This window comes from Mesorhizobium sp. NZP2298 (genome assembly GCF_013170825.1).
Classification (GTDB): domain Bacteria; phylum Pseudomonadota; class Alphaproteobacteria; order Rhizobiales; family Rhizobiaceae; genus Mesorhizobium.
In genome coordinates this window covers 1867672-1980784 of the sequence record NZ_CP033365.1, presented here as the reverse complement: position 1 = coordinate 1980784, position 113113 = coordinate 1867672, and the positions used below count along the sequence as shown (strand labels likewise).

113 protein-coding genes (1 of these 113 cut by a window edge) are annotated in these 113113 nt (G+C 63.1%); 61 read left to right on the top strand and 52 right to left on the bottom strand.

Translation table 11 applies throughout. From position 1 onward, the window contains the following. Window positions 1-204: 204 nt before the first annotated feature. Window positions 205-1017 carry an endonuclease III gene (nth, locus tag EB231_RS09610; protein ID WP_172348597.1) on the bottom strand — a complete coding sequence of 271 codons (813 nt, stop codon included), beginning with the start codon at window positions 1015-1017 and terminating at the stop codon, window positions 205-207. Window positions 1018-1039: 22 nt separating this feature from the next. Here nth and EB231_RS09605 point away from each other — a divergent pair, with 22 nt between their 5' ends. Beyond that, window positions 1040-1534 carry a DUF2244 domain-containing protein gene (locus EB231_RS09605; protein ID WP_172348596.1) on the top strand — a complete coding sequence of 165 codons (495 nt, stop codon included), beginning with the start codon at window positions 1040-1042 and terminating at the stop codon, window positions 1532-1534. Between the two features lie 2 nt (window positions 1535-1536). On the opposite strand, the gene EB231_RS09600 is transcribed toward EB231_RS09605, so the two are convergent. Further along, window positions 1537-2352, bottom strand: coding sequence for a class I SAM-dependent methyltransferase (locus tag EB231_RS09600; protein WP_172348595.1), 816 nt, complete (start codon window positions 2350-2352; stop codon window positions 1537-1539). 116 nt (window positions 2353-2468) lie between these two features. Here EB231_RS09600 and EB231_RS09595 point away from each other — a divergent pair, with 116 nt between their 5' ends. From EB231_RS09595 to EB231_RS09550, 10 genes are all read left to right on the top strand, one after another. Further along, window positions 2469-3347 (top strand): methylated-DNA--[protein]-cysteine S-methyltransferase, encoded by an 879-nt coding sequence (locus tag EB231_RS09595; protein WP_172348594.1) that lies wholly within the window; start codon window positions 2469-2471, stop codon window positions 3345-3347. 220 nt (window positions 3348-3567) lie between these two features. Then, window positions 3568-4038 carry a hypothetical protein gene (locus EB231_RS09590; protein WP_172348593.1) on the top strand — a complete coding sequence of 157 codons (471 nt, stop codon included), beginning with the start codon at window positions 3568-3570 and terminating at the stop codon, window positions 4036-4038. Between the two features lie 22 nt (window positions 4039-4060). Beyond that, on the top strand, window positions 4061-4453 hold the full coding sequence (locus EB231_RS09585) for a hypothetical protein (RefSeq protein ID WP_172348592.1): 393 nt from the start codon (window positions 4061-4063) through the stop codon (window positions 4451-4453). After that, window positions 4420-4947 carry a hypothetical protein gene (locus tag EB231_RS09580; protein WP_172348591.1) on the top strand — a complete coding sequence of 176 codons (528 nt, stop codon included), beginning with the start codon at window positions 4420-4422 and terminating at the stop codon, window positions 4945-4947. Before EB231_RS09585 ends, EB231_RS09580 begins: the two co-directional genes overlap by 34 nt. Then, complete coding sequence (locus EB231_RS09575; protein WP_172348590.1) at window positions 4922-5404, top strand: hypothetical protein; 483 nt, start codon at window positions 4922-4924, stop codon at window positions 5402-5404. Before EB231_RS09580 ends, EB231_RS09575 begins: the two co-directional genes overlap by 26 nt. 154 nt (window positions 5405-5558) lie before the next feature. Continuing rightward, window positions 5559-6464, top strand: a complete 906-nt coding sequence (locus EB231_RS09570; protein ID WP_172348589.1) for a ribokinase — start codon at window positions 5559-5561, stop codon at window positions 6462-6464. A 1-nt stretch (window position 6465) separates the two neighbouring features. Continuing rightward, window positions 6466-7911 carry an amidase gene (locus EB231_RS09565; protein ID WP_172348588.1) on the top strand — a complete coding sequence of 482 codons (1446 nt, stop codon included), beginning with the start codon at window positions 6466-6468 and terminating at the stop codon, window positions 7909-7911. A 106-nt stretch (window positions 7912-8017) separates the two neighbouring features. Next, window positions 8018-8632, top strand: a complete 615-nt coding sequence (locus EB231_RS09560) for a LysE family translocator (RefSeq protein ID WP_010911482.1) — start codon at window positions 8018-8020, stop codon at window positions 8630-8632. A gap of 178 nt (window positions 8633-8810) precedes the next feature. Further along, a complete protein-coding gene (locus EB231_RS09555; RefSeq protein ID WP_246740904.1) occupies window positions 8811-9083 on the top strand; it encodes a hypothetical protein in 273 nt (90 codons plus the stop codon). A gap of 3 nt (window positions 9084-9086) precedes the next feature. Next, window positions 9087-9464 carry a hypothetical protein gene (locus EB231_RS09550; protein WP_172348586.1) on the top strand — a complete coding sequence of 126 codons (378 nt, stop codon included), beginning with the start codon at window positions 9087-9089 and terminating at the stop codon, window positions 9462-9464. A 32-nt stretch (window positions 9465-9496) separates the two neighbouring features. On the opposite strand, the gene EB231_RS09545 is transcribed toward EB231_RS09550, so the two are convergent. Then, window positions 9497-10441, bottom strand: coding sequence for a nucleoside hydrolase (locus tag EB231_RS09545; RefSeq protein ID WP_172348585.1), 945 nt, complete (start codon window positions 10439-10441; stop codon window positions 9497-9499). Between the two features lie 315 nt (window positions 10442-10756). On the opposite strand from EB231_RS09545, the gene EB231_RS09540 reads away from it, so the two are divergent. Together EB231_RS09540 and EB231_RS09535 are read left to right on the top strand one after the other, a co-directional pair. Next, window positions 10757-11182 carry an Hsp20 family protein gene (locus tag EB231_RS09540; protein ID WP_023760739.1) on the top strand — a complete coding sequence of 142 codons (426 nt, stop codon included), beginning with the start codon at window positions 10757-10759 and terminating at the stop codon, window positions 11180-11182. A gap of 63 nt (window positions 11183-11245) precedes the next feature. Further along, a complete protein-coding gene (locus tag EB231_RS09535; RefSeq protein WP_172348584.1) occupies window positions 11246-11500 on the top strand; it encodes a BQ00720 family protein in 255 nt (84 codons plus the stop codon). A gap of 80 nt (window positions 11501-11580) precedes the next feature. Here EB231_RS09535 and ptsN read toward each other — a convergent pair whose 3' ends face one another. The 6 genes from ptsN to lptC all read right to left on the bottom strand — a co-directional run bounded on the left by ptsN (window position 11581) and on the right by lptC (window position 16949). After that, entirely contained in the window at window positions 11581-12045 is a 465-nt protein-coding gene (ptsN, locus tag EB231_RS09530; protein ID WP_172348583.1) for a PTS IIA-like nitrogen regulatory protein PtsN, read from the bottom strand. Between the two features lie 56 nt (window positions 12046-12101). Then, window positions 12102-12686 carry a ribosome hibernation-promoting factor, HPF/YfiA family gene (gene hpf, locus EB231_RS09525; RefSeq protein WP_027043252.1) on the bottom strand — a complete coding sequence of 195 codons (585 nt, stop codon included), beginning with the start codon at window positions 12684-12686 and terminating at the stop codon, window positions 12102-12104. 367 nt (window positions 12687-13053) lie between these two features. Then, window positions 13054-14580 (bottom strand): RNA polymerase factor sigma-54, encoded by a 1527-nt coding sequence (rpoN, locus tag EB231_RS09520; protein WP_172348582.1) that lies wholly within the window; start codon window positions 14578-14580, stop codon window positions 13054-13056. 260 nt (window positions 14581-14840) lie between these two features. After that, a complete protein-coding gene (gene lptB, locus EB231_RS09515; protein WP_172348581.1) occupies window positions 14841-15659 on the bottom strand; it encodes an LPS export ABC transporter ATP-binding protein in 819 nt (272 codons plus the stop codon). Next, window positions 15659-16249, bottom strand: a complete 591-nt coding sequence (locus tag EB231_RS09510; protein WP_172348580.1) for an LptA/OstA family protein — start codon at window positions 16247-16249, stop codon at window positions 15659-15661. Before EB231_RS09510 ends, lptB begins: the two co-directional genes overlap by 1 nt. Next, window positions 16236-16949 (bottom strand): LPS export ABC transporter periplasmic protein LptC, encoded by a 714-nt coding sequence (lptC, locus tag EB231_RS09505; RefSeq protein WP_172348579.1) that lies wholly within the window; start codon window positions 16947-16949, stop codon window positions 16236-16238. The genes EB231_RS09510 and lptC overlap by 14 nt, the downstream gene beginning before the upstream one ends. Window positions 16950-17284: 335 nt before the next feature. On the opposite strand from lptC, the gene sppA reads away from it, so the two are divergent. The 4 genes from sppA (at window position 17285) to EB231_RS09485 (ending at window position 20043) form a co-directional block, all read left to right on the top strand. Continuing rightward, on the top strand, window positions 17285-18241 hold the full coding sequence (gene sppA / locus EB231_RS09500) for a signal peptide peptidase SppA (protein WP_140772037.1): 957 nt from the start codon (window positions 17285-17287) through the stop codon (window positions 18239-18241). Window positions 18242-18321: 80 nt separating this feature from the next. Continuing rightward, window positions 18322-18606 carry an integration host factor subunit beta gene (locus EB231_RS09495; protein ID WP_006200394.1) on the top strand — a complete coding sequence of 95 codons (285 nt, stop codon included), beginning with the start codon at window positions 18322-18324 and terminating at the stop codon, window positions 18604-18606. A 53-nt stretch (window positions 18607-18659) separates the two neighbouring features. Further along, window positions 18660-19040, top strand: a complete 381-nt coding sequence (locus tag EB231_RS09490) for a DUF1049 domain-containing protein (RefSeq protein WP_172348578.1) — start codon at window positions 18660-18662, stop codon at window positions 19038-19040. A gap of 37 nt (window positions 19041-19077) precedes the next feature. After that, window positions 19078-20043, top strand: coding sequence for an ornithine cyclodeaminase family protein (locus tag EB231_RS09485; protein WP_172348577.1), 966 nt, complete (start codon window positions 19078-19080; stop codon window positions 20041-20043). Here EB231_RS09485 and EB231_RS09480 read toward each other — a convergent pair. From EB231_RS09480 to EB231_RS09470, 3 genes are all read right to left on the bottom strand, one after another. After that, entirely contained in the window at window positions 20040-20477 is a 438-nt protein-coding gene (locus EB231_RS09480) for an EVE domain-containing protein (protein WP_172348576.1), read from the bottom strand. The two genes, EB231_RS09485 and EB231_RS09480, sit on opposite strands and share 4 nt — an antisense overlap. Further along, window positions 20474-20854, bottom strand: a complete 381-nt coding sequence (locus EB231_RS09475; protein WP_172348575.1) for a VOC family protein — start codon at window positions 20852-20854, stop codon at window positions 20474-20476. Before EB231_RS09475 ends, EB231_RS09480 begins: the two co-directional genes overlap by 4 nt. 73 nt (window positions 20855-20927) lie before the next feature. Beyond that, on the bottom strand, window positions 20928-21617 hold the full coding sequence (locus EB231_RS09470; protein WP_172348574.1) for a helix-turn-helix transcriptional regulator: 690 nt from the start codon (window positions 21615-21617) through the stop codon (window positions 20928-20930). 135 nt (window positions 21618-21752) lie between these two features. On the opposite strand from EB231_RS09470, the gene EB231_RS09465 reads away from it, so the two are divergent. The 6 genes from EB231_RS09465 to EB231_RS09440 all read left to right on the top strand — a co-directional run bounded on the left by EB231_RS09465 (window position 21753) and on the right by EB231_RS09440 (window position 28866). Then, window positions 21753-22838, top strand: a complete 1086-nt coding sequence (locus EB231_RS09465; protein ID WP_172348573.1) for a class I SAM-dependent rRNA methyltransferase — start codon at window positions 21753-21755, stop codon at window positions 22836-22838. A 17-nt stretch (window positions 22839-22855) separates the two neighbouring features. Next, on the top strand, window positions 22856-23713 hold the full coding sequence (locus EB231_RS09460) for a TrmH family RNA methyltransferase (RefSeq protein WP_140772048.1): 858 nt from the start codon (window positions 22856-22858) through the stop codon (window positions 23711-23713). 13 nt (window positions 23714-23726) lie between these two features. Further along, window positions 23727-24224, top strand: coding sequence for a signal peptidase II (gene lspA / locus EB231_RS09455; RefSeq protein ID WP_172348572.1), 498 nt, complete (start codon window positions 23727-23729; stop codon window positions 24222-24224). A 57-nt stretch (window positions 24225-24281) separates the two neighbouring features. Next, a complete protein-coding gene (gene acuI / locus EB231_RS09450) occupies window positions 24282-25271 on the top strand; it encodes an acrylyl-CoA reductase (NADPH) (protein ID WP_172348571.1) in 990 nt (329 codons plus the stop codon). 144 nt (window positions 25272-25415) lie between these two features. Then, on the top strand, window positions 25416-27704 hold the full coding sequence (locus EB231_RS09445; RefSeq protein ID WP_172348570.1) for a PAS domain-containing hybrid sensor histidine kinase/response regulator: 2289 nt from the start codon (window positions 25416-25418) through the stop codon (window positions 27702-27704). A 274-nt stretch (window positions 27705-27978) separates the two neighbouring features. Continuing rightward, complete coding sequence (locus EB231_RS09440) at window positions 27979-28866, top strand: GNAT family N-acetyltransferase (protein WP_172348569.1); 888 nt, start codon at window positions 27979-27981, stop codon at window positions 28864-28866. Between the two features lie 78 nt (window positions 28867-28944). Here the strand turns inward: EB231_RS09440 and EB231_RS09435 are convergent, their stop codons facing one another. Then, on the bottom strand, window positions 28945-29577 hold the full coding sequence (locus tag EB231_RS09435; protein WP_056577809.1) for a trimeric intracellular cation channel family protein: 633 nt from the start codon (window positions 29575-29577) through the stop codon (window positions 28945-28947). A 113-nt stretch (window positions 29578-29690) separates the two neighbouring features. Beyond that, entirely contained in the window at window positions 29691-30323 is a 633-nt protein-coding gene (grpE, locus tag EB231_RS09430) for a nucleotide exchange factor GrpE (protein WP_172348568.1), read from the bottom strand. Between the two features lie 227 nt (window positions 30324-30550). On the opposite strand from grpE, the gene EB231_RS09425 reads away from it, so the two are divergent. Together EB231_RS09425 and EB231_RS09420 are read left to right on the top strand one after the other, a co-directional pair. Then, a complete protein-coding gene (locus EB231_RS09425; protein WP_172348567.1) occupies window positions 30551-30751 on the top strand; it encodes a hypothetical protein in 201 nt (66 codons plus the stop codon). 136 nt (window positions 30752-30887) lie between these two features. Beyond that, entirely contained in the window at window positions 30888-31910 is a 1023-nt protein-coding gene (locus tag EB231_RS09420; protein WP_172348566.1) for a fatty acid desaturase, read from the top strand. Window positions 31911-32036: 126 nt separating this feature from the next. Here EB231_RS09420 and EB231_RS09415 read toward each other — a convergent pair whose 3' ends face one another. From EB231_RS09415 to cysG, 7 genes are all read right to left on the bottom strand, one after another. Then, window positions 32037-32657, bottom strand: a complete 621-nt coding sequence (locus EB231_RS09415) for a DJ-1/PfpI family protein (RefSeq protein ID WP_140772059.1) — start codon at window positions 32655-32657, stop codon at window positions 32037-32039. Between the two features lie 183 nt (window positions 32658-32840). Beyond that, entirely contained in the window at window positions 32841-34448 is a 1608-nt protein-coding gene (locus tag EB231_RS09410; RefSeq protein ID WP_172348565.1) for a GMC family oxidoreductase, read from the bottom strand. A 96-nt stretch (window positions 34449-34544) separates the two neighbouring features. After that, entirely contained in the window at window positions 34545-35078 is a 534-nt protein-coding gene (locus EB231_RS09405) for a DUF934 domain-containing protein (RefSeq protein WP_172348564.1), read from the bottom strand. A gap of 171 nt (window positions 35079-35249) precedes the next feature. Further along, the gene (locus EB231_RS09400) at window positions 35250-36014 is read right to left on the bottom strand and encodes a phosphoadenylyl-sulfate reductase (protein ID WP_172348563.1); all 765 of its coding nucleotides are present in this window, start codon (window positions 36012-36014) and stop codon (window positions 35250-35252) included. After that, window positions 35989-37659 carry a nitrite/sulfite reductase gene (locus EB231_RS09395; RefSeq protein ID WP_172348562.1) on the bottom strand — a complete coding sequence of 557 codons (1671 nt, stop codon included), beginning with the start codon at window positions 37657-37659 and terminating at the stop codon, window positions 35989-35991. Before EB231_RS09395 ends, EB231_RS09400 begins: the two co-directional genes overlap by 26 nt. A gap of 45 nt (window positions 37660-37704) precedes the next feature. Further along, window positions 37705-37998, bottom strand: coding sequence for a DUF2849 domain-containing protein (locus EB231_RS09390; RefSeq protein WP_140772068.1), 294 nt, complete (start codon window positions 37996-37998; stop codon window positions 37705-37707). Next, window positions 37995-39461: a siroheme synthase CysG gene (gene cysG, locus EB231_RS09385; protein WP_172348561.1), complete on the bottom strand. Its 1467-nt coding sequence runs from the start codon at window positions 39459-39461 to the stop codon at window positions 37995-37997. Before cysG ends, EB231_RS09390 begins: the two co-directional genes overlap by 4 nt. A gap of 429 nt (window positions 39462-39890) precedes the next feature. On the opposite strand from cysG, the gene EB231_RS09380 reads away from it, so the two are divergent. Continuing rightward, the gene (locus EB231_RS09380; RefSeq protein WP_172348560.1) at window positions 39891-40340 is read left to right on the top strand and encodes a baeRF12 domain-containing protein; all 450 of its coding nucleotides are present in this window, start codon (window positions 39891-39893) and stop codon (window positions 40338-40340) included. Window positions 40341-40559: 219 nt separating this feature from the next. Then, entirely contained in the window at window positions 40560-42344 is a 1785-nt protein-coding gene (locus tag EB231_RS09375) for a cation:proton antiporter domain-containing protein (RefSeq protein WP_172348559.1), read from the top strand. Here the strand turns inward: EB231_RS09375 and EB231_RS09370 are convergent, their stop codons facing one another. Then, entirely contained in the window at window positions 42345-43151 is an 807-nt protein-coding gene (locus EB231_RS09370) for an AraC family transcriptional regulator (RefSeq protein ID WP_172348558.1), read from the bottom strand. Window positions 43152-43254: 103 nt separating this feature from the next. On the opposite strand from EB231_RS09370, the gene EB231_RS09365 reads away from it, so the two are divergent. After that, entirely contained in the window at window positions 43255-44175 is a 921-nt protein-coding gene (locus EB231_RS09365) for a zinc-binding dehydrogenase (protein WP_172348557.1), read from the top strand. Between the two features lie 9 nt (window positions 44176-44184). Here the strand turns inward: EB231_RS09365 and EB231_RS09360 are convergent, their stop codons facing one another. The 4 genes from EB231_RS09360 to EB231_RS09345 all read right to left on the bottom strand — a co-directional run bounded on the left by EB231_RS09360 (window position 44185) and on the right by EB231_RS09345 (window position 48243). Continuing rightward, window positions 44185-44937 (bottom strand): SDR family NAD(P)-dependent oxidoreductase, encoded by a 753-nt coding sequence (locus tag EB231_RS09360; RefSeq protein WP_027023639.1) that lies wholly within the window; start codon window positions 44935-44937, stop codon window positions 44185-44187. Window positions 44938-45016: 79 nt separating this feature from the next. Next, window positions 45017-47302, bottom strand: a complete 2286-nt coding sequence (locus tag EB231_RS09355; RefSeq protein WP_172348556.1) for a transglycosylase domain-containing protein — start codon at window positions 47300-47302, stop codon at window positions 45017-45019. Between the two features lie 225 nt (window positions 47303-47527). Next, a complete protein-coding gene (locus tag EB231_RS09350) occupies window positions 47528-47812 on the bottom strand; it encodes a DUF982 domain-containing protein (protein WP_172348555.1) in 285 nt (94 codons plus the stop codon). Between the two features lie 26 nt (window positions 47813-47838). After that, on the bottom strand, window positions 47839-48243 hold the full coding sequence (locus EB231_RS09345) for a DUF982 domain-containing protein (protein ID WP_340163204.1): 405 nt from the start codon (window positions 48241-48243) through the stop codon (window positions 47839-47841). Between the two features lie 410 nt (window positions 48244-48653). Between EB231_RS09345 and EB231_RS35705 the strand changes: the two genes are divergently transcribed. Continuing rightward, window positions 48654-48749: a putative RiPP precursor gene (locus EB231_RS35705; RefSeq protein WP_445299302.1), complete on the top strand. Its 96-nt coding sequence runs from the start codon at window positions 48654-48656 to the stop codon at window positions 48747-48749. A gap of 1345 nt (window positions 48750-50094) precedes the next feature. Here EB231_RS35705 and EB231_RS09335 read toward each other — a convergent pair. The 5 genes from EB231_RS09335 to EB231_RS09315 all read right to left on the bottom strand — a co-directional run bounded on the left by EB231_RS09335 (window position 50095) and on the right by EB231_RS09315 (window position 53062). Continuing rightward, window positions 50095-50241, bottom strand: coding sequence for a hypothetical protein (locus tag EB231_RS09335; RefSeq protein ID WP_027031097.1), 147 nt, complete (start codon window positions 50239-50241; stop codon window positions 50095-50097). Window positions 50242-50266: 25 nt separating this feature from the next. After that, window positions 50267-50521, bottom strand: a complete 255-nt coding sequence (locus EB231_RS09330; RefSeq protein ID WP_172348553.1) for a GlsB/YeaQ/YmgE family stress response membrane protein — start codon at window positions 50519-50521, stop codon at window positions 50267-50269. 108 nt (window positions 50522-50629) lie between these two features. Then, window positions 50630-50833, bottom strand: coding sequence for a hypothetical protein (locus EB231_RS09325; RefSeq protein ID WP_140772080.1), 204 nt, complete (start codon window positions 50831-50833; stop codon window positions 50630-50632). 144 nt (window positions 50834-50977) lie between these two features. Then, on the bottom strand, window positions 50978-51598 hold the full coding sequence (locus EB231_RS09320) for a ribonuclease D (protein ID WP_172348552.1): 621 nt from the start codon (window positions 51596-51598) through the stop codon (window positions 50978-50980). A gap of 78 nt (window positions 51599-51676) precedes the next feature. Then, window positions 51677-53062, bottom strand: a complete 1386-nt coding sequence (locus tag EB231_RS09315; protein ID WP_172348551.1) for a M20/M25/M40 family metallo-hydrolase — start codon at window positions 53060-53062, stop codon at window positions 51677-51679. A 420-nt stretch (window positions 53063-53482) separates the two neighbouring features. Between EB231_RS09315 and polA the strand changes: the two genes are divergently transcribed. Further along, window positions 53483-56440: a DNA polymerase I gene (gene polA / locus EB231_RS09310; protein WP_172352852.1), complete on the top strand. Its 2958-nt coding sequence runs from the start codon at window positions 53483-53485 to the stop codon at window positions 56438-56440. Window positions 56441-56643: 203 nt separating this feature from the next. Here the strand turns inward: polA and EB231_RS09305 are convergent, their stop codons facing one another. After that, complete coding sequence (locus tag EB231_RS09305) at window positions 56644-57045, bottom strand: Fur family transcriptional regulator (RefSeq protein ID WP_172348550.1); 402 nt, start codon at window positions 57043-57045, stop codon at window positions 56644-56646. A gap of 245 nt (window positions 57046-57290) precedes the next feature. Between EB231_RS09305 and EB231_RS09300 the strand changes: the two genes are divergently transcribed. From EB231_RS09300 to amrB, 5 genes are all read left to right on the top strand, one after another. Further along, the gene (locus EB231_RS09300) at window positions 57291-59492 is read left to right on the top strand and encodes a caspase family protein (RefSeq protein ID WP_172348549.1); all 2202 of its coding nucleotides are present in this window, start codon (window positions 57291-57293) and stop codon (window positions 59490-59492) included. 116 nt (window positions 59493-59608) lie between these two features. After that, window positions 59609-59989 (top strand): hypothetical protein, encoded by a 381-nt coding sequence (locus tag EB231_RS09295; RefSeq protein ID WP_246740903.1) that lies wholly within the window; start codon window positions 59609-59611, stop codon window positions 59987-59989. Next, window positions 59986-60702, top strand: coding sequence for a DUF4760 domain-containing protein (locus EB231_RS09290; protein ID WP_172348547.1), 717 nt, complete (start codon window positions 59986-59988; stop codon window positions 60700-60702). The genes EB231_RS09295 and EB231_RS09290 overlap by 4 nt, the downstream gene beginning before the upstream one ends. Before the next feature lie 68 nt (window positions 60703-60770). After that, window positions 60771-63737, top strand: a complete 2967-nt coding sequence (locus EB231_RS09285) for a caspase family protein (RefSeq protein ID WP_246740902.1) — start codon at window positions 60771-60773, stop codon at window positions 63735-63737. Window positions 63738-63796: 59 nt separating this feature from the next. Then, window positions 63797-65461 (top strand): AmmeMemoRadiSam system protein B, encoded by a 1665-nt coding sequence (gene amrB / locus EB231_RS09280; protein WP_172348546.1) that lies wholly within the window; start codon window positions 63797-63799, stop codon window positions 65459-65461. Window positions 65462-65482: 21 nt separating this feature from the next. On the opposite strand, the gene EB231_RS09275 is transcribed toward amrB, so the two are convergent. Both EB231_RS09275 and EB231_RS09270 read right to left on the bottom strand, forming a co-directional pair. Continuing rightward, window positions 65483-67249 carry an MORN repeat-containing protein gene (locus tag EB231_RS09275; protein WP_246740901.1) on the bottom strand — a complete coding sequence of 589 codons (1767 nt, stop codon included), beginning with the start codon at window positions 67247-67249 and terminating at the stop codon, window positions 65483-65485. Window positions 67250-67459: 210 nt separating this feature from the next. Next, window positions 67460-68554 (bottom strand): trypsin-like serine peptidase, encoded by a 1095-nt coding sequence (locus EB231_RS09270; RefSeq protein ID WP_172348544.1) that lies wholly within the window; start codon window positions 68552-68554, stop codon window positions 67460-67462. A gap of 400 nt (window positions 68555-68954) precedes the next feature. Between EB231_RS09270 and EB231_RS09265 the strand changes: the two genes are divergently transcribed. Next, complete coding sequence (locus EB231_RS09265) at window positions 68955-70052, top strand: S1 family serine peptidase (protein ID WP_172348543.1); 1098 nt, start codon at window positions 68955-68957, stop codon at window positions 70050-70052. 91 nt (window positions 70053-70143) lie between these two features. Here EB231_RS09265 and mgrA read toward each other — a convergent pair whose 3' ends face one another. The 7 genes from mgrA to EB231_RS09230 all read right to left on the bottom strand — a co-directional run bounded on the left by mgrA (window position 70144) and on the right by EB231_RS09230 (window position 77530). Further along, window positions 70144-71190: an L-glyceraldehyde 3-phosphate reductase gene (gene mgrA, locus EB231_RS09260; protein WP_172348542.1), complete on the bottom strand. Its 1047-nt coding sequence runs from the start codon at window positions 71188-71190 to the stop codon at window positions 70144-70146. 139 nt (window positions 71191-71329) lie between these two features. Continuing rightward, window positions 71330-72472 (bottom strand): Gfo/Idh/MocA family protein, encoded by a 1143-nt coding sequence (locus EB231_RS09255; protein WP_172348541.1) that lies wholly within the window; start codon window positions 72470-72472, stop codon window positions 71330-71332. A gap of 11 nt (window positions 72473-72483) precedes the next feature. Then, window positions 72484-73230: a sugar phosphate isomerase/epimerase family protein gene (locus tag EB231_RS09250; protein WP_172348540.1), complete on the bottom strand. Its 747-nt coding sequence runs from the start codon at window positions 73228-73230 to the stop codon at window positions 72484-72486. A 51-nt stretch (window positions 73231-73281) separates the two neighbouring features. After that, a complete protein-coding gene (locus tag EB231_RS09245) occupies window positions 73282-74385 on the bottom strand; it encodes an ABC transporter ATP-binding protein (protein ID WP_246740900.1) in 1104 nt (367 codons plus the stop codon). Between the two features lie 2 nt (window positions 74386-74387). Further along, on the bottom strand, window positions 74388-75323 hold the full coding sequence (locus tag EB231_RS09240) for a carbohydrate ABC transporter permease (protein WP_172348539.1): 936 nt from the start codon (window positions 75321-75323) through the stop codon (window positions 74388-74390). Then, entirely contained in the window at window positions 75316-76209 is an 894-nt protein-coding gene (locus EB231_RS09235; RefSeq protein ID WP_172348538.1) for a carbohydrate ABC transporter permease, read from the bottom strand. The genes EB231_RS09240 and EB231_RS09235 overlap by 8 nt, the downstream gene beginning before the upstream one ends. 82 nt (window positions 76210-76291) lie before the next feature. Then, a complete protein-coding gene (locus EB231_RS09230) occupies window positions 76292-77530 on the bottom strand; it encodes an ABC transporter substrate-binding protein (protein ID WP_172348537.1) in 1239 nt (412 codons plus the stop codon). Between the two features lie 394 nt (window positions 77531-77924). Between EB231_RS09230 and EB231_RS09225 the strand changes: the two genes are divergently transcribed. Then, complete coding sequence (locus EB231_RS09225) at window positions 77925-78968, top strand: LacI family transcriptional regulator (protein WP_172348536.1); 1044 nt, start codon at window positions 77925-77927, stop codon at window positions 78966-78968. 58 nt (window positions 78969-79026) lie between these two features. On the opposite strand, the gene gndA is transcribed toward EB231_RS09225, so the two are convergent. From gndA to EB231_RS09195, 6 genes are all read right to left on the bottom strand, one after another. After that, window positions 79027-80454, bottom strand: a complete 1428-nt coding sequence (gndA, locus tag EB231_RS09220; protein ID WP_172348535.1) for an NADP-dependent phosphogluconate dehydrogenase — start codon at window positions 80452-80454, stop codon at window positions 79027-79029. 181 nt (window positions 80455-80635) lie between these two features. Continuing rightward, window positions 80636-82243, bottom strand: a complete 1608-nt coding sequence (locus EB231_RS09215; RefSeq protein WP_445299314.1) for a copper resistance CopC/CopD family protein — start codon at window positions 82241-82243, stop codon at window positions 80636-80638. A 77-nt stretch (window positions 82244-82320) separates the two neighbouring features. Then, window positions 82321-82839 carry a YcnI family copper-binding membrane protein gene (locus tag EB231_RS09210; protein ID WP_172348533.1) on the bottom strand — a complete coding sequence of 173 codons (519 nt, stop codon included), beginning with the start codon at window positions 82837-82839 and terminating at the stop codon, window positions 82321-82323. 39 nt (window positions 82840-82878) lie between these two features. Next, window positions 82879-83421, bottom strand: a complete 543-nt coding sequence (locus tag EB231_RS09205; protein ID WP_172348532.1) for a copper chaperone PCu(A)C — start codon at window positions 83419-83421, stop codon at window positions 82879-82881. A gap of 97 nt (window positions 83422-83518) precedes the next feature. Next, window positions 83519-83875: a DUF2946 family protein gene (locus EB231_RS09200; RefSeq protein WP_172348531.1), complete on the bottom strand. Its 357-nt coding sequence runs from the start codon at window positions 83873-83875 to the stop codon at window positions 83519-83521. A gap of 118 nt (window positions 83876-83993) precedes the next feature. After that, the gene (locus EB231_RS09195) at window positions 83994-84896 is read right to left on the bottom strand and encodes a GntR family transcriptional regulator (RefSeq protein ID WP_172348530.1); all 903 of its coding nucleotides are present in this window, start codon (window positions 84894-84896) and stop codon (window positions 83994-83996) included. 253 nt (window positions 84897-85149) lie between these two features. Here EB231_RS09195 and EB231_RS09190 point away from each other — a divergent pair, with 253 nt between their 5' ends. From EB231_RS09190 to EB231_RS09165, 6 genes are all read left to right on the top strand, one after another. Continuing rightward, complete coding sequence (locus tag EB231_RS09190; protein WP_172348529.1) at window positions 85150-86655, top strand: UxaA family hydrolase; 1506 nt, start codon at window positions 85150-85152, stop codon at window positions 86653-86655. A 61-nt stretch (window positions 86656-86716) separates the two neighbouring features. Continuing rightward, the gene (locus EB231_RS09185; protein ID WP_172348528.1) at window positions 86717-87715 is read left to right on the top strand and encodes an aldo/keto reductase; all 999 of its coding nucleotides are present in this window, start codon (window positions 86717-86719) and stop codon (window positions 87713-87715) included. 342 nt (window positions 87716-88057) lie between these two features. Beyond that, window positions 88058-89050 (top strand): ABC transporter substrate-binding protein, encoded by a 993-nt coding sequence (locus EB231_RS09180; RefSeq protein ID WP_172348527.1) that lies wholly within the window; start codon window positions 88058-88060, stop codon window positions 89048-89050. A 161-nt stretch (window positions 89051-89211) separates the two neighbouring features. Then, on the top strand, window positions 89212-90765 hold the full coding sequence (locus EB231_RS09175) for a sugar ABC transporter ATP-binding protein (protein WP_172348526.1): 1554 nt from the start codon (window positions 89212-89214) through the stop codon (window positions 90763-90765). Continuing rightward, the gene (locus tag EB231_RS09170; protein WP_172348525.1) at window positions 90762-91727 is read left to right on the top strand and encodes an ABC transporter permease; all 966 of its coding nucleotides are present in this window, start codon (window positions 90762-90764) and stop codon (window positions 91725-91727) included. The genes EB231_RS09175 and EB231_RS09170 overlap by 4 nt, the downstream gene beginning before the upstream one ends. 72 nt (window positions 91728-91799) lie before the next feature. After that, window positions 91800-92816 (top strand): zinc-binding alcohol dehydrogenase family protein, encoded by a 1017-nt coding sequence (locus EB231_RS09165; RefSeq protein WP_172348524.1) that lies wholly within the window; start codon window positions 91800-91802, stop codon window positions 92814-92816. A gap of 15 nt (window positions 92817-92831) precedes the next feature. Here the strand turns inward: EB231_RS09165 and phnF are convergent, their stop codons facing one another. Continuing rightward, on the bottom strand, window positions 92832-93581 hold the full coding sequence (gene phnF / locus EB231_RS09160) for a phosphonate metabolism transcriptional regulator PhnF (RefSeq protein ID WP_172348523.1): 750 nt from the start codon (window positions 93579-93581) through the stop codon (window positions 92832-92834). A 121-nt stretch (window positions 93582-93702) separates the two neighbouring features. Between phnF and phnG the strand changes: the two genes are divergently transcribed. The 13 genes from phnG (at window position 93703) to phnE (EB231_RS09095) (ending at window position 104697) form a co-directional block, all read left to right on the top strand. After that, a complete protein-coding gene (gene phnG / locus EB231_RS09155; protein ID WP_172348522.1) occupies window positions 93703-94164 on the top strand; it encodes a phosphonate C-P lyase system protein PhnG in 462 nt (153 codons plus the stop codon). Beyond that, window positions 94164-94775, top strand: a complete 612-nt coding sequence (gene phnH, locus EB231_RS09150; RefSeq protein ID WP_172348521.1) for a phosphonate C-P lyase system protein PhnH — start codon at window positions 94164-94166, stop codon at window positions 94773-94775. The genes phnG and phnH overlap by 1 nt, the downstream gene beginning before the upstream one ends. Before the next feature lie 2 nt (window positions 94776-94777). Then, window positions 94778-95890 (top strand): carbon-phosphorus lyase complex subunit PhnI, encoded by a 1113-nt coding sequence (locus EB231_RS09145; RefSeq protein WP_172348520.1) that lies wholly within the window; start codon window positions 94778-94780, stop codon window positions 95888-95890. Further along, window positions 95887-96306 (top strand): FosX/FosE/FosI family fosfomycin resistance hydrolase, encoded by a 420-nt coding sequence (fosX, locus tag EB231_RS09140; protein WP_172348519.1) that lies wholly within the window; start codon window positions 95887-95889, stop codon window positions 96304-96306. The genes EB231_RS09145 and fosX overlap by 4 nt, the downstream gene beginning before the upstream one ends. After that, window positions 96303-97202, top strand: a complete 900-nt coding sequence (locus EB231_RS09135; RefSeq protein WP_172348518.1) for an alpha-D-ribose 1-methylphosphonate 5-phosphate C-P-lyase PhnJ — start codon at window positions 96303-96305, stop codon at window positions 97200-97202. The genes fosX and EB231_RS09135 overlap by 4 nt, the downstream gene beginning before the upstream one ends. Continuing rightward, the gene (phnK, locus tag EB231_RS09130) at window positions 97199-97975 is read left to right on the top strand and encodes a phosphonate C-P lyase system protein PhnK (RefSeq protein WP_013892928.1); all 777 of its coding nucleotides are present in this window, start codon (window positions 97199-97201) and stop codon (window positions 97973-97975) included. Before EB231_RS09135 ends, phnK begins: the two co-directional genes overlap by 4 nt. Before the next feature lie 2 nt (window positions 97976-97977). After that, complete coding sequence (phnL, locus tag EB231_RS09125; RefSeq protein ID WP_172348517.1) at window positions 97978-98685, top strand: phosphonate C-P lyase system protein PhnL; 708 nt, start codon at window positions 97978-97980, stop codon at window positions 98683-98685. Beyond that, on the top strand, window positions 98682-99299 hold the full coding sequence (locus EB231_RS09120) for a DapH/DapD/GlmU-related protein (protein ID WP_172348516.1): 618 nt from the start codon (window positions 98682-98684) through the stop codon (window positions 99297-99299). Before phnL ends, EB231_RS09120 begins: the two co-directional genes overlap by 4 nt. Window positions 99300-99390: 91 nt before the next feature. Continuing rightward, entirely contained in the window at window positions 99391-100101 is a 711-nt protein-coding gene (locus tag EB231_RS09115) for a DUF1868 domain-containing protein (RefSeq protein ID WP_172348515.1), read from the top strand. A gap of 130 nt (window positions 100102-100231) precedes the next feature. Further along, window positions 100232-101095 carry a phosphonate ABC transporter ATP-binding protein gene (phnC, locus tag EB231_RS09110; RefSeq protein WP_172348514.1) on the top strand — a complete coding sequence of 288 codons (864 nt, stop codon included), beginning with the start codon at window positions 100232-100234 and terminating at the stop codon, window positions 101093-101095. A 91-nt stretch (window positions 101096-101186) separates the two neighbouring features. Then, entirely contained in the window at window positions 101187-102095 is a 909-nt protein-coding gene (gene phnD / locus EB231_RS09105; protein ID WP_172348513.1) for a phosphonate ABC transporter substrate-binding protein, read from the top strand. Between the two features lie 72 nt (window positions 102096-102167). Then, window positions 102168-103142, top strand: a complete 975-nt coding sequence (gene phnE, locus EB231_RS09100) for a phosphonate ABC transporter, permease protein PhnE (RefSeq protein ID WP_172348512.1) — start codon at window positions 102168-102170, stop codon at window positions 103140-103142. 4 nt (window positions 103143-103146) lie between these two features. Further along, window positions 103147-104697, top strand: coding sequence for a phosphonate ABC transporter, permease protein PhnE (phnE, locus tag EB231_RS09095; RefSeq protein WP_172348511.1), 1551 nt, complete (start codon window positions 103147-103149; stop codon window positions 104695-104697). Here the strand turns inward: phnE (EB231_RS09095) and EB231_RS09090 are convergent. From EB231_RS09090 to EB231_RS09080, 3 genes are all read right to left on the bottom strand, one after another. After that, the gene (locus tag EB231_RS09090; protein WP_172348510.1) at window positions 104694-105584 is read right to left on the bottom strand and encodes a sugar phosphate isomerase/epimerase family protein; all 891 of its coding nucleotides are present in this window, start codon (window positions 105582-105584) and stop codon (window positions 104694-104696) included. The two genes, phnE (EB231_RS09095) and EB231_RS09090, sit on opposite strands and share 4 nt — an antisense overlap. A 174-nt stretch (window positions 105585-105758) precedes the next feature. Then, a complete protein-coding gene (locus EB231_RS09085) occupies window positions 105759-106946 on the bottom strand; it encodes a Gfo/Idh/MocA family protein (protein ID WP_172348509.1) in 1188 nt (395 codons plus the stop codon). Between the two features lie 146 nt (window positions 106947-107092). Further along, on the bottom strand, window positions 107093-108148 hold the full coding sequence (locus EB231_RS09080; RefSeq protein WP_172348508.1) for a sugar phosphate isomerase/epimerase family protein: 1056 nt from the start codon (window positions 108146-108148) through the stop codon (window positions 107093-107095). A 401-nt stretch (window positions 108149-108549) separates the two neighbouring features. Here EB231_RS09080 and EB231_RS09075 point away from each other — a divergent pair, with 401 nt between their 5' ends. Genes EB231_RS09075 through EB231_RS09055 form a run of 5 tightly spaced genes read left to right on the top strand, consistent with a single transcriptional unit; the run spans window position 108550 to window position 112812 of the window. Beyond that, window positions 108550-109437: a sugar phosphate isomerase/epimerase family protein gene (locus tag EB231_RS09075; protein ID WP_140772162.1), complete on the top strand. Its 888-nt coding sequence runs from the start codon at window positions 108550-108552 to the stop codon at window positions 109435-109437. Window positions 109438-109497: 60 nt separating this feature from the next. Then, window positions 109498-110667, top strand: a complete 1170-nt coding sequence (locus EB231_RS09070) for a mandelate racemase/muconate lactonizing enzyme family protein (RefSeq protein WP_172348507.1) — start codon at window positions 109498-109500, stop codon at window positions 110665-110667. Window positions 110668-110669: 2 nt separating this feature from the next. Beyond that, the gene (locus EB231_RS09065) at window positions 110670-111386 is read left to right on the top strand and encodes a FadR/GntR family transcriptional regulator (RefSeq protein ID WP_172348506.1); all 717 of its coding nucleotides are present in this window, start codon (window positions 110670-110672) and stop codon (window positions 111384-111386) included. 14 nt (window positions 111387-111400) lie between these two features. After that, window positions 111401-112381, top strand: coding sequence for a hydroxyacid dehydrogenase (locus tag EB231_RS09060; protein ID WP_172352849.1), 981 nt, complete (start codon window positions 111401-111403; stop codon window positions 112379-112381). A gap of 41 nt (window positions 112382-112422) precedes the next feature. Beyond that, window positions 112423-112812 carry a hypothetical protein gene (locus EB231_RS09055; RefSeq protein ID WP_172348505.1) on the top strand — a complete coding sequence of 130 codons (390 nt, stop codon included), beginning with the start codon at window positions 112423-112425 and terminating at the stop codon, window positions 112810-112812. 24 nt (window positions 112813-112836) lie between these two features. On the opposite strand, the gene EB231_RS09050 is transcribed toward EB231_RS09055, so the two are convergent. Beyond that, window positions 112837-113113, bottom strand: the end of a protein-coding gene (locus tag EB231_RS09050) for an amidase (protein ID WP_172348504.1). It continues 1019 nt past the right edge of the window; 277 of the gene's 1296 nt are visible here — the last part of the coding sequence; its start codon lies beyond the right edge, outside the window — the gene reads right to left on this strand; it ends in the stop codon at window positions 112837-112839.

Genomic DNA, 113113 nt, shown 5'->3' with positions numbered 1-113113 from the left:
TTTCGAGAACCGGAGCGGAGCATACTTTTCGTACGCGAGCACCAGGAGCGCGGAAAACCACCGTTCGCAGGCTGGCATCACCTGAATATCAACACCCTAATCTAGAATAAATCGGAAGCGGGCAGAGGTTCCGCAATCGGTATTTGTCGCAAACCGGTCGGCTTTCGAGGTGTTCGTGGAGGAGAGTTGAGGCCCAGCCGCTCGTCAGGTTTGGCCCTGAACCTCGTCCACCGCATCGAGCGGGGCGATCGGCACCAGGGGCGCCGGAATGCTGGTCGTCTTCTCCTGCGCCTTGCAGATATCGGCGATGACGCAGGCCGGGCAGTCCGGCTTGCGCGCCTTGCAGACATAGCGGCCATGCAGGATCAGCCAGTGATGCGCATGGCACATATACTCGTCCGGGATGATCTTCAGTAGCCCCTGCTCGACCTGCTCGGGCGTCTTGCCGGGCGCCAGGCCAAGCCTGTTGCCGATCCGGAAAATATGCGTATCGACCGCCATCGTATGCTGGCCGAAGGCCATGTTGAGCACGACATTGGCGGTCTTGCGCCCGACCCCCGGCAGCTTGACCAACTCATCGCGGTCATCAGGCACTTCCCCGCCATGGTCGCGGATCAGCGCCTCCGACAGCGCGATGACATTCTTGGCCTTGTTGCGCCAGAGGCCGATGGTCCTGATGTATTCGCCGACCTTGGCTTCACCCAGAGCCACCATCTTCCGTGGCGTATCGGCGGCCTTGAACAGCGCCCGCGTCGCCTTGTTGACGCCGGCATCCGTCGCCTGCGCGGACAACACCACAGCCACCAGCAGCGTGAAGGCGTTGACATGTTCGAGCTCACCCTTCGGCTCCGGCCGCTGGACCGAAAAGCGTCGGAAGATCTCATGCACTTCCGCCGGGGTATAGCGTGACGTCCGCCGCACGGGCCGTGGACGCGGCTTGGCGTTCGATCCGTCACGTCGTCCGGCCGGCAGCTTTTTTTCGGGCATGGAAGAATCTTTGGACTTGGGGCTCGCCATTTCCCTCCTATAATATCCTGTCATGAGCGACACAAACGCCTCGTTCCAGGCTGACGAGCCCTTCTTTCACGCATTGCTGACCCCACACCGGTCGCTGGGCAGGACGGGCTTCCTGGTCCTGATGGGCGCGCTGCTGTTCGGCTGGCTGGTGACAGGCGCGTTTTTCCTGTCGCGTGGTGCGTGGCCGGTGTTCGGCTTCTTCGGCCTCGACGTGGTCGCCGTCTACATCGCCTTCCGCGCCAATTATCGGGCCGCCCGCGCCCGCGAGGAGGTGTCGGTGTCCCGCACCAGCCTCGACATCCGCAAGACAGCCCCTTCGGGAAAATCGGAAGCGCACCGCTTCAACCCGTTCTGGGCGCGGTTTTCGGTGGCCCGTCACGCCGAGATCGGCATCACCAAAATGACCGTGGAAGCGCAAGGCCAGAACGTGCCGATCGGCGGTTTTCTCGATCCCGATTCCCGCGAGAGCTTTGCCACCGCCTTTTCGCGGGCATTGGCGACCGCAAAGGCGCGCTGAATCTAGAAGCGATAGCGCAGAAGCCTGCCTACCTTTCGCAGCGCCGGAATGTGTTTCCAAAGGCGAACGAACAATTTGGCGGACCAGCCCATGCGGGCGGCGTGTTCAGGCTTGTAGGCGGAAATATCCTCGACGAACCGCAGTTTCGGAACCGCCAGTTCCAGCTCGTGCGGATCGTCGATCGCCCAGTGGACCTCGGCACCCGTGACCTTGATGGTCGGATTGAGGCGAAGCAGCGTCAGGCCGAAACGGCTGTAGGCGTCGAACATCAGCTCGCCGCCGGCAAGATGCGAGACAAGCCGCGAAACCAGACGCAGCCCTTCATCGGCGGGGAGATAGGGCGTCAGACCTTCCGCCACCACCATGGCCGGGCGGGTGCGCGGCACCTCGGCCAGCCAGCCGGGCTCGGTCACCGACGAAGCGATGAGATGGTGATGGTCGGGGGACGGGTAGAGCTTGCGCCTGAGTTCGATGACCTGGGGATAGTCGACGTCGAACCAGTCCACGCCTGACGGCGGATCGACACGGAAGACGCGCGCATCGAGCCCGCAACCGAGATGCAGCACGATGGCGCCGGGATTCCTGGCCAGAAAATCCTCGACACGGACATCCAGTGTCTTGGCCCGGATTGCCAGGCCGATGCCGAGATTCTCGTCGACCTTGAGCCTGGAGAAATCATAGTCGATCTTGCGCACCGCCTCGTCGGCGAAATGATCCGCAAGCAGGGAATGGGGCAGCCGGCTCTCCAGCGCCTTGCCGTAGAGTGTCATCAGCAAGGTTTCCTTTGCCCCGGTCAGGTGCACTTTCTCGCCAGCCATGAGCGACTCCTGGGCACGAACCCCGGAATCTATCTGGGCATGCGCGGCAAGAAGGCAAGTTTCGGGTGGCGATCGCCGCCCCAAGGGGCGATATTCCTGGCCAAGGAGACAGTTCGATGAGCACACACACAGCAGTCCTCAAGAAGGACATCACGCCGCAAGGCGGCGACTACGAGATCGTGCGCCGCGCCATCGAGAAGATCAGCCTCGACTATCGTGACCAGCCCTCGCTCGAGGAGCTTGCGGAGGAGGTCGGCGAGACGCCGACAGGCCTGCAAAAACTCTTCACCCGCTGGGCCGGCCTGTCGCCAAAAGCCTTCCTGCAGGCGGTGACGCTCGACCACGCCCGACGGCTGCTCGATTCCGGCATGCCGCTGCTCGAAACCTCGTTCGAACTGGGCATGTCCGGCCCCGGCCGGCTGCATGACCTGTTCGTCACCCATGAGGCGATGTCGCCGGGCGACTACAAGACGCGCGGCGCCGGCCTCACCATCCGCTACGGCTATCATCCCTCGCCTTTCGGCACCGCCCTGATCATGGCCACCGACCGTGGCCTTGCCGGCCTCGCCTTCAGTGATCCGGGCGAGGAACGTGCGTCGTTCGCCGACATGTCCAGCCGTTGGCCGAACGCCGTCTATGTCGAGGACATGGCCGCGACCGGCCCTTACGCCGCGCGTATCTTCGATCCGACATTGTGGCGGCCCGACCAGCCGCTGCATGTCGTCATGATCGGCACCGACTTCCAGGTCCGCGTCTGGGAGGCGCTGCTGCAGATTCCGATGGGCAAGGCCCGCACCTATTCCTCGATCGCCGCCAGCATCGGCGCGCCGAGCGCCAGCCGCGCGGTCGGTGCCGCCAATGGTGCCAACCCGCTCTCCTTCGTGGTGCCTTGCCATCGCGCCATCGGCAAGTCCGGCGATCTCACCGGCTATCACTGGGGCCTAACCCGCAAGCGCGCCATCCTGGGCTGGGAGGCGGGGCAAGTGTCGTCGTAAAATATCGTTTTTCCAGTTTTCGCCGGAAAAATTTACAGATATTAAGTGGTGGAAAGTATTACTTGAGTGTTATCCGGAATTCATGACACAACCGGGGACAACCTTCGGTTTTTTACGAAATGTTATTTCCGCACCTTATTTAAGTTTACGCTAAATTAACCACGATAAAGCGATCATGACTCCTATCACTTCGGGTGATCCGACTTGGCAGGAGGTCTCGATGAAATTGTTGCGCACCGCCTTCGGTGCAGCCTTGCTGGCCGCGTGCCTGGACCAGGCCGCAATGGCCACAACGCAAAATGTCATTTTCAATGGCACGATCACTCCGACCTGCACGCTCGTCATTGCCACCAACGGCACGATGACGGTCAGCCCCGACCTCCAGTCCCTCAGTTCCCACAACAGCGGCGGCTCGGCCGGAACCGTCACGCTGACGACGACGGGCGGCGTGTCGCTGAGCGTCGATCCGGTTACCACCACGACGGTGCCATCGGCCGACACGACATCGACCACCTGGACACCAACCTATTCTTCCGCCGGTGCGCACTCCATCGTCGAGACCGGCTCGGCGACCCCCATCAGCACACCCGGCGCCGACCTTGTCTCGGTCCATCTCGCCGGCACCAAGGGCGGCAGCAACCGCTTCGCCAACGGAAACTACCAGGCAACGGTAACGCTGCGCTGCGAATAGCGCCGTCGCTAAGGAGAGGGACTTGAAACATGCACGAATCCTGGCGACGGCACTGGCCGTCGGGCTGGCGCCTATTGCCGCAAAGGCGCAGTCGATGTCGCCCATGCGCGGTGAGGTCAACAGTTTCACCGATGCCTTCGCGGTTCGCGTCTTCCCGGCCAATCCATACGATCAGAAGATCAGGGTCGAGATCCATGTCTACGACCAGGATTTTCAGCCGGTGGAGGCCAGGATCTCTCCAAGTGTGTTCCAGTTGGCTTCCCAGGCTTCCCGTCCTGTCCTTGTGGTCGTGCCCTTCGGCGGCGCTGCCGAGCGTAAAGTGCGTATCTGTATCGAAAGCATCCCCTTTCCCAATCAACAGACGCAGATAAGGGCACAGATATGCGGAAAGTTTTTTGGGCACCGCAAATCCTGACGCTGGCGCTCGCGGTTGCAGTGACAAACACGGTTCCAACCCTGGCCCAGGACCAGATCTACAATCTCAATCAGAACGAGAACGGCTTCAATTTGCCCGGTGTCACCTTGCCCCAGGGCCAGGACGAGGTCCATGCCGCGGACGGCACCACTTGCCGCTCCGCCGTTTCCGGTTCCGGTGCCTATGTCGATCTCGGCGTTATCAGAGGCAACAACCAGACGGACAACGGTGTCGCCACCTACGGCCGGGTGGTGATCCCGATCGGGCGTACGCCGAAGCGTCTCGACTGCAGCCGGCTCTACGAACTTGAGGTCCAGCGCCTGCAACTGGAGCTGAAGCTGCTCAAGATGGGTCTCGGCGGAGACGGCCAGACGGCCAGCGTGGCCGGCGGCGCTTCTGCTCCGGCTTCTGCTGCCGCATCACCCGGATGGGCCAACGAAGGCTGGAGCCTCAGGACCGGAAATGGTGATGGCAAGAAAAAGAAGAGGAAATAACCGCGCGCTGCTCGCGGTGGCGGCACTTGCCGGCTTCAGCCAGCCTGTGTCGGCGGCAATCATCGGCACTTGCACCATCATGGTCGGGGCATCGGGAACGATGACCGCAAATCCCGCCATCAGTATACTGAGTTCCAAGCAGGCAGGCGGATCGAGCGCCAGCGCGACCGTGGTGGCAAGCTCCCTGGTGTGCTCGCTGCTTAATCTGCTGGACTGCTATTCGGTTTCGGCGCCGGCGCCGGCCGCGTTCTCGTCCGCGCCCAGCGGCGGCGGCACCAACGTGACCTTCGCCTCGGTCTTTCGCCTCGACGGCTCGGGAGCCGACATCAATGGAAATGTGCCGCAGAAGCTTGTCAATGGCACCCACGCCATGCAGATCGACCTCATCGCCACCAAATCGAGCGGTATCTTTCCCGCCGGCAGCTATCAGGGCACCGTCACCGTGCGTTGTGAATAGGCCACGATACCACAAAGCAAGCTGGACCATTCGCGTGGTCTGGCAAGCCGCGACCTTACAGGTTAGCTTCCCGCGCGATTGGAACGGCCCGTCTTCGCCCCAACGCACCGTGGACGTTCCAGAACCTTGAATTCATGCCGGCAGGAGGCCTTGCTTGATTATCGTCATCGGCTCGATCAACCTCGACCTTATCGCCAAAGTCGACCGCCTGCCGAGCCCCGGCGAAACGGTGAGCGGCTCCGGTTTCGCCACGGCGCCCGGCGGCAAGGGCGCCAACCAGGCGCTCGCCGCCGCACGCGCCGGTGCCCCGGTGCGCATGGTCGGCGCCGTCGGCAAGGACAGTTTCGCCGGCGAGGCGCTGGCATTGCTGCGCGAGGCCAAGGTCGATCTGTCGGGCGTGGGCGAAACCTTTGCCTCGACCGGCACGGCGCTGATCATGGTCGGTGACGACGGCGAGAACATCATCGCCGTGGTCCCCGGCGCCAATGCTTCCGTGGTGCCCGGCGACCTTTCCAAGGCCTTCCTGAAAAAGGGCGACGTCGTGCTCTTGCAGCACGAGATCCCGCTGGCGACCGTCGATGCCGCGCTCGACCAGGCGCGGGCGGCCGGCGCCATCACCGTGCTCAACACCGCTCCTTTCCAGGGCGACGCGGCGGCTTTCCTCGGCAAGGCCGATTATGCCGTCGCCAACGAGACCGAGTTCGACCTCTATGGCGAGGCGCTGGCGCTGAACGGCCGCGACCGTGCGGCACGCATGCGCGACTTCGCCGCGAAAACCGGCCGCACCATCGTCGTCACGCTCGGCGGCGACGGCGTCATGGCGGCGACGCCAACCGACTTCCTGACCATTCCGGCAATGAAGATCGCCCCTGTCGACACGGTCGGCGCCGGTGACACCTTCTGCGGTTACTTCGCTGCCGGCCTGTCGTCCGGCCTCACGCTCGAAAAGGCACTGGCGCGTGCCGGTACGGCTGGCTCGCTGGCCTGCCTGAAGCCGGGCGCCCAACCGGCGATCCCGCTGGCCAAGGATGTCGATCAGGCCTTGCAGAAAGTCAGCTGAGATGATGCGTCCCCGGACCAAACATGCCGTGCCGCCGGCCGGCGACATCTGCCGCCTGTCCGCTGTCGAACTGGCCGACGCGATCCGCCACAGAACGCTTTCCGTACGTGAGGTGGTGACGGCCTTCCTCGACCGCATCGAAGCGGTCAACCCGTTGGTCAACGCCATCGTCTCGTTGCGCGATCGCGGCGACATCCTGCGCGAGGCCGACGCGGCCGATGGCAGGCAGGCGAACGAAACCGGAACGCTCTTCGGCTTGCCGATCGCCATCAAGGACCTTGCCTCGACCACTGGGCTCAGGACCTCCTTCGGCTCGCCGATCTTCGCCGATTTCGTGCCGCAGGAAGACGATTTCTTCGTCGAGCGCATCCGCGATGCCGGCGCCATCATCATCGGCAAGACCAATGTCCCCGAATTCGGACTCGGCTCCAACACCTACAACAACGTTTTCGGGCCGACGCTGAACGCTTTCGATCCGGCGCTCACCGCCGGCGGGTCGAGTGGCGGCGCGGCGGTGGCGCTGGCGCTCGACATGGTGCCCGTCGCCGACGGCAGCGATTTCGGCGGTTCGCTGCGCAACCCGGCCGGCTGGAACAATGTCTACGGCTTCCGCCCGTCGCAGGGGCTCGTGCCCGCCGGGCCGGATTTCGAGGTCTTCCATGCGCAGATGGGCGTCGAGGGGCCGATGGGCCGCAATGTCGCCGACATGGCTCTGCTGCTCGACGTGCAGGCGGGTTATCATCCGCAGGCACCACTGTCCTATGAGAAACCGGGCTCGTTCCTCGAAGGGCTCGCAACGCCCTCGACTGGCGGCCGCGTCGCCTGGCTCGGCGACCTCGGCGGCCACTTGCCGCTCGAACCCGGCATCCTCGGCCTGTGCGAGGCAGCGCTCGGCCGGCTCGCGGGCCAGTCCTTCGTGATTGAACCCTTGCTGCCCGATTTTGACTTCGAGGCGCTGTGGCAGGCCTTCGTGACGCTGCGCCAGGCCAGCAGCGGCTGCGCCCTCCAGGCCCACTACGACGACCCCTCCAAGCGCGGCCTGCTGAAGCCGGAAGCCCTATGGGAAATCGAGAACGCAATGCGGCTGACGGCGCCGCAGATCCGCGCGGCCTCGGTCATCCGCACCTCTTGGCATCGCACGCTGCTGTCGATCTTCGACCGCTTCGATCTCATCGCGCTGCCGACCGCGCAGGTCTTTCCCTTCGATGTCACCACGCACTGGCCAAGCGAGGTCGCGGGACGGCCGATGGACAGCTATCACCGCTGGATGCAGGTTTCCGCCTTCGCCACGCTGGGCGGCTGCCCAGCGCTCAACGTGCCGGTCGGCTTCGACGAAAAGGGCCGGCCAATGGGCATGCAGCTGATCGGCCGGCCGCGCGGCGACCTCGCCGTGCTGAGGGCGGCCGCCGCCTATGAGGCGACGCTGCCTTGGCCAGCCGGCGCCTGACCCGCGTGCGACGGCTCGGTGCTTCCCGGACGCCTTGCGTGGAGGCTTTGGCCATGCATTGATTGTCCCAGTTGCGCCGCGTCGGCGGCACGCCAGAGGAAAAATCATGTCGCTGGAACTCTACGCCGCCTATGTTCTCGCTTGCATCGTCATCATCCTGGTGCCGGGACCGACGGTCACGCTGATCATCGCCAACAGCATCCGCCATGGGACCCGCGCCGGACTCGCCAACGTCGCCGGCACGCAGGCTGGCCTTGCCATCATGATCGCCATTGTTGGCATCGGCCTCAACACGCTGATCGCGGGCATGGGCCACTGGTTCGAATGGGTCAGGCTGATCGGCGCCGCCTACCTGATCTGGATGGGCGTGCAGATGTTCCGCTCCAAGGGCACGCTGAATGCCGACGGAACAGCGCGGAAGCCGCGCGGCGGCTTCTTCCTGCAGGGCCTGCTGGTGGCGCTCAGCAATCCCAAGACACTGGTGTTCTTCGGCGCCTTCTTTCCGCAGTTCATCGCCCCGCAAGGCAACTACTCGCTGCAGATCGTCGTCATGGGCCTCACCGCCATGATCTTCGCCGCCATGTCGGACTCGACCTACGCACTCGCCGCTGGCCGCGCCGGGCGCCTGCTGTCGGCCAGTCGCATCAAGCTCATGTCCCGGATCAGCGGCAGCTTCCTGGTCGGCGGCGGCCTGTGGCTGGCGTTTTCGAGGTCGAAGTAACGGCGCGGCCATGAGCCGGGCGACGCGTCAAGCTGCAGCGCCCAGGGCGAAAAACCATATGCCTTGAAACTAAAGAGGGCTGATTGACAGTCAGCCCTCTGACCACCACATGAATCTGTGGTGGGGATTCATGTTTATGTCGTGGACTTACGCAGATTTGAAAAGGAATGCGCCTGGCGTGATCCTGACCGTTTCTCTGTTCGCGATGATGGTTCCTGCCGCCCTGAACAAATGGGTCAACGACGCAAGCCCGATCCATTCAGTTACCGCGGTCGACGCGACGATCAAAAGCGCCCAGTGGGCACATGACCGGATCAACTACGTGCTTTTGCTTGACGACGGCTCATCCCTTCTCGTCGATGACGACCGACTGCACGTGATCGGCTCGCATATCGGCATAGAGCGCGTTACGCGCGACAACGGCTTCGTCTTCTACCGGTTTGTGAATTGAACCATGGCAACAGGATTTTCTCTCAGAAATCGCCTGCTTCTGTTTCAGGCGGAATACCGTGACGCGGTCATCGGTGTCGCTTTTTTCTGCGCACTGCCTCTGGCGGCGCTGATCCCGATTGCGATGAATCAGGACAATCCGGTTGTGGCAATTCAGCGTGTGATGGGCACGGTCGAGTATGTCAGGTTAATGCCCATCAATCCGAAGATGGCTGTCGGTCGCGGGCTGTACTACACATACGACGTCCGCCTTGACGACAACAACGCGGTGATATCCGTCGACGATGAAGTGGGGATGCCGCACCTTGTCGGCTCGATCATCCCCATTGAGCGGCAACACCATAAGCGCGGCGCCGACACCTATCGATTGCTCAATGGGTGAAGACGCGTGCTCACGGATGTCTGCTCTGACTGTCAGTTGAGCCGCCCCAGCCTCTCCACCAACAGGGCGAAGAAGCCATCATGGTCGATGTCGCGCATCACCATGGCGTTCTTTTCCCGCTTGGTCACACCCCACCAGTCGATCACGGTCATGCCCATGGTCAGTTCCGAGGTAGTTTCCACGCTGACACTGCAGTTGCGGCCCTTGAACAGGTCCGGCTTCAACAGATAGGCGATGACACAGGGATCGTGCAGCGGGCCGCCATCGGTGCCGTACTTGCCCTCATCGTAGCGTTCGAAGAATTCCAGCATCTCGGCGGTAGCCGTGCCGACCTTGGTGCCGAGCTTGCGAAAGGCCTGCGTGCGCTTGGCGGTGGTCAGCGCCTTGTGCGTGACGTCGAGCGGCATCATCACGATCGGGATGCCAGACTTGAACACCAGATCGGCGGCCTGTGGATCGACATAGATGTTGAATTCGGCCGCCGGAGTGACGTTGCCGCCCTCAAAGAAGCCGCCGCCCATCAGCACGATTTCCTTGATGCGCGGAGCGATGCGCGGTTCGCGGATCAGCGCCAGCGCGATGTTGGTCAGCGGCCCGAGCGGGCAGAGCGTGATAGTGCCGCTCTCTTCCTTCATCAGCGTCTCGACGATGAAGTCGACGGCATACTGCTCCTGCAGCTTCATCTTGGGTTCGGGCAATTGTGGCCCGTTGAGGCCTGTCTTGCCATGCACTTCCTCGGCGGTGACCAGCTGGCGCGCCAGGGGGCGGATGGCCCCGGCATAGACCTTGATATCGGGCCGGCCGGCCAGCTCGCATATCTTGCGGGCATTCTTCTCGGTGAGCTTCAGCGGCACGTTGCCGGCAACGGCAGTGATGCCGACGATCTCCAATTCGCTGCTGCCAAGTGCCAGCAGAATGGCGACGGCATCATCCTGGCCGGGGTCCGTGTCGATGATGATCTTTCGTGATTGCGGCATTTCAATTCCTTGTTTGGCTAGGCCATGCACTTGAATGAATCCGGTCGAAACATCCGAAGGGCGCCGCAGCGACCGCGAGCTGCCACGTCGAACCGCTCGACCGGGGGAGATAATCCCGACCGTCGCGCTTCTCGTTGCATCTGCTTGCCGTTTCAAGCGCCATGTCGATCATTCTTGTGAGTCCACGACGTGGTCTTTTTGGGCGGGCTTTTTGATGGCTTGAACTTGGCCCCGGGGCGGACCATATCAAGACCATCGGGAAAAATGCCATCCGGGTTTTTCCACTTTATGTCGCTCTTGAGAGGACAGTGTAACATGAGCCGAATGACGCCTTTCTCCAGCCCGCTTCTCCTTGGCTTCGACGCCATGGAAAAGACTCTGGAACGCTTGGCGAAATCCGGTGACAGCTACCCTCCCTACAACATCGAACGCCTCAGCGGCGCCGACGGCAAGACCGAGAGGTTGCGCATCACATTGGCCGTCGCCGGTTTCGCCGAAAGCGATCTCGATGTCACAACGGAGGAAAACCAGCTGGTCGTGCGCGGCCGTCAGACCGACGACACCGAGCGCGAATTCCTTCATCGCGGCATCGCCGCGCGCCAGTTCCAGCGTTGTTTCGTGCTGGCCGACGGCATGCGGGTGATCGCGGCGGAGCTGAAGAACGGCCTTTTGTCGATCGACCTCGATCGGCCGGAGTCCGAACGGCTGGTACGGAAAATAAACATATCGGTGAAAGACTGATCTTCACCGATGGCTCTCATGCGGGATGGCCTTGAGCGGCGTCTCGCGCCAAGGAGGCTTGAAATGACCAGAACTGAAACTATCACCATGACCAATGGCGAATTCGCCCATCTCGGCGAGGGCTCGGTCGCTTATCTGCGCAAGGTCTCGAGCGACGAATTGCTCGGCCGCTTCCCGAATCTCGGCGAGATCGCGCCCGGCCTGGAACTGTGGGCGCTGTTTGCCGCCAACGGCCAGCCGATCCTGCTTTCCGATGCGCGTGACCGCGCACTGGCCGGCGCCATGGAAAACGACCTGACCACCGTCGCCATTCACTAAAGCGCCATTCACCAAGGCGATTTGCTGAAAAGAAAAGGGCCGCTCACGGCGGCCCTTGGAGATTCCATTCAAAAATGGCTTCAGGCCGCGTGCGAGGCCTGGGTGTCCGACAAAAGCGCGTGGATCGCCGTGGCATCGCGCGTCCCTCTGATCTTGGCAACCGTGTCGGCGTCGCGCAGCACGCGGGCGATGCGCGACAGGGCCTTGAGATGATCGGCGCCCGCCCCTTCCGGCGCCAGGAGCAGAAACACCAGATCGACAGGCTGGTCATCCAGCGCCTCGAAATCGACCGGCGTTTCCAACCGGGCGAAGACACCGGCGATCCGCTTCACGCCGGCGAGCTTACCATGCGGAATGGCGATGCCGTTGCCGACGCCGGTCGAACCCAACCGCTCGCGCTGCAGGATGGTGTCGAACACTTCCCTCTCCGGAATGCCCGAAATCGCCGCCGCCCGTTCGGACAGCAATTGCAGAAGCTGCTTCTTGGAGTTCGCCTTCAACGCCGGCAAAATCGCCGGAACGCTGATAAGATCGCTCAGATCCATGCTTGAAAATCCCTTGTTCGCCTGTCGCCAGTCCCCACCCCTCGTGCGGCTGGCTTTTATCCCTGCGCGACCTTGGTCGTGGACGGGTCGATCCAGCCAATGTTTCCGTCGGGCCGGCGATAGACGATATTGAGATGGTCGGTTCCGGCGTTGCGGAAAACGAACACCGGACTGTCCTTGGTATCGAGCTCGATGACCGCCGAGGCCACCGACATGGTCTTCAGCGTCATGGTCGATTCGGCGACGATGGCCGGCGCGAAATCCTCCGGAATTTCCTCATCGTCATCGGCAAGCGGCGCCATCACCGTATAGGCGATGTCGGTCAACTCGCCATTGCCATTGCCTGAATTGTGCGATTTGAGACGGCGCTTGTAGCGCCGAAGCCGGGTCTCCAGCCGGTCGGCCGCGGCCTCGAAGGCGAGCGTCGGATCCTGGGCGTCGCCGGTGGCCTGCAGCGAGGCGCCGGAATCCAGCCGGATCATGCAATCCGCCGAATAGCGCGAGCCCGATTTGATGACGGTGACGTGTCCCGCGAAGCCGCGATCGAAATATTTGCCGATCGCCTCGCCGACACGATCGTTGATGCGCGTGCGGAACGCATCGCCGATATCCATGTGTTTTCCCGATATGCGCAGATTCATCTGAAAACTGACCTTCCTTGCTCAGGCTTCAAACTGGCCTGAGTTTATACTTGTGGTCCGTGCGCACAAGCTTTGCGGCGTCACTGGCGCCGATTTAAATCCGAACTTTCCGGTTGATCACAAGCCGCCTTTTGACCGTCCCGAGGCCATTGTCGTGACGGACCATCCGCTAGCGGGCATCGGGCCCGTCTCATGCGGGCGGGCTTCTAGCCACTTCCCCAGGGCTTGTCAATGAAGCTCGAAAGCTGTGGAAAATCAGGAGTGCTTGGAGCAGCCCATCGCTTCACGGAAACACCGAACCGCTTCACCTCTTTGTACCGACGCAATTCCTGTGGGAAAACCGCTTCACACTTTTCCAGGAATTGCCTTAGCGGCCGGCACTGGCGAGCGCCCGCTTTTCGCGCCGGCGCTGCACGGAAGACGGAATATTCATGCCTTCCCGGTACTTTGCGACCGTACGCCGGGCGATATCGACGCCGCTTTCCCTGAGCATATCGACGATCGCATCGTCGGACAGAACGTCGACGGGTTTCTCCTCGTCGATCAGTTGCTTGATGCGGTCCCGCACCGCTTCCGAGGAATGCGCGTCGCCGCCGCCCGACGCGGCGATCGAGGCGGTGAAGAAATAGCGCAGCTCGAAAACGCCGCGCGGGGTCAGCATGTATTTGTTAGCGGTGACGCGGCTGACGGTCGATTCGTGCATGCCGATGGCGTCGGCCACCGTGCGCAAATTGAGCGGCTTCAGCTGGCGCACGCCGTGAACCAGGAAGGCATCCTGCTGGCGCACGATTTCCGACGCCACTTTGAGGATCGTCTTTGCCCGTTGGTCCAGGCTGCGCGTCAGCCAGTTGGCGTTTTGCAGGCACTCCGCCAGGAAATCCTTTTCCGCCTGGTTCTTCGCATGCGGCGACACCTGGGCGAAATAGATATGGTCGACCAGCACGCGCGGCAGCGTTTCGGCGTTGAGTTCGACGGTCCAGCTGCCGTCATTGGCCGCGCGCACCTCGACATCGGCGACGATGGCATCGCTCGCACCGCCCGAAAACGCCATGCCCGGGCGCGGATCGAGGGCCCGGATCTCGGCCAGCATGTCGAGCAAATCCTCCTCGTCGACCCCGCAGATCCGCTTCAGTGTCTGGAAATCGCGCCGCGCCAGGAGCTCCAGATTGGCGACCAGGGCCTTCATCGCCGGGTCGAGGCGGTCGCGCACCGCAAGCTGCAGCGAGAGGCATTCGGCAAGGTCACGGGCGAACAGGCCGGCTGGTTCGAAAGACTGGCACACCGCCAGCACCTTGGCCACGCTCGCAGCGTCAGTGCCCAGACGCGTGGCGATCTCCGCGAGATCGACCCTGACATAGCCGGTCTCGTCCAGGCCATCGGCGAGTTCGCCCGCGATCAGCCGGGCCGCGGGATCGGCAAAGGCGAGTGCCACCTGCTCGCCAACATGGTCACGCAAGGTGATGGCGCTCGCCGCCATGTCCCCGGCGTCGAGCCCCTCGGACGACGAACCGCCGCTACTGCCCGAAGCCGACTTCCATTGCGCGGTCAGGTCAGGCCCGAGCCGCTCACTGGTGCCGGGATCGTCGGGAAACAGGTTTTCCAGCGACGTGTCGAGTTTTTCCGAAATCGCCTCGGCGCTCCATCCGGCCTCCTTCTCGAACCAGTCATCATCGGCGGCCGCTTGCGGCTCCGCGTCGATCTTCTGCGCCTGGTCGCTCGCGGCGTCGTCCTGCGGCTCGGCGCGCTCCAGAAGCGGGTTGCGCTCGATTTCCTCGTCGATGAAGTGCTCGAGCTCGACATGGGTGAACTGCAGCAGGCGAATCGACTGCATCAGCTGCGGCGTCATCACCAGCGACTGCGACTGTCGGAGCTGTAGTTTCGCCGCCAACGCCATGGTTTGGTTTCAAACGCCTCCTCTACGCGTCCGGACTTCCGGAAATGAATTTCACGGCCGTCCATAGAAACTGGCCCGGCTTTTGCTTGTCAAGGCAAAGCCTAGCAAAAGCCGCTTACCGGAGCGTTATGCCGGAGCAAAATCGCCGAAAATCAGGCCGTCGCGCGCAAAAAATCGTGTCAGGAAACAAATTTCACGCCCAAGGCAATTCCGGACGGAAGACAGCGTCAGGGCTTCCCGTCCGGAATTGTGTGGAAAAGTCAGAGCGTAAAACCCTCGCCGAGATAGAGCCGCCGCACATCCGGGTTCGCCACCACTTCGTCGGCGCGGCCATGGGTCAGCACCTGGCCCGCATGGATGATGTAGGCGCGGTCGATCAGGCCAAGCGTCTCGCGTACATTATGGTCGGTGATGAGGACACCGATGCCGCGCGCCGTCAGGTGGCGAACCAGTTGCTGGATATCGGCGACGGCGATCGGATCGATGCCGGCAAAGGGCTCGTCGAGCAGCATGTAGGCCGGGCGCGTCGCCAGCGCACGCGCGATCTCCAGGCGCCGCCTCTCGCCGCCGGAAAGCGACATGGATGGCGCCTTGCGCAGATGGCTGATGTGGAACTCCTCGAGCAGTTCGTCGAGATTGCGCTCGCGCACCTTGCGGTCCTTTTCGACCACTTCGAGCACGGCACGGATATTCTGCTCGACGTTGAGGCCGCGGAAGATCGACGCCTCCTGCGGCAGATAGCCGATACCGAGACGCGCGCGGCGGTACATCGGCATCGAGGTCACGTCGAAGCCGTCGATCTCGATCGTGCCTTCATCCACTGGCACAAGGCCGGTGACCATGTAGAAACAGGTCGTCTTGCCGGCACCGTTGGGGCCGAGCAGCCCGACGGCTTCGCCGGCACGCACGCCAAGTGTGACGCCACTGACCACCTTGCGGCCCTTGTAGCTCTTGGTCAGGCCCTTGGCGATCAAGGTTCCCTTGAACTTCGTCTTGTCGACGGTGATCGTGGCCGGAGCCGAAACCTTGCCTGCGGTTCGCCCCGGAAGACGCGCCGTCAGCGATGACAGGCTGGCCATCAGGGGTTCGTCGCTCCGGATTTCGGCGGCGGGGTGATCGACATCTGGACACGTTGCCCAGCGCATGGATCAACCTGGGCCAGCCCGCTTTTCATCTGCACGGTGAGCTTGCAGCCGACCAGGACGTTGTCGTTCTGAGACAGAACGACCTTTTTGCCCGAAAGCACCAGCACCTGGCTCTTCATGTCGAAGCTGCCCTGATCGCCGGTCGCGACCTGCTGATCCGACTTGATGTAGACCTTGTCTGAGATCTCCAGATGATCGATGTTGGCCGAGCCGGTCATCGCCGCGCCGGCGGCTTCCGTGCCCTTGGCAGCGGCATTGGGATCCTTGATGTAATAGACCATCATCTTGCCGGCCTTCATCAGTGTCGGCCCTTGGACGACGGTGACATTGCCCGTGAAAATGGCGACATTTTCGGCCTGCCGGACTTCCAGCTTGTCGCTTTCGATCTGGATCGGCTTGTCGCCCGCCAGTTTCAGGCCTGACACCTGACTGGTGGCACCGGACTGTGCCAGCGACGGCACGAGGCCCAGCAGGAGCAGCGCCGAAGTTGCGGCCGCAAGCCGTGTCGAACTATTGAGCCACATTCGCTTCTTCGCCCTTTGCCTCAGCCGCCTTCAGAGCGGCGGGATCGATGTTGACGCGCACCCTGTTCTCGAACACCAGGACCTTGCCATTGTCCTGGACCGTCAGGGAATTCGCTGTGATCTGTGACCCGCCACGGCTGACATCGACGGGATCATCCGTCTTCATAGTGCCTTTGCCCATGTCGAGGAAGACCGATTTGAACTTGGCTTGCATGCCGTCGGTCGTGGTGATCACGACGTCGCTGTTCAACTTCATCGTGTTGCCGTCGCGATCGTAGGTACCGCGCGACGCTTTGACCGCCGCCACATTGTCGGGCCCGACCGGTACTTTGGCGTCTATGCCTTCGAGCTCGATGATGCCTTGTGTGCTGACGTCCTGTATTGCCCGCAGGGCCGTCATGGAATAGGGCTGCTTCTGCTTGGTGAACCCGTTGAGCTTGGGATTGGCCATCACCAGCTTGCCGTTGGAAAAAGCGGTGCCGTCCGCCTGCACCGCGACGGAGACGGGTGCGGCCAGATAGGAATAGACCGGGAAGGCGACGGCGATCAGCGCCGCGGCCAGGGGCACGGCGAATTTGAGCACGCGCACGCGGCGCGAATGACGCTGGGCGCGGTCGAACGCCTCGCCCCGCGTCCAGCCATCCGCCGGGGGAGCCAACTCCATCTCGGGGCTGGTCGATTCATTCGATCGCGCTAACATGACTGCTTTCTTCTAGACCCCTGCCCGCCAGGGAGCACCGCCTATAGGTGGGGGGCCGGCGCCTTCAAGCAAGCACAAGCCCACGAAAACCGCAAAAATGTGACAACTGTGGTTGTACAAACGAAAACGAGGTCAGCACAACAACCGATACGTCATAGCAGAAATGCACGTCCTTGCGCCGTTTTTTCATCACTGCCGTCTCTCCCCTTACCTTGCGTCCCCTGCGCAGGCCAGTCACAAAACAGACAGCGTCGGGATTGCCGAAGACGGAACTGCTTCCCGATAAGGACATCATGGTCTAAAAGCGTCTCTTCCCGCCGACTGTGAGGCTGACCATGGCATTGAGAGCCGACGACCTGATCGACCGCCGCCGCTTGCGGCGCAAGCTGACATTCTGGCGTGTTGTGGCCATCGGCATCGTGGCACTTGGGGTGATTGCGCTGTCGGCCTGGCTCTACGGCGACGATCTCGGCGGCTCGGCCGTCGACCATATCGCCAAGGTCAGGATCGAAGGCACCATCACCGAGGACGAGGAACTGATCAAGCGGCTGGAGAACATCCGCGAGTCGTCGAAAGTGAAAGGCGTGATCCTTGCGATTGATTCACCCGGCGGCACCACCGTCGGTGGTGAATCGATCTACGAGGAAGTGCGCAAGCTGGCCGCCGACAAGCCGGTGGTGGCGGAAGTCGGCACGCTCGCCGCATCGGCGGGCTATATGATTGCCAGTGCGGCCGACCACATCGTAGCCCGCAAGACCTCGATCGTCGGCTCGATCGGCGTGCTGATCCAGTACCCTGACGTCAGCGGCCTGATGGACAAGCTCGGCGTCAAGCTGGAGGAAGTGAAATCCTCGCCGCTCAAGGCTTCCCCCTCTCCCTTCAAGCCGACCAATGACGACGAGCGCGCCATGGTCCGCAAGCTTATCCTCGACAGCTACGACTGGTTTGTCGGCATCGTCGCCGAGCGCCGCAAGATGACGCACGAACAGGCGCTGGCGCTCGCCGACGGATCGATCTTCACCGGCCGCCAGGGTGTTTCCAACGGATTGATCGACGCCGTCGGTGGGGAGACCGAGGCGATCAACTGGCTGGCGACCAAGGGTGTCGACGCCAAGCTTAAGGTGGTCGAGTGGAAGGACACGGAACGGCGCGGCAGTTTCCTGTGGTCAAAAGCCATGGTGAAAACGATCGGCAGCGCCCTCGGCCTGCCGGATTACAGCGGTGATGTCATCCACGAACTTGGTGCCGACCGCTTGTTTCTTGACGGCCTCGTTTCCGTCTGGCACCCTTGAGCGCCGTTTGGGACAGCTAAAAAAGCCAATAAAATCATCCTCATAATTTTGACCGAACTGCTTTCACGGGGACCCGTCTGATGATCAAGTCCGAACTTGTGCAGATTATTGCCACGCGCAATCCGCATCTTTTCCTGCGCGACGTCGAAAACATCGTCGGCGCGATCTTCGATGAGATCACCGACGCCCTTGCCGAAGGCAACCGGGTCGAGCTGCGCGGCTTCGGTGCCTTTTCGGTGAAAAACCGCCCCGCCCGCACCGGCCGCAACCCGCGCACCGGCGAATCCGTCGAGGTCGAGGAGAAATGGGTGCCGTTCTTCAAGACCGGCAAGGAACTGCGCGAAAGGCTGAACGGCGGCAAGTAGGCGCGGCGTCAGCGCCAGACGGCCTTATCCGGCCAACTTGCACGGAAGAAATCATGCTCAATCGCTTCATGCTCATCGTGGTCTTCGTGCCCCTGGCGATCATCCTGATCGCGCTTGCCGTCGCCAACCGCGAACTCGTTGCCTTCACGCTGGACCCTTTCAATCCCGGCAATCCGAAGCTGACGCTCACCTTGCCGCTGTTCATTTTCCTGTTCCTGGCGCTCGCCATCGGCATGATCGTCGGCAGCCTGGCAACCTGGGTCAAGCAGGGCCGCTACCGCAAGCTGGCGCGCCAGCGCGGCGTCGAGGCGGAAAACCTGCGGCAGGCGGTCAGTCGCGCTCCGTCGGCAGCACAGGGACCGCTCCAGGGCTCAGCCCAGGGATCGGCCCAAGGTTCGGCCCAAGGTTCGGCATTGCCAAAGCCGACCAATTGAACGGCCTGCCGGCGCCTTTCCTTCCACGGAGCTTTTCATGCTGACCATTTCGGCCGCCAAGGTCGACCGTGCGCTGACCTTTCCCGGACTGGTCGAGACGTTGCGCGCGGCTTTCCGTGACGGGGCGGTACAGCCCGTCAGGCATCATCACGCGGTCGAACGGCCCGACGGCGAGGCCTCGACCCTGCTGCTGATGCCGGCATGGACCGATTTCAACGCCGCCGGCACGTCTTCCGGTGGCCATATCGGCGTCAAGATCGTCACCGTCTCACCCGACAACAACGCCATCGGCAAGCCCGCCGTGATGGGGCTCTATCTCCTGCTCAACGGCAGCACCGGCGAACCGGAAGCCGTGGTCGACGGCCAGCGCCTGACTCAGTGGCGCACGGCTTGTGCTTCGGCACTGGCGGCGTCCTACCTCGCCCGCGACGATGCCTCGCGGCTGCTTGTGATCGGTGCTGGCGCCCTGTCGCCGTTCCTCGCCAGGGCGCATTCGGCGGTGCGGCCGATAAAAAGCATCCGCATCTGGAACCGCACCCCCGCCAACGCTGAGAAAGTCGCGGCCGATTTGTGCGCCGAAGGCTTCGCCGCCAGCGCCGCGACCGACCTTGATGCCGAGCTTGGCCAGGCCGACATCGTCTCCTCGGCGACAATCACCACCACGCCGCTGATCAAGGGCGCGCTGCTACGGCCTGGAACCCATGTCGACCTGGTCGGCGGCTTCACCCCGACAATGCGCGAAAGCGATGATGACGCGATCGCCCGTGCCCGGGTCTATGTCGACACCCGCGCCGGCGCCACCAAGGAAGCCGGCGACATCGTCCAGCCACTGGCCTCCGGCCTGCTGAAGCCGGACGCCATCGTCGCCGATTTGCACGAACTAGCGCGCGGCCAGAGGAAAGGCCGCGGGAGCCCTGACGAGATCACGCTGTTCAAGTCGGTTGGCGCGGCACTGGAGGACCTTGCCGCTGGCATTGCCGTTTATAACGCGCTGAAGGCCTAGCTCATCGTCCTCCGCATTTCGGCACCCATCGCATCGGCGATCAGACGAAAATCGTGATCGGTGACCTCGAACAGGCCGAAGCGCAGCTGATATCCCCAGTTCGCCTTGCCGGCGGTGAAGTCCAGCCGGTCGAGCAGCGGCTTGATCGGCGCTTCTTCAGCCGCCATCCACTCGACGTCGCGGCGGAACGGCGTGAAGCCGCCGCCCATTTCGCCTTGATAGGGCTCTCCTTCCCGCACGGTGCCGATTGCGGTGAAAGCCTGCAGACCGTCCTTTTCGCCCAAAACGGTGGTCGGCGAATAGTAGATGACACCATCGCCGGGCTTGACACGACGCAACGGCGCTGCCTTGCCATGATTGACCTGCATGAAGCCGTCCCTGCGGCCGCGCCGGACATGTTCCGCCGACGCCACTGCGATCCAGTACGCGCTCATTTTTGTTCCCCATCCGAAAGCCAGTAGACACGCAAGCGGTGATTGTCGGGATCGAGCGCAACGAAAGTGCGGCCGAAATCCATGTCGGTCGGCGCCTGCAGGATCTTCAAGCCACGCCCCGACCACTCGGCATGGATGGCGTCGACCGCTTCCGGCGCCTCCAGTGCAAACACGATCTCAGCGCCGCCACCCGCCGCTTTCGCCGCCGGCTCCACGGTATGACGCGACCAGAGGCCGAGCTTGAAGCCGTTGTCGAGCACGAACAGCACGAAGGTCGGCGCGCTTTCGACCGGCTCGCGACCAAGCAGCGCGCTGTAGAAGGCACCGCTTCGCAGCGGCTGGTCGACATAGAGGATGACGAGATTCGGGGTGGTCATGTGTACTCTCCGCGGTCCAGCGTTTCGATGCGCCGAACCTAGAATAGGCTACTGTCAGATTCTGGCAGTAGCCTCATGACCCGCGCGGCTTGTCGAGCGTCGCCCGCCATTCCATGAGCAGCACCTGGCGGCGGCGCGGATAGCGCGTATCGATGGGGTTGAGGCCGGATATGCGATCGGTGCGAAAATGCCGGAAATCCTGCCGCATCTCGCACCACGCCACCACCACCCGCACCTTGTCGAAGAAACCGAGCGCGAATGGCCAGACGACACGTTGCGAGGCCACACCGCCGGCGTCGCGGTAGAGAAAGCCGAGTTTTCGCTCGTTGCGGATGGCCTGCCGCACCGTGCCGAGATCAATGCCCTCCATGGCGTGCGCCGTCGGCCCGACCAGCAGGGTGGAGGCGTCGAGATCCTCACGCAAATCATCCGGCAGCACGGCCGCGATCTTGGCCTGCGCATTGGCGGCTGCGGCCGAGAGGCGCTGGTCCGGCTGCTTGGCGACCCAGCGCGAGCCTAGCACGATCGCCTCGATCTCGTCGTCGCTGAACATCAGCGGCGGCAGCATGAAGCCGGGCTTGAGCACATAGCCCAGGCCTGCCTCCCCCTCGATCGGCGCGCCCTGCCCCTGCAGCGTGGCGATGTCGCGGTACAGCGTTCGAATGGAAATCCCGAGCTCATCGGCCAGCGCCTGTCCGCTCACCGGCCGGCGGTGTCGGCGCAAGCACTGGATGAGGTCGAGGAGGCGTTCGGAGCGGGACATCCAGCAGATTTGCCTGTTTCTTTGACATCGGTCCATCTCTGACCGACATGAACAGGAGAGGTGGCAGCGGCGGACTTGGTTGCGAAGCTGGTTGCCCTATGCCAAAAGCGGCACGCCGCTCGGAGATGCCCCCGCTTGAAGTCTTTTCGCGACAAACGCCGCGACAGCCGCCCGCCCGCCAAAGGCGGAACCGGAGAAGTGCGTCCGCACGAGGCACGTGGCGCGGCGCGGCCGGACGCCAGACCGCGCGAAGCGCGTGACTTGAAAGCGGAGAGCCAGCCCGCGCCGAAATCGGCGCCGCGCATCCTTGCCCGTCGTGACGGCGTCCTGCCGGCCGAGCAGCTTCCGCTCATCCTCGAAGTGGCGCCGAATGCCGATTATGCGCTGCTCGACAGCGGTGCCGGCCAGAAACTTGAACAATACGGCCCCTACCGCATCGTGCGGCCCGAGGGGCAGGCGATCTGGCAGAAGGCCCTGCCGGCCAGGGACTGGGAACGTGCCGACGCCATCTTCACCGGCGACACCGACGAGGAAGGCATAGGCCGCTGGCGTTTCCCCAGGACGCCGCTTGGCGAGACCTGGCCGATGAAGCATGATGGCATCGACTATCTCGGCCGTTTCACCTCGTTTCGCCATGTCGGCGTGTTTCCCGAACAGGCCTCGCACTGGGACCACATGGCCGGGCTGATCGCGGCGGCCAGGCGACCGGTGAAGGTACTGAACCTGTTCGGCTACACCGGTCTTGCCTCCTTGGTGGCGGCCCGCGCCGGCGCCGAGGTCACCCATGTCGATGCCTCGAAAAAGGCGATCGGCTGGGCGCGTGAAAACCAGGAAATGGCCGGACTCGGCAACAAGCCGATCCGCTGGATCGTCGACGATGCGGTGAAATTCGCCGAGCGCGAGGAGCGCCGCGGCAGCCGCTACGATATCGTGCTTTTCGATCCGCCAGCCTATGGCCGCGGCCCCAAGGGCGAGGTCTGGCAATTGTTCGAGGATCTGCCGGCGCTCACCGATCTCTGCCGCGCGATCCTGACGCCGAAACCGCTTGCCGTGGTGCTGACCGCCTATTCGATCCGCGCCTCCTTCTTCGCCATCCACGCTTTGATGCGCGACACTTTTGCCGGCATGGGCGGCAAGGTTGAATCGGGCGAGTTGATCATCCGTGAAAAGTCCGCCGGCAGAGCGCTTTCGACCTCATTGTTTTCGCGTTGGGTGGCCTGAATGCCCCGGAGTCCTGAATGAACGAGCGGCACGCAGGCGCACCCGGCCAGGTGAAGGAAGTCACCAGCCTCGCCAACCCGCTTGTCAAGGACATCAAGGCGCTCGCCCTGAAGAAATTCCGCGACCAGCAGAACGCCTTCATGGCCGAGGGGCTGAAACTGGTCATCGATGCGCTCGACCTTGGCTGGCAGATCAGGACGCTTGTGTTCGCCAAGGCAGGGCGCGGCAATGCGGCTGTGGAAAAGGTCGCGGCACGCACGGTTGCCGCCGGCGGCACAGTGCTCGAAGTGTCGGAAAAGGTGCTTGTCGCCATCACCCGCCGTGACAATCCGCAAATGGTGGTCGGCGTCTTCTCGCAGAAATTCCTGGCCCTGAAGGACATCCGCGCCGACAATGGCGACGTCTGGGTGGCGCTCGACAGGGTGCGCGATCCCGGTAATCTCGGCACCGTCATCCGCACCGTCGATGCCGTCGGCGCCAAGGGCATCATCCTGGTCGGCGACACCACCGATCCGTTTTCCGTGGAAACGGTGCGTGCCACCATGGGGTCCATCTTCGCCGTGCCGGTGGCCAAGGCGACGACAGAGGCTTTCCTGGCCTGGCGCGGCGGTTTTTCAGGCCTGGTCGCCGGCACGCATCTGAAGGGTGCCGTCGATTACCGCTCGGTCGATTTTTCCCGTGGGCCGGTTCTGCTGATGATGGGCAATGAGCAGCAGGGCCTGCCCGAAAGCCTGGCGGCGAGTTGCGACCGATTGCTCAGGATCCCGCAAGCAGGCCGTGCCGATTCGCTCAATCTCGCCGTCGCCACCGGCATCATGCTGTTCGAGATCCGGCGCGGCGCGCTGAAGCTCGAGCCAATCGCCGACCAGCAATGAAGGTTGCCAGCCCGTGAGATCATGGTCCCCCTACGCGCTGCTCATCGTCGCGGCCATAGCGCTCGATCAGTGGATAAAGCATCTGGTCGAGACCGGCCTGCCCTTTCAGGAAAAAGTCGATCTGCTGCCGTTCCTGGCGCTGTTTCGCACCTACAACACCGGCATCGCCTTTTCGATGTTTTCCTCCTTCGGCGACACCGGCCTGGTGGTCATCGCCGTACTGGTCGTTGCCTTCGTGCTCTACCTCGCCACCCTCACGCCATCGGCCCATGTCATCGCCCGCACCGGATTCGCCCTGATCATCGGTGGCGCTCTGGGCAATCTGATCGACCGCGCCGTCTACGGCCACGTCATCGATTACATCCTATTCCACACGCCGGTCTGGTCCTTTGCCGTCTTCAATCTCGCGGACGCCTTCATTTCCGTGGGCGCGGCACTGGTCGTCTTCGACGAGCTCATCGGCTGGCGGCGCGAGCCCAAGCCTTCGAACGCCAAGCCTTCCAAAGATTGACCCCGCGCGGCCGTCGCCGCACAGTCCAGACCGACAAGCAAGCTCGCGGAGAAAAAGATGTCCGAAACCTTCAAAGCCATCCTCATCTCGCGCGACGCCGACAAGAAACAGTCGGTCGCCGTGACGGATCTCACCGAAGCCGACCTGATGGAAGGCGACGTCACCGTCGCGGTCGAGGCGACGACGGTGAACTACAAGGACGGGTTGGCCATCACCGGCAAGGCGCCGGTGGTCCGCCGCTGGCCCCTGGTGCCGGGCATCGATCTTGCCGGAACAGTGATTTCGTCCTCCAATCCCGACTGGCGCAAGGGAGACAAGGTCATCCTGAACGGCTGGGGCGTCGGCGAAACGCATTTCGGCGCCTATGCCGGGCGCGCCCGCGTCAAGGGCGACTGGCTGGTGCCGCTGCCGGATGGCATCAGCGCGCACGACGCGATGGCGGTCGGCACCGCCGGTTATACCGCCATGCTCTGCGTCATGGCGCTGGAGCGGCACGGCATCCTTCCCGACCGCGGCCCGGTTGTGGTGACGGGTGCCGCTGGCGGCGTCGGTTCGGTCGCGGTCTCCATCCTGTCCAGCCTCGGTTACCATGTCATTGCATCGACCGGCCGCAATGCCGAAAGCCCTTATCTGATCAACCTCGGCGCCGCCGAGGTGATTTCGCGTGACGAGCTCAGCCAGCCCGCCAAGCCGCTGGCCAAGGAGCGCTGGGCCGGCGGCATCGATTCGGTCGGCAGCCATACGCTGGCCAACGTCCTGTCGATGACCTCCTATGGCGGCGCCGTGGCGGCCTGCGGCCTGGCCGGCGGCATGGATCTGCCGTCGAGCGTCGCCCCCTTCATCCTGCGCGGCGTCTCGCTGCTTGGCATCGATTCGGTGATGGCACCGAAGGCTGTGCGGCTGGAGGCCTGGCGGCGTATCGGCGCAGATCTCGACCTGGAGAAGCTCGCCAGCCTGTCCACGACTATCGGCTTCGACGGCATCATCGATGCCGCGCGTGACATCGTCGACGGCAAGATCCGCGGTCGCGTCGTCGTCGACATGTAGACCTGCCTGGCCGGTCGCAGGCAGCGGACGGAATTGCCATATCCGGTGGCAAATCCGCCGCTACCGGGGCAAAAACGCCCTATCCGCTAAAATTCGAACGATCCGCCGCAATTTTCCATAATCTCTGTCTGGCAAGGGTTTCGCATGATCGCGGAATCCGACAGCCAGCAGGCAAGCAAGGGCGACGACGTCGATGCGGTTGCCGCGCCGCCGGCGGCGCGGCGCTTTATCGCCGCGCCGCCGCTGGTGCCCGAGCAGCAATTGGCCAGGCGGGAAGGACTGCCGCTGCTCACCTTCGTTGCCATCGTGATACTGGCCGGCCTTGCGCATCTGACCGGGGCGCCGATCTTCATCAGCCTCGCATTGCTGGCAACCGGCCTCGCCGGCCTTGCGCTGCATCTGCATGCCAGACGCAGTGTCCATCGCACCGTGGTGCTGCTGGACGAGACCACCGCCCGTAGCCGCGCCGAGATCGAGACGCTGGCCGACCGCATGTGGGAAATGCAGGAAAGCGAGGAGCGCTTTCGCGGTCTCATCGACGCGCTTGGCGATCTCGTCATCCATCGCGATCGCGACGGCAATATCGTCTACGCCAACAAGGTGTTCGCCGATCTCGTCGAAGCGGATCATCGCGATCTTGCCGGCAAGACCCTGGCCGAACTCGGCATCGAGGTCGGCATCGTTCCCGATGCCGCCTTCTCCGATCACGAGTGCCTGAGCTCCACCGATGTCGCCATCCGCACGCCGGGCGGATCGCGCTGGTTCTCGTGGATCGAACTGTCGGTGCGCGACAAGGACAGCGGCGCGGTTTCGCATCGCGCCATCGCTCGCGACATCACAGCCCGCAAGCGCGCCGAATCCTCGCTGATCACCGCGCGCGAAAGAGCCGAATTCGCAAGCCAGGCGAAATCGCGCTTTCTCGCCACCGTCAGCCATGAAATCCGCACGCCGATGAACGGCATCATGGGCATGGCCAGGCTGCTCGCCGACACCAGCCTGTCGCCGGAGCAGCAGACCTATGTCGGCGCCATCTCGACCTCGGCCAGTGCCTTGCTCGCCCTGATCGAGGACCTGCTCGACTATTCCAAGATCGAGGCCGGTCGCTTCGATCCGGAACCGCAGCCGATGTCGGTGCGCGAGATCGCCGACAACATTATCGAATTGCTCGCCGCGCGCGCCTTCGCCAAGGATATCGGCCTCGGCTGTCACGTCGAGCCGGATGTCCCGCAGATGATCACCGCCGACCCGGGCCGGGTCAGGCAGGTGTTGCTCAACCTCATCGGAAACGCCATCAAGTTCACCGACAGCGGCGGCGTGCTGGTCAGCATCGCGCGCGCCCGCACCGAGACCAGCGATCGCATCTGCTTCACCATCGCCGATACCGGTCCCGGCCTGCGCGACGAGGACATGGAGCGCATTTTCGAGGAGTTCGAGCAGGCGGACGGCACCTCCACGCGCACGCATGGCGGGGCGGGACTGGGACTTGCCATCTCCAAGCGCCTGGTGACTGCCATGGGCGGCACGATTTCGGTCTCCAGCCGGCTTGGCCAAGGGTCGGACTTCGTCTTCGAAATCCCGGCCACGGAAGCCACCGACGCGCCGCAGGGCCGGCAGGATGCGCTTGCCGGCAGGCATGCGGTGATCCTGTCCAGGAACGCCGTCGAGGCCGACGCCATCGCCCGCACCATCCGCGCCAACGGCGGCACGGCCGGTATCGCCGCCACCGTGGCGCAGGCCGCGTCCCTGGCCGACGGCTGTGACGTGCTCCTGGTCGACGCGGCCATGGAAGAGAGCGACGGGAGGCTGCTCAAGCGGCTGCGCCTAAGCGGCTTTTCCGATTGCGAAGCCGTCACGCTGATAGCGCCGACGGACCGCGGCATGCTTGGCGAGTTCCGCGCCAGTGGCTACGCGACGTTCCTTGCCCGGCCGGTGCGCGGAGGAACACTTTTGCGTGTCCTTTTGACCAGCCATGCACCGGCGCTTGCGCAGCCACAGCCGAAAAAGTGCCGCGCCCCGGCGCTTCGCACCCCGATTGACCGACAGCAGGGCCTGTCCGTGCTAATCGCCGAGGACAACGACATCAATGCCATGCTGGCCCGCGCCACGCTGTTGAAGGCAGGACACCGCGTCAAGGTGGTCGGCAATGGCAAGGCCGCCGTCGAGGCCGTCACCAGCGCCGGGCACAAGCATCGCTTCGACGTGGTGCTGATGGACCTGCACATGCCTGTCATGGATGGGCTGGACGCGATTGCCGCGATACGCCGCCATGAGGAGGAAACGTCGGTCCCGCCGGTGCCGATCATGGTGCTGTCGGCCGACAGCCAGGAAAAGACCCGCCATGCGGTGCTCGCCCACGGCGCCAGCGGCTTTGTCACCAAGCCGCTCGACCCCGATGCGCTGGTCAACGCCGTCGAGGGCCAGGTCGCCGCTTGAACCGGTTTTCTGGCGCGCGGCCAATGCATGTCAACCAAAAGTGACCCCTGGTTTCGCTGGGAGGACATGCATGGAAACAGGGAGCATGAAGCGCGTCGCCGCGCCCCACCTGGACGCGACACGCTTCATGTCTTCTCATCTAACGTAGCCGGTTGACCGTTTTCGCCAGCCGACGAAGTATTGCCCGCGACGCCGTATCACGGTACTGTCACAATCCTGTTGCACCTACACCGTATCCCCGTGCCAAGAGGGATGGCTCGAAGGAGAATCACTCGTGCATACAGTTATGCCGGAATGTGACACTCGGCCGAACGCCAGCAGCGCCTTGCTTGCCGGACGTAATGTCGATTCCGTCATAAAAGGCGCAGCGCTTGGCCGTATCGGCAATCTCGAAGTGCGGCTTGCCCGCAACGAGGCCGAGATCGCGGCCGCGCAGGAAGTGCGCTATCGGGTTTTCTATGATGAGCTTGGCGCCAGGAAGGATCTGTTCCAGGCGCAGGACCGCCGTGACGCGGATCGGTTCGATCCGCTCTGCGATCATCTGCTTGTCTTCGACAACTCGATTTCCGGCCCCGAGCATCGCCGCATCGTCGGCACCTACCGGCTGCTGCGGCAAGAAATCGCGGCCGCTGCCGGAGGCTTTTATTCCGAAGGCGAATTCGAGCTGACCAAGCTCATCGCCCGCCATCCCGGCCAGCGTTTTCTCGAACTCGGCCGTTCCTGTGTTTTGCCTGAATACCGCTCGAAGCGCACCATCGAGGCGCTGTGGCAAGGCATCTGGGCCTACATCAATCACTACGAAATCGGCGTGATGACCGGCTGCGCTTCGTTCCACGGCACAGTACCGGCCGCACACGCCGAGGCGCTCACCTATCTCGCCCATCACTGCCGCACCAACTCGGCCTGGGATGTGCGCGCGGTATCCGGGCGCTATTGCTCCATGGACCTGATGCCGATCGAGGCGGTCAGCGCCAAGGCGGCGATCGCGGCGATGCCGCCTCTGGTCAAGGGCTATCTGAGGGTCGGCGCCCGCATCGGCGACGGCTGCGTCGTCGACCGTGAATTCTCGACGGTTGACGTGTTCGTGGTTATGCCGGTCAAGGAGATCGGCGCCCGCTACGTCAACTACTATGGCGGAGAAGCGCAGCGTTTCGCGGCATAGCGAATAGCGAGAGCTACGCCGCAATCCTGCGGGCTGTCATCCCTATTGGCTGCTCCCTATTCTCTACTCGTTTCCTTTTCATGGAATATCCTCCGGCCGCCTTCCCGGCCGGCTCCTGTACGACGGAAACGACCAGCCAAAACGCAGCGCGCCACCGCGCACGGCAAGCGCCACGACAAAGCCGGCCAACCCCGAAACAATCTGCGGCAATCCGGCGACATCGCCCAGAGTGAAGATGGCGGCGCCGGCCAAGGCCGCCGTGACGTAGATTTCCGGCCGCAGCAGCACGGAAGGCTCACCGGCCAGGAGATCGCGCAATATGCCGCCAAAGGTCGCGGTCAGCATACCGGTGATGATCGAAACCACAGGCGAACCGGTGATTGCCAGGCCTCTCGCCGCGCCCATCACCGAAAAGGCGGCCAGCCCGATGGCGTCGAGCCACAGCAGCAGCTTGTAGCGGGATTCGACACGGTGCCCGGTGAAGAAGACCAAGACCGCAACGACAGCGCAGATGAGTACATAGTCACGATTTCCCACCCAGAAGACCGGCACATTGAGGATGAGGTCGCGAAACGTGCCGCCCCCAATGCCGGTGACGCTGGCCAGGAACAGGAAACCGATAATGTCGAGTTGCTTGCGCGACGCAGCCAACGCCCCGGTCGCCGCGAAAACGGCAACGCCGGCATAGTCGAGAAGGGCGATGGGATGCATGGCTGAGGCAGTAGGGAGTAAGGGGATAGGGCACAGTATGTATTATAGATAACACGAAGCCAGACGATTGATACGGCCCCCAGTGTTCCCTGCCCTACTGCTCTACGGCCTTACTAAGCATCTTTCTCCGCCTGCTCATTCACCGGCCCCGGCTCGACCGGCGCCTCGGCGGCGATTTTCGGGCCGCCTTTGGCGACGCCGACCATGGCCGGGCGCAGCACCCGTTCGCCGATCGAATAGCCCGGCTGCACGACCTGGACCACCGTATTGGCCGGAACGTCGGGATTGGGCACTTCGAACATTGCCTGGTGGAAATTGGGATCGAATTTCTCGCCTTCAGGCGCGAGTTTCTTGACCCCGTGCCGTTCCAGCGCCGACAGCATGGCGCGCTCGGTCAGGTCGACGCCTTCGATGAGCGCCTTGAAGCCGGCGTCACCCGACGCCTTAGCCTCGGCGGGAATGGCGTCCAGTGCGCGGCGCAGATTGTCCGACACCGACAGCATGTCGCGGGCGAAATTCGCAACCGCATAGGTGCGCGCGTCGTGCACGTCGCGGGCGGTGCGGCGGCGCAGATTCTCCATCTCGGCCGCGACGCGCAGCGCGCGGTCCTTGAGCTCTTCATTTTCCTTCAGCAGCCGCACAAGCGCTTCGTAATCGCCGTCGATACTGCCTTCAGTGCGTTTGGCATTGGCCTCTGCCGCCTCGACTTCACTGGGCGCGCGTTCGTCTTTTGCCTGGTCGCTCATCGCCGTTTCCCGTCATCTCGAATGGTATGGATTTTGTGCCCGATATCGAGGTTTGGCGGCCAAAAATCAAGGGGTAAGCCACCGGACCGGCCTGAACCGTGACCAATCGCATTACTTCGATTTTAATTCAAACTTTACCTTACCTGCCGGCTTCGCTTGCCACAGAGGCGTGATACGGGAACCATTCCCTTGCTGGAGGAGTTTCGAAGCCGACACAGGATTTTGAAATGATGACTCGCGACAAGGCAGAAAAAGGAGAAAAGCTCGCCACCGAAGTCAGGCGCCAGTTCGGTGCCGAGGCGATGACACGCTTTCTGCGCACCTTGCCGGCTTTTCGCACCGAAGCCGACATTCCTAGCCGATTTAGCGAGTTGCTTGACCGGCTGGACCGGCTGGAGAGAAACAGCCTTGGTGGCGGCCGCCGATAGCCACCTGCCCCAGTCTCCCGGCGTTGCGGGATTTGAAAGAACCATGCCGAGATGGTATGTCGCGCGACAATTACACACAGTAATTTCGCGTGATTGTCATCTTGCGGGAGGGGAGCGCTTCCGTCTATGCTTCCTGATGAACATGATTTCCCCCGACGCGGCCGCCAACAGCAAGCGGGCCTGGCTGAAGATTCTGGCGCGCTACAAGAAGCCGGACCGGCGGCGCAGCGCCATCGAACTCGCGATCACCCTCATTCCTTTCGCCACGCTCTGGGCCATGTCCGCGGCCGCTTATGCCTACGGCCATTGGTGGGGGCTGATCCTGATCCTTCCGGCGGCCGGGTTCCTGGTGCGTATCTTCATGATCCAGCACGATTGCGGCCATGGCTCCTTCTTCGCCAACCGCTATGCTGACGACTGGATCGGCCGCGCGCTCGGCGTCCTGACGCTGACGCCCTACGATTGCTGGCGGCGCGCCCACGCGACCCATCATGCCAGCGCTGGCAATCTCGACGAGCGCGGCATGGGCGACATCCTGACGCTGACCGTTGCCGAATACCGCCGATTGTCCTGGCGCGGGCGCCTTGGCTATCGTCTCTATCGTCACCCGCTGGTGATGTTCGGTCTGGGACCGATCTGGCTGTTCATCTTTTCGCAGAGGCTGCCCGTCGGCATGATGCGCGGCGGCTTGACGCCCTGGGTATCATCCATGACCACCAATCTCGCCATCGCGCTTGCGGCGGCCCTGCTTATCTGGGCCTTCGGCCCCGGTGCGTTCCTAGTGGTCCATCTGCCGATCGTCGTTCTCGCCGGCTCGGCCGGCATCTGGCTGTTCTATGTCCAGCACCAGTTCGAGGAGACGGAATGGGCAAAGGATGACGATTGGGAATTCCAGCATGCCGCCCTGCATGGCTCGTCCTATTACGACCTGCCGCCGGTGCTGAACTGGTTCACCGGCAATATCGGCGTCCACCACGTCCATCACCTCTCAGCCAAGGTGCCGGGCTACCGACTGCAGGAAGTTTTGCGGGATTATCCGGAACTGCGCGGCATTGGCCGCGTCACGCTGCTCGACAGCCTGCGCTGCGTCAAACTGGCATTGTGGGACGAAAACCGCCGCAAACTGGTGTCGTTCCGTGAGGCCCGAGCCTCTGCCTAAACAATTCCAGGAAAGTGTGAAACGGTTTTCCCGTGGCCGCTTTCCCTTGGGAATAGCGTCAAAACCAGAAAATAGCCAGAAATAGCAGGACCGCCACGCGACGGCGCGCGGCGGTCGATTGCCTGATCAGGCTGCTTGGCGCTCGTCGCGCATCAGGATCTCGCCGTGGCGGATCTCGGTGCCCAGCACCTTCAAGCATTCGCGGATGAAGTTGGACAGGCCCGGCCAGCCCTTGGCTGAAACGAGATTGCCATCGACATGGGCACCGGTCGGCGCGACATCGATGTAAATGCCGCCGGCCAGCGTCACCTCCGGCTCACAATAGTGCAGTGCCGCGACTTCCCTGCCCCGCACCACGCCGTCGACAGCAATCAGGATCTGCACGCCATGGCAGATGGTGAAGATCGGTTTGCCGGCCTCGTGGAAATGCCTCACCAGAGCCTGCACGCGCTTGTCGATGCGGATGTATTCGGGACCGCGTCCGCCCGCTGCGTAGACAGCGTCGTACTTGGCCGGATCCACCTCGGAAAACGTCTTGTTGAGGATGTAGTCGTGGCCGGGCTTTTCCGTGTAGGTCTGGTGGCCCTCGAAGTCATGCAGCGAAGTCTTCAGCACATCGCCGGCCTTCTTGTCCGGACAGACGACATGCACGGTGTGGCCGACGGCATGCATGGCCTGTTCAAAGACGAAGATCTCATACTCCTCGCTGAACTCGCCAACGAGCATCAATATTTTCTTGCCAGCCATTCCCGGTTCCTCCCTTGTAGCCTTATTTATTTCGGGCCGCGAAATAATAGACTTATCCTAAGGGCAGGACGACAAAAGGAAAAGCGCAAATCGCACAATTGGTACGACCAGTTTTCTTTCCCGGAGGCGGAGCGGCCCTTCATGGCGCACAAAAACAGTATCACGGGTCGGGCAAGACCGGAGTCAAGCGGCTGCTCTGATCATATCCGCCGCTTTTTCAGCGATCATGATGGTCGGCGCGTTGGTATTGCCGCCGATCAGCGTCGGCATCACCGAGGCGTCGACGACCCGCAACCCCTGTAGTCCGCGCACCCGCAATTGCGGATCGACCACCGCCATCTCGTCGACGCCCATCTTGCAAGAGCCGGCCGGGTGATAGATCGTGTCGGCGCGGGCACGGATGTGGGACATCAACTCCGCGTCGCTCGAAACACCGGCGGTGTAGATCTCCTTGTGGCGATATCTGGCCAGCGCCGGTGCCTCCAGGATACGGCGCATCATCCTGGCCCCCTTGAGCAAAAGCTCGGCGTCGCGTTCGTCCGAAAGAAAGCGCGGATCGATGCGCGGTGGTGCCATGGGATCATGAGTCGACAGCCCCACCTCACCGCGCGAATGCGGCCGCAGCACGCAGACATGGCAGGAAAAGCCATATCCCATATGCAGCTTGCGGCCGTGATCATCGACGATCGCGATACAGAAATGCAGTTGCAGGTCGGGCCGTTCTATCGCCGGATCGGATTTGAGGAAGGCGCCGCCTTCGGCATAGGGCGTGGCGATCATCCCGCCCCCATCTTTCCGCCAGCGCAGAATGTGCCGCAGCAGGCCAGGTAGGCCGCGCAGGCCGATGCCCATCATGTCGGCATCCTTGGACGTCCAGCCCATGATGAAATCCAGGTGGTCTTGCAGGTTCTTGCCAACACCGGGCAGTTCATGGATGACCGGAATACCGTGCATGGCGAGTTCGGCAGCCGGGCCAATGCCCGACAGCAACAAGAGCTGAGGTGAACCGAAGGCGCCACCACAGACGATCACCTCGCGCCTGGCTTTCGCGACGGCTTCGCTCTTCCCCGCTCGATACCGCACGCCGGTGGCGCGCTTGCCGTCGAGGATGAGCGCCGTGGCATGCGCTCCAGTGATGACGGTAAGGTTCGACCTGTTCATGGCCGGCTGCAGATAGGCAGCGGCCGCCGAGCAGCGCTCGCCATTGCGGCGTTCGCCCCAGAATTGCGTCACCTGATAAAGTCCGGCACCTTCCTGTTCGACCCCGTTGAAATCATCGTTGCGGCGGATCTGGTTTTCGCCGCAGGCCTCGACAAAGGCCCGGGAGAGCGGGCGTGGCTCTTGCTGCTCGGCAACACGCAGCGGGCCGTCACCACCATGCAGGGCATCAGCGCCGCGTTGATTGCCTTCGGCCCGCCGGAAATAGGGCAGCACCTCGTCCCATGACCAGCCGTCGCAGCCGAGGTCGGCCCATTCGTCATAGTCGCCGCGGTGCCCGCGCGTATAGAGCATGGCATTGATGGCGCTGGATCCGCCCAGCGCCTTGCCGCGCGGCTGGTAGCCCTTGCGGCCGCCAAGCCCCTGCTGCGGCACCGTCTCGAACGCCCAGTTGTTGATCTTCGGCCGGCCCGGCAACAAGGCGATGATGCCTGCCGGCGCGCGGACAAGAAGGTTGCTGCCCGCGCCGCCGGCCTCGATCAGGCAGACCGTTTTCGATGGATCTTCGGACAGCCGCGCGGCAAGCGTGCAGCCGGCGGACCCACCACCGGCGATGACATAGTCGAAATCCATGACGTCCTCCCTCGCACCCGGCGGATGTTTCCGTCCGGATGACCAAGAGAAAGCTCGATTACGGCCTATGTAAAGAGGTGTGGAATTCCCCCAACGTCAGCTGTTGCGAAGGCGCCGCCAGGAATATTTCGGGCCCTTGGGCTCCGGCACCGCGGTTGGCTGATAGTAAAGGCCCAGCCCGCCGGTGCGGCCTTCTTCCAGGCGTTCCAGCAGCACGGGATTCGAGATCTCGAACTCGTCGAAACCGAGCCGCAGCATATGCGGCAAAGGGTCGACCAGCACCTGGCCGGTGGCGCGAACGGCACCTTCGAAATGATAGCGGCTGCGCAGCAACTCGGCCTTGGAGAAGGAGCGCCCATCGCTGAAGGCCGGGAAGACCAGCGCCACCAGCGACAGCTGGTCGAGCAGGTCGGCGATCTTCTCGAGCTGATCGCCTGGCTGCAACACGACACCGAGCCGCTCCTTGGCGGACCGGCGCACCTCGGGATCAAGGTCGAGGAATGCCTGCAGCGGCAGGATGAAGCGGCCATTGCCGGAAAGCGCGTCCGCATTCTCGGCGTGAGCCCACTCGTCCTCGCGAAACCCCTCCGGGGTCCAGAGCCGGATCTCCGGTGTCGTCGTTTCGGTCATCAAGAATTCCTAATATTCAAACGAGCCAAGGATGTGTTGAGACTCAAGCCAGGCTACACCGAGAATGGCGGCTTCCGGGAACCGGAGCGGAGCGTACTTGAAGTACGTGAGCACCGGAAGCGCGGGAACGCCGCCGTTGGCAGGCCAGCCTCACCTGATTATCAGCATATCCTATAGGGATGCGTCGGTCAGCGACTTCTCCAGCCCCGACAGGTGAATGCCGCATTCGGTCTTGGCGTGACCCGCCCAGCGGCCGCTACGCGCGTCCTCGCCCGGCTGTACCGGCTGCGTGCACGGAAAGCAGCCGATCGACAGATAGCCATAGGCGACCAGTGGATTTTCGCGCAGCGCATGGGCGCGCATGTAGTCGGCCTGGTCCGATGTCGTCCAGTGCGCCAGCGGATTGATGCGGATGCGCGCGCCGACCGCTTCGAACACCGGCAGCGCCGCCCGCGTCGAGGCCTGGAAGCGCTTGCGTCCTGTCAACCAGGCGCGGAACGGTGCCACGCCGCGCGCCAAGGGCTCGACCTTGCGCACGTCGCAGCAGGCATCGGTGTTGCTCTGGTGCAGATTGCCTGTCGGGTCGATCCGCTCGAGTACGGCTTCCTCGGGCTTGATCACCTGGATGTTGGTCAGCCCGAAATCGGCAACGAGCGCGTCGCGGTAGCCGAGTGTCTCCTCGAAATGCTTGCCGGTATCGAGGAAAATGACCGGCAGCGACCGATCGATCTCGGCGATCATGTGCAGCAACACCGCCGAGTCCGCGCCGAAGGACGACACAGCGGCGATCTCGTCGTGAAACAGTTCGCGAGCTGAGCGTTCGATGATCTCGAGCGGCTTCAGATGACCGTAAAGCGCATCAAACCCCGCCGCCTTGGCGGCGACGCCGTCATCGACATCGGCGATACGGTCAAGCGGCCTTGGCTTCGCCAGCATAGAGCGCCTCCTTGAACGGCGCGGGACCGACACGGCGGTAGGCGTCGATGAACTTTTCCTGTGGGTTGAGCCGAAGGCCGAGATAGGTCTCGACGATCTGCTCGATGGCGTCGGTGATCTCTTCCGATGAAAAGCCGCGGCCGATGATCTCGCCGACCGACGTGTTCTCGTCGGCCGAGCCGCCCAGCGTCACCTGATAGAGTTCGGCCCCCTTCTTCTCGACGCCGAGAATGCCGATATGGCCGACATGGTGATGGCCGCAGGCATTGATGCAGCCGGAGATCTTCAGCTTCAACTCGCCGATTTCGCGCTGCCGTTCCAGCGAGGCAAAGCGTTGCGAGATTTCCTGCGCGATCGGGATCGAGCGTGCCGTCGCCAGCGCGCAATAGTCGAGGCCCGGGCACGAGATGATGTCGGATATCAAATTGGAATTGGCCGTCGCTAGCCCGATATCGACCAGCGCGTCATAGACCGCCTTGAGGTCGGCGCGCGCAACATGCGGCAGGATCAGGTTCTGCTCATGGCTGACGCGCAGCTCGTCGAAGGCGTATTTTTCGGCGATGTCGGCGACCGCTTCCATCTGGCTGTCCGACGCATCGCCTGGCACCTCACCGATGCCCTTGAGCGAGATCGTCACCGCCGCGTAGTCGGGATGGCGGTGCGTCACCACGTTCTGGTCGAGCCATTCCGAGAAACCCTTGGAATCGAGACGCGCCAGCTTGACCGCGGCGTCGCCGTCCGGCCGCTCGGACAGTTCCGGTGGCGCGAAATAGGCCTCGATGGCACGAATGTCGGCCTCCGGCAGCTTCAGATCGGCGTCCTTCAGCTCCTGCCACTCGGCCTCGACCTGACGGGTGATCTCATCGACGCCGGTCTCGTGGACGAGGATCTTGATGCGCGCCTTGTACTTGTTGTCGCGGCGGCCATAGAGATTGTAAACGCGCAGGATCGCCGTGCAGTAGGACAGCAGGTCGGCTTCCGGCAGGAAGTCGCGGATCTTCCTTGCCACCATCGGCGTGCGGCCCTGGCCGCCACCGATATAGACGGCAAAACCCAACTCGCCGGCCGCATTCTTCTTCAGGTGCAGGCCGATATCATGCGTCTGGATGGCGGCGCGGTCGCGCTCGGCACCCGTCACCGCGATCTTGAATTTCCTGGGCAGGAACGAGAATTCAGGATGCACCGACGACCATTGCCGCAGGATTTCCGCATAGGGGCGCGGATCGGCGGCTTCGTCGGCCGCGGCACCAGCGAAATGATCGGCGGTGACGTTGCGGATGCAGTTGCCGCTGGTCTGGATGGCATGCATCTCGACGCTTGCCAGATCAGCCAGGATCGCCGGAATGTCCGACAGCGCCGGCCAGTTGAACTGGATGTTCTGGCGCGTGGTGAAATGGCCGTAGCCCTTGTCGTACTTGCGGGCGATGTGGCCAAGCATGCGCAACTGCTTGCTGTTTAGCGTGCCATAGGGCACCGCGATGCGCAGCATGTAGGCGTGCAGCTGCAGGTAGACGCCGTTCATCAGCCTGAGCGGCCGGAACTGGTCCTCTGATATCTCGCCGGACAGCCGGCGCTGGACCTGATCGCTGAACTCGGCGACGCGGGCCTGGACAAAATCGTGGTCGAACTCATCGTAACGGTACATGCTTCGTCTTTCAGGGCGCGTCCGCCCGTTTCATCTAAATCCTGGCTATGCGGCCCGCTCGGCCTGCTTGCCGAGATCGCCGCGAATGGTCGGCCCAGCGGCGCGGATCTTCTCGCGCAATCGCACCGGCTCGACCACGCCGTCGACGACGTCCGCGTCGATCAGATTGACGTCGACCACTTCATTGTCGGCATAGGCCTTGGCGCCGATCGCCTCCAGGCGATCCTCGGCCGCCTTGTCATGGGCAAGGTCGGCGTGGCCCACCGTCTCGGCCCAGCCGCCATCGGCGTACCAGACGGCGATGCCATCGGTCAGGCGGTTCGCGGTCAGTATCTTCATGGCTGAACTCTCTCCGTGGCGGCGGTGGCCGCACTTTCGTGCCCCAGATCTTCGTGCCAACGTGCCGCGAGCGGCTCGGAGCGTTCGAAATTGGCACCGGCGACGGCGTCGCCGATAATTGTCATGACCGGCCCGGAAAGATCGCCACGCGCTTCCAGCGAGGGCAGGTCGGCCAGCGTGCCGTGGAAACGGCGCCGATTGGCAAGGCTGGCATTCTCGACCACCGCGACCGCCGTGTCCGGCGACAGCCCGGCCTCGATCAGGCGGCCGGCGACTTCGGCCGCGACCGAGCGGCCCATATAGACGGCAACGGTGGCGCCGGAAATCGCAAGCTTGGCCCAGTCGGGCAACGAATTGCCCTTGAGGTCGTGGCCGGTGGTGAACACCATCGACGAGGATACCCCCCGCAAGGTGAGCGGCAGTTCGAAATCGGCGGCAGCGGCGAACGCAGCAGTGACGCCCGGAACCACTTCGTAGGCGATGCCGGCATCGCGCAGCGCCGCCATCTCCTCGCCAGCGCGGCCGAACACGAGCGGATCGCCGGACTTCAGCCGCACGACGCGCTTGCCTTGCCGTCCGAGTTCGACGAGCAGCGCGTTGATCTCGGCCTGGCTCTTGGTGTGGCAGCCCTTGCGCTTACCGACGCCCAAGCGCTCGGCATCGCGGCGGCCCATCGCAACCACCGCCTCCGGCACCAGCGCGTCATGGACGATGACGTCGGCTTCCATCAGCAGGCGGTGCGCCCGCAGCGTCAGTAGGTCCTCGGCGCCCGGACCGGCGCCCACCAGGGCGATGTGGCCCGAAGCCGGTGCGTTCGACAACAGAAGATCCACGGCGGCGTCATGCGCCCGCGACAGCTGGCCCGCTTCCACGGCATGGGCAGGCGCACCCTGGAAAAAACTGCTCCAGAAGCGGCGGCGGGCATTGCCTTTCGGCAGCAATTTCTCGGCGGCACCACGCAGTGAAGCGGCAAGCGTCGCCAGCGATCCAAGCGACGGTGGCAGCATCTGGTCGATGCGCCCACGCAGCATCTGGGCCAGCACCGGGCCCGCACCCTCGGTGCCGATCGCTATGACGACCGGCGCACGGTTGACCAGGGCCGGGGTGAAGAAATCGCAGAGCTCCGGCCGGTCGACTGCATTGACCGGAATGCCCAGGTTGCGCGCATCCTCGACGACGCGGCGGTCGAGCGTCTCGTCGCCGCTGGCGGCAAACACCATGACCGCGCCGTCGAGCTGCGAAGCATCGTAAGCCGCCGCGACATGGCTGGCGCCAGACTGAGCGATGAAGGCAAGCAGCTCCGGTTCGGCATATTCGGTGATGATGCGCAGCACCGCGCTCGACTGTCCGATCAGCCGTGCTTTGGCCAGGGCTTGCTCGCCGCCGCCGACAATGGCCACGGCTTCGCCCTCGACCCGCACGAAGACGGGGAAGGCATTGAGCTTGGCATTGGCCTGCGGCATGTGAAAAGCAATCCGGGAACAGTGTCGCAGTTTTACGCCCGGGCGCGAAAAACCAGAAGCAAAGCACTCGCGCATCCTGTGATGGCAGGCAATCGCTTTTTCGCAACTGCGAAAGGCAGGAGAAAAATATTCCACATCCTGGGTGTGGGCGAACTCAAGTCGCTGAAGCGGGCCTTGATTTCAGGTCTTTTTAGCCGCCGGCCCACCGTCTTGCAAAACAGTTTTTTCTAATTTCTACCAATTTGGTAGATTAAAGCCACCAGCCAACAATTCTCAACCTTCGGCCTCGGGCAGCGGGCGTTCCGCTGACCTTGTCGGTGGGAACATTACCGCTTCACAAGGCGTTCCCGTCTCGTCCGCTATCCAAAACCGAAACCGCAGCGGAGTGCCGCGTAGGGCATCACGCAGCAGAGAAAGGAACCCGTCATCATGGGTACGATCAAGCTGAAGCACGGCATCTGGATCATGGTGGCCGATGGCGAAAAAGCGCTCTTCCTCAGGAATATCGGCGACAACAAGTTTCCCAACCTTGAGGTCGTGCAGATGATGGAACAGGACAATCCGCCCACCCGCGAACAGGGGACCGACAGTCCAGGCCGGTACAATGACGGCCCGTCTGTGCATCGCAGCGCCGTCGAGGACACGGACTGGCATCGGATCGGCAAGGAGCGCTTCGCCGATGACATTGCTGCCCGGCTCTACAAGCTCGCGCATGGCGGCGCTTTCGACGAGATCGTCCTTGTCGCGCCGCCAATGGTGCTCGGGACCATGCGCAAGAAATTGCACAAGGAGGTCGAGGGCAAAGTGGCGGCCGAAATTCCCAAGACGCTGACCAACCACGCCATATTCGAGATCGAGGCCTTGCTGCGGGCCGCCTGATCGCCGGCGGCCGACTATCGCGGTCCCGGGGCGACACCATCGCGAGATTTCAGACAGGCCGGCGGCTTTCAGCCGCCGGCCTGTATTTGCCGCCGCACCATCGATTTTCACGGCCTGCGGGTTGCATCATCGTCACCCCTTCCACCATATTGCAAAACAGGCGACGGCTTCGGGCGGCGCACATCCGACATCGCTAGCTTGAAAGGCGCTCCATAGACAATGCCGCATGACACGCCCCTTATCGCCACCATCGTCGCCGGTCTGGGGCTGGCTTTCGTCTTCGGCGCTCTCGCCAATCGGTTCCGAATTCCGCCGCTGGTCGGTTATCTCATAGCCGGCGTGCTGGTCGGGCCGAACACGCCCGGTTTCGTCGCCGATGCCGGCCTTGCCAATGAACTGGCCGAAATCGGCGTCATCCTGCTGATGTTCGGCGTAGGACTGCATTTCTCGCTCAAGGACCTGCTGTCGGTGCGCGCGATCGCCGTGCCCGGCGCCATCGTCCAGATCGGCTTCGCCACGGCACTCGGCGCTGGGCTGTCCTGGATGCTCGGCTGGTCGATGGGAGCGGGCCTGGTGTTCGGCCTGGCGCTGTCGGTCGCCTCGACCGTGGTGCTCCTGCGCGCGCTTCAGGAACGCCGGCTTATCGAGACCGAGCGCGGCCGCATTGCCGTTGGCTGGCTGATCGTCGAGGACTTGGCCATGGTGCTGGCGCTGGTGCTGCTGCCTGCCCTTGCCGGCGTGCTCGGCGGCCAGGAACAGGCCGAAGCCCATGTCAGCGGCCTGCTGTCACTGCCGGCCAGTTACGGCATTTGGGGCGTCGTCGGCATTACGCTGGCCAAGGTCGCCGCCTTCGTCGTCGTCATGCTGGTGGTCGGCCGCCGGGTCATCCCCTGGATCCTGCATTATGTCGCCCATACCGGGTCGCGCGAACTGTTCCGGCTGGCGGTGCTGGCCATCGCGCTCGGCGTCGCTTTCGGCGCGGCAAAACTGTTCGGCGTCTCGCTGGCGCTCGGCGCCTTCTTCGCCGGCATGATCATGAGCGAGTCCGAGCTCAGCCATCGCGCGGCCGAAGAATCGCTGCCTTTGCGCGATGCCTTTTCGGTGCTGTTCTTCGTCTCCGTCGGCATGCTGTTCGACCCGTTCAGCCTGTTCAGCAACGGCCTGCCGATCCTGGCGACGCTGGCCATCATCGTCATCGGCAAGTCGCTGGCCGCGTTCGTCATCGTCGTCGCCTTCGGCTATCCCCTGGCTACGGCCCTGATGATCTCAGCCAGCCTTGCCCAGATCGGCGAATTCTCCTTCATCCTGGCCGAGCTTGGCGTCGGGCTGAAACTTCTGCCCGAGCAGGGCCGCGACCTGATCCTGGCCGGCGCCATCCTGTCGATCGTGCTCAACCCGCTGATGTTCCTGGTCATCGACTGGATGAGACCGTGGCTGGAAGCCCGCGCCGCCAAGACGACACCGCCGGCGGACGCAAAGCCGGTCGGCCCGGCGACGGAACCAGGCCAGGTGGCTTCGGTCGCCGCCACGTCCAGGAAGGAGGACGGGCCGCCGCCGAGGACGACACTTGCCGGCCACGCCATCCTGATCGGCTACGGCCGTGTCGGCAGCCTTGTCGGTGCCGCGCTGAAAGACGCTGCCGTGCCCTTCCTCGTCATCGAGGACGCCGACAAGACGCTGGCCAGGCTGAAAGCCGACGGCGTCGAAACCGTCGCCGGCAATGCGGCCAACGCCGAAGTGTTCGCCGCTGCCAATCCCGAAGGCGCCAGCCGGCTGATCCTCGCCATCCCCAACGCGTTCGAGGCCGGCCAGATCGTTCTGCGCGCGCGCGCCGCCAAACCCGGCATCAACGTCGTCGCCCGCGCCCATTCCGATGCCGAGGTCGAGCATCTCAAGGGGCTCGGCGCCGACACGGTGATCATGGGCGAACGGGAGATCGCGCGCGGGATCGTGGAAGAGGTGCTCGGTCACAAGCCATCCGCGACTGAACCGTCCGCCGCCTGATCACGCCACGAACGCAGACCCGCCATTCCGTGCGATGCTGCTGAGATACTGTGCGGGAGGCTTGCCGAGCGCCTTTTTGAACATGGTGATGAAGGCGGTGACGGACTCATAGCCCAGATCGGCCGAAACCCGCTGAACGCTTGCCCCGGAAGCCAGCTCCCTTATCGCAACGATCAAGTGCAATTGCTGGCGCCAGCGGCCGAAGCTTAAGCCAGTCTCCTTTACGACGAGCCGAGCGAGACTGCTCTCGCTGAGTGCGACGCGGTTGGCCCACTCCGCCAGCGTGCTGCGGTCAGCCGGATCATCCGCCAACGCTTCGGCGATCCGCCGCAAGCGCGGCTCGGAAGATAGAGGCAGATGCAATTGCTGGACCGGCATATCAGGCAGTTCGGCAAGCAGGACACTTCCCAGGAAAGCGCACCTCGCGTCGTCAGGTGCGCAGTCCGACAGTTCGATGATGAGTTCGCGCAGCAGCGGCGAGATCGAAAGCGTACAGCACCGATCCGGCAGTTCGGCCGCGCCCGGCTCGATGTAAACGAAGAAAATCCGCGCATTGGCCGTCGCGATGTTGCTGTGCTGCATGCGGCTTGGCACCCACACGCCGCAATGTGGCGGCACCATCCAGAGGCCACTGGGAACGCGGCAGGTGACACCGCCGCCGAGCGCGAAGACGAGTTGCCCCTTGCGGTGCCAATGCTGCGACACCTCGGCCTTGGTCTCGGTGACGTCGACACGCACGGCGATCGCCGGAGCAAGAATGTCATCGACATCGAAATTGAGCCATGGGTAGCGGAGAGGTTGTCTCATAATTGCCTGTTTTTAGCGATCGATTGATTTTATATCTAGATTATTCGACCGCACAAATCGGTAGGCTCGGGTCGTTTTCGCCACGATTGGCAAAGGTGTACCCATGCTTGCGCTCACCGTCTGTTCCGACAACGCAGCCAGACTGAAACTTATCGAGGTGGACGAGCCACGCCCTTGCGCGAACGAAGCGCTGATCGCCGTCCACGCAACCTCGTTGAACCGCGGCGAACTGCGCCTGCTGACGATACGCCCGAACGGCTGGGTACCTGGCCAGGACGTCGTTGGGCTCGTGGAGCGGGCGGCGGCCGATGGCTCCGGGCCGGCCGTCGGCACAAGGGTCGTGGCCCTGGTCGACGAAGCCGGCTGGGCCGAACGTGTCGCCGTTCCGACCGACCGTCTCGCCAACCTGCCCGACGGGGTCAGCTTCGTCTCGGCGGCCACGCTTCCCGTGGCGGGTACGACGGCGCTGAGGACGTTGCGCCATGGCGGGGACCTCACCGGACTAAAGGTGCTGATCACCGGCGCGAGCGGCGCGGTCGGCCGTTTACAGATCCAGATCGCCCGCGAACAAGGCGCCTCGGTGACCGCGATCGCAGCCGCCCGACATGCCGGGGATCTCCGCGATCTCGGCGCCGAGCAGGTGGTCGAGGCGATCGAACTGGCCGAAGGCCCTTTCTCGCTGATCACCGAGTCGGTCGGCGGTGAAAGCCTCGCCCACGCGATCGAACGCGTCGCACCCGGCGGGACCATCGTGATGTTCGGTTCGAGCAGTGGCGCACTCACCCCGGTTGGCTTTCGCCAGTTCGTTCCGGGCCATGAGGGGGCGAGGCTTCAGACCTTCGCCTACTACACGTCCGGCCCGGGCATCGGCGCCGATATCGCCGCTCTGCTCGCCCTGGTCGCGGCTGGCCGGCTCGAAACCCGTGTCGCCTTGACCGTGCCGTGGACAGATATCGCCCAGGCCCTGGAGGCACTGCGGCAGCGCAGCTTCAGCGGCAAGGCCGTTCTCACGATGGCAGGATGAGCACCCGCCTCACACGTGCTGGCCACCATTGATGTGGATTTCCGAGCCGGTCACATAGGAGGCCTGCTGCGAGCACAGGAAGAAGATGATGTCCGCGACCTCAGCCGTGGTGCCGAGGCGCCTGAGCGGAATGGTCTCGACGATCTTGTCCGTGCCCGGCGACAGGATCGCTGTGTCGATCTCGCCCGGTGCGATGGCGTTGACGCGGATGCCGTGCGGGCCGAAATCATGCGCCATCTCGCGCGTCAGCGAGCCGAGAGCCGCCTTCGAGGTTGCATAGGCGGTACCGGCAAAAGGATGCACGCGCGTGCCGGCGATCGAGGTGACGTTGACGATCGAGCCCTTGGCCGCGGCTAACTCTTTGAACAACCCCCGCGCAAGCATGATCGGCGCGAAGAAATTGACCTGGAAGACGTCGCGCCAGACATGCATCGGCGTGTCGATCGAGTTCATCCGACTGTTGCCGTCCTTGAGCTTGGGCGAGATGCCGGCATTGTTGACCAGCGCATGCAACTGGCCGCCATGCGCTTCCAGCCGGTGGCGGATTTCCGAGACGGCGATGCCGACATCTTCCTGATCGGCAAGATCGACCTTGATGTGGTCCTCCGGCCCTGCCGGCCACGGGCAATCCTCGGCGAAGGCCTGGCGCGAGCAGGTGATGACGCGCCAGCCCTCGCGCGAAAAGCGCTTGACCGTGGCGTGGCCGATGCCGCGGCTGGCGCCGGTCAGCACAATGGTTTTTCTGGTGTCGAGTTCAGCCATGTCGCGGTCTCCGGCCGGAGGTGTAGCCGAACACCGTGGCGCTGGCGAGAGGCGGATTGACGTCTCTCAGGTGACAGCATCAGCCGCCGCCCAGGATATCCAGGATCGAGGTCCGCTTCTTCTTGAGCGGACCGCCGACACTGCCTGGCGGCACAGGATGCCCGACCGAGGCGGTTGTGCCATTGTCCGCAGGCATGTCGAAGCCATCCGCATCGACGGTCTGGGCGGGACGCACCGCGCGGACCGGCGTTGGTGTCTGGGCAACAGGAGCGGCTCGCGGAACAGCCGGCGCCGGCGCCTGCTGGCCAACGGATACCGACGGAACCGGCGCCTGCTGGTTGTTGTCGGCCGAAGGTATGTCGTCGGGCACGATTGTATCGGCCGGCGTCGACTTCCAGGTGCCGGGCAGCGGCCGCACCGGTACGCCTTCATGCGCGGCGACCATGAACTCATGCCAGGCCTGCGCCGGCAGAGCGCCGCCGGTCACCTTCTTCATCGCCGTGCCGTCATCATTGCCGAACCACACGCCGGTGGTGAGATTGGCGGTGTAGCCGACGAACCAGGCATCGCGCGAATTCTGGCTGGTGCCGGTCTTGCCTGCCGACGGCCAGGCGAAGGCGGCCTTCTTTGCCGAGCCGAACTCGACCGTGCCCATCATCATCGAATTCATCATGCCGACGATCTCGGGCTTGACGACACGCGGCGCGCTGCCGCCACCGCTGTCATAGAGCACCTTGCCCTCGGTAGTGGTGATGCGGCGGATGAAATGGATGTCCGGCTTGTAGCCGCCATTGGCGAACGGCACATAGGCCGAGGTCAGTTCAAGCGGCGTCACTTCCGAAGTGCCGAGCGCAATCGAGGTGTTGGCCTGCAAATCGGACTGGATGCCCATGCGGTGCGCGGCCTCGACCACCGCGTTCGGCCCGACCTCCATCGTCAGCTGCGCGGCGACCGAGTTCAGCGATTTGGCCAGCGCCGTCGCCAGCGTCACCTTGCCAAAGTACTTGCCGCCGTAATTGTCGGGTGTCCAGTTGCCGATCTTGATCGGCGCGTCGTTGCGCACACTGTCGGGCGTGCGGCCTGCCTCAAGGGCGGCCATATAGACAAACGGCTTGAACGCCGAGCCGGGCTGGCGGCGCGCTTCCGAGGCGCGGTCGAACTGGCTGGTCGAATAGTCATAGCCACCGACCATGGCACGCACCGCGCCGGAATCGTCGATCGACACAAGCGCGCCCTGGGTGACGTTGAGCTTCTTGCCGTTGTCGTCGATCAGTTTGCGGATCGATTGCTCGGCAAGCTTCTGCAGGTTCAGGTCGACCGTAGAATCGATGACGATATCGCCGCGCACATCGCCGATCAGGTCGGGCAGTTCTTCCATGATGGCGTCGGCGACATAGTTTTCCGAGCCGGTCCAGTAGGACGGCGAGCGCGTCGCCGGCGCGCTGAGCGCCGTCTTCAGCTCCTTGTCGCTGATCTTGCCCTCCTCGCGCATCGCGGCGAGCACGAGCTGCGAACGTTCCTCGGCGGCCTTCGGATCGCGCGCCGGCGACAACCGCGACGGCGCTTTCAGCAAGCCGGCTAGCAGGGCTGCTTCAGACAGGGTGACGTCGCGCGCGCTCTTGCCGAAATAACGCCGCGAAGCCGCCTCGACGCCATAGGCACCGGAGCCGAAATAAACCCGGTTGAGGTACATTTCGAGGATCTGGTCCTTGGTGTGCTTGTGCTCCAGCCACAGCGCCAGCAGCACCTCCTGCACCTTGCGCTCCAGTGTGCGGTCGGGCTTCAGGAACAGGTTTTTCGCCAATTGCTGCGTCAGCGTCGAGCCGCCTTGCGAGAAATGCCCGCCGAGCAGGTTCGTCACCATGGCGCGCGACAGGCCGATCGGGTCGACACCGAAATGCGAATAGAACCGGCGATCCTCGATGGCGATGACGGCTTCCGGAATATAGGGCGACATTTCGTGCAGGCCGACGGCTTCACCACCGCTCATGCCGCGATTGGCGAGCAACTGACCATCGGCCGAAACAATCTTGATGTTGGGAGCGCGGTCAGGGATCGACCAGGTCGTGGCTGCCGGCATCTTGGCGCCGTAGTAGATGACGACGCCGGCTACCGCGATGCCGCCCCAGATGGCGAGCACGAAGCACCAGTAGAACAGCCGTCCGAGCACGCCGAACAGGCCGCGCCTGCTTCTGCCACGCCCACCGCGCGACGATTTCGCCTTCGACGATTTGCGTTTGGTGGAGGCTTTGCGGTTGCTTGGCACGACGCGGTCCTCCTCGCTCACCGAAAGACCCGGCTGGGATCGCGCCTGTGGCGGTCCCTCGAAACTGGGCTCGATGCGGCTGTCTCTGCGGTTCGCCATGCGCTGTGCTTGATATCCCCGGGGCCAATGGCGTCCGAGTTGAAGAGTAGATGCGGCGATTTAAGGGCGGGTTAAGTCGGGAAAAATTAAAGCGCTGTTTAATCAAGCGCTTCAATCTTCCGCGTTACCGCCCGTTACCGCTCCCGTTACCGTGCCGGAGCGAACTGATGCCGGCCTCCTGGACAGTAAGGCGGCCGCTAAAGAAGGCGACCGCCTTTCCTTGCTCTAGACGTGGCTCGGAGTTGGCTTTCCGACAACTGAAGGCATGGCGCCTGCCTCCATGAGAATGTCTTTCTTGCGAGCGAAGGCTACAAAGACACCCCGTGCAATCTCCGGATCGATATCTCCGACCAAGGCGGCTTTGCAAGCGCGTATGGCCGCCTTCTGTTCAGGACTGTTGCCGCACCATTCGACTACGAACTGATAGGCGTCGGCTACCGTGTTGAGCTGGCGCGGAAAGCCCAGTCCAACCCACACCATGACCGGTTTTTCAAAAGGTTTGGACAGCATTGCGAACCTCCTGATCCGCAACATCCTTAAGCGGCCAGTCCGCCGCCTTGGCTTCGGTTGCCCGAAGTTGCCCAAGGCAAAGCGGCCGTCACTTCCTCATAAATCCTGGCTGACTTAGCGAAGCCGCAAAACGCCTGCCGGGCGGCTGAAAGAGGGTAACCGCTGTCAAATGCCCTCTGACAGGCGCGAAGAGCGGTATCGTAAATTGCCCCCCGTCTGTCTCTTGGCCACTCGTAAAGAAACTCCAGAGCGTCATCAAGGTTTGCGATTTCCTGTATGAAGCTATTCGCGCTCTGAACGAAAACAGGGCTGTCGAACATTCGATCGTTCATAGGATCCTCCAAGTCGAACGAACAATTGAGTTTGATGAAGGCGGAACCGTAACGGTCAGCGCCCGACGGCGATATGGGGCTGATGATTTTTTCCGTCAAGAGATGGCCGAAGGAAGAGCGACGACCCCCGAATTTCGCGGTCTAACCGCCGCTGTTTTTGGCATTGACAGCCTTCTTACAGTTGCGGCAAAAACTCGCGCGGAAGGCGAGGCTCTAAACCCACCTATGCCTTCCCGAGAGGCCAGCCACCACGCAGTGGTTGGCCTCTTACTGGACGGTTCCCCTCCAATCAGCATTCCCCAAAACTTGCCCGCTGCTTCCCTCCAGGCACAGGCTTTTTTGTTGGAACCGATTACGCCCTGTCAAGTTTGTTAGGTGCTCGGTGTCCCTCCGCCGTGCGGACAAACAAGAGCCCGTCGCCGTTTTCGCGGTGGCGGGCTTTTTCTGTCGGCTTGACAGCCCAAGCATCGGAACGCATGTATCGGCCGGTTAAGAGCGGGGAACATCCTATGAAGAAGACCTACGTGAAGCCGGCGCTGGTGAAGCGCGACAAGTTGTCTGTTGTCACGGCCAACTGCACGCCGTCACATCCTTGCATCGGTTGATTTAAGCCATCGGCTCGCGCCGGCGGTTCGGTTGGCGCAATGCACGTTGCCGCTTGAGGGCCAACCGGGGGATTCCCATGAAGAAAATCTACGAAGAGCCGGTCCTGACCAAGAAGGACCGCCTCTCTCGGGTGGTTGCTGGCCCGTCAGCTCCGCCCGTCATTCTGGGCTGAGACCAATCTTCTTAATCCACCAATCAGCCCGCTGGGTTCGACCGGCGGGTTTTCACCACCCGTCCGGTGACCTGCTCGACAGCTCCGTAAGACGTGGGCGGCCCTGGCTGGTACGCGCGATTCCGAAAAGGACATCGTGGGCCGCCTGAAGCAGCCATCGCCGCTGCTCGGCGAGCTTCGTTCTCAGGCCTTTTGTCTTGAAGCCCTGTATTCTGCTTCCCATGGCAACGCGTCGAAGTCTGGCTTGTGCCCCAAGGCACGATAGGCGTCCTGGGCAATGTAATTCGCCTTACCCCGCTCCATGAAGCAGGCAAACGGCGGAATTCCTGGGCATCGGTAAAGGCCTACCGCTTCCATGTTAACTCCTCGATGCGGCCTGGCACACACTTGGGGCAGTAGCGCACCGGGCCTAACCGACGGGTCTTCGAGGGGCGCCGGCTGGCGAATATATCCGCCCCTCCAATATATGCGAAGCATGCAAATGAAGGACGGGAAGGAATGATCGACAGGCCGGCTACAACCTATGTCGGCCGGCTGTTCGTATAGAGACAGCGACGGCAGGCTGCAGCCCCAACAAAACCCCCAGCCCGCCGTGCGATACGACCATGGCATGTAATGCGAAAAACGCTCAGCGCTAAATGGGAGTTGGCCGGCGCCTGTCATTTGATAGGTTGCCTGAGTGGCGCCGGCCAGACGAACCGCTCAGGTCCGCCGCGCAGCAAATGTAGAGCGCCATAAATCGCAGGCAAGGGCCACTAGCCGTCTACTCGATCCGCTTGATACGACCCTTGTCGAGGCGGAACACACCATTGTGCCCGCCCTGCTTTTCAAAGTCCGTGAGCAGATCGTCCCATGTTCCTAGGAACTCGCCACAGTCAGCGCAAACAATGTGCGTCTCCGGCTTCGCGTCGTGCGGGATGCGCAGCCTTATTGTCAGGCAGAAGGGGCATTCCAACCGATGATTGAGGAATTCTTGCTGTGGCATGACGCAGGGAGAATGCATCCGGCGAAGAGCAATCGCAAGATGGCCGATCGGACTGGAAGTTATGCCGTGATCGCGGACTACGCCTTCGCCTTCCGCTTGGCCGGAGCCTTCTTGGGCGTGGCCTTGCGGCCTAAGCCAATAGCCTTCGCCAGTGTCAAGCGATAGGCCACCCAAACCGGCGGCTGGCTCAGTTCTGCTGGATCGAAATGCCCTTGTCGTCGATCTTGAGCTCGACGCCTTTCGGCTTCGTTTGCTCGCGGTAGACATAGGCGCCAAGCGCGATGACAACGACGACGAGCGCGCCAATGAGGAGGTAGAGTGTGTTCTGCTTCATGGCGCGCCCTTTGTCGTTTCGAGCCTCAGGCTCGCTTCAGAACCTTGACCAGCACCAAAAGGATGATGGCGCCGATCGTGGCGTGGATGATGGAAGCGATGATTCCGCCGCCGATGGAGAAACCGATCCGCGGGAACAGCCAGCCGGCGATTAAGGCGCCGACGATGCCGACGATGATGTTGCCGACCAAGCCGAAGCCGAAACCGGAAACGATGAGACCGGCAAGCCAGCCAGCGATGGCACCAATGATGATGAAGACGAGAAGACTTTCGACGCCCATGGCGATTTCCTCCGAGCAAGAGGGCGAGCGCGGAGCGGAAGGCTCCGAATCGGCCCCGATATCAACGGCTTCAGGCTATTCGAAAGCAGCTGGCCCCGCCAGCGGCGCTCATTGATCGTCGTCGTCGCTGGAAGTCGGCCGCCAGCTGGTCGGCTCGACCTTCTTTTGCGTATGGCTGTCGGTATAGACCCACCAGCCGTCATCGCGGTATTGCCCGATGGATTCGTTGAGCACGCCGTCGCTGTCCTTCCAGGTGATGGTGACCTTGGAGCCATCGGTCGGCGCGGTCGATATCGGCTTCCTGTCCACCATTTCGTCCCCTTTTCGAGCAATTCCGGGAAGTGCGTAGCGGTATTCCGTCCGGAATCGCGAAGGCAAGTAATTCGAGCCGACAGAACGCGACGGCTCGCATCTGGTTCCCAACCGGCCGCTGGGCGCGGATCGTCGCGAAGGCGGTCAGCTGTGAGCGAAGATATCCTCTTCGTCCCAGCCCATCAGGTCAAGCTTGGCCCGCGTCGGCAGGAAGCGGAAGCAGGCATCGGCTTCCTTTGTCCGCCTGTCGCGCGCCAACCGCCCAGCCAGCACGTCGCGCAGCCGGTGCAGGTAGAGCACATCGGAAGCGGCATATTCGAGCTGCTCGGGCGACAGCGTCTCGGCCGCCCAGTCCGACGATTGCTGCGCCTTGGACAGGCCGACGCCGAGCAACTCGAAGCAGATGTCCTTCAGTCCGTGACGGTCGGTATAGGTGCGCGTCAGCCGCGACGCGATCTTGGTGCAGAACACCGGCTCAGCCATCACCCCGAAGGCATTGTAAAGCACGGCGAGATCGAAGCGCCCGTAGTGGAACAGCTTCGTCACGCTGCGGCTCCTGAGCAGGCTGACGAGGTTCGGCGCCTTCTTCTGGCCGGGTGCGATCTGGATGACGTCGGCGCTGCCGTCGCCAGGCGAAATCTGCACCACGCAGAGCCGGTCGCGATGCGGGTTCAGGCCCAGCGTCTCGGTGTCGATGGCCACCGCCCCGACATTGTAATGCGAAAGGTCGGGCAGATCATGCTTGTGGAAACGAATGTCGGCCATTGTCTTCTCCGGTCGCGGCGTATCCCGTCCTCGCCGCGATCCGGTGAAAAATCAACAGGAAAACGACTTTCCCGCCGCTCAGCGCGCCAGCGCGTCCAGAATGCGGGCCCAGGAGCGCTGACCCTTGTGGAAGGAGTTCAGCTCGTATTTCTCGTTGGGCGAGTGGATGCGGTCGTCGTCAAGGCCGAACCCGACCAGCAGCGATTCCATGCCGAGATAGGTCTGGAAGTCGCCGACCACGGGAATAGAGCCGCCGCTGCCGGTCGTCACCGCGGGCTTGGGCCATTCGTCGGACAGCGCATTCTTGGCCTTGGCCAGGAACGGCGAATCGTAGGAAAGCTGGATTGCCGGCGAACCGCCATGGGCGTGGAATTCGACCGAACAGTCGGCCGGGATGCGGTCTTCGACGAACTTGCGGAAGGCGGCGCGGATTTTCTTTGGATCCTGCTTGTGGACGAGGCGGAACGACACCTTGGCGGAGGCTTCCGCCGCGATCACGGTCTTGAACCCCTTGCCGGTGTAGCCGCCAATGATGCCATTGAACTCGGCTGTCGGCCGCGCCCAGGTCAATTCCAGCACCGAGCGGCCCTTTTCGCCTGATGGGATCGACAGGCCGACAGGCCCAAGGAAGGTCTCGGCCGTCTCGCCGAGCGTCTCCCAGGATTTCAGCACCTGCGACGGCGTCTCCTCGACACCGTCATAGAAACCCGGAATGGTGATGTGGCCATCCTTGTCGTGGATGTCGGCCAGCACCTTCGCCAGGATGCGGATCGGGTTGGCGGCGGCACCGCCATAGAGCCCCGAATGTAGGTCGCGGTCGGCGGCCTTCACCATGATCTCCTCGCCGACCAGCCCGCGCAGTCCGACGCAGATCGATGGCGTGTCACGGTTCCACATGCCGGTATCGCAGACCAGCGCGAAGTCGGCCTTGAGCTCTTCGGCATTGGCTTCGAGGAACGGTTTCAGCGACGGCGAGCCGGATTCCTCCTCACCCTCGAACAGGATGGTGATACGGCACGGCAGGCTGCCATGCACCTGCTTCCAGGCGCGGCAAGCCTCGACAAAAGTCATCAACTGGCCCTTGTCGTCAGCCGAGCCTCGCCCTGTGATCACCTTGTGGTCGGGTCCGACCTCCTTGATCGCTGGCGCGAACGGATCGTTTTCCCAGAGTTCGATCGGATCGACGGGCTGCACGTCGTAATGGCCATAGAACAGCACATGCGGCGAACCAGCCGGCCCGTCATGATGCGCAACCACCATCGGATGTCCTGGCGTGTTGCGCACGCTGGCATCGAAGCCGATCAGCTTGAGCTCCGCCACCAGCCATTCCGCCGCCTTGCGGCAGTCGGCGGCATAGGCGGGATCGGTGGAGATCGACTTGATCCTGAGCAGGCCGAACAGGCGTTCCAGGCTCTGGTCGAGATTCTGGTCGAGGCGGTCGAGGACGGGGGAAACTGCGGACATTTGGAAAGCCTTTCGATTCAGTGCCGGAACCGTAAAGGCAGAGCGGCGAAACGAAAAGCCCGGGACTATTGGACCACGGCCCGGAACAGCCGCCGCAAGATAAAAAAGACCGCCGTGGTGGAGGGGGAACCACGGCGGTCTCGTACTCGAAACGATGCGGCAGCCCGGAGAGGGGGGATAGGCTGCCGCAGTTGTCCGGGATAGGCGGGGGACGGGCCTTGCTCCGGACTTCGGCGAAAACTGCCGATGACGTGTATTTGGGTCTGTGAAGGTGGCGATTCAAGGGCATCAACGTTACACTTTTGTAACGTGCCCGTGAGCGGATTTGTATGACCCAATCTGTCAGGGTGTTGACGGAACCGATATCCGGCGATGTCTTTGGCATGGACCAAGCCATCGCGCCGCGCTATCCCTGCCGGCATGAAAAAAGGCGACCATCTCTTCCTCATCGACGGTTCCGGTTACATCTTCCGGGCCTATCATGCCCTGCCGCCGCTGACCCGCAAGTCCGACGGCCTGCCGGTCGGCGCCGTTTCCGGTTTCTGCAACATGCTGTGGAAGCTGATGCAGGATGCCCGCAACACCGATGTAGGCATTGTGCCGACGCATTTCGCGGTCATCTTCGACTATTCGTCGAAAACCTTCCGCAACGATCTCTACCCCGAATACAAGGCCAACCGTTCGGCGCCGCCCGAGGACCTGATCCCGCAATTCGGCCTGATCCGCCAGGCGACCAAGGCGTTCAACCTGCCCTGCATCGAGATGGAGGGCTTCGAGGCCGACGATCTCATCGCCACCTATTGCCGGCTGGCTTGCGAAGCCGGCGGCGACACCACCATCATCTCCTCCGACAAGGACCTGATGCAACTGGTCGGCGATACGGTCGGCATGTACGACCCGATGAAGGACCGCCAGATCGGCATTCCCGAAGTCATCGAGAAATGGGGGGTGCCGCCGGAAAAGATGGTCGATCTGCAGGCTCTCACCGGCGACTCCGTCGACAATGTGCCCGGTGTGCCGGGCATCGGCCCGAAGACGGCGGCGCAGTTGCTGGAGCAGTTCGGCGACCTCGACGGGCTGCTGGCCCGCGCCGGGGAGATCAAGCAGGACAAGAGGCGCGAATCGATCATCGCCAATACCGACAAGGCGCTGATCTCGCGCCAATTGGTGACGCTGAAGAACGACGTGCCGGTGACCGAGGGGCTGGACGATTTCGTCCTCCATGCGCCGGACGGGCCGAAGCTGATCGGCTTCTTGAAGACCATGGAATTCACCTCGCTGACCCGCCGCGTGGCGGAAGCGACCGGCACCGAGGCAGGCGACGTCCAGGCCGTCGCGGTGACCGTCGAGCGCGCCGACAACGCACATGGCCCCGATGTGGGCGCCGGATCGCCGGTTGTGGCCCGGAGCGGTGCCGAGACGGGCCAGGCCAACGGAGAGGCAACCGCCACACCGGACAAGGCGAAGCAAGGCGATACCCCTTCCCTGCTCTCGGCCCTGCGACTGGAGCGTGCGGCGGCCGGCAAGATCGACACATCAGCCTATCTCTGCATTCGCGATATCGCGACCTTGAAGGCCTGGGTCGCCGAGGCGCGGGAGGCTGGCGTCACGGCCTTCGACGTCCGGGCGACATCAGCCGATCCGATGCAGGCCGAACTGATCGGCATGGCGATAGCCACGGCGCCGGGCCGCGCCGCCTATATTCCCTTTGCTCACAAGAGCGGCAATGGTGACCTGCTCGGTGGCGGCACGCTCGAGAACCAGATTCTGCTTCGCGAGGCGCTGGCGGTGCTGAAACCGCTGCTCGAGGACAAATCGGTCCTCAAGATCGCGCAGAACCTGAAATACGACCTGGTCATCATGAGCCGCTACGGCATCGATGTCGCGCCGTTCGACGACACCATGCTGATCTCCTACGTGCTCGATGCCGGCACCCCGCATGGTCACGGCATGGACGCGCTGGCCGAGAAATGGCTTGGCCACACCCCGCTCCAGCTCAAGGACGTGACCGGCTCCGGCAAGAGCTCGGTCGGTTTCGACCAGGTCGACATCGACAGAGCGACCGCGCACGCCGCCGAAGACGCCGATGTGACGCTGCGGCTGTGGCTGGTGCTGAAGCCCCGGCTTGCCGCCAAGGGCCTGGTCTCGGTCTATGAGCGGCTGGAGCGGCCGCTGGTGCCGGTGCTGGCGCGCATGGAACAGCGCGGCATCTCCGTCGACCGGCAGATCCTGTCCAGGCTGTCGGGTGAACTGGCGCAAGGTGCTGCCCGGCTCGAAGAGGAAATCTACCAGCTCATCGGCGAACGCATCAACATCGGCTCGCCCAAGCAGCTCGGCGACATCCTGTTCGGCCGCATGGGCCTGCCCGGCGGCTCCAAGACCAAAACCGGGCAATGGTCGACCTCGGCGCAACTGCTGGAAGACCTTGCCGCCGAAGGCCACGAACTGCCGCGCAAGATCGTCGACTGGCGCCAGCTCACCAAGCTGAAATCGACCTATACCGATGCGCTGCCAGGCTTCATCCATCCCGACACCAAGCGCGTCCACACCTCCTACGCGCTGGCCGCGACGACGACGGGCCGGCTGTCATCCTCCGACCCCAACCTGCAGAACATTCCGGTGCGCACCGCCGAAGGCCGCAAGATCAGGACCGCCTTCATCGCCGACAAGGGCAACCGGCTGGTCTCGGCCGACTACAGCCAGATCGAACTGCGCGTGCTTGCCCATGTCGCCGAGATCCCGCAGCTGCGGCAGGCTTTCGCCGATGGCGCCGATATCCACGCCATCACCGCTTCGGAAATGTTCAACGTTCCCGTGGAAGGCATGCCTTCCGAGATACGCCGCCGCGCCAAGGCGATCAACTTCGGCATCATCTACGGCATCTCGGCCTTCGGCCTCGCCAACCAGCTGTCGATCCCGCGCGAGGAAGCCAGCAATTATATCAAGAAGTACTTCGAGCGCTTCCCCGGCATCCGCGATTATATCGAGGAGACCAAGGCCTATGCCCGCGAGCATGGCTTCGTCGAAACGATCTTCGGCCGCCGCATCCATTATCCCGATATCCGCTCGTCCAATCCGTCGCTGCGCGCGTTCAACGAGCGCGCCTCGATCAACGCCCGCCTGCAAGGCACCGCAGCCGACATCATCCGCCGCGCCATGGTGCGCATGGAGGAAGCACTGGAGAAGGCCAAACTGTCGGCCCGCATGCTCCTGCAGGTACATGACGAACTGATCTTCGAAACGGTCGAAGCGGAAGTCGAGGCGACGATTCCCGTCGTGCGCCATGTCATGGAAAACGCGGCGATGCCGGCCGTATCGATGTCGGTGCCGCTGCACGTCGACGCCCGCGCGGCCAACAACTGGGACGAGGCTCATTAGCGCTCTTCGCTTCGTCATCCTAGGCGAAGCAAGGAGCGCAGCGACGCGGCGCAGACCCTAGGATCCATGCCGCGACGCATGAGCGTCGAGGCTGTGGAGATTTATTCTGCACCGCTGCAACCGTCGGAAATGTAACGGAATGGATCCTAGGGTCTCCGCTCCGCTTCGCGTTCACTCCGCCATAGGATGACGAAGCGAAGGTCTTAGGCAGCAGCCCGGCACTTGGCACACGTCCCGCGAAACTCGATCACCGCCTTCTTGGCGGCGAAGCCGGTCGAACTCACCCATTCGTTCAGCCGGTGGTCGACGTCGTGATCCGACATTTCGTTCACCTGCCCGCATGTGTCGCAGATTGCGAAGGCGGTCATCGAATGGCTGTGGTCGTGCGGTTCGGCGCAGGCGACGAAGGAATTGATGCTTTCCAGCCGGTGGACAAAGCCTGACTTCACCAGCGTGTCGAGCGCCCGATAGACCTGCAGCGGCGCGCGAAAACCGCGCTCGCGCAGCTGATCAAGCAAGGTGTAGGCGCTGAGCGGCCCGCTGGCGGTCTCGAGCTTCTCGAGCACGCACAACTGGTTTTTCGTCAGCACATCCCTCGCAGCCATGGTCCTGTTCCAACTTGTTCTGCGCCATCCCCAGGCTGTTTGCCGGTGCAAACGGCCCGATTCCATTCAGATAGCGACGAACCGTCGTCTTTGCTACTCTTCTGTTGTTGTCCAGGACCAATCGACGACGTTCCGGCACATTTGATGATGGCGGGCCTGATGGCGCGGCGACATTCAAAATACTGACAAAATCCTCGACGAGGGTAATCTCGCTTGGGAAATTCGATCGGGCTTGGGGAAGCAATATGATCAAATTGACACGCCGGACGCTGCTTGTCGGCACGTCGGCGCTGATGGCGGCCGGTGCGGTATCGTTCCGAGCATTGGCGGCATCGCGCACCTACCATGCGCTGCTGGTCGCCTGCACCGAATATCCTGCCCTGCCGCAGAGGAACTGGCTGATCGGACCGAAGAACGATGCCGGCCTGGTGCACGAGTATCTGCTGAAAAACGTGCCGGACCCGGTGCGGTTCGCGCCGGAGAACGTCACGCTGCTCGCCAAGGATGTGCCCGGTGCCAAAGATTTGCCGACCCATGCGGCGATCAAGGCGGCACTCGCCGAACTTGCGGCCAAGGTTCAGCGCGACGATTTCGTTTATCTGCATCTGTCGGGCCACGGCGCCCAGCAGCCTGAAATGGTCAAGGGCAACGAGACCGACGGGCTCGACGAGATTTTCCTGCCGGTCGACATCGAGAAGTGGGTCAACCGCGACGCCGGCGTGCCGAACGCGCTGGTCGACAATGAGATCGGCGACGCGCTCGACGCCATCCGCGACAAGGGCGCGTTTGTCTGGGTCGTGTTCGACTGCTGCCATTCCGGCACTGCGACCCGTGCCGCCGAGGTCGATGACGAGCTGGAGCGCAAGGTCGAATTCGCTGATCTGGTCGGCGGCGACGAGGCCGCAAGGGCGGCGGCCATCAAGACCTATGAGGACACGGTCGTAAGCGCATCGCGGGGCCTTGACGAGAATGGCGCGCGCAAGCCCGCCTTCAACCTGACGCCGACCGGCGGCGAGCCGATCACCAAGGGCAAGCTGGTCGCCTTCTACGCCGCGCAAACGGTGGAGACGACGCCGGAGATGCCGCTGCCCAAGGGTACGGCGGACGCGCCACGCTTTGGCCTTTTCACCTTCACCATCCTGTCGAAGCTCGCCGAAAACCCCAACGTCACCTATCGCCAGCTTGGCCAGGCGGTTCTGCAGCAATATTCGGCCGACAGCCGCACCCGGCCGACGCCGCTGTTCGAGGGCGAACTCGACGCGCGCGTCTTCGGCACCGACAAGACAGAAGCGGTCATGCAGTGGCCCATCGTCGTCAAGGATGGTGAGGCGACCATCGCCGCCGGGCTGCTGCATCGCCTGACGCCCGGCAGCAAGCTTGCCATCCTGCCCTCGGCACTGTCGTCGCTGTCCGACGCCGTCGGCTATCTCGAAGTGCGGTCGGCAAGGAACCTGGAGAGCCAGGTCAAGCCGGTCGAGTTCGAGAAGAAGCCTGCGCTGAAGCTCGCCGACATTCCCGCCAACGCCTATGCGCGGGTGGCGGAGATCGCCGTCGACTACAAGCTCACCGTGGCGCGGCCGGCCGCGACCAAGGGACTGGAGGAGGAAACCACGCTGGTCAATTCGGTTCTGGACGAACTGGCAGCAGCCAAGGAAACCGGTTTCAACATAGAACTGGTCGATCCCGGCAAGAGCGCCGAATTGCGCTTCGCCGTGATGCGCGAGAATGCCATTGCAGGCGCCGCCGGGGACGCCACCGACAAACCGGCGCTGTGGTTCTTGCCGGCGTCCGGCGACGTGACCTTGAAGGACGGCAGCAAGCCGCCTCTGGTCATCATCCATCGCGACGACCGCCAGAAGCTGGTCGACGCCACGACCAGGAATTTGCGCACCATCTTCCGCGCCACCGGCCTCTCGCGGCTGGCGGTGGCCTCCGACTACAAGCCCGAGGATGTCGACGTCCAGTTCCAGGTCAAGCGCCGTGACAAGGGTGGGCTCGAACCGTTGCAGGCTTCGGCGGTGCCGCGCGTCTCGCCCGGCGATGAGGTGCATGTGCTGGCCAAGAACAGCTCGGACCAGTTGGTCGACATCAACGTACTCTATGTCGGCAGCGATTATTCGATCACCCACATCGTCGCCGAGCGCCTGGCGCCGCGGGCCACGCTGGAGGAAGGGCTGCTCGCCTTCACCGACACCAGCTTCGGCATGGAGCGGATGATCGCGGTGCTGACCGAGGCGCCGCCGGAAAGCGAGAAGGAAGATCTGAGCTTCCTGGCGCAGGAAGGCGTCACGTCGATAACGCGCGGCCTCGGCCCCGCCAGCTTCTCCGACATGCTCGCCGATATCGGCATGGCGCCGCCGACCCGCTCGGTGATGCGGCTTGCCGACAAGGGCGGCCCCAAGGGCGCGGTGATGATCTTCCCAATGGAGACGGTGCCGCGCGCCTGAGCTCCGCCACCGGGTCGCACGGCCCTGGTGCCGGCTCTTGCGCGATTGGCGCGATATGAGAACATTCCCGGCCGCGGCCAGGAGCCAGCGACCGGATGAAGCAGATAGGATCGATTGTGACGAACTTTATTTTCTCCTGGCGCGGAACGGTTGCCGGACTTGCCGGCGGCCTGTTGCTGATTGCCAATGCCTCGGCTCAGGACAGCTGTGGCCTCTGCGCCAAGCAGGTGGTCATCAATTCGGAACTGGCAACGTGCTTCCTCGACCAGTACGACCAGTTCGCCAAGACCAGCAGTGACGCGGTGGTGGTCGATCTCTCGAGCTGTGCCTCACGCGGCGTGGTCGAAGCCTTGCCGTCGCCCAACAAGGCGCCGGCGGAGCCGGATGTGCAGTTCATTGTTTCGCGCCCGCAGCTCGCATGCCTGAAAAAGCAGCTTGAGGCGCCGGGCATCGTGCTTGATCCGTCCGCCACCATCGAACTGGACAGCTGCAAATGAAGAAGCCGGGGGGCACGACAAACACGACAAAGCAGACACAGGCGGCCGCGCCCGCCAAGGCGCCGGAGGCGAAGCAGACGCTGCCGGAGACCACGGAAGGTTTCCCCTGGCCAAGCAGCCATGAGATCAAGAAGGAGAGCAATCCCTTCACCGATCGCGACTGGCGCATGCTCGTCTATGCCTGGTCCGGCATGCTGGTGCGTTTCGCCATCATCTTCACCCTGGCATTCTCGGTCTACCAGTTCCTGGCCAACCAGGAACAGAAGCGCGTCGAACAGACCATGTCGCTGGTCGAGCTCTGGGAAACCAAGGACTACCAGCAGGCGCAGCGGGCCTTGAAAGATCGTCTCTCTGCCCTCAACGCCAAATACGACAATCTGCTCAGCGCCAACCCCTCGCCTACAGAAGAACAGATTTTCCGGCAACGCATCGGCATCGAGGCGATGACAGCCTCCGGTGGCGATATGCCGCTTGCCGATTTCGGCGAGAATTTCGACCGCATCGTCTACTTCCTCAACCGTCTATCCTTTTGCGTCGATGGAGACCTGTGTTCGCGCAAGGTCACCGATGCTTATTTCCGTGACTATGCCGTCTCGTTCTGGAGTTATTTTGCCGGCTATATCGACAAGCAGCGCAAGGCGGGTTCGCCTACTTTCGCCACGGCGATCGAGGCTTATGTTCGCAATGGGCAACCGGCGGCTGAAGCCAAATAGCGATGGGAAAGGCCGGGATCAGCGTCCGCCTCATGCGTGCCTGCTGCTGGTTGGCCATGGCTGGAGCGTTGCTCACGGCCCCGGCCGCCCGCGCCGAGGACGACCCGGATTTCCACCTCGACCTCGATACCGGAGGCCATACGGCACGGATTGCCGACCTCACCTTCACTCCTGACGGCGAGGATCTCGTCTCGGCATCCGACGACAAGACCATCCGCATCTGGGATTGGCAGAGCGGGGTGACGCTACGCACCATACGCGGCTATCTCGGCAGTGGCAGCGACGGCAAGATCTTCGCGGTCACGGTCTCGCCGGACGGCAAGACGATCGCCGCCGGCGGCTATTTCGGCGCCGGCCTCGGTGACAAGCCGCCCTATGGCGACATCAGACTGTTCGACTTCGCCACCGGCAAGATCAAGGCCGTGCTCAAGGCCGCCGACTACGCGACCTATGATCTCGCCTTCTCTCCCGATGGCAAGACCCTGGCTGCCGGTGGTGGCGACGGCATCGTCTATCTCTGGCGGCTCGACGACAAGTCCGCGAACGGCTGGACGCTGGACAGGAAGCTCGATGCCGATTCCTGGCACATCGACAAGCTGGCCTTCGGCGCCGCGGGAACCCGGCTGGCGGCAACGACGACCGACAACGGCATCCGGCTCTGGGATGTCGCCAAGGGCGAGGAAATTGCCTTGCCTGATGAGGCCGAACAATTGCGGGACGTCAGCGTCCTGGCGCTGGCCGCCTCGCAGGACGGCAGCCTGTTCGCCACCGGCAGCAAGGACGGGCAGGTCCAGCTTTGGCGCACCGCCGACGGCACGCTGGTGCGCGCCATGCCGAAACAGGATTTCCTCATCGGCTCGCTGACTTTTGCAAAGGGGTCACGGCTGGTCGCATCCTGCGGCTATCGCTGTGCCGACAAGCACCGCTCCACCGTCTGGAACACCGACACCGGCGAGAAGCTGCTCGACTACAGCGGCCATGACGGCAGCGTCTATGCCAGCGCCGCCAATGCCGACGGCTCGCTGGTGGCGACCGCCGGCGGCACCCGCAATGCCATCCAGGTCTGGGATCCGGCGAACGGCGAACGCAAGGCCTTGCTGCAGGGTTTGGGCGAACCGGTGACCGCGATCGGCGTCGATCCGACAAACGGCGTCATCGCCTGGGGCAATGCCAACCCCTGCCCCGAGCGCGTGGCTTGCCCGGAGCAGCTGGGCGCATTGGACAAGAGGCTGGAACTGCCGACCACCGAGCGGTTCTTCGATGACCCTCAGCCCCTCATCGAGCCCGGCTCGTTTGCCCGTGCAGCACTTGCCGACGGCCAGTGGTCGCTGCACGCCACGGCGGGCGGCAAGGACGCGCTGGAGAATGCGGTGCTGGAGATCGCCAATGGCGGCAAGATGGTGCGCTCGATCGAGAACGATGCCACCAACGGCTTTGTCCATTCAGCCTTCACGCTGATCGACAACGGGCTTGGCCTGATCACCGGCGGCAATGACGGCACGTTGCTGGAATACAAGGCCGCGACCGCCAGGGTCACTGGTGAATTCACCGGCCATACCGGCGAAATCAATGCCATGGTCGCGTCGGAGAAGGCCGGCCTCCTGGTCACCGGCAGTGCCGACCAGACAGTGAGGCTGTGGAACCTGAAGACGCACGAGCTGATCGTGTCGATGTTCTTTGCCGGCTCGCAATGGATCGCCTGGATGCCGCAGGGCTACTATTATTCCTCCGACGAGGGCGACAAGCTGATCGGCTGGCAGGTCAATCAGGGCCGCGACCATGAAGGCCGCTTCATCCGCGCCGGCCAGTTGAAGAAATATCTCTGGAGCCCGGAAATGGTGCGCCGCGCCATCATCCTGCGCAGCGCCAAACAGGCGGTGAAGGAGATGCGGCCGGGCGTCGACAACGAGCTGCGGAAGCTCCTGCAGCGCAAGCCGCCGGAATTCGGCATCCGCCTCGCCACCGACCAGAGCAAGGTTCGCGACGGTTACGTCGCCGTCGAGATAACAGGCGCCAAGGAAGCCGGCACCGATGTCGCCGGCTTCTCGATCCTGTCGAACAGCCGCAATGTCGGCGACATCACCACGCGCTCGGCGGACGGCAACAGCACCATCGTCGAGGTGCCGGTCGAGGATGGCCAAAACACCATCCGCATCACCGGCACCAACGAGTATGGCTATCTGACCGAGCGCAGCGTGACGACGCTGGCGAGAAAGACCGAGAAGGCCGAGCCCAAGGGCAAGCTTTATGTCGCGGTCATCGGCGTCGACAAATATCCGTTCCTGACCGATGCCTGTTCCGGCCGCGCCTGCGATTTGCGCTACCCCGTCGACGATGCCACCGAATTCCTCAAGGTGGTCGCACAGAAATCGGCGCCCTTGTTCTCGTCGATGGAATCGCTGGTTCTGGTCAATCGCGAGGCGCTCGACGAGAGCCCCGACAAGGCCCAGCAGACCTACACGGTCGCCAGCGCCGACACCATCATGGAGCCGGATTCGCACACGATCGACGACCAGCTTGCCGATTTCCTCGACAAGCCCGGTGAGCACGACACCACCATCGTCTTCGTCGCCGGCCATGGCATCAACATCGACGAGGACTACTATTTCATCCCGACCGACGGCCGCAAACAGGATGCCGATCGCTGGAAGCGCTCCTCGCTTGTCGACTGGGGTGACATCCAGAAATCGGTCGAGCGGGCCAAGGGCATGCGCTTCATGCTGCTCGACACCTGCCACGCCGCCAACGCCTTCAACCCCCGCCTGGAAAAGGATGCGCAGGACGCACGCATCGTTGTCTTTTCAGCCACCGCCGCCAACAACACCGCCGCGGAACTGCCGGAGCTCGGCCACGGCGTCTTCACCTATTCGATCCTCGAAGGCCTGCGCGGCAAGGCAAGAACATCTGATGGTGGTGTGACGCTGTTCGGGCTTGCCGATTTCATTTCGCGCGAGGTGGTGCGACTGACCGCGTCGAAGCAGAAGCCGTTCTACTATGTCGGCGGCGTGGAGAACATCGTGTTGGCCGAGCCGTGAGGAGGTCGGGCCTGCGCCAAGGCACCCCCCTCGCGCGATCGTGGCCCGGTATCGCGGCAATGCTGCTATTCCTCCTCACGCTGCCTCTCCCCACCTTCGCCGCCCCTGTCGTCTGCCCACCCGGCGCAGAGAACTTTCCGCCTTTCTACGACGACGCGACGCTCTTCCGGGATGCCATCGCCAACGTCGCCGATGTCGAGCCATCCAACCAGCGGCTGACCGGCATCACGGTGCCGCATCATCTGCTGGCCGCCGACCTCGTGGCGCTTGGTTTCCGGGCCGCGTCCGGCTTCCGCTACAAGCGCATCGTCATCCTGTCGCCGGACCATTTCCACAAGACGCACAAGCTCTACGCCACCACGGCGCGCGGCTTCGACACCGTGCTTGGCCCCGTGGCTGCCGACAGCGATGCGGTGCGCATTCTGGAAGCACATGGCGACATGGTCGAAGAGTCCTGCCTGTTCGACAAGGAACATGGCGTGCGCGCCATGCTGCCGTTCCTGCATCACTATTTCCCCGAGGCGAAGATCGTGCCGGTGGCGATGTCGGTGAAGGCGAAACGCGGCGACTGGGACAGGCTGGCCGAGGCGCTCAAAGCCATCGTCGACCGGGACACGCTGATCGTCGAATCCACCGACTTCTCACACTATCTGCCGCAGCATGATTCCAGGCGTTTCGACCAGCAGACGCTGAACATGCTGGCCGCAGGCTCGCTCGACGGCATCGCGGCATTGCGCCAGCCCGATCATGCCGATTCCGTCGGCGCGCTCTACATCCAGACCAGGCTGCAGCGCGAATTGTTCGGCGCCCAGCCGCTGGTTGTGGCCAACGAGAACTCGCAGGAACACACGTCCGACTATGTCGAGCGGACCACCAGCTATGTGGTGGCGCTGTTCGGGGCCTTCGGCCCCGGCTTCAACAACCCGGCGCGGCCAAAGGACAGGATCTACTATCTCGCCGGCGACGTGAATTTCGGCCGCGCCATGAAGAAGATCCTGCTGCGCGACACCGTTGCCGACAAGATCGTCGACAGCATCCTGGCGCTGACAGGATCGCGGCCGCTGATCGTCAATCTCGAGGGTGTCATCCTGCCCAACGTGCCGGAAGCGATCGACGACATGACGCTGGCCATGCCGGAGGACCTCGCCACCAGCATGCTGAAGCGGCTGCATGTCGCCGGCGTCGGCCTCGCCAACAATCACGCCTACGATCTCGGCCCATCAGGCTATGCCGAGACGCTGCGCGCCCTGGACGCGGCCGGCATCCCGCATTTCGGCCAGGGAGAAGCGCTGGCGCTTGCCGATCTCGATCTCGTCGGCCTCACCGACATCGACACCAACGGCTCGAAGAACACCGACCTCTTGACCCCTGCCTTGCTCGACCGGCTGCTGCACGACAATGCGCAGCGTCCGGTGGTCGCCTTCGTTCATTGGGGCCGTGAGTACAAGACAGAACCGTCGCCGCGCGAGGACATGCTTGCCGACCAGATGCGCCTGCGCGGCGTCTCGGCCATTGTCGGCGGCCATCCGCATGTGTCGAGCGAGGCGGTCGTCTCGCTTGCCGGCGGCGATGTGGCCGAGGTCTATTCGCTCGGCAATTTCCTGTTCGACCAGAGCGCGCAACGCTCGTCAGGATCGATGCTGGAACTGCGGGTTTTTGCGCAAGGTACGATCTTCACCCGCCTGATCCCGCTGCCCAACTATTTCGAGATGGGCCGAAAGTAGCGCCCGACCAAGGTATGTACGTTAGCAACTGCCCATCTGGCGGGGCAGATAGCACGACGCCGGTTCGGTCCTGGTCTCGAACAGCGACTGCTTCGGCCGGAAATAGAAGAAGGTAACCGGCTTGCTCTCGCGCACGCTGCCGTCGGCAAAATGCGCGGCGATGCTGAAACGATGGATCGATGACATCGCCGACCACATCTTCAGCCGCGCCGTATAGGCGCTGATATTCTTGTTGCCGCGCACCGGCATGGCGATCGTGTAGTCATGCTTGCCGATCGGGAATTCGATGTTCTGGTAGCGCATCGCTTCGGGGTTGCCGCCACCGCCATCACCGCATTCGGCCATCGATTCGGGAATCTCGAAGACCGCCATGGTCATCTGGGCACGGAAGGGCTCGCTCTGCTGGAAGACATTGCCCTGGTCGTCGGCCCAGGAATAATCGAACTTGCCGATCGCGTTCAGTGTCATTGCCTGGTTGAAATTGCCGAGATAGTCGCCGACCTCGCCGAACTTGACCTTGTTGGTGAGCTGGCTGCGGCAGACATTCAGGCTGTCGGCCGAGGGACAGGAAAAACGCCCCGTCTCCAGGCTGGCCGTATCGACGCCGGCCTCGTCGAGCACGCTCTTGATCGACACGTCGACGCCCTCGCCGAAACCGCCGATGTCCTTGGTGAACATGCGGCTTGGCTGGCCGGTCGGATTGCCCTCCTCGTCCACGGTAGTGAACTGGATCGACATCTTCATGTCCCTGGCATCGCCCCAGCCATTGTTGATGATCGAGAAATCCGGCCTGAAGCCGATGCAGCCGAAATGTTCCGAGATCGACAGCATCGGCTTGCGATAGGCGTCGCTGGCGGCGACCTTCATTTCCAGACTGTCGAGCTTGACCCTGGACTGATCCTTGGTGCCAAGGTCGACTTCGGCAAAGGCCGGGCTATTCTCCCAGTCCGGACCGTCATAGACATTGCTGGTCTTGACCTGGCCGGTGCCGTTCCAGGCATCGTTGTAGAGGTTGTCCTCCGGATAGATCGCGATGTCCTCGTCGCGCACCAGATGCTGGTATTTCAGGTCGGCCTGCTGGGTCATGCGCTGATCGACCACAACGCCGATCTCGACCTTGTCGGCATCGCCGTCACCCGCCTGCGCCTTGAGCAGGCCGCCGACCCTGGCATCGGCCAGCACGTCGGGACGCGAGCCTCCGACCTCCTTGCCCATCACCCACTGCGATGTGTAGACCGTGCCGCCGGCGAGCCGTGTGGTGCCTTTGCCGTTCTTCAATCCATCGACAAAGGAGCCGGCAAAGATCTCGCCGGTTTTCGACAGCGACCGGCCCTCGCCATTCGGGACGCCGCCAATGAATTGGCCCTCATAGCGGTTGCCGTCGGCATCGACATGAATGCCCTGCCCGTGGAGTGCCCCGGCGGACCAGTGCCCCTCGAACACCTCGCCCGAGCGCAGGTCGAGCCGGCCCTGCCCCTCGGGCCGGCCGTTTCTGACGTCGCCGAAATAGCTGGAATAGACCGTCTTCGGGTCATAGCTCGCCGAGCCGCGCACCCGCCACACCAACCTGCCCTTGCCGTTGATGGTGCCGTCTTCGGCTATCGTCCGGTCGGGCGACAGGCCTGCCGCCGGCTCCCAGACGAAGTCGAGGTTCTTCTCCGGATGGAAGTCCCAGACACGCACGGTCCTGCGCAGCACGGAGCGTGTGTCGGCCTGATAGAGGATCTGCACCCGCTCCGCCCAGGCGCCGCCGACAGGGGCGGGATCGGCAAAAGCCGTCGAAAGCATCAATGCACCCAGCATCGATGCGGCCACAACCCCGAACACTGCCCTTGCCCGCGCCATCCCCTTGAACCCCCTGGATGCCTCGCCCCCTTGGCAAGCCAAGCGTAATCGGCGAGCCTGCCTCGTGCAAGAGAAGCCCGTGCGGAGCGATCGGCACGAAAAAAGGCGACGGGTTTGATCCGCCGCCTCTTTTCGCGACTGCGCGAGCGCGTGTTATTTATACAGGCTGTTGATCCACTGGACGTTTGCGGCGTTCAGGCGCACGGCGGTATTCGCGTCGGGGCTTTCCGCCACGTTGACGCCGGTGATGATGCGCTGCTTGGAGTTGGTGTCATAGGCATATACCGAGCTGCCGCTCGACCCCGGGAACGTATCGCAGTCATACTGGAAATATTCCGGAGCGATGTTCTCGGCATGCACTTCGCAGCTTGTCTTCCACATCGTGCCCATCGGCTTGTCGCCGGGGTAGCCGACGAGGTTGGCGGTGAAGTCGCCGAGATCGTCATAGTTGGCATAGCCAAGCCAGCCAAGGTTGGTGCCGACATCCTGCTTCAGCGTGATGATGCCCAGGTCCCACGGGATCACCGAGCCGTAATAGCCCTGGTAATTGTCGATGAAGCCCTGCAGCACATAGGCGCTTTCATAGGAGAAGGCACCGAAGGGGGCGTCGTCTGCAGTGCTGCCATTGAGGCCCGGGACGAACAGATATTCCGAGAGCCAGTCCTTGTCCTCATGGCTGTAGAGGCAGTGCGCCGCGGTGAGCACCGTGCGCGGGCCGATCAGCGTTGCCGAGCAACTGCCATAGCTGCCGGTCTTCGGCGATTTGGCTTCGAGATAGCCGATTGCCGAGAACGGATAGGTCTTGGTGCTCCTGACCTGCTCGCGATCATCAGGGCCGAAAACCTGACGGCCGGCTTCGCCTTCGCCGAGCCCGGGATCTTCGGTCTTGCGCTGGACCCCATCCGCTCCATTGGCCGGCGCGTTCAGTTCCTTGATGATGAGATCGCGCAGAGCTTCGCTCGGCTCGATCTTGATCTCCTTGCCATCGGCGGACCTTCCGACGATGCCATAGGATTTGACAGCCGTCGCCTCGTCAGCAAGCGGCGCGGCGCGGCTGTCTTCGTCGGTAAGCTTCGGCGTGGTGATCGGTTTTGCCCGACCGGCCTTGAAGTCTCCTGAAGATACATCCCGCATGCTTTCGCCATTACCCGCACTGGCGGAGCCAGGATCGGCGGCGAAGGCCGGGACCGTCCACATCGCGGTGGAAAGCAATGCGGACGCTATCATAAGGTTTGTCAGTTTTGTCATGGTGAGACTCTCCCAAAAGTCAGCAAGGACTGGATCAAAATACAGAAATATTGTCGAGATCGTGGTGACGCCGAAAAATGAGTTTGCTCGCCGGCATCCCCTGCGAGCGTTCTTCTAGGCTGTCATTTTCAAGGCCCCCGCCAAAAAAATTCTGCACGGATATACTGCCTAAAATAATCCAAGATTGGCAATGACAAATCGCTTCCACGTAGCCCGTGGGGGGCTATAGGATTTTGTGCGGGTTCTGCTCGCGGGCACGGTTAGCAAAAGTGGGATTCGGTTTTGTGACCGGTCGCGCACCGTTTCGATGCGGCGCGCGTGCGGATCGTTGAACCGGCAACACCTCCTTGCACAATGCCCGGCGTCGAGCCGCATGGGAGAATTGTCTCAGGAGGTTCAGGTGCACATCACAAATCGGTTCGGGCCAATCGCCGCCGCATCGCTGCTTGGCGTTGCTGCTGCCGTTGCATTCATCAACACCGTCCGGGCGGACGAGAGCACCGTGAGGCCGGAAGCGGCCGTCTCGCCGATGCAGCGGGTGGCCGATGCCAGGGCCAAGGCAGCGGCGGACAACCCCGACGGCGCCGACCGCGTCTATGGCGGCAACCAGGCCGAAAAGGGCGCCTATCCGTTCCAGGTCGCGCTGCTCACCACCGCCAGGCTGGACGAGAACCCGGCCTCGCAGGCCAATGCGCAATTCTGCGGCGGCAGCCTGATCGCGCCGCAATGGGTGCTGACGGCGGCGCACTGCCTCAACGACAAAGGCGAGCCGATCTCGCCGGACTCGGTCACGGTGCTGACCGGTGCCACCGACCTCAGCGAAGGCAAGCGCCACAAAGTGGTGGAGGTCATCGTCAACGAGGGTTACAGCGAGCAGACGCTCGATAACGACCTCGGTCTGCTCCGGCTTGCCGAGCCGGCCGACGCGCCGACCATCAAGCTAACCCGCGAGGCGACCCCCGACAACGGCAAGACCACCGTAACCGGCTGGGGCAAGATGCAGGATGGAACGTTCCCGACCACGCTGATGGTCGCCGATCTCGATCTGCAGCCGAACAGTGCCTGCAACAGCGGCATCAAGGCCATCTACGCGCATGACCTGAAGGCGGCACTTGGCGATCTGTCCCACCGCATGCGCTATTCCGAAAAGGGCATCGATGCCGCCGCCAATGCGATCGCCGCCGACATGACCGATCCGTTGACCGGCAACATGATCTGCGCCGGTACCACCAGTGGCGTGCGTGATGCCTGCAATGGCGACAGCGGCGGCCCGCTGTTCATGACCGGCGCCGATGGCCCGGTCCAGGTCGGTGTCGTCAGCTGGGGCGAAGGCCCGGCCGACGGCAGCGCGGCCTGCGGCCACAAGGACGCCTATGGCATCTACACGCGGCTGGCCAACTACAGCGGCTGGATCGAGGCGAAGATGAAGACCCCTGCTCCCGCGCCGGCAAAACCAAAGGCAGGGCTGGGTACAGCCCAGAAACCGGCGACGCCCTGAAGCGCGGCCATTTGCGTCCACGTCGAAACGGCGGGACATGTCCCGCCGTTTTGTTTGCCGGCTTGCCAGGCGAGCCTATCTCTTGGCGAGCCTACTTTCTCGCGGGGCCTTTGCGCTCAGCGGAGGCCGCCCACAGATTGATGTCGGATTCGCGCGCGTAGCTATCGATCTCAGCCAGTTCGGCATCGCTGAAGTCGAGCACCTTCAGCGCGCCGACGCAGTCCTCCACCTGTTCCGGTCGGCTGGCGCCGATCAGTGCCGACGTGACCTTGCCCTTGCGCAGCACCCAGGCCAGCGCCGTCTGCGCCAGCGTCTGGCCACGCTTGCCGGCAATGACGTTGAGCGCCTTGATGTTGGCGATGGTCTTGTCGTTGATGAAAGCGGTCTTCAGCGACTTGCCCTGCGAGGCGCGGCTGCCCTCGGGGATACCACCCAGATATTTGTCGGTCAGCATGCCTTGGGCCAACGGCGAGAACACGATGGAGCCGACGCCGAGCCCTTCCAGCGTGTCGAGCAACCCGTCTTCCTCGACCCAGCGGTTCAGCATCGAATAGCTCGGCTGGTGAATGACGCAGGGCGTGCCAAGCTGCCTTAATATGTCCGCGGCCTCGCGGGTGCGCTGCGAGTTGTAGGACGAGATGCCGGCATAGAGCGCCTTGCCTGAGCGCACCGCATGGTCGAGCGCCCCCATGGTTTCTTCGAGCGGCGTGTCGGGATCGAAGCGGTGCGAATAGAAGATGTCGACATAGTCGAGCCCCATCCGCTTCAGGCTCTGGTCGAGACTGGCCAGCACGTATTTGCGCCCGCCCCATTCGCCGTAAGGCCCCGCCCACATTCCATAGCCTGCCTTGGTCGAGATGATCAGCTCGTCGCGGTAGCCGGCGAAATCGGTGCGCAGGATTTCGCCGAAGGCGGTCTCGGCCGAGCCGGGCGGTGGCCCGTAATTGTTGGCGAGGTCGAAATGGGTGATGCCGAGATCGAACGCCTTGCGCACGATCGACTGCTTGGTCCGATGCGGCGTGTCATTGCCGAAATTGTGCCACAGACCGAGCGAGATCGCAGGCAGCTTGAGACCGGACCGTCCGCAACGGTTGTAGATCATTTTTTCATAGCGATTTTCGGCGGCGACATAGGGCATGGGGAAAGATCCTCGAATCTGAACAGACCGGCCAGCCTCATCACAATCGCAGTAAGCTGGCTCGGCACCCTACCCCTTTATCCTCTCCCCAAGAAAACGGGGAGAGGGACAGATCAAAATTATCGATAATCTCCGCAGCCTACTTCTTCTTCGCCAGCAACTCCTTGGCTGCCTTGACCCCGAGAGCGGCCGGCCGCTCGCAGGTCGTCTGCATGGCGACGAATTTTCCCGTCTCGCCGGAACGCAGGATACCGGTCATGACATCGACGGCATGCAGCGCCAGTTCCATCGAACAGCGGTGCGGCCGCCCCTCGACGATCGCCAGCGCCATGTCGGCGAGGCCAGATGTGCGATAATTGGCCATCATGCCCTGGCCGTGCATTTCATTGGGAACGCCAAGCGGGTGCTTCCATTTCGGCAGCTTCTTGACCGGTTTGCCCTCCTCGGTGAAGCGCACGTCGCCGCCGAAGAAGTTCGGATCCGGCACGAACACCGTGCCCGTCTCGCCATAGAGCTCCATCGGCGCGTGGCCATGAGCCCAGACGTCCCAGCTGGTGTTGAGCGTCACCACGGCGCCGTTCTCGAATTCCAGAACGGCATGAATGGTGGTCGGCGTGTTGACCGGGATTTTTTCGCCCGCGCGCGGTTTCGATGAAATCGTCCGCTCCTTGGCAGGCGTCGTCGCGAAGGCCGCCACCTGCTTCACCGGCCCGATCAGCTGGATCAGATTGGTGATGTAGTACGGCCCGATATCGAGCACCGGTCCGGCCCCCGGCTGGAAGAAGAAATCCGGATTGGGGTGCCAGTGTTCCATGCCGTGGCCCATGACATGGCAGGTACCGCTGGTGATCTTGCCGAGTTTCCCCTCATCGATCAGCTCACGCACCAGCTGGTGCGCGCCACCGAGGAAAGTGTCGGGCGCCGAGCCGATGCGCAGTCCCTTCTTCTCGGCGCGCGCCTTGAGGTCCTGGCCCTCCTTGAGCGAGAGCACGAACGGCTTTTCCGAATAGACGTGCTTGCCGGCGTCGAGCACCTGTTTCGACACCTCGTAATGCACCGCCGGGATCGTCAGGTTGACGATGATGTCGATGTCGTCGGCCTTGAGCAGGTCCTCGACGGTCTCGGCGCGCAGCTTGAATTCCTTCGCCCGCGCCCTGGCCGCGTCCATGTTGATGTCGGCGCAGGCGCGCATCTCGATGCCGCGAAACAGCGGGGCCAGCGTGAAATACGCCTTCGAGATGTTGCCGCAGCCGATAACGCCAATACCCAGTTTCTTTGCCATGGTGATCGGTCCTAGTAATTCTTGACGGTTGCGATCGAACGTCGGGCGAAACGCTCGATGTCGTTGGGATTGTCCTGTTCCATGACAAAGTATTCTGCCGCGCTCCTGGCCCGCAGCAGCTTGATCAGACCGGCCCAGTCGATGGTGCCGTGGCCGACATCCGACCAGCCGTCCTCATCCAGCCCTTCGCCCGGCCTGGCGATGTCCTTCACATGCACGGCGACGATGCGCTTGCCATGCTTTTCGATCCAGGGCAGTGGATCGGCGCCGCCGCGCACCACCCATGCGAGGTCCATCTCCCAGCCGATGCCGGGGGCGGAAGACAGGATGTGATCCTGCGGCACCGAGCCGTCGGGAAGTGCCTTGAACTCGAAATCATGGTTGTGCCAGGCAAATCCATGACCGGCCTTCGAGGCCGCCTCGCCAACCTTGGCCAGGCGCTCGCCGAAGCCGCGCCAGCCGGCGGCATCCGACGGCCTATCCTCCGCCACCAGATAGGGGCAGATCAAAAGCTTGATGCCGAGCGCCTCGGCGATCCTGCGCACGCCGTCGAAATCCTTCTCCAGCGCATCGATGGAGAAATGCCCGGTCGGCATGGAAAGGCCGTTCTTGTCGAGTTCGGCGCGGAAGGTCTTGGGATTTTCATAGACGCCGCCGAAGCCTTCGACTTGCGTGTAGCCGAGCTTGCCGAGTGTGGCGAGCACGCCCTCCCAGGGTTGGAAATTGCGGGCGCTGTAAAGTTGGAATGACCAGTTCATCGTCTCTGTCCGTTTGCTTGTGGAGTGTCTTTGGAAGGATGGTTCTGGAAGCTACATGCGGTTGCCGGATGGGGTGTCGAACAGCGAGGCGCGGGCCGGGTCGAAGCCGATCCGGACCGGATCGCCGGTGCGCAGCGTCTTTTCCGCCTCGACGCGGAAGGAAAAATTACGGCCGCCGAGCTTTGTCCACACCAGTGTATCGGAGCCCATCGGCTCGACGATCTCAACCGCTGACTCGGCCGTGAATGGCATTGCCTTGGCCGCATCTCCAAAGGCGATGTGCTCAGGCCTGATGCCGAACACGCAGGGCTTGCCGGCGCTGCCGCCATCCTTGTCGAACTCATATCGGTCGAGCCGTATCGAAACGCCATCGGCGGCGAACGCAGGGCTATCGCCCGCTTCCAGTCGACCCTCGATGAAATTCATCGCCGGTGAACCCAGGAACCCGGCGACAAACCGGTTGACCGGCCGGTTGTAGATGGTTTGCGGCGCATCCAGTTGCTGGATGACGCCGCCCTTCATCACCGCGATGCGATCGGCAAGCGTCATCGCCTCGATCTGGTCGTGGGTGACGTAGATCATGGTGTTCTGCAATTTGCGGTGCAAGAGCTTGATCTCGACGCGCAGTTCCGAGCGCAGCTTGGCATCGAGGTTGGACAGCGGCTCGTCGAACAGGAAGACGTCGACATCGCGCACCAGTGCCCGCCCGATCGCAACGCGCTGGCGCTGGCCGCCGGAAAGCGCGGAGGGCTTGCGTTGCAGCAGCGGCTCGATCTGCAGGATCTCCGCGGCACGCGTGATGCGCCTGGCGATCTCGTCCCTGGGCACGCCGGCGACACGCAGGCCGAAGGACAGGTTCTTCTCCACCGTCATTTGCGGATAGAGCGCATAGGACTGGAACACCATGCCGATGCCGCGATCCTTGGGCTCTTCCCAGGTAACGTTCTTGCCCTTGATGAAGACGCGGCCCTTCGAAATGTCGAGCAGCCCGGCAATGCAGTTGAGCAAGGTCGACTTACCGCAGCCGGAGGGGCCCAAAAGCACGATGAACTCGCCCTCGGCGATATCGAGATTGAGTGTCTGCAGAACCGACACCGCGCCATAGTTCAGCGACAGGTCCTGGATCGATACGCTGGGGTTTGCGATTTCGGCCATCCTCATCCTTTCACCGCGCCGGCAGCGATGCCACGCACGAAAAGCCTGCCGGAAATGAAGTAGATGACGAGCGGGACCAGCCCGGTCAGGATGGTGGCCGCCATGTTGACGTTGTATTCTTTCACGCCCTGCACCGAATTGACGATGTTGTTGAGCTGCACCGTCATCGGATAGGTGTCGGGGCGCGTGTAGACGACGCCGAACAGGAAGTCGTTCCAGATGCCTGTCACCTGCAGGATGACGGCGACGACAAAGATCGGCAGCGACATCGGCAGCATGATGCGCAGGTAGATGCCCCAGAAACCGGCGCCGTCGACACGCGCCGCCCGGAACAATTCCTCCGGCATGGAGGTGAAATAGTTGCGGAACAGAAGCGTCAGGATCGGCATGCCGAAAATCGAGTGGACGACCACCAGTCCGCTGAGGCTGCCATAGAGCCCGATCTCGCGCAGGATGATGACGATCGGATAGATCATCACCTGGTAGGGGATGAAGGCGCCGACGATCAGGATGATGAAGAAGGTGTCGGCGCCCTTGAAGCGCCAGTTGGCCAGGGCGTAGCCGTTTACGGACGCGATCGCGATCGACAGGATCACCGAGGGGACGGTGATGCGAACGGAGTTCCAGAAGCCGCGCGAAAGCCCGTCGCAATTGAGGCCGGTGCATGCCGTCGACCACGCCTTGACCCACGGCTCGAAAGTGATCTCGAGCGGCGGCGAAAAGATGTTGCCGAGGCGGATTTCCGGCATGCCCTTGAGCGAGGTAACGACCATCACATAGAGCGGCAAGAGGTAGTAGAGCGCCACGACAATGAGCGTGCCATAGAGAAAGATGTTGCGGCGAGAGAACATGTGGCGCGGCTTCGACCCGCTCGGCCCCGAGGCGTCGGCACGAATGGCGCCGGACGGCGCGGACAGGGAAACGACATGGTCAGACACGTTTCCTGCCTCCGAATTCGAGATAGGCCCACGGGACGATGACGATCATCACCGAGAGCAGCATCATGGTCGAGGCGGCAAAGCCCTGGCCGAGATTCTGGGCGAAGAACATGTAGTCGTAGACATATTTTGCCGGCACTTCGGAGGCGATGCCCGGCCCGCCACTGGTCTGGGCGACGACGAGGTCGTAGACCTTGACGATGCCCGACGCGATGATGACCAGCGTGGTGATGAAGACCGGCCGCATCATCGGGATGATGATGAACAGATAGGTCTTCCACATCGGTATCCCGTCCACCCGGGCGGCCTTCCAGATATCCTCGTCTATGCCGCGCAGGCCGGCCAGCATCAGGCACATGATGAGCCCGGTGCCTTGCCAGAGTGCCGCGATCGATATGCCGTAGATGACGATGCTGGAATTGTAGAGCGGATCGAAATTGAAGCTCGTCCAGCCGAGGCTTCGTATCACGCCCTGGATTCCGAAATCCGGATTGAGCAGCCATTGCCAGACAAGGCCGGTCACGATGAAGGACAACGCGAAGGGATAGAGGAAGATGGTGCGAAACGTGTCCTCGAAGCGGATCTTCTGGTCGAGCAGCGCCGCCAGAATGAAACCGATCACCAGCGAGAACACCAGCGAGATCACGCCGTAGATCAGAAGATTCTCGATCGAAATCAGCCAGCGCGGCGTCGCCCACAACCGGTAATACTGGTCAAGGCCGACGAAGTTCAGCCGCGGCAGCAACTTCGAATTGGTGAAGGAATAGAGCACCGTCCACGCCGTGCCGCCGACGAACACCACCAGCGCGGTGAGGATCATCGGGATCGAAGCGATCTTCGCATTGAGGTTGCGAAAAAGCTGGTTCGGGCGTTCGCTCTTGCTCATCTCGCCAGCCGCGTTGAAGGGGGTAAGGTGGTCACTCCCGGTCCTGCGCCTGCAAGACCGGGAGTTGGGAGGATCCGGGCGGTCAGTCAGCCGTGGCGATGATGTCGGCGAAGCGCTTCTGCGCCTCTTCCACGGTCATCTCCGGCTTGGCGAAGAACTCCGAGAATAGGTCCTCCTTCTGCTTCTGGCTGTCCTGCGAAAGCAGCTGGTCGGTCCAGGGGATGACGGCGCCCTTGGCCAGGATGGCGAGGCCTTTCTTCATGCAATCGTTGGCCGCGTTGAGGTCGACGTCGCCACGCACCGGCAGCGAGCCTTTCTTGAGATTGAAGGCGACCTGGGTCTTGGGATCGAGCAAGGTCTCGGCCAGCACTTCCTGCGCCTTGGCCTTGTCGCCATCCTTGAGCAACGGGAAGTAGAAGGCATCGCCACCCGTGGCGATGACCTCGTTAAGGCCAAGGCCGGGAAGGCAGGTATAGTCCTTGCCGGCGGTCTTGCCAGCGACCTGGAACTCGCCTTGCGCCCAATCGCCCATGATCTGGCCGCCGGCCTTGCCGGTGATGACCATGTTGGTGGCCTGGTTCCAGTCCTGCACATTGGTGTTCTTGGCCATCTTGCGCGCATCGTCGGCCGCTTTGAACACCTTGGCGACTTCCGGACCGGCCGCGAACTTGGCGTCCTTGTCCTTGTAGACCTTGAGGAAGGTGTCGGTGCCGCCGACCGCGGCAAGCAGCACGTCGAAGGCGCCGGACGACTGCCAGGCCTGCCCGCCCACCGCCAGCGGGACAATGCCTGCCTTCTCCAGCGCCGGCGCGGCCGCCACATACTCATTCCAGTCCTTCGGCACCGGCACGCCGGCCTTCTCGAACGCGGCATTGGACAGCCACAGCCACTGCCAGGAATGGATGTTGACCGGCACGCAGTAGATCTTGCCGTCGATGGTGCAGCTGTCGAGCAGGCTCTTCGGCCGCACGACCTCGGTCCATTTGCCCTTGGTGGCGACATCGGTCAGGTCGCGCATCAGGCCGGCCTGCACCAGTTCCTCCGCTTGCCGTCCGTGATTGAACTGGGTGGCGCCCATCGGGTCGCCGCCGGTGATGCGGCTGATCATGATCGGCCGCGCGGTGCCGCCGGACCCGGCAATCGCGCCGTCGACCCAGTGATTGCCCGTGGCATCGAAAGCCTTGGCGAGTTCGGCGACCGCCGCCGCCTCGCCACCGGAAGTCCACCAATGAGTGACTTCCAGGTCCGTCGCCGCCGCCGGGCCGGCGAACTGTAGCGCGGCCGTTGCCGCCAGCGCGGCGGTCAGAAATTTGTATCGCATTTCGGTTCCTCCCAGAATCTGAAACGTTACAGATTTTCGATACGGCAATTGCGCGGATGGCGCAACCCCGGGCGTAAAGCCGTCAGGTATTTTTCCAGGTCGCGAATAAAATACCTCGATCGACCGCCTCATTGTGCGTCGCAATATGAGCAATCGCAGCGCAAAACAGGCAATGAGGTCATGAAAATCGCAAGGAGCATGCCAAAATGGCGTTTGACCTTGGATTCTCAAAGGAATTTCACGGGGCGTAAATTCGTCATCGGCGCAACGAGATTGGCAATCTGTAACGTTTCAGTATATTGACGCATTGCCGGGCTTGAAAATCGTGCTTCGCGGCAATCGCGAAGATTGCCGGGCCGCCCGGCGACTGCTATGCGCCTGACGGGCGGGACGAATGGACAGACAACGTACGGACAGGAACGAGGAAGCGTCGGCGCAGGAACGGCCGACGTTGAAGACGCTCGCCTTCATGACCGGGCTTGGCGTCACCACCGTGTCTCGTGCGCTGAAGGACGCGCCGGAGATCGGCGCCGAGACCAGGCGGCGTGTCCAGCTCGTCGCCAAGCAGATCGGCTACCGCCCGAATCGCGCCGGCGTCAGGCTCAGAACCGGCAAGACCAATGTGATCAGTCTTGTGCTGAACACCGAGCACGAGCTCATGAGCTTCGTCTCGGATATCATCTATGGCGTGACCGAGGTCATCGCCGACACGCCCTACCACCTGATCGTCACGCCATACTCGCGCTCGCAGGATCCGCTGGATCCGGTGCGCTATCTGGTCGAGACCGGCTCAGCCGACGGCGTCATCATCTCCCGCACGCAGCCGAACGATCCCCGGGCCCGCTACATGCTGGAGCGCGGCATTCCCTTTGCCACGCATGGCCGCACCGACATGGGGCTGGTGCATCCCTATCATGATTTCGACAACTACGCCTTTGCGAACGAGGCTGTGCGCTATCTCGCCGGCAAGGGCCGCAGCCGCCTTGCCCTTGTCACGCCGCCCGTTGGCCTCACCTATTACGGCCATACGGTGAACGGCTTCGTCGATGCTCTGAGTGAAGTCGGCGCCAGCGAGGTGCCGTTCAACACCGTTTCCATCGATCAATCGATCGAGCAGATCAGGATGCGGACCGCGCAATTGATGCGGCGCAAGGACCGGCCGGACGGTTTTGTCAGCAGCGCCGCCGCCGCCACGCTCGCCATCGTGGCCGGCATCGAGGATGCCGGCCTCAAGCTCGGCCGCGACGTCGACGTGGTGTCGAAACAATCCTCGGAGTTGCTGCATCTGTTCCGGCGGGAACTGCTCGTCGTCAACGAGAGCTTCCGGCTGGCCGGCTCCGAGCTTGCCCGCGCCGTGCTCGGCTGGATCGGAGGCGCCGCGCCCGGCTCATTGCAGACGCTGAGCAAGCCAAGCGAGGTTCTGCCCTATCGCGGCTGACTTGGCCCGACCTGAGCATCAGCTCAGGCCAAACCGCCATTTGCGGGGCGGCCCTGTTTCAGCCAGCCGCGCCGCTGCCCCAGGGACCGTGGAAAGCCCCCTGCTCGCCGATGCGTTCGAAGCCGTGCGCGCCGAAGAAGTCGCGCTGCGCCTGGATCAGGTTCGAGGTGCCGCGGCCCTGGCGATAGCTGTCGAAATAGGCAAGCGCGGAAGACAGCGCCGGCACCGGCGCGCCGGCTTCGGAAGCCCTTGCCACGATACGTCGCAGCGACGGATGCGCCTCCTGCATCAAGCGGATGAAAGCCGGCGCCATCAAAAGGTTGGTTGAAGCGCCGCCGCTGCTGAAGGCCTCTGCCATCGTATCCAGCATCTGCGAGCGGATAATGCAGCCGGCGCGCCAGATCTTGGCGATGGTCGGCATCGGCAGGTTCCAGTTGAACTCCTTGGAGGCACCGCTCATCACGGCAAAACCCTGCGCATAGGCGGCGATCTTGCCGGCGAACAGCGCCAGTTCGAGGTCTTTCAGCAATGCATCCTTGTCGCCGGAAATCTTCGCCACGCCGATAGTCCCATAGGCTTTTTCCGCCGCCTGCCGCTCGTCCTTGATCGACGACAGAACACGCGCCGCCACCGCGGCCTCGATCGCGGTCGCCGGAATGCCGAGCTGCTGCGCCTCGATGACAGACCATTTGCCGGTGCCCTTCTGGCCCGCGCGATCGAGGATGATGTCGACCACCGGCTTGCCGGTCTTGGGATCGTCGGCCGCCAGTACCTTGGCGGTGATCTCGATCAGGTAGGAGTTGAGCCGGCCCTTGTTCCAGTTTTCAAAGACCGTGCCGATCTCCTTCGGCCCCATGCCGAGGCCGTCCCGCAGAATGCCGTAAATCTCGGCGATCATCTGCATGTCGGCATATTCGATGCCGTTGTGGATGGTCTTGACGAAATGCCCGGCACCGTCAGTGCCGAGCCAGGCGGCACAGGGCTCGTCCTTGAACTTGGCGGAGATGGCGGTCAGCACCTTCTCCACGCGCTTCCAACTATCTTCCGTGCCACCGACCATGATCGACGGGCCATGGCGCGCGCCCTCCTCGCCGCCGGACACGCCCATGCCGATGAAGGTCAGGCCCGAGCCGGACAGTTCGGAGAAGCGCCGCATCGTATCGCGGAAATTGGCATTGCCGGCGTCGATGACGATGTCGTTGCTGGACAGCACGCCGCGCAGGGCTTCGATCTGTTCGTCGACCGGCTTGCCGGCCAGCACCATGATGATGATCGGACGCGGCGGCCGGATCGCTGCGGCAAGTTCCTCCAGGCTGTAGCAGGGAACGACCATGTCCTTCAGCGCGCCGGCATTTTCGACGAAGGCGTCGGTGCGCGCCCTTGTGCGGTTGAAGACGGCGATCCGGTGCCCGTGCTCGGCGATGTTGAGCGCCAGGTTGGAGCCCATCGTGCCAAGGCCGATCAGGCCGATTTCGGCTTTTTCCATCGTTTCTTCCCTGCTTTCGGATCTTGTTGGTTGGAGCCCGCGATTTGGTGGGATGTCCACTCTTTCCGAGATGCCCACTCTTCCCAAGATGATTGACGGGCCTTTCGGGCCGCGTCAACCGCCTCGCCGATTTGTGTTGCAAGCAGGACACTGACCGCGTCGCAAGCGGCCATATAGACCATCACGGCCTGATGTCCACCGGGGCCTCGATCTTCACGATCTCGAAGTCCGAGACCAGGATGTCGAGGCGCACCGTCCAGCGCCCGGGAACCGGTATGACGAGGTTGTCGACACGCCAGCTGCCGTCTCCGGGCTTGGTCGCCGCGCGCTTCAGCGATTCGATGCCGGAATCGGGCTTCGACAGCACCAGCGTCACTTCCTTGGCGTCGAGCGGCCCGAAATCACCGGTCATGATGATCATCGAGGCGGCGACAGGCCCGGCATGGCCCGGCGTGATGCTGAGATCGGCCATCGCCTGCAGGGCATGGATATGGACCGAAACCGGCTGCGCCGCCGCGATCGCCAGGGCCCGTGGCGGCGGCGTGAAGCGCCAGCCCGCGGCAACGCCGAAGATCGCCAGCACGATCAGCGTTTCGACGCCGATCGAGCGGGTGAGCCTGCGCTGCACCTCCGTGGATCCTGCCTCGGCCGAGGCGGTGAGTTTCCAGCGATTGACGGCCGCCAGCGTGAACAGGAAGACCAGCAGCGCCAGCTTGACCAGCAGCAGCCGGCCATAGGCAGTGCCAATCAAGGCCAAGGGCGTCTGCACCTGGATGACGGCAAGCACGACACCGGCCGCGGCAAGCACGGCCACGACAGGCAGGATCGCCGAGGAGAAGCGGCGCAGGAAAGCGTCGGCCGTTTGCCGCTTCAGCGCGAGACCGAGCGGCACCAGGGCGCCGGCCCAGAAGGCGATGCCGGCGCCATGCACAAACACCATGGGCCGCGTCAGCCATTGCGGCTCGGCCGCGCTGGCGTGGCCGCTGGCGGCAAGCGCAACGCCGACGCCGGCAAGGCCGGCAAGGCCAAACGGCTTGGCGGCAACACGCGGTCCGGCCAGCGACAGCAGACCGAGTCCCAGCGCGATCAGGGCGACCAGCACCGTCCAGCCGAAGCTGGTGCCGAGCCCGGTCCGCCAGATCACCGGCTGTGCCAGATGGGAAAGCGGCGCTCCTAGCGCATCGAGCCCCTGAAAGCCGAGCGACAAGGGTGCCGCCATCAGCCCGCACAGGATCGCGGCCGCAACAAAGCGTTGACCGGCGCGTCCCTCGCCAGCCAGCCAGGCAAGGGCGAACGCGCCACCGACGCCGAAGAAGAGGCCGGTGTAGAGAAAGACCTTGCCGATCCAGATCGCCGACCGCAGCGGCCAGTCGACGGCTTCGGACGCGGCCGGCGGCTCGCTTGGCGCGCCAATGGAAAACAGCAGCGAACCGCCGACCGGATGACCATCGGCGGAGATGACGCGCCAGCTCAGCACATGCGTGCCGGTTTTGAGCGCTTGCGGATTGTCGATCTCGACCGTCTGATCGCTGAGCCGGAAGGATGTCAGCGGGACAGGCGTGCCGTCGGGCTTTACCAGGGTCAGTACCAGGGGCGAAACCGGCTCGCTGAAGGTTAGCGAGAATTGCTTCGGAGTCTGCGCCAGGACCGCCCCGTCGGACGGGTCGGTCTTGATCAGCGCCGCATGGGCAAAGGCCTGACTGGTCGAGGTGATGACGATGAGCGCCATGAGCAGGGCCAGCAGCCCGCCGGCAATCCAGCCGACGAACTTGCTGGTGGTATCGACCATTCGAGAGGATGTTGCGGTCATGCCATGCCACGGGGATGCGGCGCGCTCCGGCAAGCAGAGCGCGCCAGGGAGAAAAACTATTTCTTTGGCGTGAGCTTGATGCCGGGCGCCGGGTTCTCCAGCGCATCTTCATCCTGCCCTGCCGCCGGGATCTCGATCCAGCGGTCAGCGGCGCCGTCGCATTCCTGCACCACGGGGAAATAGAGCTTCTGGCCAACGGGCAGATCCGCCGTCAGCGTCGCGCGGAAGACGAACTCGTCGTAGAATTCATCCGGCAGATTGCCGCCGCTCCAGTCGACTTCCTTGACGCCGTCGCTCACCGCCTGACCATAGAGCTGGTAGGATTTTTCATATTTGCCCTTCTTGGTCTGCAGCGTCCAGCCCGCCTTCGGCATCGGCTTCACCGCGATCACCCCTTCCGGAATCTGCACGCGCACGGCGGTCGTCGCCTTGCCGTCGCAGCCATGCGGCACGCGCAACACTGCCTTGTAGGTCGAGCCGACGGGCGCCTCCTGGGTTTCGAGCGTGATGTGCGCGAAGGCGGCATTTGTCCCCAACACCAGAAGCGCTGCGGCCGACAAAAAATACTTGTTCATGATGGTCCCTCAGATTTCAAAATTTGCAGATTGGCGCGATCAATTGGCGTGGTCGTCCATGCCGCCCATCTCACCCATGCCTTCGACGGCGAACTCGATATTGACTGTACCGGCCTTCTCGAAGGTCAGCGTGACGGCGAATTTTTCGCCTTGCTTGGGTTGCCGCTTCAGGCCGATGAACATCAAATGATAGCCGCCCGGCGCCAGCGCCACCTTGCCGCCCGCGGGGACCTCCAAGCCGCCGGAAACCGGGCGCATGGTCATGACGCCGTCCTTAACGCCCATCTCGTGCAGTTCGGCCTTTTCGGAAACGTCGGAGGAAATCGACAGCAGCCGGTCCGGCGTGCTGCCATTGTTGATGATGGTGAAATAGCCGCCGGCCACCTTGGCGCCCGCCGGCGTGGCGCGCGACCAAGGGTGCTCGATCTCGAGATCGCCGACCTTGAACTCATGCGCCAAGACTGACTGGGCGCCGACGAGCATGAGCGCAAACGCCAGCGCGACAGCGCCGAGACGCTCGTTGACGTGGGACAGAATGCGGCTGAACGGAGTGCCCGCCGCTATGGGGGAAAAATCGGACATGGTTGCTCCATGAAGTGATGATCGCGCCGTTGCCGGTCGCGAGCTATTCGGTCTTTGGATGGGTGCGCCCGCGAAAGGTTCCGCCGGGCAAAAAGGCTCAAGCCGCCAGCGGCGGCGCTCGCGGGTTCGACGGCGAGCGTTCGCGCGCGAAATCGAGATGAATGCTCGCCGGAAAGACGAAGGCGACCGCTTCAAAAGAAAGGCTGCCCAGGGCCAGTCCGGCATCGGGCGGCGGCGCGAAGGCCGATGAAAACATGCCGCAGCCAAGTGTGCAGCAGGCCGGCAGATGCGACGGGTGCTGGTCACCGCCGGGAAGCTGGGTGGCGCCGTCGTGGGTACAGATGACGTTGCCGAAAGCGTCGAGTTGCGCGGCATTCGGGCCGGTGCCGAAGGCGAACGCGCCGAGCGTCGACTGGAGCAGCAGCAGGTAGGCCGCGACAAGCGCGACCGGCATGCTCCAGCGTCTCCCCCGGCGGTTCAAGCCATCTGCCTCTTCAAGCAATTCCTGGAAGGATACCTATCATGGGAGCGGCAGGGCGAAAATCACCAATTCGATGCTGCGGCAACGCGGCTCAGGACTTTTGCACGGGTCTGCTTTCCGGAATCGAGGTCAGCAATGTCTGGCGCGCCGACTTCAGGTGCTTGCGGCAGGCGGCGTCGACCTTGCCGAGATCGCGCGACTTGAGCGCCTCGATATAGGCAAGATGCTCACCGACCGCGACTTCATTGCGCTCGCGCTCCTGCGCCTTGTTCCACTGGTAGTGGTAATGGAAGATCATGGCGATGACGTCGTAGAAATCGACGATGAAGCGGTTGCGCGAGGCGCGGTGGATCAGCCGGTGGAAGCGCTCGTCCAGTTCCGAAAACTCGTTGAAGCGCGTGGCAATCTCGCGTGCCAGTTGGCGATGTTCGTCCTCCAGGCGGTCTAGATCGGCCCAGACCGGACTGTCCTGCGGCAAAGCCGCGAAGGCAGCCGCCGAGCGCAACTCGAACATTTCGCGGATTTCAGTCAGCTCCAGCGCGAAGGCCCGCGTAAAGCCCTTCAGCACCCAATGGCTGTTGCGGCGCTTCTCGATCAGGCCGAAGCGCGAGAAGCGGATCAGGAACTCGCGCACGCTGGTCGTGCCGACGCCGATCTCGCGCGCCAGTTCGAGCTCGTTGATCTGCATGCCGGCTTCGGCGCCGCCGGCGAGCAGCCGCCGCATGAACGATCGCTCGATGATCTCGGCCAGCGTGTCGGTCTCTTCCTCGGGAAAGAAATCGCCGGGGCCCGGGTCCCGCAGCACCGTCTTGGCGCGCTTGTTCCAGGCGATCAGCCCGGTTTCCTCCATGCGCGCCAGGATGCTTCGCACGGTGGTGCGGCTGACCCCGAGCAGCGCGCCCAGTTCCGGCTCCGACGGCAGGCTGCGCGTCTCGTCAATCAGCCTGAGGCACCTGTTGTAGGCGTCCTTGTAGACGTTATTGCTCTTCGACATCCCCTGACCCATTCATGCCAGCGCTTGCGGCGGCCGGCTTGAAGCGCAATATGACGTTCCCATGACCCTGAAAAGCAGGAATCGCTTTCGCGGGGTCCGGTCCATTGTCTGCGGCACCACCATTTGCCCTGGAGCACCCGGTACCGCCGCGAAAAAACAATTGACGCAAAACTGTTTTTTCACGATAAAAGACATTAACTCTTAACAGGCGCGTGTCAATCCGCGCATCCCAGGATCACCCAGGAAACCGCCCGTGAACGTGTCGAACACCATCCTTCTGTCACCCGCCGACAATGTCGCCGTTGCCAATGGCCGCATCGAGATCGGCACCGCCCTGCCGGGCGGCGCGCTTGCCACCGCCGTCATCGAGCCCGGCCACAAGGTCGCGATCAAGCCGATTGCCGCCGGTGAAGCCGTGGTGAAATATGCCCAGGCGATCGGCCGCGCCACGCAGGACATCGCGCCCGGCGAGCATGTCCATTCGCACAATCTGGTTTTCGAGGCCGGCCGTTTGCCGGTGGTGCCGCCGAGCGAGGCCGAGCACGCGACCGAGACCGATCGCGCTCGCACCTTCATGGGCTACCGCCGTGCCGACGGCCGCGCCGGCACGCGAAACTTCATCGGCATCATCGCCAGCGTGAATTGTTCGGCCACCGTCTGTCATTCCATCGCCGACACAGCCAACCGGACCTTGCTGCCGAAATATCCCGGCATTGACGGCTTTGTGCCCATCGTCCACGGCCAGGGCTGCGGCATGAGCGGCACCGGCGACGGCATGATGGTGCTGCACCGCACGCTCGCCGGCTATGCACGCCACCCGAATTTCGGCGGCGTGCTGATGGTCGGCCTCGGCTGCGAGGTCAACCAGCTCACCCTTTACGGCCAGAAGGGTGTGGCCGCCGGCAAACGCCATTTCAACATCCAGGACGCCGGCGGATCGCGCAAATCGGTGGAAAAGGCGATGGGCGTGCTGGCCGAGATCGCCGAGGAAGTCGGCCAGTTGAAGCGCGAGCCGATCCCGGTCAGCGAGATCGTCGTCGGCCTGCAATGCGGCGGCTCCGACGGCATGTCGGGCATCACGGCCAATCCGGCGCTGGGTGCCGCCGTGGACATACTGGCCGGCGTCGGGGGCATCGGCATCCTCTCCGAGACCACGGAAATCTACGGCGCCGAGCATCTGCTCGCCTATCGCGCGGCGACGCCAGAAATCGCCAAGAAGCTCGATGGCTATGTAAAGTGGTGGGAAGATCATGTCGCCAAGCATGGCGCCTCGATCGACAACAACCCTTCGCCCGGCAACAAGCGCGGCGGCCTCACCACCATCCTGGAAAAGTCGCTGGGCGCGGTCGCCAAGGGCGGCCAGACGCCGCTCAACGGCGTATTCGGCTATGCCGAAAAGGTCACCGGCAACGGACTGGTATTCATGGACACTCCCGGCTACGACCCGGTCTCGGCCACCGGCCAGGTCGCGGGCGGCGCCAATGTCATCGTCTTTACCACTGGTCGCGGTTCCTGCTTCGGCTGCCGGCCGACGCCTTCGATCAAGGTCGCCACCAACTCCACCATGTATCACCAGATGGAAGAGGACATGGACGTCAATTGCGGCGTCATCGCCTCGGGCGAAAAGACCATCGCCGGCATGGGCCGCGAGATCTTCGAACTGATCGTCGAGACGGCTTCGGGCCGCAAGACCAAGAGCGAGGATTTTGGCTATGGCGACAACGAGTTCGTGCCCTGGCATCTCGGCGCGACGCTCTGAATTCACCTGACATGTGGTAGACTGCCGGGCGGGACAGCGGCCGGCAACGGGGAGGGCTTGCATGGAAAAACGTCGCGTCGGCCAGACAGCGCTCGAAGTCACAGAGGTCAGCTTCGGCGGCGCCGCGATCGGTGGCCTCTACCGCACCTGTTCGCGCGAGGCGGCGATGGAGACGCTGCAAGGCGCCTGGGAGGCCGGCTTGCGCTATTTCGACACCGCGCCCTTCTATGGTTTCGGCCTGTCGGAGCGACGCTTCGGAGATTTCCTGCGCTACAAGCCGCGCGATTCCTACGTGCTGTCCACCAAGGTCGGACGCCTGCTCCACCCGGTGCCTGAAGATCAGGTTCCCGATCACTCCTATGTCGATCCACTGCCGTTCGCGCTCGACTACGACTATTCCTATGACGGCATCATGCGGTCGGTCGACTTCAGCTACGCGCGGCTTGGCCTGAACAAGATCGATATCCTGTATGTCCACGACATCGGCGTCTACACACATGGCGTCGAGAAGACCAAACTGCACTTTCGCCAACTGATGGACGGCGGGCTCAAGGCGCTCGAGGAATTGAAGCGGGCCGGCACGATTTCCGCCTATGGACTCGGCGTCAACGAAGTCCAGATCTGCCTTGACGTGATGCGCCGGGCGCCGCTCGACTGCATCCTGCTCGCGAGCCGCTATTCCCTGCTCGACCGCAGCGCGGAAGCGGAATTGCTGCCGCTGTGCCGGGCGCAGCGGACGTCGCTGGTGATCGGCGGTGTTTTCAACTCCGGCATATTGGCGACCGGACCGGTGCAAGGCGCGCATTTCGACTACGAGCCCGCCAGCCGCGATATGCTCGACCGTGTCGACGCCATGGAGAAGATCGCCGGCGAAGGCGGTTATCCGCTGGCGGCCGCCGCCTTCCAGTTCCCCCTGCACGAGCCGACGGTCGCCACCGTGCTTACGGGTACCGCCAAACTGGCAAACCTGACACGCAACCTCGGACTGCTCGACATCGACGTGCCGGAGGCGGAATACCAGAAATATCGTCCCTACACGGTGGTGCAGAAGCTGGGATGAAGGCGGCATCTTGCAGACGTGCCCTTGATGGCGGGCTCCAACTTCACAAATCCGCGACATCTCCGAGAGAATGGATATTCCATATTGACTAAACCATGGAATTAATATTCCATGGTTCTACAGAACGAAACGGGAGCTTCTGGCTGCATCTTGGGAGGAGCAGCGTGCGAATGTGTCTCCGCCGACGATGGCAAGCAGGCGCGAAACACCGCTTGCATCGTCCAGATCGATGCACTATCAAAACAGCGTAAATGTTTTTTATTGATAAAGTTCTGTTTGGGCCGCGCCTATCCGAACGGAGCTTTCCGTAACGTTCACCGGGCGACTTAGGGAGGAATCCTAATGAAATTCGTGACCAGCATTCTCAACCGCCGCGCCGTCATGGCGCTGGCAGCAGCTTCGATGCTCGCCGGCGTCATGCATTCGGCGCCGGTTTCGGCGGCGGACGTGACCATTCCGATCATCGTCAAGGACACCACGTCCTTCTACTGGCAGATCGTTCTGGCCGGCGCCCGCAAGGCCGGCAAGGATCTCGGCGTCAATGTGCCGGAACTCGGCGCCCAGGCTGAAACCGACGTCAACGGCCAGGTCTCGATCCTCGAGAACGCCGTCGCCAGCAACCCGGCCGCCATCGTGATTGCGCCCACCGAGTTCAAGGCGCTGGGCAAGCCGATCGACGAAGCCGCCGCCAAGGTCAAGGTTATCGGCATCGACTCCGGCGCCGACTCCAAGGCCTTCACTTCGTTCCTGACCACCGACAACGTGCAGGGCGGTCGCGTTGCCGCCGACGGCCTCGCGGCCGCGATCGGTGCCGCCAATGGCGGCAAGATCGAGGGCGATGTCGCCCTGATCACCAACGCTCCCGGCGCCGGCTCGCTCGAACAGCGCAAGCAGGGCTTCACCGAGCAGCTCAAGGCAAAGTATCCTGGCCTGAAGCTGGTCGCCGATAAATATGCCGATGGCCAGGCCACCACCGGCCTCAACATCGCCACCGACCTGATCACCGCCAACCCGAACCTCAAGGGCATTTTCGCCTCCAACCTGATCATGGCGCAGGGCGTCGGTCAGGCTGTCGCCGAGAACAACCTTGGCGGCAAGCTGGCGCTGGTCGGTTTCGACAGCGATGAGAAGCTGATTAAGTTCCTCAACGACGGCGTCATTTCCGCCCTCGTCGTCCAGGATCCGTACCGGATGGGCTATGACGGCATCAAGACCGCACTCGCAGCCTCCAAGGGCGAGAAGGTCGAAGCCAATGTCGACACCGGCGCCAATCTGGTGACCAAGGCCAACATGAAAGATCCCAAGATCGACGCGCTGCTCAACCCGAAGCTCTGAGCCGTCGTATCCACCATCGTTTCCGGGGCTTCGCGCCCCGGAAACATCCACTGCCGGCACAAACGGCTTGGCAACACGCAAGCTTAGGCTAGGCTGTTTTTCAGGGCGCATGTCCTTGCCTCGCCGCCTGCCAATCGTGAGGCCAATCTGGGAGGATTGTCATGATTTCGACGGCGCAGGACCTGCATCCCGCCCCCGCGCTGGAACCAGGGCGGACGATCCTCGAATTGCGCGGGCTGGAGAAGCGCTATCCCGGCACGCACGCGCTGAAGCCGGTCAATCTCGCTTTCAAGTCCGGTGAGATCCACGCCATCGTCGGCGAGAACGGCGCCGGCAAATCAACGCTCATCAAACTTCTGACCGGCGTCATGCCGCGCACCTCAGGCGATGTCTTCTGGGAAGGCAAACCGGCCGCGCTCGCCACCCCGCATGAGGCGATGGCGCTCGGCATCAACGCCGTGCATCAAGAGGTCGTGCTCTGCCGTCATTTGACGGTCGCCGCCAACATGTTCCTCGGCGAGGAGAATTCACGTTTCGGCATCCTGCAGCAGCGCGCCATGGTCAGGGAAGCGCAGAAGATCATCGACGATCTCGGCTTCGATCTGCCGGCGCATGTCGTGCTCGGCGACCTCACCATCGGCCAGCAGCAGCTGATCGCCGCCGCCCGCGCCACCGTGCGCGGCACGAAATTCCTGATCTTCGACGAGCCGACCGCTTACCTCACCCGCAAGGAGGCCGACCAGCTCTTCACCCTGATCCGCCGGCTGAAGGGCGAAGGCGTGACCATCATCTACATCAGCCATCGCATGGAGGAGGTGTTCGAGCTCGCCGATCGCGTCTCCGTGCTGCGCGACGGCACGCTGGTCGGCACCAGGAACATTGCCGAGACCAACGACGCGGAACTGGTCAAGATGATGATCAACCGCTCGATCGAGCAGGTCTATCATAAGGAGCATTTCACCCCCGGCGCTGCAATCGTCGAGACCAGGAACCTGTCGGGCAAAGGCTTCGAAAATGTCTCGATGACGGTCCGCGCCGGCGAGATCATCGGGCTCTATGGCCTGATCGGCGCCGGCCGCAGCGAGTTCGTCACCACGCTTTACGGCCGCCACCGCAAGTCGGCGGGCGAGATTCTGTGGGAAGGCAAGCCGGTTCAGGTCAACTCCGAGCATGACGCGATCAAGCTCGGCATGGCGCTGGCGCCGGAAAGCCGCCGCGACCAGGGTCTTTGCCTCAATCTGCCGGTCGGCCTCAATCTCAACCTGCCGATCTACAAGCGCATCTCCAGCAATTTTTTGATCTCCAACACAAAGGAGAAAGCCGAGGCCGACCGCCAGATCGCCGGCCTCCGGATCAAGACGCCGACACGCGGCGCGCTGGCGTCCAGCCTTTCCGGCGGCAACCAGCAGAAGATCGTCATCGGCAAATGGCTGGCGCATGGCGCCAAGCTGTTCATCTTCGACGAACCGACCGTCGGCGTCGATGTCGGCACCAAGGCCGAGATCTACCGCCTGTTCGGCGAGTTGCTGTCGAAGGGAGCGGGCATCATCCTGATCTCGTCCTATTTGCCGGAGGTCTACGAACTGGCCGACACGCTGCACGTGTTCCGGCGCGGCAAGCTGGTGGCCACGCATGGGTTCCACACCGCCAGTCACGAGGACATTCTCACGCAGGCGCTCGCTGAGAAACAAGAAAAACTGGGAGGACAGACATGAGCATCGAGGCGATCCCCGCCGAAAAACCGAAGCGCAACTACAACGTCCTGTTCGGACTGACGCTGCTGGCGCTGCTGGTGCTGCTCTGGATCGTCCTTTCGCTGGCGACGCCAAGCTTCGCTTCGGGCAACAACATCGCCAATCTTCTGCGCCAAGGCTCGATGATCGCCATCATGGCGGTCGGCCAGACCTTCGTCATCATCACCGGCGGCATCGATCTTTCGGTCGGCGCGGTAGTCGGCTTCGCCACCGTCGTCGTCGCGATGATGATCAATGCCGGCTTCCCGATCTGGCTCGCCATTCTGGTGACACTGCTGGTCGGTGTCGCCATCGGCATGTTTCACGGCTTCGGCATCGTCAAGATGGGCCTGCCGCCCTTCATCATCACGCTGGCGACGCTGACTTCGCTGCGCGGCATCGGCCTTTTGATGACCAACGGCAATTCGATCAACATCAACAGCGACACATTCACCGCCTTCTCGCGCAATTCCTTCATCGGCATCCCCAATCTGTTCTGGATGGTCATCCTGGTCGGGATCCCAGCCTACATCTTCCTTCATCACAGCCGCTGGGGCCGGTATCTCTTCTCGGTCGGCTCGAACGCCGAAGCCTCGCGCCTGTCCGGCGTCAACGTCCAGCGCACAATCTACATGGCCTACACGCTGTCGGGCCTGTGCGCGGCCTTCGTCGGCGTGCTGCTTGCCGCCCGCATAGGCATCGGCAACCCGACCCAGGCCGAGGGCTGGGAACTGCAGGCGATCGCTTCGTCGGTCATCGGCGGCACTTCGCTGTTCGGCGCCGTCGGTTCGGTGCACGGCCCGCTGCTCGGCGCCTTCATCCTCGCCACCATCAACAACGGCGCCAACCTGCTCAACGTCAACTCGTTCTGGCAGCGCATCATCACCGGCGCGCTGATCATCATCATCGTCTACTTCGACGGGCTGCGCCGCCGCGGCAAGTAGACCGACCCGCAATCGATCGCCGGCCCGACTTGACCGCCGGGCCGGCGATTCCATTAAGGACTGGATTGAAACATGAAAGCCGTCGTCTGCCGCTCGCCCGGCGAGCTTGTCCTGGAAGACCGCCCGGCGCCTGGCGCCCCGCCCGCCGGCTGGGCGCTGGTCGCGGTCAGCCATGTCGGCATCTGCGGCACCGACTACCACATTTTCGAAGGCAAGCATCCGTTCCTGGCCTATCCCCGCATCATGGGCCACGAAGTGTCGGGAACGATCGTCGAGACCGGCGGAGGTGTCGGGCTTGCCGTTGGCGAGCCGGTCGTCATCAACCCCTATCTGTCCTGCGGCAAGTGCATCGCCTGCCGGCACGGCAAGCCCAATTGCTGCGTCAGGATCGAGGTGCTCGGAGTCCATCGCGACGGCGCCATGTGCGAACGCATCCTGGTCCCGGCGCAGAATCTCTATCCGGCAAACGGCCTGTCGTTGGCCGATGCCGCCGCCGTCGAGTTCCTCGCCATCGGCGCGCATGCCGTGCGGCGTGCGCGGGGCGAGACCGGTGCCCGCACGTTGGTCATCGGCGCTGGCCCGATCGGCCTCGGCACCGCCATCTTCGCCCGCATAGCCGGGCTCGACGTAACACTGCTCGACATGAGCAGTGAAAGGCTGGCCTTCGCCGAAAACGAACTTGGCTTCCAGGCTCTTGACGGGTCACGTGGCCCAGTCTCGGATCTGGTCAGGGAGGCGACATCAGGCGAAGGCTTCGATGTGGTCTTCGACGCCACCGGCAACACCCAATCGGTGCAGTCGGCCTTCGCTCATGTCGCCCATGGCGGCACACTGGTGCTGGTCAGCGTCGTCAAGGACGACATCGTCTTTTCCGACCCCGAATTCCACAAACGTGAAATGACATTGATCGGCAGCCGCAATGCGCTGCGCGCCGACTTCGACCATGTAGCCGCCTCGATCCGCAACGGCGCCGTGCCACTGGCCAAGCTCGTCACCCACCGCACATCGCTTGCCGATACGCCGCGCGATCTCGCCCGCTGGGCACATGAAAAATCCGGCCTGATCAAGGCTGTGATCGAGGTGGGGTAGCCGGCCGCCGCCGACTCACAGCGCCGACAGTTTCAGTTCCACCCGTTCCGCCGGAAAGCGCGATTCCGAAAACTGGATCGGCTGGCCGTCTGGCGTGACGTTGACGGCGACCGTCACCAGCACGATGGCGCCGGGCTGCAGATCGAGGTCGGCTAGGTCGGCCGCATCGGCGTGGCGCGCCGACAGCATGGTCGATTGGCGGAGATAGTCGTCTATGCCGAAACGAGCCAGCGACGCGGTGATCGAGCCGGTGTCAGCCATCGCCTTGTCGATGCCGGCAAAGCGCTTGGCCTCGAACCATCCGGCAGCGCGCGACACCGGCCGTCCATCGGCTTCGCCCCGGGTTTCCAACCTGATCACCTCAGCCCCCCTGGCCAGGCCAAGCCCCTCGGCGACACGCTGGCTGGCCGGCTCAACCGATGAGGCGAGCAGCACGATATGCCGTTCCGACGTCTGCCCTTGCAGGCCTGTCGAAAAGCGTGTGCGCGCGCCGATCGGATAGGACAGCCGCTTGCGCGACAAGACGAAGGTGCCGCGCCCCTGCTCGGCCCGCAGCACGCCTTCCTGCACAAGCGCCGATATGGCGCTGCGCACCGTGTGACGGTTGACGCCATAGCGCTCGGCGAGCGCCACCTCCGGCGGCAGCGCGGTATTCTCGGCGAAATCGCCGGTGGCGATCGCCTGCAGGATTCTGTCGGCGATCTGACGCCACAGCGAGACGCCGCTGCGCCGTTCGATACTGTCGGCTTCCTGTCGTCCGATCATGAATTTGCCCCCGCCTTCCATCGCCTGTCATCCACGCGTCATGGACTCGCGTTAGGTAATATGTATAATTTGTATAGTTGTCTATATCAATAGACAAATTTGGCAAAGAGGAATGCTGCTGATGCGAGGACAGGAAGCCCGCGACCAGGCCGAACGCAAGGCCGCCATGGCGACTTTGGCGCAATCGAGCGGCGACGACATCGTCCGGCTCTGGAACGAGGCCGGCCTGCCTTCGCAAGCCGAACTGCTGCGTGGCCCCGAGACCGGGCTGGTGACGCTGCGCGGCCGTATCGGCGGCGGCGGCGCGCCATTCAATGTCGGCGAGGCGACCGTCACCCGCGCCACCGTCCGGTTGTCGTCCGGTCAGGTCGGCCATTGTTACGCGCTTGGTCGCGACAAGCAGAAGGCAAAGCTGGCGGCAATAGCCGACGCGCTGTGGCAAGACCCTGCCAGCCGCGCCGAAGTCGAGACCAGGCTGATCGCGCCTCTGCGGTCGGCGCTTGCCGCTGCCAACGAAAAACGCCGCGCCGAGACGGCGGCAACGAAGGTGGATTTCTTCACCATGGTTCGCGGAGAAGACTGATGGATATCCAAGCACAATCGATCGAGGGCGGCTTCGCCGATCCCGTCTTCAACGCCCAGACCGTGTTCCGCGCAATCATGGATGCGATGGCGCGGCCAGGCAGCGTGCAGCCTTTGCCGGCCCTGGCCCGACCGCCGGCGCCGCTCTCGGCAACGTCAGGCGCGGTGGCACTGGCGCTGTGCGACAACGACACGCCGCTCTGGCTCGACCCAGCCCTGCACACCTCCGCCGCGATCGGCTCCTGGCTTGGTTTCCACACCGGCGCGCCGCTCGCCAACACACCCCCCGACGCGCATTTCGCCTTTGTCGCCACTCCGGCCGAGATGATGGCGCTCGACGGTTTTGCGCAAGGAACGCAGGACTATCCCGACAGGTCGACCACGCTGATCCTGCAAGTCAGCGACCTGACCTCAGGCGCTCCACTGCTGCTCGAAGGCCCCGGCATCGAAACCAGCGCCGTGATCGCGCCGGCACAGATGCCGCGTCATTTCATCGAGCAGTGGAAGCAGAACAACAAGCGCTTTCCGCGCGGCGTCGACATCATCCTCGCCACATCGCAAGGCATAGCCTGCCTTCCGCGCACGACACGTATCAAGATGATGGAGGCTTGAACATGTATGTCGCGGTAAAGGGCGGCGAGGCCGCAATCGCCAATGCCCACAACCTTCTCGCCGACCGCCGGCGCGGCGACCGTTCGGTGCCCGCCCTGCGCCTCGACCAGATCGTCGAGCAGCTGTCGCTCGGCGTCGATCGGGTGATGAGCGAAGGCTCGCTCTATGACCGTGAACTGGCGGCGCTCGCCATCGTCCAGGCGCGCGGCGACATGATCGAGGCGATCTTCCTGGTGCGTGCCTATCGCACCACGCTGCCGCGCTTCGGCTATTCCAGACCGATCGACACCAGCGCGATGCGGGTCGAACGGCGTGTGTCGGCAACCTACAAGGACCTGCCCGGCGGCCAGCTGCTTGGCCCGACCTTCGACTACACCCACCGTCTGCTCGATCCCGAGCTTGCCGCCGGTGCCGATGTCGCCGAGCCGTTGCAGCGCGAGACGGAGGCGCAGGCCATGCCGCGCGTCTCGGCGATCCTCGCCCGCGAAGGCCTGATCGAACCGGATGGCGAGATGCCGCAGGATCATGTCCCCGGAGACATCACCCGCGAGCCTCTGGAATTCCCGATGGCGCGCGATATCCGCCTGCAGGCGCTATCGCGCGGTGACGAGGGTTTTCTCTTGGCGCTCGGCTATTCCACCCAGCGCGGCTATGCCCGCAACCATCCCTTCGTCGGCGAGATCCGTATCGGCGAGGTCGAGCTGGAGTTGGACGTTCCCGAACTACCCTTCGCCGCGCCGCTCGGTACGGTGCGGGTCACCGAATGCCAGATGGTCAATCAGTTCAAGGGATCGGCCAAGGCGCCGCCGCAATTCACCCGCGGCTACGGCCTCGTGTTCGGCCAGAGCGAGCGCAAGGCGATGGCCATGGCTCTCTGCGACCGGGCTCTGCGTGCCTCCGAACTCGGCGAGGACATTGTCGCCGCCGCCCAGGACGAGGAGTTCGTCATCTCGCACTCCGACAATGTCCAGGCGACCGGTTTCGTCGAGCATTTGAAGCTGCCGCACTATGTCGACTTCCAGGCCGAACTCGACCTCGTGCGTCGCATGCGCGCCGAGTACGAGGCCCGGGAGCACCCCACAAAGGTGGACGAAAAGCGGGAGGCCGCGGAATGATCGAAGGCCTGTCCCACATGACCTTCATCGTCCGCGATCTCGACCGGATGAGCGCCATCCTCGAGGGCATCTTCGACGCGCGCGAGGTCTATGCCAGCAACGCCGAACAGTTCTCGCTGTCGCGCGAAAAATTCTTCCTGATCGGCGACATCTGGATCGCCATCATGGAAGGCGAGGCGCTGCCTGAGCGCAGCTACAACCACATCGCCTTCAAGATCGATGACGGCGATTTCGACCGCTACACCGAGCGTGTCGCCAAGCTAGGCCTCGACATGCGCCCGCCCCGTCCGCGCGTCGAGGGTGAAGGCCGCTCGATCTATTTCTACGACGACGACAACCACATGTTCGAACTGCACACCGGCACGCTTGCGGACCGGCTGAAGCGCTATGCCAAGGGATTGGAGGTAGCATCATGACCGACATCGCCAGCTACAACTTCGCCTATCTCGACGAGCAGACCAAAAGGATGATCCGCCGGGCAATCCTCAAGGGCATCGCCATCCCCGGCTATCAGGTACCGTTCGCTTCGCGCGAAATGCCGATGCCCTATGGCTGGGGCACCGGCGGCGTCCAGGTCACTGCCTCGATCATCGGCCCAGATGACGTGCTGAAGGTCATCGACCAGGGCGCCGACGACACCACCAACGCGGTGTCGATCCGCGCCTTCTTCAAGAAGGTCGCCAATGTCGCTGTCACCACCGACACCGCCAGCGCCACCATCATCCAGACCCGCCACCGCATTCCCGAACACCCGCTCACCGCCGGCCAGGTGCTGGTCTACCAGGTGCCGATCCCGGAACCGCTGCGCTTCCTCGAGCCGCGCGAGACCGAAACGCGCAAGATGCATGCGCTGGAGGAATATGGCCTCATGCATGTGAAGCTCTATGAGGACATCGCCAAGCACGGCCGCATCGCCACCACCTATGCTTATCCGGTGAAGGTCGAGGGCCGCTATGTGATGGATCCCTCGCCGACACCGAAATTCGACAATCCAAAGATGCACCGCTCGCCGGCCTTGCAGTTGTTCGGCGCCGGCCGCGAGAAGCGCATCTACGCGGTGCCGCCCTTCACCGAAGTCGTCAGCCTCGACTTCGAGGATCATCCGTTCGAAGTGCAGACCTTCGACCAGCCCTGCGCGCTTTGCGCGGCCGAGAATGTCTATCTCGATGAGGTCATCCTCGATGACCATGGCGGCCACATGTTCGTCTGCTCCGACACCGACCACTGCGAGAAGCGGCGGGCCGATGGCCATCGCGGCCACCTTGCCCCCGATGTCCTTCATGCCTCGGAAAAAATGGAGCCGGCCCAATGACCGACGAACCGTTGCTGCGCGTCTCGGCGCTCTCCAAATTCTACGGCTCGCGTGTCGGCTGCGACAACGTCTCCTTCGACCTGTGGCCGGGCGAGGTCCTGGCTGTCGTAGGCGAATCCGGCTCCGGCAAGACGACGCTGCTCAACTGCCTGTCGACGCGGCTGCTGCCCTCTTCCGGCACCGCCAGCTACCGCATGCGCGACGGCCAGTTCCGTGAGCTTTACAGGATGAGCGAGGCCGAGCGCCGCTTCCTGATGCGCACCGACTGGGGCTTCGTCCACCAGAACCCCGCCGACGGCCTGCGCATGACCGTGTCGGCCGGTGCCAATGTTGGTGAGCGGCTGATGGCGGTGGGCGACCGCCATTATGGCAAGATCCGCGCCACGGCCGTCGACTGGCTGTCGCGCGTCGAGATCGAGCAAGACCGCATCGACGACGAGCCCCGCGCCTTTTCCGGCGGCATGCGCCAGCGCCTGCAGATCGCCCGCAACCTCGTCACCGGGCCACGGCTGGTGTTCATGGATGAGCCGACCGGCGGCCTCGATGTCTCGGTGCAGGCGCGCCTGCTTGATCTCTTGCGCGGACTGGTCACCGATCTTGGTCTCGCGGCCATCGTCGTCACCCACGACCTCGCGGTGGCACGCCTGCTGTCGCAGCGCATGATGGTGATGAAAGACGGCCGCGTCGTCGAAAGCGGGCTCACCGACCGCGTGCTCGACGATCCCCGCGCGCCCTATACGCAGCTCCTCGTTTCTTCCATCCTGCAGGTGTAAACATGCCGACGCCCCTCGTTGTCTCCGACGTCGCCAAGAGCTTCACCATGCATCTGCGCGACGGCATCAAACTGCCTGTCGTTTCCGGTGTCTCGTTCTCGATCAAGGCCGGCGAATGCACCGTACTTGGCGGCCCGTCCGGTGCCGGCAAGAGCTCGATCCTGAAAATGCTCTACGGCAACTACGCCGTCGACGAAGGCCAGATCATCGTCAGGCACGAGGACGGGCTGATCGATCTCGCCCATGCCAGCCCGCGCACCGTGCTTGCCGTTCGCCGGCAAACGATCGGCTATGTCAGCCAGTTCCTGCGCACCGTGCCGCGCGTCTCGGCTCTCGATGTCGTCGCCGAGCCGCTGGTCGAACGCGGCGAGGAGCGCGAGGCGGCCAGGCGCAAGGCGCGCGCACTGTTGGCGCAGCTCAATTTGCCGGAAAAACTCTGGGCTTTGCCGCCGGCGACCTTCTCAGGCGGCGAGCAGCAGCGCGTCAACATCGCGCGCGGCTTCATCACCGAGCACCCGATCCTGCTGCTCGATGAACCGACCGCCTCGCTCGATGCCACCAACCGCGACGTGGTGATCGAACTCATCGCCGCCAAGAAGGCGGCGGATGTCGCCCTGCTCGGCATCTTCCACGATCACGATGTGCGCGAGGCGGTTGCCGACCACATCATCGACGTCACCGCCTTTGCTCCCGGAAAACTCGCCGCATGACCAGGAAATTGTCGGAAACGCCGCTGGTCCACCCGACGGCGGAGGTGCACAACTCGACCCTTGGCCGCTGGACCGAGATCGCCGACCGCAGCCGGGTTTCGGAAAGCGAGCTCGGCGACTATTCCTACATGATGCAGGATTGCGCCGTCTGGTGCGCGACGATCGGCAAGTTCGCCAACATAGCCGCCGCCGTGCGCCTCAACGCCACCAATCACCCGACCTGGCGACCGACGCTGCACCACTTCACCTACCGCGCCTCCGACTATTGGGATGACGCCGAGCATGAGAGCGAATTCTTCGCTGAGCGCCGCGCCAAGCGCGTCACCATCGGCCACGACACATGGCTCGGCCATGGCTCGACCGTCCTGCCCGGCATTACCGTCGGCGATGGCGCGGCGGTTGGCGCCGGCGCGGTGGTTTCCAAGGATGTCGCGCCCTACACCATCGTCGCCGGCGTGCCGGCAAAACCGATCCGCGAGCGCTTCGACCGCCGCACCGCCGAACGCTACCAGGCGCTTGCCTGGTGGGACTGGGACCACGCCAGGCTGCGCGCGTCGCTCGACGATTTCCGCGAGCTGTCGGCCGAAGCGTTCCTGGAGAAATACGAGGGGTAGGTGAATCCCTCACATCATCGTCATCGGGGAGCCTGTTCACATCCTTGACACAGGACTCGGACAGGACGCCATTTCCCCCAAGGAGATCGCCATGCCCGATACCGTCAGACCCTCGCTCGCCGGATTCTTTGCCGGCTCCAATCCGACCCCGCCTGCGCATCTTGGCACCCGCTACGACACGTCGGGCAATTTCCTGACCGAGCCTGGCAACACCGTCGTCAGCCACCTGGTCGGAGGTTCGCCATCCGAGGCCGTGGTGCTTGCCGTGCGTGATAAGATGCTGGCGATGGCCGACGCCGACCGGCTCGCGTTCACGCCCGTCTCCAGCCTGCACATGACCCTGTTCCAGGGCATCATCGAATATCGCCGCCGCCTGCCCTACTGGCCGCAGGACGTGCCACTCGACACCAGCATCGACGCAATGACTCGCCTTTATCTGGAACGCCTGAAGGGTTTCGAGGGCTTCGGCCCGTTCAACATCAAGGTGGTCGAGGTCGTGCCGACCGGCCTCACCGTGGCCGGCGCGACGGACGAGGACGTGCGCATCATGCGTCAATGGCGTGATGCGCTGGCGGTGCCGTTCGGCTACCGGCACCCCGATCACGACACGTACGTCTTCCACATCACCTTCGCCTACCAGATCCAGCGTCTCGCCAACGACAGGGCAGCGGCATGGCAGGCGCTGTTCGACGATTGCCTGGCGCTTTTCGCAAGGCAGGCTCCGATAATCGAGATCAAGGCGCCCGCCTTCTGCGCTTTCCGCGACATGAAGCATTTCGAGGAATTGCTGGTGCTCGGCTGATTGTCCGCAAGTCGCCGGTCGCCAAGCCTGTGTAGCGTAACAAAACTGACATGCTGGCGACACGGCAGGTTCATGTGGCTGCGTTAGGCGAATGCCTGACGATCAATATGGACCGGACTGGAACCAGCCCATGTCAGCAAGCTCTGCCACGCTCGAAATCCGCGGTGTCAGCCGACGATTTGGCAAGAACACCGCCGTCAGCGACGTCAACATCTCGATCCCGCAGGGTCAGATGGTCGGCGTCATCGGCCGTTCGGGCGCTGGCAAATCGACCCTTCTCCGCATGATCAACCGTCTCGTCGACCCCAGCCAGGGGTCGATTTTTTTTGACGGCACCGAGGTCTCCCAGCTGCGCGGCTCGCCGCTGCGGCGCTGGCAGCGCGACTGCGCCATGATCTTCCAGCAGTTCAACCTCGTGCCGCGCCTCGATGTGCTGACCAACGTGCTGCTTGGCCGGCTGAACCATCGTTCGACGATCATGAACCTGCTCGGCGTCTTCTCTAGGGAGGAACGCGCCGAGGCGATAGTCGCGCTCGAGCGTCTCGACATCGCTCGCACGGCGCTGCAGCCGGCCGGCACCCTCTCTGGCGGCCAGCAGCAACGCGTGGCAATCGCCCGAGCCATGATGCAGCAGCCGAAGGTGATCCTTGCCGACGAGCCGATTGCCTCGCTCGATCCGCTCAACGCCAAGGTGGTGATGGACTCGCTGCAGGACATCAATCTGCGTGAAGGCATCACCGTCGTGACCAACCTCCATACGCTGGACACCGCCCGTACCTATTGCAGCCGCATCATCGGCATGGCCGCCGGCAAGGTCGTGTTCGACGGCTCGCCCGAAGACCTAACGCGCGACGCCGTGCGGACCGTCTACGGAGCGAACGGCGACGGTGCCGAGATATCCGAGACTCTCACCTCGACCAGCATCCCGATGCAACTCAAGCCGAAGATCACCGTATCCGCCGGACCGCTCGAACCCGCGTTTCCGGGATACTGAGAGCAGGCGGGATCGCCAGCCCGCGTCAAGGGCATCAACCGACATCTTCACGCAGCCGGCGCAACGCCGGGATCAACAGGAGAGACGCCAGATGTTTAGAAAAATTCTTTTCGGTGCCGTTTCCGTCATGGCCATGGCGATCGGCGCAGCCCAGGCACAGGACATCAAGGAATTCCGCATCGGCATTCTGGGCGGCGAGAACGAAGCCGACCGTCTGCGCAACTACCAGTGCTTCGCCGATCACATCAAGGAAGTCCTCGGCGTGGAGAAGGTTTCGCTGTTTCCTGCCGCCGACTATGACGGCGTTATCCAGGGCCTGCTCGGCGGCACGCTCGACTACGCCGAACTCGGCGCTTCCGGCTACGCCAAGATTTATCTTGAGAACAAGGACGCGGTTCAGCCGATCCTGACCACGGTCCAGACCGACGGTTCCATGGGCTACCACTCGGTCATGGTTGCCCGCGCGGATTCCGGCATCAAGACGCTTGCCGACATGAAGGGCAAGAAGCTCGGTTTCGCCGATCCGGATTCGACATCGGGTTATCTGATCCCAGTGACGGCGCTGCCCAAAGACATCGGCATGGATGTCAAGAGCTATTTCGCCTCGACCGGCTTCGGCGGCGGCCATGAGCAGCTTGTGCTTGAAGTGTTGAAGGGCACCTTCGACGCTGGCACCACCTGGGCCTCGGGCGTCGGTGACTTCAAGGACGGCTACAGCTCGGGTAACCTGCGCAAGATGGTCGAGAAGGGTGTCCTCAAGATGGATGACCTCGTGGAATTGTGGCAGTCGCCGCTGATCCCGAACGGTCCGCTGGTCGTGCGCACGGCGCTCGATGCCGGCGTCAAGCAGAAGATCACCGATTTCGTGACCAATCTGCCGCAATCCGATCCGGCGTGCTTCTCGGCTGTCGAAGGCGGTGATTTCAAGGGTTTTGCGCCGGTCACTCCGGAATTCTATCAGGCGATCATCGACGCTCGCAAGGCGAAGATCGGCTCGTAAACCGAACGTCACGACGCCGCCGGGGCTGTGCCTGCGGCGGCGTCGCCGCATCAAGAGACTGGAAAACCATCGATGAGCGCGACCGACGTCCAGCGTGCGCCAGCGCTTTCGCCGGGGGGAGCCCTGGTTGAACAACACTGGCGTGACCTCGCCGCACGTCGGCGCCTCTACACTGCTGGAGGATTGCTTTTCCTGCTTATCGCACTCTCCGGCTCGCTCTGGTTTGCCAACGAAACCAATGCCGGGAAGTTCTTCGATCGCCTGCCCCACATCGCCGACTTTTTCATCGACATGAAACCGCGTGACTGGTTTGACCCCGTACGCGCCCTGTTCGACCTGCCGTCGCCCTATGACGATGGCAGCCTGAAATTCGATTATCCGGAAGGCCGGATTTATCTGTCCCAGGGCGTTTACATCCCGGAATATTTCTACCGGATGGTCGAGACGTTGAACATTGCGCTTTTTTCAACGCTGGTCGGCTCCACTTTCGGTTTCCTCCTCTGCTTCTTCGCCGCGCGCAATATCACCGCTAGTCGCTGGCTGCGCTTTACCTCCCGCCGCTTCCTGGAAATTGTCCGCGCCTTCCCCGAAATCGTCATCGCCGGCTTCTTCCTGGCCATCTTCTCGCTTGGACCAATTCCCGCGATCATGGCCGTCAGTATCCATACCGTCGGCGCACTCGGAAAAATGTTCTTTGAAGTCGTCGAAAACGCCGACATGCGGCCCGACGAAGGGCTGCGGGCTGTCGGCGCCAACTGGGTCGAACGAGTATGGTTTGGCATCGTGCCACAAGTGCTGCCCAACTTCATGAGCTACTTTCTGCTTCGCTTCGAGATCAATGTGCGCGCTTCGACCATTCTTGGCGCCGTCGGCGCTGGCGGCATCGGGGAATCCCTGCGTCTTTCGATCAGCCGGGGCCATGAGGCCAAGACCATCGCCATCGTCTTTCTACTGTTCTGCACGATTGTCGCCGTCGACCAGTTTTCGGCATGGCTGAGACGCCGCCTTGTCGGGAAACAGGCCTTCGCATACGGGCGCGGAGAGTAGCGCAATGGACGCCGCTGCCGTCAACGACGTTGTTGCCCGCCATCCGGACGCGTTTCGGCGATCGGCATGGAGACGCTATGCCACCCCCCTCGGCATCCTCCTGTGCGTTTTCTACACTTTCTATTGCTGGTGGTTCTTCTCGATCGGAATCGTTCTTGAAAAGGCGAACTGGAACCTCGCCAGCGCCTATCTCGCGGACTGGGTATCCTACGAAATTCGCCCGGACATCGAATTCAAGGACGATTATCTGGAGATCAACTACTCCCGTTTCTCCAAACTGGGATCCAATCCCAATCCCGACTGGGTGGTCAAACAAACGGCGGTGATCGAACAGCGCCCGGATGCAAAGAAACCTGCACCGGCTGTAACATCCGACAAGTCGTCACACGATTCGTTCATGGCGCCCAGCGCTGCGGCTGCCGGCAAGCCAGAAACCTTGCCTGAACCGCTTCCGACCGCGCCCGAGGCGGTCCGCAAGGAAGCCGTCGTTGTGGCCGATGTTGTCTTCGGCAATGCCCGGATCGTCATCACGCCAAAACTCGTCACAGTGACACGCGGCACCGAAAATGTCGTCTTTGATATCGCCAGGGACAAGTCCGTCACGCCGCGAACGCCGCTGCCTGACTGGATCGAACAGCGCAAGCCCGGCTCGACAGCCTATGTCTCGTTCAGCTTCTTTGGCCGCGCAGAAATACAAAGTGACGAAGTCATCGCCTGGCGACGTTTCCTGGGCTGGGCGAATTTTGTATTCGACACCAATTCGCCCTTCTGGGGGAAATCGTTCGGCGATGCGGCCTCGCTGATCCTCTTCGAACCACGCATCGACCCGACGCGATCAAACGCAGCACTTGCGTGGGACAACATTCTTAACAACGCCGAATGGCAGCATGGCGACGTGTGGCTGAAATTGCTGCAGACAATCGTCATGGCTTTTGTCGGCACGGTGCTGGCCTCCGTTGTGGCCTTTCCACTCGCCTTCCTGGCTGCCCGCAACATCACGCCGAGTCGGATAGCCAACCAGACGACCAAGCGCTTTTTCGATTTCCAGCGCTCGGTCGACATGCTGATTTGGGCACTGTTCTTCACGCGCGGTTTCGGGCCGGGGCCATTGGCCGGGATGTCGGCGATTTTCTTCACCGATACCGGCACTTTGGGCAAACTCTATTCGGAAGCGCTGGAAAACATCGATGACAAGCAGCGCGAGGGAGTCCGCTCCGTGGGAGCCACACCGGCAATGGTGCAGAGATACGGCGTACTGCCACAGGTCCTGCCGGTATTCCTCAGCCAATCCCTCTATTTCTGGGAATCGAATACGCGCTCGGCGACAATCATAGGGGCCGTCGGCGCCGGCGGCATCGGCCTGAAGCTGTGGGAGGCCATGCGCACCAACACCAATTGGGCCAACGTATTCTATATGGTTCTGCTGATCCTGGTCGTCGTTTTCGTCTTCGACAACATGTCCAACTATCTCCGCCGCAAACTGATAGGCATTGCCGATGACAGGACTGATGGACCGCCCGGGCCGACCCCAGTCCGCTTGCCGCAAGCCACTTAGCTCTCCTGAGGAACCGGAGGGCTGGCGAGGGCATCCGAGCCCGCTTTCTTCCACCCCTTCTTGATATGCTTGTACCCCTCCCGATAAACCGCTTCCGGCGTCTCCGCGAAGTCGCGCCACACCTTGGTCGCCGCCGCCAAATCCTTCAGCGAACGCCCAAACGACTCAATGGTCAGCCAGTCGTCATAGCCGCTCTTGCGGATCGCCGCGAACGTCTCTTTCCACGGGATGTTGCCGCGCCCCGGCACGCCGCGATCATTTTCCGATATGTGGATATGCACGACATTCCTGCGATGCTTCGTATAGGCGCCGATCGGGTCGGCCTCCTCGATGTTGGCATGAAAGGTGTCGTACATCGCCTTGATGTGCGGCCGGCCGATGGCATCGACGTGCTCCGACAGGTCAGCCATCGTGTTGAGAAGATAACATTCAAAGCGGTTCAGCGCCTCCAGCCCGATGGTGACGTTGCGCTTGCCGGCGTGGTCGCCAATGGCGCGCTGCGAGGCGACGGAACGGTTCTTCTCGGCGGTCGTCGGCCCGGAGCCTGAAAAGGCGCCGAGCGTCGAATGCAGCGGTCCGCTGAGCGTCCTTGCGCCAAGCGCATCGGCGCAATCGACAGCCCATTTCATGTATTCGACACCGGCCTTGCGGGTCGCGGCGTCGGCCGAGATCAGGTTCATTGAGGGGTCGCCCATCGCCGAAACCGCGGTCCGTTCCAAGCCGATGCGGTCGAGCAGCTCGCCGAGCTTCCTGTAGTCGTCGGGCATGCCGGCAAAGATCGGAATCTCGACACCGTCGAAACCGGTGGCCTTGATGTCGCGAAGCAGTGGTTCGTGCTTCTTCGACACCGCGGTCGTCCACAAGAACATGCACATGCCGATTTTCATCGACGCCCCTCCCCCCCTTTTTAGGCCCCTACGGGGAGTTGACCTTCAAGTCAGTCCGAGCCCAAAATGGTGGTTTCCGAGAACCGGAGCGGAGCGTACTTTTCGTACGCGGGCACCGGAAGCGCAGGAAACTGTCATTTGCAGGCCGGCATCACCTGAAGATCCGCATCCCGGTCAGAGCTTGGTCCACGCTCCATTCTTCTTCGACGACTTCACGCAGGCCTCGATAAAGGCCATGCCTTCGACGCCATCCTGGATGGTCGGGAAGACGACATCCTTTGCCGGCTTGCCACCCTTGCGGCGCGCCGCGCGGATGGCGCGTGCCGCCTCCTGATAGATATTGGCGAAGCCTTCGAGGTAGCCCTCGGGATGGCCTGACGGCACGCGGCTGACACGGCCTGCCACCGGCAGCGCGCCGGCGCCGTTGCGCGTGATCAACTGCTTAGGCTGGCCGAACGGCGTGTACCAGAGATAGTTCGGGTCGGCCTGCACCCATTCCAGCCCGCCCTTCGAACCATAGATGCGCAGCTTCAGCCCGTTTTCGTGTCCGGGCGCCACCTGGCTCGCCCAGATCATGCCCTTGGCGGGATGCGTCTTGCCGGCGGGTTTGAAGCGCAGCATGACGTTGACATTGTCGTCGAGCAGGCGCCCCGGCACGAAGGCATCGAGATCGGCCGACAGCGAATCCAGCTCGAGCCCGGAGACGAAGCGGGCAAGATTGTAGGCATGGGTGCCGATGTCGCCCAGCGCGCCACCGGCGCCTGCCTGCTTCGGATCACCGCGCCACGACGCCTGCTTCTGGCCGGTGGCGGCGAGGTCCTCGGTCAGCCAGTCCTGCGGATATTCCGACTGCACGATGCGGATGTCGCCGAGCATGCCCTTTGCCACCATTTCGCGTGCCTGCCGCACCATCGGATAGGCAGTGTAGTTGTGGGTCAGCACGAACACCTTGCCGGTCTTCTCGACGACCGCGGCGAGCTTCTTCGCCTCGGCCAGCGTCGTCGCTAGCGGCTTGTCGCAGATCACGTGGATGCCAGCCTCGAGAAAGGCCTTGGCTGCCGGCACATGCACATTGTTGGGCGTGACGATTGCCACCGCCTCGATGCCGTCTGGGCGCTTAGCCTCGGCCTTGGCCATCTCGGCGTAGGACGCGTAGCTGCGGTCCGGATCGAGGCCGAGTTCGGCGGCCGAAGCCTTGGCCCGCGCCGGGTCGGACGACAGTGCGCCGGCAACCAGCACAAAATCATTGTCCATGCGCGCCGCGATGCGGTGCACCGCGCCGATGAAGGCGCCTTGCCCGCCACCGACCATGCCGTAGCGGATCGGGCCGCCTCCCGTTTCCGACTTCGATGCGCCGACCATGTTTCTCTCCCTCGTGCTATTTTACCTCTCCTCGAGGAGGGGTCGATCCGCGCAGCGGATCTGGTGGGTCGTAGAGGCGGAGCTCGGCATGAACCGCCCCAGCCTGCCATTCGGGCCGCCCTCCCCTTGAGAGGGAGGGACAAGCGCTAGATGCCCATCATCGCGCGCAGCAACTTCTTGTCGGTGGTGCCGCCGGCAAAGTCGTCGAATGCCTTTTCCGTCACGCGGATGATGTGGTGCTGGATAAAAGGGGCGCCTTCGGCCGCGCCGTCTTCCGGATGCTTCAGGCAGCACTCCCACTCCAGCACCGCCCAGGAATCGTAATTGTACTGCGTCAGCTTGGAGAAGATGCCGCCGAAATCCACCTGTCCGTCACCAAGCGAGCGGAAGCGGCCGGCGCGGTTGGTCCAGCTCTGATAGCCGGAATAGACGCCTTGCCGGCCGGTCGGATTGAACTCCGCGTCCTTCACGTGGAACGCCTTGATGCGCTCGTGGTAGATGTCGATGAATTCGAGATAGTTGAGCTGCTGCAAGAGGAAGTGCGACGGGTCGTAGTTGATGTTGCAGCGCTTGTGGCCGCCGACCGCATCGAGGAACATCTCGAAGGTGGCGCCGTCGAACACGTCCTCAGAGGGATGAATTTCGTAGCCGACATCGACGCCATTGTCCTCATACACATCGAGGATCGGCTTCCAGCGTTTGCCGAGTTCGCCAAAGGCCTCCTCGATCAGTCCGGCCGGCCGCTGCGGGAAGGGATAGAGGTAAGGGAAAGCCAGCGAGCCGGTGAACGACACGGAGGCATTCAGCCCGAGATTGCGCGATGCCTTGGCACCGAACTTCATCTGCTCGACCGCCCATTTCTGCCGCGCCTTGGGATTGTTGTGGACCGAGGCCGGCGCGAAGCCGTCGAACTGCGCATCATAGGCTGGATGTACCGCCACCAACTGCCCCTGCAGATGCGTCGACAGTTCGGTGATCTCGACTCCGGCATCGGCACAGATGCCCTTGACCTCGTCGCAATAGGTCTTGGAAGAAGCTGCCTTCTTGAGGTCGAACAAGCGCCCGTCCCAGGTCGGGATCTGCACGCCTTTATAGCCGAGACCGGCGGCCCATTTGGTGATCGAGGCCAGTGAATTGAATGGCGCCGCATCACCCGCGAACTGCGCCAGAAACAGCCCAGGGCCCTTCATTGTCGTCGGCATCGGCATCCTCCCTCATCTTGTCGCGACCAAGCATAGCGCCGATTGGAAGCAGGGCCAGCCATTTTGGTCTTTTCGCATCGGGCGCTTTGCAGGCACTGCCATTCTGGTATTACCAAATCGCGGAATTTGGTCAAGCCTCGCAATGCATCTTCAAAGCCGTCGGCACACCCGAAATATCGGCAGATATCGCAATACAATCAATGAAATAATTCGCAGAAAAAGTTGCGCTTCCGCAGTTCTTGCCGTTCCAGGCAATTTGCTGTAGACCTCGCCTCAGGCCCAATTGGTCGAACCAGTTTGCAGGAAAAGGCTGGGGGTGCCTTGGGGAGGAACCCTTGCGTCGCCTTTCGGCGATGCATGTCGCAGGCAAACCATACGGACGAATTTGGGAAGGACAGACCATGCATCTTTCGACGCACAACTGGATGCGCGCGGAACCCTTGGAGACGACCCTCAAGCGCATCAAGAAGTTCGGCTATGAGTCGATCGAGATTTCCGGCGAGCCCGAACAGTACAAGACCAAGGAGACGCGGGCGCTGCTGAAGGAGCATGGCATCCGCTGCTGGGGCGCGGTGACCTTGATGCTGGGCGAGCGCAACCTTGCCGCCAAGAACCAGGGCCAGCGCGAGCGCTCGGTGCAGTACGTCAAGGACGTGCTGACCATGGTCAGCGAGCTCGACGGCGAGATCATCACGCTCGTCCCCGCCACCGTCGGCAAGGTGGTGCCGGACGGCACCGAGGAAGAGGAATGGAAGTGGGTGGTCGACGCGACCCGCGAGTGCTTCACCCATGCCAAGAAGGTCGGCGTCAAGATCGCCGTCGAACCGCTCAACCGCTTCGAGACCTACCTGTTCAATCGCGGGGCCCAGGCGCTGGCGCTTGCCGATGCCGTGAGCCCCGAATGCGGCGTCTGCCTCGACGCCTACCACATTCACATGGAGGAATTTAACGTCTACGACGCCATCCGTAAGATCGGAAAGCGGCTGTTCGACTTCCATGTCGCCGACAACAACCGCTTCGCCGCCGGCCTCGGCCAGATCGACTGGCCGAAGATCGTCGCCACCTTGAAGGAAGTCGGCTACGACGGCGCGCTGACCAATGAGTTCGTCGCTCCGGTCGACCGCACGCCGGCGGCGCCCTATCCCGAAATGGTCGAGCGCCACCCGGTCGATATCTCGCCCGAGCAGCTGAAGTTCATCCAGGATCACGGCTCCAGCGTGCTCACCGAGAAATTCTACACCGACCAGATGCGCATCACCGCCGAAACGCTGCTGCCGCTGATCAAGTAGTCGAGACTTTTTGGGAAATTTGCCCTTCCGCCATGACCGGCGGCAGGGCTGGGGAAAAACATGCGCATCAAGACCGTCCAAGCCTGGTGGGTCCGCATCCCGATCGAAGCCGCTCGGCAGCACCGCAGCGACTTCGGCCAGGTGACTACCTTCGACGCCGCCATCCTGCGCATCGAAACCGATGACGGGCTGGTCGGCTGGGGCGAAGGCAAGAACGCCGCCGGCAGCGCCGGCAGCTACGGCGCCCTCGTCCACATGCTGAACCATGAGGTCGGCCCACAGCTGATCGGCCGGGATCCGGCCGATATCGGAATCATCTGGGAGATGCTCTACAATGGCGTGCGCCACGACAGTGCCGCGCGCACCGGCCACGCCATGCCGCAGCTGGCCCGGCGCGGCATGAGCATCGCCGCCATCAGCGCCGTCGACATCGCGCTCTGGGACATCCTGGGCAAGTCGCTCGGCGTGCCGGTCTGGCGGCTGCTCGGCGGCCGCAAGGTCGACCGCATGCAGGCCTATGCCTCGGGCGGCTGGGCGTCCGCGGATGCCATCGGCGAGCAATTGAAATCCTACATAGCCCGGGGCGGCTTCAAGGCGCTGAAGATGCGGGTCGGCGCCATGGATGGGGCAGCACACGTCTCCGCCGCCCGTGTGCGCGCCGCGCGCCAGGCGCTCGGCCCCGATGTCGAACTGATGGTCGACGCCCACGGCACCTACACGGTGGCGGAAGCCAAGCGCTTCATCCACCTTGTCAACGACCTCGATCTCGCCTGGTTCGAGGAGCCGATCATTGCCGATGACAAGCCGGGCATGGCGGAAGTGCGGGCCTCCGGTGCTGTTCCGATCGCCACCGGCGAGAGTGAGGCGACGCGTTATGCCTTCCGCGATCTTGCCGTGCTCAAATCAGCCGATATTTTCCAGCCCGATCCCGCCTTCTGCGGCGGCATCAGCGAGGCGATGAAGATCGGCACCATCGCCAGCGCCTTCAATCTGCGCTTTGCGCCACATCTGTGGGCCGGCGCGCCCTGCTTCTTCGCCGGCTTGCATGTCTGCGCCGCCTCGCCGTCGAGTTTCATCGTCGAATATTCGCTCGGCGCCAACCCGATGATCCATGATCTGATCGAAGAGACTGTCGAAGCAACGGACGGTATGATAGCGATCCCGGAAAAGCCCGGATTGGGGTTCACCATTTCGGAGCGATTCCTGGAGGCGCACGCGCAACGCAGTTGACGATGAAAGAAAAGAACCTCCTCGCGGAACTCGCCGCCTATCTGTTCTCCCACTCGGACAGCGAGACCGGCCGCACGCCGTCGGAGCGTGAACTGGCCGAGCATTTCGGCGTCAGCCGCGGCCAAATCCGCGAGGCGCTGGCCATTCTGGAAGCCATGCGCATCGTCGAGCGTCGGGCGAAGTCCGGCATCTACATCGACACCAAGCAAGCGAGCGTCGAGGCGCTGGCGCTGTTCGCGCGCGCCGGCCTGCCGCTCGATCCGTTGCAGATCTACGAGACGGTTGAGCTGCGCAAGATCCACGAGATCAAGGCCGCCGAACTTGCCTGCTCGCGCGCCACCGACGAGAATTTCGAGCGGCTGCGCGAAATCCTCAAGGCTTCCGAGGAGCGCATCGCCGCCGGCGAAGGCCTCGCCAAGGAAGACCGCGAGTTCCACCTCGAGATCGTTCGCGCCACCAAGAACAGCGTCTTCCACAACATCTGCAGCGTCTACTATCTGATGGGCGAACAGCGCCTGCCGATCTACTTCAACGATCCCGAACGCAGTGTGCGCTCGCATGCCGAGCATGTGCAGATCTACGAGGCTTTGCTGCGCCGCGACGGCAATCTCGCCCAGGCGCTGATGAGTGCCCACCTTCAAGGCGCGGAGAGCTATTGGAAGGGACTGATCGAGGGCGGCAACGCGGTTGCCGCGAGCCCGGCGCTCGAAAAGGCCTGATCGTGGTCCAGGCCGTGCCAAAGATCCTGTCGACCCATCCGCTGCACCCGCGCGCCTCGGCCAAGCTCGCCGGCGCCGGTCAACTCGTCATCGCTTCGGCCCTCGATGCCGCCACTTTGACCCGGGAGGCGAAGGATTCCGACATCGTCATCGTGCGCGCGCCGCTGCCACCGGCGCTGTTCGAGGGTGCCTGGAAGCTGCGGGCGGCGATCCGCCATGGCGCCGGGCTCGACATGATTCCGATGGAAGCGGCGGCCGCGGCCGGCGTGCTGGTGGCCAACGTGCCGGCGGTCAATGCGCGCTCGGTTGCCGAACATGTCATGCTCACCGCACTGGCGCTGCTGCGGCAATTCCGCAGGGTCGACCGCGACCTGCGCGCCAAAGGCTGGCTCGCCGGCCGCGAGCATGCCAATTCCAACATCGAGCTTGCCGGCAAGACCATCGGCATCGTCGGCCTCGGCGCCGTCGGCCAGGCCGTCGGCCATATCGCCGCGCACGGCTTCGATCTGAAGGTGGTGGCAACCACGCGCAGCATGCAGCCGGCGCCGGACAAAGTCGGCTTCCTGTCGATCGACGCGCTGGTCGAGCAGAGCGACATCATCGTGCTCTGCTGTCCGCTGACGCCGGAGACGCGTGGCCTGATCAGCCGTGAGCGCATCGCCCGCATGAAACCCAACGCGCTGCTGATCAACGTTTCGCGTGGGCCGGTCGTCGATGACGACGCCCTGATCGAGGCCTTGCGGGAGCGCCGCATCGGCGGCGCCGCGCTCGACGTGTTCTCGACGCAGCCGCTGCCGTCCAATCATCCCTATTTCGGCTTCGACAACATCATCATCACCCCGCATATGGCTGGGATTACCGAGGAATCGATGATGCGCATGGGCGTCGGCGCCGCGGGCGAAGCCTTGCTGGTGCTGGCCGGCAAGCTGCCGGTCAATCTGCGCAATCCGGAAGTTGTCGATCATTACCGGAGACGGTTTCCGGTCGACATCTAGAGCATCGCGGTTTCGCCCCAATTCTTCGCGACGGTGCGGCCATGTCCGGTCTTCGCCTTGCATTTCTGATTGCCGCAGCCTCGTCCATCCGCGCCTTGCCGGCAGTCGCCGCGGCCGAGAGCAGCTATGTCTATTGTGACAACGGGCTGCGCTGCTTCAAGGCGCCCTGCCCATCGAACAGCGCGCTTGATCTCGTCACCGGCACGATCATCAAGGGTGTGTCGATCGACACCAGCGGCCTGCCGCAGGCCGACAAGGCGATAACGGACCAGTCCGACGTGCTGTACAGCGGGAAGATCGTCCTCAGGGGCTCGATCGAGCACCGCACCCAGACCATCACCGGCAAGGATTACAGCCTGCCCTGGCTGGTCGCGACCCGCATCGTGCGCGCCGCCAAGGACAGCGAACGCAAGCACTGTTCATCACACTGATCCGCAATTCGCGGCTCCTGTCGCTCAGCCAGCCAGCAGCCTTTCCACGGCGGCGGCAATCCGCAGCAGATGCCGGTCGTGGCCATTGCGCGCGACCAGCATCAGTCCGGCCGGCAGCGCCATATCAGGCATCGGCAGCGAGATCGCGCAGAGGTCGAACTGGTTGGCGACCTGTGTGTTGCGCAACAGCAGGCCTTCGACGCGGTCGCGCAACTCGGCATCCTCGGCCATGGAAACGATCGTCGGCGCCGTCACCGGCGTGGTCGGCAGCGCCAGCACATCGACCGATGCCAGCCGCTCA

Coding starts and splice junctions, on each gene's coding strand:
- phnC (WP_172348514.1), top strand. CDS start 100,232: ATGTCAGCAAGCTCTGCCACGCTCGAAATCCGCGGTGTCAGCCGACGA.
- EB231_RS09575 (WP_172348590.1), top strand. CDS start 4,922: ATGGCAAGAAAAAGAAGAGGAAATAACCGCGCGCTGCTCGCGGTGGCG.
- EB231_RS09075 (WP_140772162.1), top strand. CDS start 108,550: ATGCATCTTTCGACGCACAACTGGATGCGCGCGGAACCCTTGGAGACG.
- EB231_RS09080 (WP_172348508.1), bottom strand. CDS start 108,148: ATGCCGACGACAATGAAGGGCCCTGGGCTGTTTCTGGCGCAGTTCGCG.
- EB231_RS09600 (WP_172348595.1), bottom strand. CDS start 2,352: ATGGCTGGCGAGAAAGTGCACCTGACCGGGGCAAAGGAAACCTTGCTG.
- polA (WP_172352852.1), top strand. CDS start 53,483: ATGAAAAAAGGCGACCATCTCTTCCTCATCGACGGTTCCGGTTACATC.
- EB231_RS09225 (WP_172348536.1), top strand. CDS start 77,925: ATGGACAGACAACGTACGGACAGGAACGAGGAAGCGTCGGCGCAGGAA.
- amrB (WP_172348546.1), top strand. CDS start 63,797: ATGCTGCTATTCCTCCTCACGCTGCCTCTCCCCACCTTCGCCGCCCCT.
- EB231_RS09485 (WP_172348577.1), top strand. CDS start 19,078: ATGCTGACCATTTCGGCCGCCAAGGTCGACCGTGCGCTGACCTTTCCC.
- EB231_RS09510 (WP_172348580.1), bottom strand. CDS start 16,249: ATGTGGCTCAATAGTTCGACACGGCTTGCGGCCGCAACTTCGGCGCTG.
- hpf (WP_027043252.1), bottom strand. CDS start 12,686: ATGAATCTGCGCATATCGGGAAAACACATGGATATCGGCGATGCGTTC.
- EB231_RS09475 (WP_172348575.1), bottom strand. CDS start 20,854: ATGACCACCCCGAATCTCGTCATCCTCTATGTCGACCAGCCGCTGCGA.
- EB231_RS35705 (WP_445299302.1), top strand. CDS start 48,654: ATGAAGAAGACCTACGTGAAGCCGGCGCTGGTGAAGCGCGACAAGTTG.
- EB231_RS09360 (WP_027023639.1), bottom strand. CDS start 44,937: ATGGCTGAACTCGACACCAGAAAAACCATTGTGCTGACCGGCGCCAGC.
- EB231_RS09215 (WP_445299314.1), bottom strand. CDS start 82,243: ATGGTCGATACCACCAGCAAGTTCGTCGGCTGGATTGCCGGCGGGCTG.
- EB231_RS09535 (WP_172348584.1), top strand. CDS start 11,246: ATGACCAGAACTGAAACTATCACCATGACCAATGGCGAATTCGCCCAT.
- EB231_RS09120 (WP_172348516.1), top strand. CDS start 98,682: ATGACCAGGAAATTGTCGGAAACGCCGCTGGTCCACCCGACGGCGGAG.
- EB231_RS09425 (WP_172348567.1), top strand. CDS start 30,551: ATGATGACTCGCGACAAGGCAGAAAAAGGAGAAAAGCTCGCCACCGAA.
- rpoN (WP_172348582.1), bottom strand. CDS start 14,580: ATGGCGTTGGCGGCGAAACTACAGCTCCGACAGTCGCAGTCGCTGGTG.
- EB231_RS09175 (WP_172348526.1), top strand. CDS start 89,212: ATGATTTCGACGGCGCAGGACCTGCATCCCGCCCCCGCGCTGGAACCA.
- EB231_RS09350 (WP_172348555.1), bottom strand. CDS start 47,812: ATGCTGTCCAAACCTTTTGAAAAACCGGTCATGGTGTGGGTTGGACTG.
- EB231_RS09170 (WP_172348525.1), top strand. CDS start 90,762: ATGAGCATCGAGGCGATCCCCGCCGAAAAACCGAAGCGCAACTACAAC.
- EB231_RS09370 (WP_172348558.1), bottom strand. CDS start 43,151: ATGAGACAACCTCTCCGCTACCCATGGCTCAATTTCGATGTCGATGAC.
- EB231_RS09495 (WP_006200394.1), top strand. CDS start 18,322: ATGATCAAGTCCGAACTTGTGCAGATTATTGCCACGCGCAATCCGCAT.
- EB231_RS09605 (WP_172348596.1), top strand. CDS start 1,040: ATGAGCGACACAAACGCCTCGTTCCAGGCTGACGAGCCCTTCTTTCAC.
- EB231_RS09400 (WP_172348563.1), bottom strand. CDS start 36,014: ATGCTGGCGAAGCCAAGGCCGCTTGACCGTATCGCCGATGTCGATGAC.
- mgrA (WP_172348542.1), bottom strand. CDS start 71,190: ATGCCCTATGTCGCCGCCGAAAATCGCTATGAAAAAATGATCTACAAC.
- EB231_RS09355 (WP_172348556.1), bottom strand. CDS start 47,302: ATGGCGAACCGCAGAGACAGCCGCATCGAGCCCAGTTTCGAGGGACCG.
- phnH (WP_172348521.1), top strand. CDS start 94,164: ATGGATATCCAAGCACAATCGATCGAGGGCGGCTTCGCCGATCCCGTC.
- EB231_RS09390 (WP_140772068.1), bottom strand. CDS start 37,998: ATGAAGATACTGACCGCGAACCGCCTGACCGATGGCATCGCCGTCTGG.
- phnG (WP_172348522.1), top strand. CDS start 93,703: ATGCGAGGACAGGAAGCCCGCGACCAGGCCGAACGCAAGGCCGCCATG.
- EB231_RS09210 (WP_172348533.1), bottom strand. CDS start 82,839: ATGAACAAGTATTTTTTGTCGGCCGCAGCGCTTCTGGTGTTGGGGACA.
- EB231_RS09085 (WP_172348509.1), bottom strand. CDS start 106,946: ATGGTCGGCGCATCGAAGTCGGAAACGGGAGGCGGCCCGATCCGCTAC.
- EB231_RS09055 (WP_172348505.1), top strand. CDS start 112,423: ATGTCCGGTCTTCGCCTTGCATTTCTGATTGCCGCAGCCTCGTCCATC.
- fosX (WP_172348519.1), top strand. CDS start 95,887: ATGATCGAAGGCCTGTCCCACATGACCTTCATCGTCCGCGATCTCGAC.
- EB231_RS09115 (WP_172348515.1), top strand. CDS start 99,391: ATGCCCGATACCGTCAGACCCTCGCTCGCCGGATTCTTTGCCGGCTCC.
- EB231_RS09580 (WP_172348591.1), top strand. CDS start 4,420: ATGCGGAAAGTTTTTTGGGCACCGCAAATCCTGACGCTGGCGCTCGCG.
- EB231_RS09550 (WP_172348586.1), top strand. CDS start 9,087: ATGGCAACAGGATTTTCTCTCAGAAATCGCCTGCTTCTGTTTCAGGCG.
- phnK (WP_013892928.1), top strand. CDS start 97,199: ATGACCGACGAACCGTTGCTGCGCGTCTCGGCGCTCTCCAAATTCTAC.
- EB231_RS09315 (WP_172348551.1), bottom strand. CDS start 53,062: ATGTCCGCAGTTTCCCCCGTCCTCGACCGCCTCGACCAGAATCTCGAC.
- EB231_RS09560 (WP_010911482.1), top strand. CDS start 8,018: ATGTCGCTGGAACTCTACGCCGCCTATGTTCTCGCTTGCATCGTCATC.
- phnE (WP_172348511.1), top strand. CDS start 103,147: ATGGACGCCGCTGCCGTCAACGACGTTGTTGCCCGCCATCCGGACGCG.
- EB231_RS09480 (WP_172348576.1), bottom strand. CDS start 20,477: ATGAGCGCGTACTGGATCGCAGTGGCGTCGGCGGAACATGTCCGGCGC.
- EB231_RS09245 (WP_246740900.1), bottom strand. CDS start 74,385: ATGGCCGAAATCGCAAACCCCAGCGTATCGATCCAGGACCTGTCGCTG.
- EB231_RS09410 (WP_172348565.1), bottom strand. CDS start 34,448: ATGGATTTCGACTATGTCATCGCCGGTGGTGGGTCCGCCGGCTGCACG.
- grpE (WP_172348568.1), bottom strand. CDS start 30,323: ATGAGCGACCAGGCAAAAGACGAACGCGCGCCCAGTGAAGTCGAGGCG.
- lptC (WP_172348579.1), bottom strand. CDS start 16,949: ATGTTAGCGCGATCGAATGAATCGACCAGCCCCGAGATGGAGTTGGCT.
- EB231_RS09335 (WP_027031097.1), bottom strand. CDS start 50,241: ATGAAGCAGAACACACTCTACCTCCTCATTGGCGCGCTCGTCGTCGTT.
- nth (WP_172348597.1), bottom strand. CDS start 1,017: ATGGCGAGCCCCAAGTCCAAAGATTCTTCCATGCCCGAAAAAAAGCTG.
- EB231_RS09420 (WP_172348566.1), top strand. CDS start 30,888: ATGAACATGATTTCCCCCGACGCGGCCGCCAACAGCAAGCGGGCCTGG.
- phnD (WP_172348513.1), top strand. CDS start 101,187: ATGTTTAGAAAAATTCTTTTCGGTGCCGTTTCCGTCATGGCCATGGCG.
- EB231_RS09065 (WP_172348506.1), top strand. CDS start 110,670: ATGAAAGAAAAGAACCTCCTCGCGGAACTCGCCGCCTATCTGTTCTCC.
- EB231_RS09185 (WP_172348528.1), top strand. CDS start 86,717: ATGGAAAAACGTCGCGTCGGCCAGACAGCGCTCGAAGTCACAGAGGTC.
- EB231_RS09300 (WP_172348549.1), top strand. CDS start 57,291: ATGATCAAATTGACACGCCGGACGCTGCTTGTCGGCACGTCGGCGCTG.
- EB231_RS09540 (WP_023760739.1), top strand. CDS start 10,757: ATGAGCCGAATGACGCCTTTCTCCAGCCCGCTTCTCCTTGGCTTCGAC.
- EB231_RS09250 (WP_172348540.1), bottom strand. CDS start 73,230: ATGAACTGGTCATTCCAACTTTACAGCGCCCGCAATTTCCAACCCTGG.
- EB231_RS09275 (WP_246740901.1), bottom strand. CDS start 67,249: ATGCTTTCGACGGCTTTTGCCGATCCCGCCCCTGTCGGCGGCGCCTGG.
- cysG (WP_172348561.1), bottom strand. CDS start 39,461: ATGCCGCAGGCCAATGCCAAGCTCAATGCCTTCCCCGTCTTCGTGCGG.
- EB231_RS09270 (WP_172348544.1), bottom strand. CDS start 68,554: ATGACAAAACTGACAAACCTTATGATAGCGTCCGCATTGCTTTCCACC.
- lptB (WP_172348581.1), bottom strand. CDS start 15,659: ATGGCCAGCCTGTCATCGCTGACGGCGCGTCTTCCGGGGCGAACCGCA.
- EB231_RS09145 (WP_172348520.1), top strand. CDS start 94,778: ATGTATGTCGCGGTAAAGGGCGGCGAGGCCGCAATCGCCAATGCCCAC.
- EB231_RS09195 (WP_172348530.1), bottom strand. CDS start 84,896: ATGTCGAAGAGCAATAACGTCTACAAGGACGCCTACAACAGGTGCCTC.
- EB231_RS09090 (WP_172348510.1), bottom strand. CDS start 105,584: ATGAAAATCGGCATGTGCATGTTCTTGTGGACGACCGCGGTGTCGAAG.
- EB231_RS09325 (WP_140772080.1), bottom strand. CDS start 50,833: ATGGTGGACAGGAAGCCGATATCGACCGCGCCGACCGATGGCTCCAAG.
- ptsN (WP_172348583.1), bottom strand. CDS start 12,045: ATGGATCTGAGCGATCTTATCAGCGTTCCGGCGATTTTGCCGGCGTTG.
- phnF (WP_172348523.1), bottom strand. CDS start 93,581: ATGATCGGACGACAGGAAGCCGACAGTATCGAACGGCGCAGCGGCGTC.
- EB231_RS09205 (WP_172348532.1), bottom strand. CDS start 83,421: ATGTCCGATTTTTCCCCCATAGCGGCGGGCACTCCGTTCAGCCGCATT.
- EB231_RS09290 (WP_172348547.1), top strand. CDS start 59,986: ATGAAGAAGCCGGGGGGCACGACAAACACGACAAAGCAGACACAGGCG.
- EB231_RS09365 (WP_172348557.1), top strand. CDS start 43,255: ATGCTTGCGCTCACCGTCTGTTCCGACAACGCAGCCAGACTGAAACTT.
- EB231_RS09235 (WP_172348538.1), bottom strand. CDS start 76,209: ATGAGCAAGAGCGAACGCCCGAACCAGCTTTTTCGCAACCTCAATGCG.
- phnL (WP_172348517.1), top strand. CDS start 97,978: ATGCCGACGCCCCTCGTTGTCTCCGACGTCGCCAAGAGCTTCACCATG.
- EB231_RS09200 (WP_172348531.1), bottom strand. CDS start 83,875: ATGCCGGTCGCGCTTGTCGCGGCCTACCTGCTGCTGCTCCAGTCGACG.
- EB231_RS09405 (WP_172348564.1), bottom strand. CDS start 35,078: ATGACCGAAACGACGACACCGGAGATCCGGCTCTGGACCCCGGAGGGG.
- EB231_RS09330 (WP_172348553.1), bottom strand. CDS start 50,521: ATGGGCGTCGAAAGTCTTCTCGTCTTCATCATCATTGGTGCCATCGCT.
- EB231_RS09375 (WP_172348559.1), top strand. CDS start 40,560: ATGCCGCATGACACGCCCCTTATCGCCACCATCGTCGCCGGTCTGGGG.
- EB231_RS09565 (WP_172348588.1), top strand. CDS start 6,466: ATGATGCGTCCCCGGACCAAACATGCCGTGCCGCCGGCCGGCGACATC.
- EB231_RS09380 (WP_172348560.1), top strand. CDS start 39,891: ATGGGTACGATCAAGCTGAAGCACGGCATCTGGATCATGGTGGCCGAT.
- EB231_RS09230 (WP_172348537.1), bottom strand. CDS start 77,530: ATGCGATACAAATTTCTGACCGCCGCGCTGGCGGCAACGGCCGCGCTA.
- EB231_RS09590 (WP_172348593.1), top strand. CDS start 3,568: ATGAAATTGTTGCGCACCGCCTTCGGTGCAGCCTTGCTGGCCGCGTGC.
- EB231_RS09470 (WP_172348574.1), bottom strand. CDS start 21,617: ATGTCCCGCTCCGAACGCCTCCTCGACCTCATCCAGTGCTTGCGCCGA.
- EB231_RS09320 (WP_172348552.1), bottom strand. CDS start 51,598: ATGGCCGACATTCGTTTCCACAAGCATGATCTGCCCGACCTTTCGCAT.
- EB231_RS09595 (WP_172348594.1), top strand. CDS start 2,469: ATGAGCACACACACAGCAGTCCTCAAGAAGGACATCACGCCGCAAGGC.
- EB231_RS09415 (WP_140772059.1), bottom strand. CDS start 32,657: ATGGCTGGCAAGAAAATATTGATGCTCGTTGGCGAGTTCAGCGAGGAG.
- EB231_RS09395 (WP_172348562.1), bottom strand. CDS start 37,659: ATGTACCGTTACGATGAGTTCGACCACGATTTTGTCCAGGCCCGCGTC.
- acuI (WP_172348571.1), top strand. CDS start 24,282: ATGTCCGAAACCTTCAAAGCCATCCTCATCTCGCGCGACGCCGACAAG.
- gndA (WP_172348535.1), bottom strand. CDS start 80,454: ATGGAAAAAGCCGAAATCGGCCTGATCGGCCTTGGCACGATGGGCTCC.
- EB231_RS09435 (WP_056577809.1), bottom strand. CDS start 29,577: ATGCATCCCATCGCCCTTCTCGACTATGCCGGCGTTGCCGTTTTCGCG.
- EB231_RS09460 (WP_140772048.1), top strand. CDS start 22,856: ATGAACGAGCGGCACGCAGGCGCACCCGGCCAGGTGAAGGAAGTCACC.
- EB231_RS09135 (WP_172348518.1), top strand. CDS start 96,303: ATGACCGACATCGCCAGCTACAACTTCGCCTATCTCGACGAGCAGACC.
- EB231_RS09305 (WP_172348550.1), bottom strand. CDS start 57,045: ATGGCTGCGAGGGATGTGCTGACGAAAAACCAGTTGTGCGTGCTCGAG.
- EB231_RS09545 (WP_172348585.1), bottom strand. CDS start 10,441: ATGCCGCAATCACGAAAGATCATCATCGACACGGACCCCGGCCAGGAT.
- EB231_RS09255 (WP_172348541.1), bottom strand. CDS start 72,472: ATGGCAAAGAAACTGGGTATTGGCGTTATCGGCTGCGGCAACATCTCG.
- sppA (WP_140772037.1), top strand. CDS start 17,285: ATGGCATTGAGAGCCGACGACCTGATCGACCGCCGCCGCTTGCGGCGC.
- EB231_RS09165 (WP_172348524.1), top strand. CDS start 91,800: ATGAAAGCCGTCGTCTGCCGCTCGCCCGGCGAGCTTGTCCTGGAAGAC.
- phnE (WP_172348512.1), top strand. CDS start 102,168: ATGAGCGCGACCGACGTCCAGCGTGCGCCAGCGCTTTCGCCGGGGGGA.
- EB231_RS09445 (WP_172348570.1), top strand. CDS start 25,416: ATGATCGCGGAATCCGACAGCCAGCAGGCAAGCAAGGGCGACGACGTC.
- EB231_RS09070 (WP_172348507.1), top strand. CDS start 109,498: ATGCGCATCAAGACCGTCCAAGCCTGGTGGGTCCGCATCCCGATCGAA.
- EB231_RS09180 (WP_172348527.1), top strand. CDS start 88,058: ATGAAATTCGTGACCAGCATTCTCAACCGCCGCGCCGTCATGGCGCTG.
- EB231_RS09490 (WP_172348578.1), top strand. CDS start 18,660: ATGCTCAATCGCTTCATGCTCATCGTGGTCTTCGTGCCCCTGGCGATC.